The following is a 104,741-nucleotide window of genomic DNA, read 5'->3' on the forward strand; positions in this document are numbered from 1 at the left end:
GCCTCTTCAGTGAGCGGCGCATTCTACGCCGTTTCGCTTGTCTGTCAACCCTCAAGTTATCGCTAACTTATTGATTGGCCTGGGCTTTTGGAAAAGCTCAGCGACTTGCGAGGGGCGCATTATAGGCCCCTCAGCGATGCCGTCAAGAGGGTTTATCAACTTTCTCGGATTCAGTTGCCGAGGCTTCCCGACGCCGCCAGCGCCAGACGGCCTGAATGGGGCCGGAAACGCTGTAGGCAATGAAGATGAACCACAAGATTCGGGACGGATCGGTAGAGATAATGGCAAATACCAGGACTACCAGCAGGATGACGAAGAACGGCACTCGGCCGCGCATGTCGAGATCCTTGAAGCTGTAGTAACGTACATTACTCACCATCAGCAAACCGCCAAGCGCAGTCAGTACTCCCACCAGGAACGAGATATCGCCGCCATCAATACCGAAGTCGTTGAGCGCCCACACCATCCCGGCCACCAGACCCGCAGCCGACGGACTGGCCAGACCGGTGAAGTAGCGTTTGTCCTCCGAGCCGATATGGGTATTGAAACGCGCCAGGCGCAATGCCGCACCCGCCACATAGATGAATGCGAAAACCCAGCCGACCTTGCCCATATCGTCCAGCGCCCAGGTGAAAGCAACCAGCGCTGGCGCGACGCCGAAGGCGACCATGTCCGACAGGGAGTCATATTCAGCCCCGAACGCACTCTGGGTATTGGTCAGGCGGGCCACCCGGCCGTCCAGCCCGTCCAGCACCATGGCCACGAAGATGGCAATGGCGGCGTGGGAGAAATTGCCATTCATGGCACTGACGATGGCGTAAAAGCCGGAAAACAGGGCTGCTGTCGTAAACAGGTTGGGCAATAGGTAGATACCGCGATGGCGCACCTTCTTGCCGTCCGGTCCTGGCATTTCCTCGATATGCTCATCAATCGGCAACAGGGTATGCGGGCTGTCGCCATCGAAATGTGGATCGTGCTGCTGCTCGTCTTTCATATGCTTACCTTGACACTTTGCCGGACTGCACAGTGTGGCAACTTGATCGCCAAATAACCAGTCCCGGCCAGGCCCGCCCATAAAAAAACGCGGCCTTGGCCGCGTTTTTCAAAGAACTGAAATCAGTTCTTGCTCTTATCAACGATCTTGTTGGCAGAGATCCACGGCATCATGCCGCGCAGCTGCTCACCAACCTGCTCGATGGGATGCGCCGCGTTGTTGCGACGGGCAGCTGTCATCGACGGGTAGTTGTGCGCGCCTTCAGCGATGAACATCTTGGCGTATTCACCGGACTGGATGCGCTTCAGAGCGTTGCGCATGGCAGCGCGGGACTCATCGTTGATGACTTCAGGACCAGTCACGTACTCACCGTACTCCGCGTTGTTGGAGATGGAGTAGTTCATGTTGGCGATACCGCCTTCGTACATGAGGTCAACGATCAGCTTCAGTTCGTGCAGGCACTCGAAGTAAGCCATTTCCGGCGCGTAACCCGCTTCGGTCAGCACCTCGAAGCCAGCCTTGACCAGCTCAACCGCGCCACCGCACAGAACTGCCTGCTCACCGAACAGGTCGGTTTCGGTCTCGTCCTTGAAGGTGGTTTCGATGATGCCGGTACGACCACCGCCCACGCCGCTGGCGTAGGACAGCGCGACGTTCTTGGCGTTGCCGGAAGCGTCCTGGAAGATCGCGATCAGGTCAGGGATACCGCCACCCTTGACGAACTCGGAGCGTACGGTGTGACCCGGCGCCTTGGGAGCAACCATGATCACGTCCAGATCCTTGCGCGGCACGACCTGGTTGTAGTGAACGGCAAAACCGTGAGCGAAGGCCAGGGTGGCGCCCTGCTTCAGGTTCGGCTCGATCTCGTCACGGTACAGCTGGGACTGGAACTCGTCGGGAGTCAGGATCATGACCACGTCGGCAGCAGCGACGGCAGCCGGCACGTCGGTGACTTTCAGGCCATGGGCTTCAGCCTTGGCAATCGAGGACGAACCCGGGCGCAGGCCCACAGTTACGTCAACGCCGGAATCCTGGAGGTTGCAGGCGTGGGCATGGCCCTGCGAGCCGTAACCGATGATGGCAACCTTCTTGCCTTGGATGATGCTCAGGTCGCAATCTTTGTCATAAAAAACGTGCATGTAAATCCCCTTTCTATGCGGGTCCCGCCGGACCACTGCTCAATTGTTTAAATGCTCAGAACCTTTTCACCGCGCGCAATGCCGGACACTCCGGTGCGCACGACTTCCAGTACTGTCGCCGGGCCAACCGCTTCGATAAAACTATCCAGCTTATCAGACGTACCTGCCAGCTGAACGGTATACACACTACTGGTCACATCGACAATCTGGCCGCGGAAAATATCGGTGGTGCGCTTGATTTCGGCGCGCTGAGCACCGGTGGCCTTGATCTTGACCAGCATCAGCTCACGCTCGATATGCGCCCCTTCGGACAGATTGACCAGCTTCACCACCTCAATCAGCTTGTTGAGGTTCTTGGTGATCTGCTCGATGACATCTTCCTGACCGATGGTGGTCAGCGTCAGACGCGACAGCGTCGGGTCTTCCGTCGCCGCCACGGTAAGCGTCTCGATATTGTAGTTGCGCTGGGAAAACAGACCGACCACGCGAGACAGTGCACCGGGCTCGTTTTCCAGCAGTACGGAAATGATGTGTCTCATGTCAGGTACGCTCCGTCTTGCTCAACCACATGTCACGCATGGATCCGCCTGCAATCTGCATCGGATAGACGTGCTCGGCATTGTCCACGCGGATATCCATGAATACCAGCCGCTTGGTCTGGGCGAATGCTTCTTCCATCGCCGGCTTGAGATCATCCAGCTTATCAACCCGGATACCGACGTGGCCGTAGGACTCCGTCAGCTTGATGAAGTCAGGCAGCGACTCCATATAGGAATGCGAGTAGCGGCTGTTGTACTGCATGTCCTGCCACTGACGCACCATGCCCAACGCCTGGTTGTTCAGGGTGATGATCTTGACCGGCAGGTCGTACTGCAGGCAGGTCGACAGCTCCTGAATGTTCATCTGGATACTGCCTTCACCAGTGACGCAGGCAACCGTAGCGTCAGGGTGATGCAGCTGCACACCCATGGCCGCCGGCAAGCCGAAGCCCATGGTGCCCAGGCCACCGGAATTGATCCAGCGATTAGGCTTGTTGAACGGGTAATACTGGGCCGCGAACATCTGGTGCTGACCCACGTCAGAGGTCACGTAGGCATCGCCCTTGGTGACATCCCACATGGTCTCGATGACCGTCTGCGGCTTGATGATGGAACCATCACCCATGTCGTAGGGGAACAGCTTGCCGTCACCACGCCATTCATCGACCTGTTTCCACCAGGCGGCCAGCACATCGGCATTCGGGCGCAGCTTGTGCTCGCGGGAGATGGCCAGCATCTCGGTCAGCACGCTGTCGACCGGACCAACGATCGGAATGTCCGCCTTGATGGTCTTGGAAATGGACGCCGGGTCGATATCGACATGAATGATCTTGGCGTTCGGACAGAACTTGGTGGCGCCGTTGATGACCCGGTCATCAAAGCGGGCACCGATACACATCACCACGTCGGCATGGTGCATGGCAACGTTGGCCACGTAGCTGCCGTGCATGCCGAGCATGCCCAGGCACTGACGATCACTGCCTGGAAAGCCACCCAACCCCATCAGGGTATTGGTGACCGGCACGCCCAGTTCCTTGCCCAGGTCGGTCAATTGCTTGGCCGCACCACCCATGATCACGCCGCCACCGGCATAGATGATCGGGCGACGGGCCTCAACCATCAGTTCCAACGCCTTGCGGATCTGTCCGGAATGGCCGCGGACCGCCGGATTGTAGGAACGCAGCTTGACCTTCTTCGGGTAGCTGTATTCGAACTTCTCGGCCGGGTTGGTCATGTCCTTGGGAATATCGATGACCACCGGACCGGGACGGCCAGTCTGGGCCAGATAAAAGGCCTTCTTGACGATCTCCGGAATCTCGCGCGGGTCCTTGACGATGAAGCTGTGCTTCACGATCGGCCGGGAAATACCGACCATGTCGGTTTCCTGGAACGCGTCAGTGCCGACCATGTGGCTGGCCACCTGACCGGAAATGACCACCATCGGAATGGAGTCCATGTAGGCGGTGGCAATACCGGTGATGGTATTGGTTGCGCCGGGACCCGAGGTCACCAGCACCACGCCGGGCTTGCCGGTGGCGCGCGCGTAACCGTCAGCCATGTGCGCGGCGGCCTGCTCATGGCGCACCAGCACATGCGTTACATCATCCTGGCGGAAGATCGCGTCATATACATGCAACAGGGCACCGCCGGGGTACCCATAGATAAATTTCACACCCTCGTCACGCAAGGAGCGGACGACCATCTCAGCGCCGGATAAAAGTTCCACTTTTGAATCACCTCTAGCATGCCGTTCACCCCAGGCGAGCGGCAGGATACCTGTTTTACTGCTCGGCAGTGCATTGGCAACGGTGGTTGTCATGCAACAGCTTGACTGCGTGCAATGGAGACACATCCCTGCAGGTAGCCGGACGGTCTCACCCAGCGCGAGGTAGCGCGTGCGGGGCCAGGCCAGGAGCATGCGGGATTCCGCCTCCCGGATTGAGCAACAAAGCGTGCCGCCCCGAATGCCGAGTAGGCTCCGATAACAGCGCGCTTATGAGAACCCCGAATTGTTTACACTCAGCGGCGACAAGTCAAGCCAAGTTGTACAAAAGTCTGACTCGCCCGCATCTTCACAGATGGGCTGTATCGCCCGCCCGGTGATTGGCTATAGTAGCCAGGCCGCTGACCGGTGGATGCACATAACAAGGATGACAATGACATGCAGAGATTATTGACGGCCCTGACACTCGGATTGCTGGCCACCAGCGCCATGGCCCAGCAGATGTATCAATGGCAGGATGAACGCGGAGTGATGCAGTACGGCCAGTTGCCGCCGACCGGCAGTAATTACCAGCAGATCAGGATACAACCCTCGCCACCACCAGGCGGCCAGCTGCGCGCGCCCGCGCCATTGCCCCTGAAAGCCGATACCAGCGCCGCGGATGCTGCAGCCGAACAGCGCCGGCAAGAACGCGCCCGTGCTGAACAACGTACTGCCGCCTGCGAGAAGGTACGCAGCAATCTCGAGACCCTGCTCAACAATCCGCGCCTGCGCCGGACCAATGAGGCCGGCGAAGTAGAGCGAATCGGTGAAGATGAGCGCCAGCAGCTGATCAGCCAGGCGCAGGAAGACCTGCAGGAAAACTGCAGCCGTCAGCCCTGAGCGGCAAGCTCAACGGCCAACTGATCGATGCGCCCCAGGGTCGCCCGCAAACCGTGACCGCGACGGCCGAGCGGAGCGAAAGCTTCTTCACCCATCGGCAGGATGTTGCATCCCGCCGGCATGGGTCCGTTGTTCTCGATAATGCTCAGCATGCGGGGAATGAAGATCCACTGCAGCCACATCTCGAAATCCAGCGTATCGACACAGAAGGGCTGCTGACTGGATAGCGCAGCAGCCGAAGGTGCCTGCGCCGACCACCGGCTCAGTGCGCGCAGCTCCTGCTCGAGTTCCAGCAAGGCGTCCGCCAACGCATGCCACTGATGCATCACAGTGCCACCTTGGCCCGCTCACGCGCCTGGGCTGCTCCCGCACTGTTACCCTGACGCTCACGCGCATCGGCCACCAGCCCCCACAGACTGGCTTGCAACGCGGGGCGCCCCGAAGCATAAGACAAACCGCGCTGGGCCAATTGCTCGGCCTGCGCCGCATCACCCTGCTCCAGACGCACCTGGGCGAGGCGGAAAAGCACCTGGGGCTCGCGCGGAGCGATGCGCAGTGCCCGCTCCAGGCTGGCGGAGGCGCTGCTCAGGTCACCACCGCTTTCCTGTTGCCGGGCCGAGGTCAACAGCGCCAGCACCGGACCTGCCAGTTGCTCGTCCTCCTGCAGCCCCCCGCTCGATGCGGGCGTCTGCGTGGATGGCTGGCTGCTTATCGGCGCGCTGTCCAGCGGATAGGATTCGACCGCGCTGGAGCCACCCTCACCGTCTGGCACCAATACCACCACACCGCCATCCGTTTGCTGTGGCTGCGTTTGCTGCTGCGTTGGCGCCGGCATGCCGGCGCCGCTCTGCATATCCTCATTGGACACCGGCCGCCCCGAGTCCACCACCGGAATGGAGCCTCCCGAACCGGCACAGCCTGCCAATATCATGATGCAACCAGCCAGCAGTCCAATTCGCTTACTATCCATTGCCTTGCTCCTCATGTTCATTGCAGCCATCCACGGATGACATCCATCACTCGACCAGCCCCCTCTTTCACTGGCGCGGTGTCAATCAGCGGCCGGCAGCCAGGACCCGGCAGCGGCTCGGAGCCGGCGCGGAAGGGCATCTGCACCGTATCCGGGCAGCTTGGGTCACTGCCCTCGCCCGTCAAGCGGTTGACCCAGGCATAACCGATATCACCCGGTGGCACCTCGGACAGACTGTTCGGATGCGCCTCGGCCATGAAGGCGCTCCATATCTGCAGCGCCCCCGTGGCGCCGGTAAGACGCGTCTGGCCGTTATCATCACGGCCCAGCCAGGCCACTGCCAGCAGATCATCCGAGAAGCCGGCGAACCAGCTATCGCGCAGATCGTTGGTTGTACCCGTCTTGCCCGCCAACCGGATGTCGGACGGTATCTGATTATAGGCCGAGCGCCCGGTTCCTTCCGCCATGACCCGCGACATTCCTTCCTGCATGAGGAAAATAGTTGCCGAGTCGAAGCGCTGCTGCACCTTGAACGGGTAGCGGCTGAGCTGCTCACCCTCGGCGGTCAACACGTTGCGAATCGCCCGCAGCGGCGTATTGAAGCCACCGCTGGCCAGGGTCTGGTACATGTCAGTGACCTGCAGCGGCGTCATCGCCCCCGAGCCCAGCAGCATGGCCGGGTACGCTGGCCAGTTATGCTGCACGCCCATACGTTCAACGGTCTGCAGCACCTTGTCGACGCCAACGTCGACACCGAGACGCACCGTGGCCTGGTTGTAGGAACGCGACAGGGCCTCATGCAGGGGCACCAGTCCATGGCTTACACGGCTGTAGTTCTGCGGCGACCAGGTTTTGCCCTGCTCCGCTGGCAAGGTAATGGGCGAGTCGTCCACCGGGGTAATTAGCGAATAGCGCTGCGGCTGCTCCAGCGCGGTGAGGAATACCGCCGGCTTGATCAGCGAGCCAATTTGCCGTGACGCATCCAACGCCCGGTTGAAACCGGAGAAACGCGGATTGCGGCCACCGACCAGCGCCAATACCTCACCAGTCTGCGCGCCGGTGACCACCATGGCGGCCTCCATTTCCTTGCCGGCGCGATCACCCAGCCGCTTGAAGGCCGTTTCCACCGCCTGTTCCGCCTTGAGCTGCAGCAACGGATCGAAGCTGGTGAAGATGCGCAGCCCCTCGCTGGTCAGATCCTCATCCTGATAGTCTGCACGCAACTGGCGCTTGATCAGGTCCATGAAGGCCGGGTAGCTGGTATCCGCCATGGTTCCCCGTACCGTGACATCCAGTGGCTTGGCGATGTTCAGACCCGCCTGCTCCTCGGTGATCACGCCCTGCTCTTCCAGCATCTGGATGACCAGATCACGGCGCTTCTTGGCCCGCTCCGGCTGGCGCCGCGGGTTGAAGAGCGACGGCCCCTTGACCATGCCGACCAGCAGTGCCACCTGGTGCAATTCCAGTTCGTGCAACGGCTGGGCAAAGTAGTACTGACTCGCCAGGCCGAAGCCGTGCACCGCGCGCCGGCCATCCTGACCGAGGAACACCTCGTTCAGATAAGCTTCAAGAATCGCTTCTTTGGAGTAATGCAGCTCGAGCAGCACCGCCATGATCGCCTCGGTGCCCTTGCGGATCAGACTGCGGTCGCTGTTCAGGTAGAAGTTCTTTACCAACTGCTGGGTCAATGTGCTGCCGCCCTGCACCACACCACCGGCGCTGACGTTGACATAGGCTGCCCGGGCAATGCCCTTTGGCGAAACACCGAAATGCTGGAAGAACTCCCGATCCTCGACCGCCACCAGCGCCTCCACCAGATAGGGCGGCGCCTGGTCCAGGCGAATGAGAATACGGTCTTCGTTGTGCGCAGGGTAGATGCCGCCGATCATCAGCGGCTCGATCCGGGCCATCACCACCTCGCCATTGCCCGACAATCCCGTGACCTGCTGACCGCTGAAACGGACGCTGATGCGCTGCGCCGGCTCCGACCCTTCAAAGGACTGGAAACCGCGGGTATATACATCCACCCGGCTGCCGGCCACGGACATCTGCCCCGGTTGCTTGACGGCCGATACCGAGCGATAGCCCAACGCCGACAGCTCGGTCACGAAATCATCGCGACTGAGCTTCTGCCCGGCATACAGCTCCAGCGGCCGGGCAAAGACCTTGGCCGGGACCGCCCAGCGCTTGCCGGAGAATTTCTCCTGCACCACGGCGTCCAGATAAACGGCCAACCCGGCAAACAGTACCAGTCCGACTATCGCCAGCTTCCACAGCAGGCCCGACCAGCGTTTCCAGAAGCAAACCTTGCGCACAGCTCGTTTACTGCGTTTTCTACCCATAATTCCCTGATCACTCCACGTCTCGCTTAGCCGCGCCCGCTCCAGCGAACGGCGGCGATGGTTGGCCTCGCTGCGACCAACCCGCATAATGCCCGCATTGCCAAGCCACTACAGGACCCAATGTGAGCCAGACACTGCTGACCGCCCTGCAAAACCCGGCCTTGTACGACCATCCGGTTACCGGTTTCACGCTGATGGAAACCCACATTTCCTGGGTAATTCTCACCGGCGACTTCGTTTACAAGATCAAGAAACCGGTCAATTTCGGTTTCCTCGATTATTCCACCCTCGATAAGCGCGCGCATTTCTGCGCTGAAGAGCTGCGCTTGAACCGGCGCCTCGCCCCGGAACTCTACCTGGACGTCGTTGCCGTCCGGGGCAGCGAAGCTGCACCCCGCCTCGATGGTGACGGCCCGATCATCGAATACATGGTCAAGACCCGTCAGTTTCGCCAGCAGGACCTGCTCGGGAATATGCAGCGTGCCGGTGAGCTGGCTCCATCGCACATCGACTCCCTGGCGACGACGCTCGCCACCTTCCATGGGCAGATCGAGCACGCGCCCCTGGAGTCTGCCTGGGGTCAGCCGGATCAGGTGCATGCCCCGGTGGCCCAGAATTTCGAGCAGATCCGGCCATTATTGAGCGAACCGGCCGATCTGGCGCAACTCGAACAACTGGAACAATGGGCGCATACTACCTTCCAACGGCTGATTCCCCAACTGGCACAACGCAAGGCCGACGGCATGATTCGCGAGTGTCACGGCGACATCTACCTGGACAACGTCACTATATTCGCCGGACAAGTGACCCTCTTCGACTGCATAGAGTTCAATGACGCCTTCCGCTGGACCGATGTCATGGCCGACGTCGCCTTCATGGCCATGGATCTGGAAGACCGTGGCCTACCCGAGCTGTCCCAGCGCTTCGTCAACGGCTGGCTGGAACACACCGGTGATTATGCCGGCCTCCCCGTGCTCAGTTATTACAAGGCCTACCGCGCCATGGTACGGGCCAAGGTGGCATTGCTGGGCCTCAACCCCGACCTCAGCGACCAGCAGCGCGCCGACGTCATGGCGCGCTACCGGAGTTATACCGCCCTGGCCGAAAGCTACACCGAAATCCCACGCCGCTTCGGGTTGCTCACCCACGGTCTGTCCGGCTCCGGCAAAAGTACCTTGAGCCAGCAGTTGATCAGCCGTCTCGGTGTGATCCGCGTGCGCTCCGATGTCGAACGCAAGCGGCTGTTCGGCAGCGACCGCTCCGATACGGACCTGTACTCCACCGATTTGGGCCAGCAAACCTACACCCGTCTGGCCCAGCTGGCTGCGCAGATCCTGGCAGCAGGCTATTCGGTGGTGGTCGACGCCACGCATCTGCAGCGGGCACAGCGCCAGCAGGTGCGCCAGGCAATCGAGGAACAGGGCGCGCCCTGCCTGATCCTGCATTGCCAGGCATCGCTGGATACCATCGAGATCTGGCTGAACGAACGGCAGCGCAAGGGTGGCGATCCGTCCGATGCCGACATTCATGTCGTGCGCCAGCAGCTGCAACAACTGGAAGCACTGGAGGAAGACGAGCTGCAGATTACCCTGACCGTCAATACCGAACAGCGCGACAGCATCGATCAGCTCACAGAACAGCTCCGCGCTCGCATATGACCCTGACGCCGGCTGTACGGATCAGCTGGCGCCCACTACACTGATTTTCGGGAACCAATAAAAAGAAGCCCGAAGCCATGCCAGAAACCAGACCGATGCCGGCCACACCAGCCGGCACCCGTATTGTGCTCATCATGCCCTCCGCGTCCCGGCGTATCGGGAGGCGGTCATGACCGATAATGAACTTCTCAGCTTGCGCAACCTGGGCAAAACCTCCGTTCAATGGTTGCGCGCCACCGGTATCCACACTACCGAGGAGCTACGCCGGCGTGGCCCGGTCGCCGCCTATTGCGCGGTCCGCTCGCGCGGCTTCGGCGCCTCCAGGACATTGCTGTTCGCCATCGCCGGCGCCCTGCAGGATGTGCACTGGAACCAGCTCGACCCCACCTATAAACAACAGTTGTTGCAACAACTGGAAGAGCAGCAGAAGTGATAGCCACGCGAGGATCAGCCAACCGCCGAATTTGCCAACGGCTGCGCGTTTTCCATTGGCAGAAGCAAAAGGAATTGCAGTATGGTAACGACAATTCAGGACTCGCGAAAAAAGGAATTAGTCATGTACCTCATCGGCGACCAGCCCCCCTATGCAGAAAAGCTGATCAGCACGCTGCAACGCATCCCGGCACAGCTGCTCGACGGGCTTGCCCCCTGCGCTGCGCCGATTCGTCTGGGCGCGATCGATGACCTCTACAGCCATGTAGGCAGCAAGAACCTGTACCTGTTGAAAAGCGGCCTGCTGCACGCCCTGATCGATGGCAAGCCGTTGTTCTACATCCAGGAAGGCGATCTCATCGGATTGCGCCAGGGGCTCAATACCGCACCCTGCGTCTACATGAGCGAAGAGCCGCTGGAACTGGTGCCCTATGATCGCGAAGCGCTGTTTCGTCACATCCACGCCAGCAATACCCGCCAGGAACAGTTTACCCAGTACATTCTCGGCCAGGCCGCATTGATGTCCGACGCGCTCGCGCGTAGCAAGCCGCTGGAAGTACGACCGGTCACCGGCTTCCAGCACTTCGCTCCGGGCGATGAACTGATCCGCCAGGGCGATGAGGCCGGCCATGTGTTCATCATCACCGAAGGGCATGCCGAGGCGTTTGTCGAGGGGATCAAGGTAGGTGATGTGCAGCAGGACGAGATATTCGGCGCGATGGCGCTGTTCACCCGGGAGAAACGCTCAGCGACGGTTATCGCCAGTGCGCCGACCACGGTGATGATGATTCCCAAGGAGCAATTTCTGGCGTTGATGCAGAGCAATCCGCGCATCGCCCATAGCCTGATTGAAAGCATGGCGCGACGGATCGACCTGATGAACCGGGAACTGACCTACTACAAACAGCTGGCAGTGAATTAAATTTAGTCAATTTGCTTGACATGTAAATGATAACGATTATTATTAACTACAAGTCGCCGCAAGGTGGCTTGGATAACAGAACGTCGTGAGACGGACGGTTATCTCCTCATCAGGCTAATCACGGATTTAGGCCCGCTCTCTGAGCGGGCCCTTTTTTTGCCTGTCAGCCTGCCACTGCGCATCAGACCGCAACCGCCGGCCTGATGCGAGACGGCCGGTCAGGCCTCCGGCACCGCCGAAGCCGCTGCCGTATCACCCACCTGCCAACCACCGCCCAGCGCCTTGAACAGATTGACTTCGCTGATCAGCTGATTGCGTCGATCATTCACCAACTGCTGCTGAGCCATCAGCAATTGCCGCTGCGCATCGAGCAAAATAAGGTGACTGTCCACCCCGGTCCGGTAGCGCTGCTCGGCTATCTGGTAATAGCTTTCGCTGACTTCCAGCAGATTGCGCTGCGCCTGTACCTGGTCGGCATAGGTCTCGTGGGCCGCCAAACCATCCGCGACGTCGCGGAACGCGTCCTGGATCGTCTGTTCGTATTGGGCGACGCGAATATCCCGGGAGATTTCCGAGTAGTCCAGATTCGCCCGCAGCCGTCCGGCATTGAAGATCGGAACGCTGATGCTGGGCATGAAATTCCAGTAGCCCGTACCACCGTCAAATAGCTCCGACAGGTCATTGCTCGCGCTGCCCGCCGCGCCGGTCAACCGGATGCTCGGGAAGAAAGCCGCCCGCGCCGCGCCGATACTGGCATTGGCAGCGCGCAACTGGTGCTCGGCGGCAATCACGTCGGGGCGCATGAACAGCAGCTCGGACGGCAAGCCGACCGGCAGATCGGCCAGCAGCTCCATATCCAGCCCGCCCATCTCCACGTCTTCCAGCGGTATGCTTTGGCCCAGCAGCTGGGTCAGGGCATTGCGATCCTGCGCCACCAGTCGGCGATATTGCGCCAATGCCGAGCGCGCGGTTTCCACCGCTGTACGCGCCTGGGTCAACTCCAGCGTCGAGGCCACACCGACATCATAGCTGCGCTGCACCAGCGCCAGACTGTCTTCATAAGCCTTCAGCGTCTGCGCGGTAACAGCGAGCAGTTCGCGGTCTGCCTGCCAGGTCATATAGCTGTTGGCGACGCTGGCGATCAGGCTGATCCGCACACTGCGTTGGGTCGCTTCGCTAGCCAGGAACTCTTCCAACGCCTGTTCGCTCAGGCTGTCGAGGCGGCCAAACAGATCCAGCTCCCAGGCTACGCCCAAGGTCGCGGAATACTGGCCACCCGTGGTCGCCTCACCGGTCGGGCTCAGCCCTTCGGGAGTGCGCGTGCGGTTGCCGCTGCCATCGGCAGTGACATCCGGAAACAGCGCGGCGCGCTGGATACCATACAGCGCCTGGTAGGCTTCCACATTCAACGCGGCGATGCGCAGATCACGGTTGTTTTCCAGCGCAATACCGACCAGGCGCTGCAGCGCTGGGTCGCGGAAGAAGTCCCGCCAGCCCAGCTCCATCGCCTGGGTTTCCGAGTTCAGCGGGCCATAGGCTTCACCGGTCGGCCAGACATCGGCCACCGGCGATGCCGGGCGCTCATAATCGGGAATCATCGAGCAGCCGCTCAAGACTCCCAGCACAGCCAGACACATCAATGAACGTTTCACCGTGCTTCCTCCTTATTGTCGTAACTGATCTTGCGCGAGAACAGCGAAGATACCATTACGTAGAATAACGGTACCCAGAAGATCACCAGCACGGTGGCCGTGAGCATGCCGCCGATCACGCCGGTACCAATGGCATGCGAACTACCGGCGCCAGCGCCACTGGCGAGCGCCAGCGGGACCACGCCCAGGGTGAAGGCCAGCGAGGTCATGATGATCGGCCGCAGACGCATGCGACAGGCCTGGATTGCGGCATCGACCCGGGACATGCCCTGCTCATGCAGGTCCTTGGCGAATTCGACGATCAGAATCGCGTTCTTCGCCGTCAACCCGATGGTCGTCAGCAGACCAACCTGGAAGAACACGTCGTTGGACAGGCCGCGGCCCATGGTCGTCAACAGCGCACCGATCACACCCAGCGGTACCACCAGCATCACCGCAAACGGAATCGACCAGCTTTCATACAACGCCGCCAGACACAGGAACACGACCAGCAGCGACAACGCGTACAACGCTGGCGCCTGGTCGCCGGACAGGCGCTCCTCGTAGGACAGCCCGGTCCAGTCCACACCGATACCGGCTGGCAGTTGCTGGGCCAGGCGCTCGATTTCCGCCATTGCATGCCCGGTACTGTAGCCCGGCGCAGCCTCGCCCTGAATCTCCATGGCCAGTACACCGTTGTAACGGGCCAGTTTCGGCGGACCGTAAACCCACTCGCCGGAGGCGAAGGCACTGAACGGCACCATTTCGCCCTGGTTGTTACGTACGAACCATTTGTCCATATCCTCGGGGTTCATCCGCGCATCGGCTTCGGCTTGCAGGTAAACTCGCTTGACCCGGCCCCGATCGATGAAGTCGTTGACATAGCTCGACCCCCAGGCGATCGACTGGGTGCTGTTGACATCGCTGAGCGCGACGCCCAGCACCTGGGCTTTCTCATCATCAATGATCAGGCGGTATTGCGGCTCGTCATTCAGGCCATTGGGGCGCACGCCAGTCAGCACTTCGCTCTGTGCGGCCATGCCCAACAACTGATTGCGCGCTTGCATCAGCGCTTCGTGCCCCACGCCTGCATTGTCCTGCAGGAAGAAGTTGAACCCGGTGGCGTTACCCAGCGCCATGACTGCCGGCGGGGCAAAAGCCATGACCGCCGCGTCACGGAAGCCGGCAAAATGCTGCTCGGTCCGCTCGACCAGGTCGAAGACGCTCATACCTGCCTCGCTGCGCTCGCCCCACGGCTTGAGACCAACGAAGGCAATGGCCGCGTTCTGGCCACGGCCAGCAAAACTGAAACCGGTCACCGTGAATACCGACTGGACGATATCGCTTTCCTCGGTTAGCAGCTTCTCACGCATGCCGTCCACGGTCTGCTGGGTACGCTCCATGGTCGAGCCGGCCGGCCCCAGAACCTGAACGTACATCACCCCTTGATCCTCATCCGGCAAGAAGGAGCTCGGCAGTTTGCCAAACAGCATGACCATAGCGCCGACGATCACCACGTACAGCAGCAGGTACGGTGCCTTGCGCTTGAGGACAGCTGCCACCCCTTTTTCATAGCGGTTGACACCCCGCTCGAAGGTGCGGTTGAACCACCCGAAGAAACCGCGCTTCTCGTGCTTATGCCCTTTGGGAATCGGCTTGAGAATGGTGGCGCACAGGGCCGGAGTGAAAATCAGCGCCACCAGTACCGACAAGGTCATGGCCGAGGCGATGGTGATGGCGAACTGACGATAGATCACACCGGTGGAACCACCGAAGAAGGCCATCGGCACGAATACCGCGGACAGTACCAGGCCGATACCGATCAGCGCACCCTGGATCTGATCCATGGATTTACGCGTCGCCTCCACTGGCGGCAGGCCATCCTCGGCCATCACCCGCTCGACGTTCTCCACCACCACGATGGCATCATCCACCAACAAGCCAATAGCCAGCACCATGGCGAACATGGTCAGGATGTTGATACTGAAACCGAACGCCGAGAGCACGCCGAAGGTACCCAACAGTACCACCGGTACCGCCAGCGTCGGAATCAGCGTGGCACGGAAGTTCTGCAGGAACAGGTACATCACCAGGAAAACCAGCACGATGGCTTCCATCAGGGTATGCACCACCCCGGTGATGGATTCGGATACCACCGGAGCGGTCTCGAACGGATACACCACTTCCACACCCTGCGGGAAATAGGGCCGCAAGTCGGCGATGGTCTGCTTGACCGCCTCAGTGGTATCCAGCGCATTGGCGCCGGTAGCCAGCTGGATCGCCATGCCGGTGGCCGGCTGGCCGTTGTACAGCGCCCGGAAAGCGGAATTCTGCGCGCCGAGCTCGACCCGCGCCACGTCACCCAGACGCACCTGCGAGCCGTTGTTGTCCACCTTCATCAGGATGTTGCGGAACTGCTCAGGTGTCTCGAAACGGGTCTTGCCGATGATGGTCGCATTGAGCTGCTGACCAGGCACGGCAGGCGCACCGCCCAGCTGGCCACCGGATACCTGCACGTTCTGCGCCGAAATGGCGTTGCGCACGTCGATCGGCGTAAGCTGGAACTTGTTCAGTTTGGCCGGATCCAGCCAGATCCGCATGGAGTAGGCCGAACCGAATACCTGGAAATCACCCACCCCGCTGGTACGGGAGATCGGGTCCTGGATAGTGGAAATGATGAAGTCGGACAGGTCCTCATTGCTCATGCTGTCGTCAGCTGAGATCAGACCGACAACCATCAGGAAGTTGGAGGAAGCCTTGGTCACCCGGATACCCTGCTGCTGCACTTCCTGCGGCAGCATCGGCGTGGCCAGCTGCAGCTTGTTCTGCACCTGCACCTGAGCGATATCCGGATCAACGCCCTGGTCGAAGGTCACAGTGATCCGCATGCTGCCGTCGGAGCCACTTTCTGACCTCATGTAGCGCAGACCGTCGATGCCGTTCATCTGCTGCTCGATGACCTGCGCGACGGTGTCCTGCACGGTCTGGGCCGAGGCACCGGGGTAGTTGACCGCGATGTTGATCGCCGGCGGCGCGATGCTGGGGTACTGGTTGACCGGCAGGCCGAGAACGGCCAACCCGCCCATCAGCATCACCAGGATGGCCAGCACCCAGGCAAAGATCGGGCGATCGATGAAATAGTGTGGCATGGGGGCTTATCCTTCCTGTTCGGCAGTATTGGCCGCACCGGCATTATCGACATTGGCCGCCGGTACCGGCTCAACCTGCATGCCCGGTTGCACCATGTGCAGTCCTTCGGTGATCAGCCGATCACCCACATTCAATCCCTCGCTGACCAGCCAACGATTGCCGACGGTACGTTCGGTCTGGATGATGCGCTGCTCGACCTTGTTGTCATCCGTGACCAGCATCGCCACCGCTAGCCCGCGCGGATTGCGGGTCACACCCTGCTGCGGCGCCAGGATCGCGTCGCTGCGCGAGCCGGCAACCAGTTGCGCATGCACGAACATGCCGGGCAGCAGAATCCGGTCAGGGTTGGGGAATACGGCGCGCAGGGTCACCGAGCCGGTGCTCGAATCAACGGACACCTCGGAGAACTCCAGGCGGCCTTCATGTTCGTACTCGGAACCGTCTTCCAGCTGCAGGGTGACCTTGGCGGCGTTGTCGCCCGCGCGCTGCAACCGACCGGCATCCAGATCCCGGCGCAATGCCAGCAGATCACGCGACGGCTGGGTCACGTCGACATAGATCGGGTCCAGTTGCTGGATGGTGGCCATCGCCTGTGCCTGGCCACTGCTCACCAGAGCGCCTTCGGTCACCGCAGACCGGCCGATGCGCCCGGAAATCGGCGCCAGCACGCGGGTGTAGCGCAAATCGATCTTGGCCCGCTCCAGCGCCGCCTCCGCTTGCAGCCGAGCCGCCCGCGCCTCGTCGTAGGCCTGCTGGCTGACCGCGCGATCCTTGACCAGAATCTCATAGCGGTCGGCCAGGGTGCCGGCGGACAACCGCGTGGCCTCGGCACTTTTCAGAGCAGCCTCGTAGACCGACGCATCGATCTGGTACAACTGCGCGCCGGCCTTGACCTCGGAGCCTTCTTCGAACAGACGCTTCTGGATGATGCCATTGACCTGGGGCCGCACTTCCGCCACCCGGAAGGCCTTGGTACGCCCCGGCAGCTCAGTGGTCAGCAGAAAGTCCTGCGCACTGATGGTAACCACGCCCACCTGGGGGATCTTGGGCGCCTGTGCGGTGGGTTCAGCCGAATCACCGCAGGCACTGAGCAGCGCCGTTACCGTGAACAAGGGGATCAGGGCAGCGCGAACTGACTTGACAGGCATGGGCGGGGCACCTCTACGGAACAATGGGATCAATAGAAAAGACGATGACTGAACAAGAAACCGACTCATTTGAATAACGCACAATAATACTTACATCCACGAATGTTTGTAAGTTGTTTTCACATTGGCTAACATCTTCGCGCTTGCCGGCTTTGCGCATCAGCGGACCTCCCTTGTCAAGCATATTTCCAGTTATTCAGAGGGCTAAATGGCCAGACGCACCAAGCAGGAAGCCCAGGAAACACGTACGCAGATCATCGATGCGGCAGAGCTGTGCTTCTTCAAAAAAGGGGTTTCGCACACCTCACTGGCCGAGATAGCCAAGACTGCCGGAGTGACCCGCGGCGCCATCTACTGGCACTTCGAAAACAAAGGCGAAGTGCTGGATGCACTGTTGCTGCGCGCAAAAACGCCCATCCAGCACCTGGATGAAGCCAGCCGGGCCGATGATGAACCCGATCCGCTGGGGCGTCTGCAGACCATGGTAGCGGAAGTGTTCCGCCAGGCCGAACGCGATCCCTCCACGCGACGCATCAACGAGATCATATTTCACAAGTGTGAATATACCGATCAAATGTGCGATCTGCGTGAACATATGCGCCAGCTGCGGTTGCAGTCCGACCTGAAACTGGAAACTGCGCTGCGCAATGCGATTTCGAAAGGACAGTTGCCGCCGCAACTGGATGTACTTATCGCCGCCCGCTGCCTGCATGCCTTTGTCGCCGGCATGCTTGATCTCTGGCTATTGCGCCCAGAGGATTTTTCTTTGAGCGAGCGCGCCGACCAGCTTGCCAGCGCGGTCATCGACATGCTGAAAAACGGCACCGCTTTGTCGGCTGGATCAGCATAACCAGTCGACTGAATCCGCTTGCGCCCTGCCCCCTCTGCGCGCCAGCATCAGCGGCGCCCGGAAAATGCGCCTGGAGATAAAGATGTCGAATCAGCCAACCGCCGAACTGCCTATTGCACTATGCCAACTGGATGACCTCGCCGACCCCGGCAGCCAGGGTTTCGTGGTGCAGGGGCGGCGCATCTTTGCGGTGCGTCAGGGGCAGCGGGTATTCGCCTATCTCAACCGTTGCCCCCACCGGGGCATTCCCCTGGAATGGGTGCCGGACCAGTTCCTCGACAGCTCCGGACGCCTGATCCAGTGCGCCAGCCATGGCGCGCTATTCCTGCCCGAGACCGGGGAATGCGTCGCCGGCCCCTGCAGCGGCGACCGTCTATTGCCTCTGCCCTGCCGCATCGAAGAGGGTCAGGTCTGGCTGCTCCCCTCACCCTGAAGCAGCACCGGTAACTGCCCGGCCACCTCCAGCCCCAGCGGCGTCGGTATTATCGACCAGGCCAGCACCTGCACTCCGGCCGCCACAGCTTCACGCAACAATTGCCCGTACACCGGATCGATGTGATCGGCAGGTCGCACGCAGGCGATACCGCTGTGCATGACACAGAACAGCAGACAGGCTCGCTGCCCCGCCTGCGCCAACTGCGTCAGCTCCCGCAGATGCTTCTGGCCGCGCAGGCTGACCGCATCCGGGAACGCACCCACCCCACCACCCAACGCCAGGGTCACACTCTTGACCTCCAGCACACAACTGCCCGTGGCACCCTCGAGTAGAAAGTCGAAACGGCTGCCACCCGGCGTCAGGGTGACCTCATGGCGCGCCACCGGATAATCCGTCAACGGCGCAATCAACCCGGCCGCCAGCGCGGCGGCAATGACGCTGTTGGCGCGGGCGCTGTGAATACAGGCCAGCTCACCGGGAAGGGTTTCCACCAGTTCCCAGGTGCCGGGCAGCTTGCGCCCCGGCCGCTGCTCCAGGTTGACCCAGACTCGGCTACCCGGCCCACCGCAGTTCTTCATCGAACCGGTGTTCGGGCAATGCAGTGTCAGCTCACGCCCGTCAGCCAGGCGGATATCGGCAAGAAACCGCTTGTAGCGCTGCACCAGCGTGCCGGCGACCAGTGCCGGCTCGTAAGGAATCAGCATCCCGGCCAGCGGTCCAGACCGCGAGCGATACGCTCCACTGCCTGTTCGAGGCGCTCCAGGGAGTTGGCATAGGCAAACCGCACATGTTCAGTGGCGCGGTGGTGGCCGAAGTCCAGCCCCGGGGTGATCGCCACATGCTCGGTTTCGATCAGGTGCTGACACAACCGCTGGCTGTCGGTAGTGAACGCCGTGGCATCAGCATACAAATAGAACGCCCCATCAGGCGTGTGCGGAATGCCGAAGCCCAGCTCACGCAGCGCCGGCAACAGAAAGTCCCGGCGCCGGTGGAAAGCGTCGCGGCGCGCTTCGCAGATGGCCAGGCTCTCCTCGCTGAAAGCAGCCAGCGCCGCCCGCTGCGACAGATGTGGGGCGCAGATGTAGAGATTCTGCGCCAGTTTCTCCAGCTCAGGTACTGCGGCCTCGGGCGCAATCAACCAACCCAGACGCCAACCGGTCATGCCGAAATATTTGGAAAAACTATTCAACACCCAGGCATCCGGGGCCACCTCCAGCACCGAAGTGGCATCGCAGCCATAGGTCAAACCATGGTAGATCTCGTCGACAATCAGTTGTCCGCCCAGCCGTCGGGTAGTATCGGCCAGTGCCGTGAGCTGTGCGCGGCTCAGCACGCTACCGGAGGGGTTGGCCGGTGAGGCGCAGAGTACGGCGGCGCTAGCACTATCCCAGTGCTGCTCGACCAGCTCTGGCGTCAGCTGATAGCCGCTCTGCGCATCCGCCGGGATCAATGTCGCCTGGCCTTCGACCAGCCGCAGGAAATGCCGGTTGCACGGGTAGGCCGGGTCAGCCATCAGCACCTTGCTACCGGGGTTCACCAGCAGGGCGCTGATCAGCAGCAAGGCCCCCGAGCCACCGGGGGTGATCACCACGCGGCGCGGGTCCAGATCGATACCGTAGCGCTGTTGATAGAAACCCGCTACGGCCTCGCGCAATGCCGGCAGTCCCAGCGCTGGCGTGTACTCGGTAAAGCCTGCCGCCAGTGCGGCCTGGCCGGCACGTATGATGGGGTCGGGCGTACCGAAATCCGGCTCGCCGATTTCCATGTGAATGACGTCGCGCCCCTGCGCTTCCAGTGCCTTGGCCCGCTCCAGCACGGCCATGACATGGAAGGGTTCGATCTCCCCGATCCGCTGTGCCCAACGCTGCCCCACCATGATTTCCTCCGCTGCCACCGCAGACAAAAAACCGCCATGATACCTGTGGCGACGGATGCTCGGCCAACCAATTCCCAGCTATGCTGTCGAAGTAGAAATATCTTAAGTTGGCAAAAAGTAGCTTCGCAGATCGGGTTCTGGTAGTTTTGCCCGCTTGCAGGCCACAGGCTGCACCCCCGCCGGTGTCGACCTGGCACAGGATGATTGAGCTAAAAGTGAGGCTGTTCTCATGCCCAGCAATACCAAAGAAAAGAATGCATTGTTGATTCGCGGCTTCGTTCCCTATAAGGAAGAGAAAGGCGAGGAGTATATGAACGAGCGTCAGCTCGAGCATTTCGCCAACATCCTCAATGGCTGGAAACGCGAACTGATGGAAGAAGTGGATCGCACCGTATCCTATATGCAGGACGAGGCAGCCAACTTCCCCGACCCGGCCGACCGGGCCAGTCAGGAAGAGGAATTCAGCCTGGAACTGCGTACCCGCGATCGCGAACGCAAGCTGATCAAGAAGATCGATCAGACTCTGCAGCGCATCGAGGATGAAGACTACGGTTTCTGCGATTCCTGCGGTGTCGATATCGGCATCCGCCGCCTCGAAGCCCGTCCCACGGCCACCCTTTGCATCGATTGCAAAACGCTGGCCGAAATCAAGGAAAAGCAGATCGGCGGCTGACCTGTCAGCGACCCGGTGGCAGACAGCACCCTGTCTGCCACAGTCCGATTCACTCGCAAGGCCCTGTCGCCATGCTCTCCCCGTATGTCGGGCGTTTCGCCCCCACCCCCAGCGGTTACCTGCATTTCGGCTCGCTGTTGGCTGCGGTCGCCAGCTATCTGGACGCACGTCAGCATCAAGGTCAATGGCTGGTCCGGATCGAGGATCTGGACACCCCGCGCAATCTGCCCGGCGCCAGCGAACATATCCTGCGCACCCTGGACGCTTACGGCCTGCACTGGGATGGCGAGATTATCTATCAGAGCGAGCGACTGCCGCTGTATCAGCAGGTAATTGATCACTGGCTGGAAACCGGCCAGGCTTATCACTGCGACTGTTCACGCCGGACCCTTCTCCAGCATGGCGGTGCCTACCCGGGAACCTGTCGTGAGCGTCACCTGCCCGCTGCGCCTGATCATGCGGTACGGGTGCGAGTCGCCGATCAGCCGGTGGTATTCCGGGACCGCCTGCAGGGAGAGTTTCAGCAAACCGCCGATGGGTTGTCCGGTGATTTCATCATTCGCCGGCGCGATGGCATCATTGCCTACCAGTTGGCGGTGGTGGTTGATGATATCGCCCAGCAGGTGACTGATATCGTACGTGGCGCCGACCTGCTGGATTCCACGCCCCGCCAATTGTGGCTATACCAGTTGCTGCAGCAACCAGCGCCGCGCTATCTGCATGTGCCCCTGGTGATGCGCGAGGATGGCGAGAAACTCAGCAAACGACTGGGCTCGACTCCGCTGGAACCCAGGCTGGCGACCGCTACTCTGCACCGGGCGCTCACGGTACTGGCCCAGGAGCCGCCGCCCGAACTGGCCGACGCCCCGGTCGATGAACAACTCGCCTGGGCTGTGGCACACTGGCAACCGCAGAGACTACCGGCAAAACGGCAGATTCCGGAGCCGAGGACATAAACCATGTACATCTACCGCCTGGTATTGCTGCTGGTCATCGGCATCTACCTGTTCTCACCAGCCATCATGGACTGGTGGATCGAGCCCATGGGCGCCTGGTATCGCCCCTATGTTCTATGGCTCATTCTGATCATCGCCGGCATGCTGTTGCAGAGCCCTAGGGATACCGATGAGCTTTGAACTCAGCCTGCTGATCCTGCTCAGCGTCGCCTATCTGGTCATCCTGTTCAGCGTGGCCTGGGCCACCGAACGGGGATTGCTGCCAAGCGCCGTGGTCCGCCATCCGGCGATTTACACCCTGTCCATCGGTGTATACGCCAGCGCCTGGGCGTTCTACGGTACCGTTGGCCTGGCCTATCAGTACGGCTACGGCTTCCTCACCTATTATCTGGGTATCTGCGGCGCCTTCCTGCTGGCACCGGTGCTGCTCAACCCGATTCTGCGTATTACCCGCACCTACCAGCTGTCATCCCTCGCTGACCTGTTCGCCTTCCGCTTTCGCAGCACCTGGGCCGGCACCCTGACCACCATCTTCATGCTGTTGAGCATGCTGCCGCTACTGGCGCTGCAGATCCAGGCCGTCACCGACTCGGTGCAGATCCTAACCCACGATCCGCGCCAGCGGCCGGTGGCGCTGGGCTTCTGTCTGCTGATCGTGCTGTTCGCCATCCTGTTCGGCGCCCGGCATATCTCGGCCCGGGAGAAACACGAAGGGCTGGTGATCGCCATCGCCTTCGAGTCGCTGGTCAAGCTGCTGTGTCTGTCCGCGGTCGGCCTGTACGCACTGTTCGTGGTGTTCGAGGGTCCTTCCGGCCTGGAGCTGTGGCTGAGCCACAACCAGGAAGCGCTGAAAACCCTGCATAGCCCGCTGCAGGAAGGCCCCTGGCGCACCTTGCTGCTGGTGTTCTTCGCCGCGGCCATCGTCATGCCGCACATGTACCACATGGCCTTCACCGAGAACCTCAACCCCCGCGCCCTTAGCGCGGCCAGCTGGGGGTTGCCCCTGTTCCTGCTGCTGATGAGCCTGGCCATCCCGCCCATTCTCTGGGCCGGCCTCTACCTGCAGGTGCCCACCAGCGCCGAGTACTACACCCTCGGCCTGGGCGTCGCCGCTGGCGCCGACTGGCTGACCCTGGTCGCCTTCATCGGCGGGATCTCTGCCGCCAGCGGGCTGATCATCGTGGTTACCCTGGCGCTGTCCGGTATGGTGCTCAACCATCTGGTACTGCCGGTATACCAGCCAAGCGCCGATAACAACGTCAATATCTACCGCTGGTTGTTATGGACCCGGCGCAGCCTGATCGCCGCCATTATCATGGCCAGCTATGGCTTCTACCACCTGCTGGACTCGGACCAGCCGCTGACCAACCTGGGCATCACCTCCTTCGTCGCCACCGTGCAATTTCTGCCCGGTGCGCTTTCGGTGCTGTACTGGCCGCAGGCCAACCACCGCGGCTTCATCTGTGGTTTGATCGCCGGCATGAGCATCTGGGCCTGCACCATGCTGCTGGTCATGGTCACCGGTATCGACACGCTGCACATTCTGGGTCTGCAGGTGACCCTGGATTCGGAGTCCTGGCATATCGCCGCGATCGCCTCGCTGACCGCCAACATTGTGGTATTCACCCTGGTCTCGCTGTTCACCCGGCGCTCGCCCGATGAGGTCAGTGCCGCCGAAGCCTGCCTGGTCGATAACGTCAGACGCCCCCAGCGCATGGAACTGATTGCCAGGTCGCCCCAGGAATTCGCCCAGCAGATGGCCAAGCCGCTGGGTAACAAGGCCGCCCAGCAGGAAGTCGAGCAGGCTCTGCGCGATCTCAAACTGCCCTTCGATGAGCGCCGCCCCTACGCCCTGCGCCGCCTGCGTGACCGTCTGGAGGCCAACCTGTCAGGCCTGATGGGCCCGGCAGTGGCGCAGGAGATGATCGAGACCTTCCTGCCATTCAAGCTGGCGCGCAACGGCTACGTCACCGAAGACATCCACTTCATCGAAAACCGCCTGGAGGACTACCACTCGCGGCTGACCGGACTGGCCGCGGAACTGGATGCCCTGCGCCGCTACCATCGCCAGACCCTGCAGGATCTGCCCATGGGCGTATGCTCGCTGGCCGAGGACAATGAAGTATTGATGTGGAACCGGGCATTGCAGACACTCACCGGCATCAATGCCGAGAGCGTGATCGGCTCGCGCCTGGAGAACCTGCCGGCGCCCTGGAATGAACTGCTGGAGCGCTTTGTCAGCGATGAATCGGCGCACCTGCACAAGCAGAAGCTGGTCAACCGTGGTCAGACCCAGTGGCTTAACCTGCACAAGGCAGCGATTGACGAACCCGGTAATGCTCGCGGCGGCCTGGTCTTGCTGATCGAGGACCAGACCGAAACCCAGATGCTCGAGGAAGAGCTGATCCACTCCGAGCGCCTGGCCTCAATCGGCCGTCTGGCCGCTGGGGTGGCCCATGAAATCGGCAATCCAATCACCGGCATCGCCTGCCTGGCGCAAAACCTGCGCGAAGAGTCTGCCCAGGCCGAAACCCTGGAAGCAGCGGAGCAGATTATCGAGCAGACCCGCCGGGTATCGCGCATCGTGCAGTCCATGGTCAATTTCGCCCATGTCGGCAGCCGGCACAACAATGCCAACGATGAAGTCGATCTGGTCGCCTGCACCAACGAGGCCATTCACCTCCTGTCACTGAACCGCAAGGGCCCCGAGGTCAATTATGTTAACCTGTGCGATACCGCTCACCGGGTAGCCGGTGATAGCCAGCGTCTGGTACAGGTTCTGATCAACCTGCTAGGCAATGCCCGCGATGCCAGCCGCAGCGGTGACAGCGTCACCATCCACACCGCCGCGGATGAACACCAGATATTGCTGATGGTTGAGGACCAGGGCAGCGGCATCGAACATGAGCTCAAGGATCGGTTGTTCGAACCCTTTTTCACGACCAAGGAGCCAGGTGCAGGTACCGGACTCGGACTGGCGCTGGTGTACTCAATCATCGAAGAGCATTATGGTCAGATTACGGTAGACAGCCCCATCGATGATGTAACTCAGCGGGGAACCCGGTTCACCATTACGTTACCCCGCTATGGCGTCTTTTAGTTACGGCAGCGCCTGACTTCGTCGGACGCTGTCGCATAGAGGTAGATATGTCGCATATTCTGGTTGTTGAAGACGAACCCATCATTCGCACCGCACTGCGGCGGCTGCTGGAACGCCACCAATACCAGGTCAGTGAGGCTGGCGCTGTACATGAAGCCGTCGAGAACCACAATCTGGACGACTTCGCGCTGATCATCAGCGACCTGCGTCTGCCTGGCGAGCCCGGCACAGAACTGATTCGTCGCGCTCCCAATACCCCCGTATTGATCATGACCAGCTACGCCAGTCTGCGCTCGGCAGTGGACTCGATGAAACTCGGCGCCGTGGACTACATTGCCAAGCCCTTCGATCATGAAGAGATGTTGCAGGCCGTGGCCCGCATCATCGAAGCCAGCCAGCAATCGCGCGCCGCAGCGGGTGTCGCTGATCCGGCGCCAGCCGCCGATACCGCCAGCGACGATACCGATGATACCCAGTCCATGGGCATCATCGGCGCCAGCCCGGCGATGCTCACCCTGTTCAAGCGTATCCGCAAGGTCGCCCCGACCATGTCCACGGTGCTGATCCAGGGTGAATCCGGTACCGGCAAGGAACTGGTCGCCCGCGCCCTGCATGAAAACTCACCGCGCGCCCGCGCCCCGATGATCTCGGTCAACTGCGCGGCGATCCCTGAGACCCTGATCGAATCCGAACTGTTCGGCCATGAAAAAGGCGCCTTCACCGGCGCAGTGGCCGGGCGTACCGGGCTGGTCGAAGCGGCGGATGGCGGAACCCTGTTTCTCGACGAAATCGGCGAACTGCCGCTGGAAGCCCAGGCCCGCCTGTTGCGGGTACTGCAGGAGAGCGAAATTCGCCGGGTCGGTTCCGTACAGTCGCAGAAGGTCGATGTGCGCCTGGTCGCGGCCACCCACCGTGACCTCAAGACCCTGGCCCGCCAGGGCCTGTTCCGTGAAGATCTGTATTACCGCCTGAACGTCATCGAGCTGCGCCTGCCACCGCTGCGGGAGCGTGGTGACGATGTCATGCTGATCGCCGAGGCGTTACTCGCCCGGATCGGCCGCAACATGGGCACGCCCGCCCTGCATTTCAGCAAGGAGGCGACCAACTCCATCCGCCATTATCAGTGGCCCGGCAACGTGCGCGAACTGGAAAATGCCATCGAGCGGGCAGCCATTCTCTGCGACGAAGACGAGATTTCCACTGACTTGCTGGGCATCGAGCCAGACCTCGAACAGGAGCGCACGTCCCAGGCCACCAGCGCCCTGGAATCCATGCGCTCACCCAGCTCACAGAGCACCGAGCCGGCTGAAGACCTGTCGCTGGAGGATTATTTCCAGCATTTCGTGCTTGAGCATCAAGAGCACATGACCGAGACCGAACTGGCCAATAAGCTGGGCATCAGTCGCAAATGCCTGTGGGAACGGCGTCAGCGCCTGGGAATCCCACGCAAGAAAACCGCCAATTCCTGAATTTGCGACGGCCCTCCTCCATATGGAGGATTCCCCAACAGCTTGGCCAGTGCAAAGTGTTACCTGTTACCTTCGAGAAACTGTTACCCCTCACCCGCAAGGGGTAACACTTTAACGGGACATAAGGTAACGAATCCCTCCCCCACTCCCGCCTCACTTTTCACTGAAAACGCTAACAACCTGTTTTTAAAGACATTTAAAAACATGGCACGGCAAATGCTTTATTACAGACACAACAAGAATAAAAACCAGGCAAGACCCCATAACAAAAACAAGATTCAGCTCCACACCTAACAAAAACAAAACGTGCGAGTGTAGCAAACTGATTTTTTTGGAGAATAGGAAGCACCGCTGGCGAACGTAATGTTCGATTGGAAACCGAGAAGAATAAAAGTTGCCTGAGCAACCGACCGGTACCGATGCCAAGCTTGGCCAAAGCAGCTTCCCGAGCATCCAAAGCAATCCGCTTGCTTTAGGCAACCCGGGATGGGTTTAAACGGGGTGACACTGTCGCCCAGCCCAAAAAAACAAGAAACAGCTCAAATAACAACAACAAAAAACCATTAGGGGGAGTGAATACTCCCCTTGAGCTTTCCTGCAATACTCCCAGCAGTATCTTCCCGCATCGCTTCCCTACAATTTCCCCGCTATTCAAGCTAGAATGGGTGTCTGTTGATACAGGCAACACTGTATTCGAAACCGACCTTACGTCTATCCAGTGCCTTGCCCATGACATTCATGTTGACTTCGGGCTTTTTGAAGCCTCTGTAAAATGTAGCTGCCAGGGACATCCAGCGCCGCCGTTTTTCACAGGATTCGAGGTCTGGGTTGGAGACGCCGGTGGACTACCCACTCATATGATTCGCAAGCTACTGAAAAAGATACCCTCTCCCTTCGGGCGACCCGCCCATAGGCGTACCACGCCCGCTATTATTCCGCCCAGCCAGCACGCGTTGCAGCGCCGCCAGATCAGCCGCAACGCGGTGACGGTGGTCGAGCGCCTCCAGCAAGCCGGCTATCAGGCCTTTGCGGTGGGCGGCTGCGTTCGCGATCTGCTGCTGGAAATGGACCCCAAGGATTACGACGTCGCCACCAGCGCCACGCCAGAGCAGGTCCGTGCCACCTTCCGCAATTGCCGACTGATCGGCCGGCGATTCAAGCTCGCCCACGTCTACTTTGGTCGCGAGATCATCGAGGTGGCAACCTTCCGCGCCGGCCATGCCGATGACGACGAAGGCGACTTGGGACGCGAGCAGTCGCTGCAGAGCGAGTCGGGTCGGTTGTTGCGGGACAACGTCTACGGCACCCTGGAGCAGGATGCCCAGCGCCGTGATTTCACCATCAACGCCCTGTATTACGATGTCTGTACCGGCAATATCCATGATTACGCCAATGGGCTGCAGGACATTCGCAATGCCCGGGTACGCTTGATCGGCGATCCGGTGCAGCGTTATCAGGAAGACCCGGTGCGCATGCTGCGCGCGGTGCGCTTCGCCGCCAAGCTGGATTTCGAGATCGAGCCACACAGCGCCGCACCCATCGCCGAGCTGGCCGAGCTGCTGTACGACATTCCCGCGGCGCGGTTGTTCGACGAGGTGCTCAAGCTGCTGCTCAACGGCCAGGGCGAACGCACCTTCGATCTGCTGCTGGAGTACGACCTGTTCGCGCCGCTGTTCCCGGACACTGACGACGCCATCGAAGATAACCCCGGCTATACCCTCAAGCTGGTTCGCCAGGCCCTGCGCAACACCGATGACCGTATTCACCAGGGGCGCCCGGTCACGCCGGCGTTCCTGTTTGCCGCGCTGCTCTGGCCGGCATTACCCCAGCGTACCCGCGAGCTGGAGGAACAGGGTATTCCGTTGATTCCTGCCCAGCAGCAGGCGACCCACGAGCTGCTGGCCGAACAGTGCCGTCACACTGCCATTCCCAAGCGTTTCAGCATTCCGCTGCGGGAGATCTGGGATATGCAGCCACGGCTGGAGCGGCGCAACGGCCGCCGCGCCGACCAGATGCTGGAGCACCCGCGTTTTCGGGCCGCCTACGACTTCCTGCTGCTGCGTGAAGAGGCCGGCGAGGATACTGGCGGCCTGGGCCAGTGGTGGACCCGCTATCAGGATGTAGGTGCGGATGAACGGCGCCGCATGATCCAGCAATTGAGCAGCCGTGATCCGGCCGGCAAGCGTGGCCGCCCCCGGCGCAAGCGCAAGCCCCAGGGCGGGTCAGACAATTGATGCAACGCTGTTTCATCGCCCTGGGCAGCAACCAGGCTGATCCCGCCGCGCAGGTCACCCACGCCTTCACCGAGCTGGAGAGGTTGCCGCAGTCGCACTTGCAGGCGTGCTCCTCGTTATACCGCAGCGCCCCCCTGGGGCCACAGGATCAACCGGCCTTCGTTAATGCCGTGGCCATGCTCGACACCAGCCTGGAGCCGGAGATGCTGCTGGATGCCCTGCAGGATATCGAGCACCGTCGAGGCCGGGTACGCAAAGCCGAACGCTGGGGACCGCGCATTCTGGATCTTGATCTACTGCTATACGGCGACCGGATAATCGACACGCCGCGCCTGCAGGTGCCGCATTATCATATGCATGCCCGTTCCTTTGTGCTGTATCCGCTGGCAGAATTGGCAGCGGATCTGACCCTGCCCGATGGCACATCGCTACAACAGCTGCTGGCGGCCTGTCCACCGACGGACCTGGAACGCCTGCCGGGCAACGCTGCACAAGGTTGAGATATGTATTTTCTGGAGCATCATCGTTCAAGTCAGGAAGACTATACTGCTGAGGCTGTTATCAACCTGAGCAATCGGAGCGACAGACAGTCCGCCTGCCTGCCGATCACAGCCATGTTGCCTCTTGCGAGGCCGAACTACTGGAATCTGCCATGCCTGACATTACCCTGACCACGCTGAACAAGCTCAAGCAGAACGGCGAGAAATTTGCCTGCCTGACAGCGTATGACGCCACCTTCGCCCATCTGGAAAGTACCGCTGGGGTGGAAGTGCTGTTGATTGGTGACTCCCTGGGAATGGTTCTTCAGGGACACGACAGCACCCTGCCGGTGACTGTCGAGGAGATGGCCTACCACACCGCATCCGTCAAGCGCGGCAATCGTGGCGCCCTGATCATGGCTGACCTGCCGTTCATGTCCTACGCCACCCTGGAGCAGGCCATGGCCAACAGCGCGCGGTTGATGCAAGCCGGAGCGCACATTCTCAAGCTGGAAGGCGGCGGCTGGCTGGCGGATATCACCACCACCCTCACCCGTAATGGGATTCCGGTTTGCGTGCATATGGGCCTGACCCCACAGACCGTCAACGTACTGGGTGGCTATAAGGTACAGGGCCGCCAGCAGGACCAGGCCGAAGCCATGCTTCAGGATGCCATTGCCCTGGAGGCAGCCGGCGCCGCCATGCTGCTGCTCGAATGTGTACCCAGCGAGCTCGCCAATGCCATTACCCGTGCCGTGAGCATTCCGGTCATCGGCATTGGCGCCGGCAGCGGTACTGATGGTCAGGTGCTGGTGGTGCACGACATGCTCGGCCTGTCGATCAGCGGTCGCCTGCCGCGCTTCGTGAAGAACTTCATGGCTGGCCAGGCAGATATCGCCTCGGCCATCACCGCGTATGTCAGCGCGGTGAAAGCTGCCGAATTCCCCGCGGCCGAGCACGAGTTCTGACACCATGAACACACTGCATTCCATTGCCCAGCTGCGCGCCGCCCTGGCGCGCGCGCGTCAGGAGAACAAACGCATCGGTCTGGTACCGACCATGGGCAATCTGCATGACGGGCACATCGCCCTGGTGGCGAAAGCCCTGCAGCGTACCGACTATGTGGTGGTAAGCATCTTCGTCAACCCGCTGCAATTCGGCGCCAACGAGGATCTGGACAGCTATCCGCGTACCCTGGCGGAAGACCAGCGCAAACTGCTGGACGCCGGCGCCCATCTGATCTTCGCGCCGAATGTCAGCGAAATTTATCCCGAAGGGATGGATGGACACACCCTGATCAGCGTGCCCGTCGTCTCCGAAGGCTTGTGCGGCGCCAGCCGTCCTGGCCATTTCAACGGGGTATCGACGGTGGTGGGCAAATTGCTGAATATCGTCCAGCCGGACCTGGCCGTCTTCGGTGAGAAGGATTTCCAGCAGCTGGCGGTAATCCGCAAGATGGCCCACGACCTGTGCCTGCCGGTGCAGATCATGGGCGCGCCTATCGTACGTGCCGAGGATGGCCTGGCACTGTCGTCGCGCAATGGTTATCTGGGCGAGGAGCAGCGCCGCATCGCACCGCGCCTGTATCAGACCCTGCAGCAGATCCAGCAGCAGCTGGAAAGCGGGCGCCGCGATTTCCCGGCCATCATCGAAGAAGCGCGCCTCGCGCTGATCGAGGCCGGCTTCCAGCCTGATTACCTGGACCTGCGCGAGGCCGAAACCCTGCAACCGGTCACCTCAGCAAGCCAGGATATCGTCATCCTCGCTGCCGCCTTCCTTGGTGCCACTCGCCTGATCGACAACCTCCGCGTCAGCCTCGCCTGACGCTTCCCCCAGCCGGTCCCTAGCCGATTGGTGTCTGTCCGACATAGACCAAAGAAGGGTTGAATTGCCCTTCGTTCTGATCAACGCTTGACACAAACAGAACAAGTAGAAACCGCGTGCTCGCGCGCGGTATTTCTAAAGTCGACAATAACAACAGAGGACCACGCCATGTACAAGACTGAGCAACATCAGGTTTCTGAGGCCGCCCGGCGCAATACCCATCTTGATGCCGACGGCTACGAACGACTCTATCGCCAGTCCATCGAGCAGCCGGATACTTTCTGGGCCGAGCAGGCCAATCGCTTCGTCGAGTGGATGCAGCCCTGGAGCAAGGTGCAGGAAAGCAACATGGCGCGCGGCGAGGCGGCGTGGTTCATCGATGGCAAATTGAATGTCAGTGCCAACTGTATAGACCGGCATCTGGCCAAGCGTGGCGATCAGACCGCGATCATCTGGGAAGGCGATGATCCGGGCCAGGACCGGCGCATCAGCTACCGCGAACTGCACGAACAAGTCTGCCGCCTGGCCAACGTCCTGAAAGCGCGCGGCGTGAAGAAAGGCGACCGCGTCTGCCTGTACATGCCGATGATTCCCGAAGCCGCTTTCGCCATGCTGGCCTGCGCCCGCATCGGCGCGGTGCACTCGGTGGTATTCGGTGGCTTTTCGCCCGATGCCCTGCGCGACCGCATTCTCAATGCCGATTGCCGGGTGGTCATCACCGCCGATGAAGGCGTACGCGGCGGCAAGAACGTGGCGCTGAAAAAGAACGTCGAAAAGGCCCTGAACGACTGCCCCGACGTACATACCGTGGTTACCGTCAAGCGCACCGGCGCGGACATCGCCTGGCATGAACACCGTGACGTCTGGTATCACGAGGCTTGCGCCGCAGTCAGCGCCGACTGCGAGCCGGAACCCATGGACAGTGAGGACCCACTGTTCATCCTCTATACCTCCGGCTCCACCGGCAAACCCAAGGGCGTACTGCATACCACTGGCGGTTATCTGCTCAGCGCCGCGCTGACCCACCATTATGTATTCGATTATCACGACGGCGAGGTCTACTGGTGTACTGCCGACGTCGGTTGGGTAACCGGTCACTCCTATATCGTCTATGGCCCGCTGTGCAACGGCGCGACCACGCTGATGTTCGAAGGCGTACCGACCTATCCGGATGCCTCGCGCTGCTGGCAGGTTATCGACAAACACCAGGTGAACGTCTTCTATACCGCGCCCACTGCCATCCGCGCGCTGATGGCCCTGGGTAACGAGCCGGTAAAATCCTCGTCCCGGGCCAGCCTGCGGCTGCTTGGCAGCGTCGGCGAACCGATCAACCCAGAGGCCTGGGAGTGGTACTACCATGTCGTCGGCGATAGCCGCTGCCCGGTCGTCGATACCTGGTGGCAGACCGAGACCGGCTCGATCATGATCGCCCCCCTTCCCGGCGCCACCAACCTCAAGCCAGGTTCGGCCACCCGCCCGTTCTTCGGCGTCGAACCGGCGTTGTTCGACAATGACGGCAACGAAGTGCATGGTGTCGGCGATGGCAATCTGGTGATCAAGCGCTCCTGGCCCAGCCAGATTCGCACCGTCTACGGCGATCATCAGCGCCTGATTGATACCTACTTCAGTACCTACAAAGGTGTCTACTTTACCGGCGACGGTGCACGCCGCGATGAGGACGGGTATTACTGGATCACCGGCCGGGTGGATGATGTGTTGAACATCTCCGGCCACCGTATCGGCACCGCCGAGGTGGAAAGTGCGCTGGTGCTGCATGATGCTGTCGCCGAAGCGGCAGTGGTCGGCTGCCCCCATGACATCAAAGGCCAAGCCATCTATGCCTACGTCATGCCGATGCGTGGTGTAACGCCGTCTGACGAGCTGCTGGTCGAGCTCAAGGCCTATGTCAGCGAGCAGGTTGGCGCCTTCGCCAGACCGGACTTCATCCAGTGGACGCCGGGATTGCCGAAGACGCGCTCGGGCAAGATCATGCGCCGGATTCTGCGCAAGATCGCCTGTGACGAGCTGGATACCCTGGGCGACACCTCAACCCTTGCTGATCCAGCGGTGGTCGAGGAGCTGATAGAGCACCGTCTGAACCGAGCCTAGCGGCACAATGGCGGTTGTTGAATGTGGCGCGGACCTCTATTCTTCCCGCTGTTCCAGATAAAAGCTGAGGAAGTAAGCATGCAAGAGGTCGTGATTGTTGCAGCCACCCGAACCGCCATTGGCAGTTTCGGTGGCCAGTTTGCCAATGTGCCTGCTCATCAGCTCGGCGCGACGGTTATTCGCGCCCTGCTCGAGCAGACCGGTGTCGACCCGGCCAGCATCGATGAAGTGATTCTGGGCCAGGTACTGACCGCCGGCTGCGGCCAGAACCCCGCTCGCCAGGCCGCTGTGCACGCCGGACTACCGCACAGCGTGCCCGCGCTGAACATCAACAAGGTCTGCGGCTCCGGACTCAAGGCGGTCCATCTGGCAGCCCAGGCCATCCGCTGTGGCGATGCCGATATCATGATCGCCGGCGGTCAGGAGTCCATGAGCCGCTCGCCGCACCTCTTGCCGACGTCCCGCACCGGGCAGCGCATGGGCGACAGCAAGCTGATCGACAGCATGATTCATGATGGCCTGTGGGATGCCTTCAATGACTATCACATGGGCATTACGGCGGAGAATCTGGCCGAGCGCTACGATCTCAGCCGCCAGCAGCAGGATGCCTTCGCCCTCGCGTCACAACAGAAAGCCGTAGCAGCGCAGGCCGCCGGCCGCTTCGAGACGGAAATTACCCCCGTTGTCATTCCCCAGCGCAAGGGCGAACCACTAACCATCAGCCAGGACGAGCAGCCCCGGGCCTCCACCACCCTGGAGTCCCTGGGCAAGCTACGCCCGGCCTTCAAGAACGATGGCACCGTCACCGCTGGCAACGCCTCCAGCCTGAACGACGGCGCGGCAGCGGTCATGTTGATGAGCGCGGACAAGGCCCGCGAGCTGGGCTTGCCGGTACTGGCACGGATCACCGCCTATGCCAGCTCCGGCGTGGACCCGGCGGTCATGGGCATCGGTCCGGTCAGCGCGACCCAACGCTGCCTGAGCAAGGCCGGCTGGAAGGTCGAGGAACTGGACTTGATCGAAGCCAACGAAGCTTTCGCCGCCCAGGCGCTGGCCGTCGCCAGCGAGCTGCGCTGGGATCTGGACAAGGTCAACGTCAATGGTGGCGCCATCGCCTTGGGACACCCCATTGGCGGGTCGGGCTGTCGGGTCCTGGTGACCTTGCTGCATGAGATGCAGCGCCGCGATGCACGCAAGGGCCTGGCCACGCTGTGCATCGGTGGTGGTCAGGGTGTTGCCCTGGCACTCGCGCGCGACTGATGCGGGCAGCTCAGACCAGCTGGAAACGTTCGAGCACCTCGTAGCGCACACCCTGCTCTGCGCCACCGCTGAGAAACAGGCAAATGTGGTCTACCGTAAAAGTCGGTAGCGACAGCCTCGCATGCCGCTGCAGGAGCGCCTGCAGCGGTAGCCCTTGCCGGACCCGCGCCAGGGTGATGTGCGGCGTGTAGGGCCTGTCGTCCAGCCGCAGCCCGAGCGGCAGCAGTCGCGCTTCCACGCGCTGCTGCAATCGGTTCAACGGCGGAGACTCGGTCACCCCAGCCCAGAATATCCGTGGCCGCTCAGGACTGCCGAAGTAGCCCACCCCCTGTACTGCCAGCTCGAATGACGGGCCGGGCACGTCTGCCAGCACCTGTGCAATATTGCGGGCAGCCTCTTGCTCTACCTGGCCGATGAAGCTCAAAGTCAGATGCAGATGCTCCGGCTCATGCCAGCGCGCCGCGGGATGCGCCTCCCGCACCTCGGCCAGCGCCTGCCTGACCGCTTCCGGCAATTCGATGCCAACAAAGAGCCGCAACATGAACACCTCATGACAAACCGTCGATAGGCTTATAATAGCCCGATGCGACTCGATCGATTCCTAGCCCTGCATACCCAACACAGCCAGCAGACTGCCCGACTGCTGATTGCCGCTGGCCGGGTGTCAGTCAATGAACGGATCGTGCGGGATGGACAACAGCGCATCGACCGCTTTACCAGGGTGCAGCTGGATGACGCTGTGCTGCAACAGCACAACGCGCTGTATTTGATGCTCTACAAGCCAGGCGGCTATCTCAGCGCCACCTGCGACCCGGTTCATCCCACCGTGATGGAGCTGCTTGCGGAGCCGCTGCGCCAGCAGTTGCATCTGGCCGGGCGACTGGACCGCAGCACCACCGGCCTGCTGATTCTCACCAATGACGGCCTCTGGTCCCGCCGCCTGACCGAGCCCGGCCGGCGCATCCCCAAGGTGTATCTGGTGGGCACTGCCGAGCCGATCGCCGCGCATGCCGCTGAATGTTTTGCACAGGGCATTCATCTGGCCCGCGAGGGTATTGATACCTCCCCTGCGCAGTTGCAATTGCTCGCTCCCTGCCAGGCCCGACTGACCATCCATGAGGGCCGTCACCATCAGGTGAAGCGCATGTTTCACGCCGTGGGTAATCGGGTGACGTCATTGCATCGCGAAAGCATGGGCATCATCGAACTTGACCCGACGCTGCGTCCCGGCCAGTACCGATTACTGACCCCCGAGGAGATCGCCAGCGTACCCACCGCCGGCAGCCGCTTGGTTTAGCCGCGCCTGGATTGCTATTCTGTGGGGACACAGGCAATCCGCAGGTCAAGCTCATGCATACCATCATTGCGGGACGATATGAACTCCAGGACCGGGCAGATGCCGCTGTGGCGGCGCTACAGCAGGCCGGCTTCCAGCGGGACGCGTTGGCGGCCTTCTATCTCAACCCCAACGGCCAGCATGCCATCTACCCCATTGGCGGAGATGATGAAAGCTCACCCGGTGCCCGCCACTCCGGTACCGGGGCTGCGAAGGCTGGCGCCGTCGGCGCAGTGGTCGGCGCGGCTGCCGGTGCGGCAACGGCCCCCGTCATCGGTCCGGTCGGCATCGCTATCGGCGCCGGCATCGGCGCTTATACCGGCTCACTGATCGGGGCAGTCAGCAGCACCGACCAGGAGTCGGATGTGGATGAACAGACCGGCCAACCCGCCGAGGTACAGCCCAAGGTCACCGAACGGGAACCGGGCGTGCTGGTGGCGGTACGGGTCGATGACCACTCACGGCAACAGGCAATAGATACTTTCAGAGCCACCGGCGCAGAGGACATCGAACACGCCCAGGGCGAACTGCGCGATGGCCAATGGAAGGACTTCGACCCCCATGCTGTAGTGCAGTGTGTATGATTAGCCAACCAGCCAGGCCAATGCGTCGGCTTCCCGCTCGGGCCGGAAGGATCTGACTTCCAGCCCCGGGATGATGGCGCCTTCGATCTCTCCCATCTTCCTGATCCAGTCCTTGCTGCTGATGACCGCGCATCGATCGAACTGTCGTGTCAGCCGAAACAGCTCCGGCAGGTTCGACAGCTCCACACCAATCGCGCCTGCAGTAGGCATTTGCAGCTCACCGATACGCATCAGCAACTGGCCATGCTGAATGCCCTGCGCCTGGGTGAAGAGCGCGCGCAAGCCACTGCGCATGCCATCGCTGTCAACTCGCCCGGCGATATCCATCTCCAGCCGGTCATTGCCGATACGCATTACCTGAAACATGGGTATCTCCTCTGCCTGCCCGTGTGCCCATCAGTATAGACAACTCGTCGATCCCGGCTGCTGATGATCAAACATGGAATCTTTTGCCCGCGTCCGGCGTCCATTGCTAAGACAGAGATGCGGAGGTGAATGATGAGTGATGATCAACACGAACCCGACGAGCAGGCGCTGACCGACGCCGCCAGACGACAGGCGGAAGAGGACAACCGCGAGGCCCCCGATGACCGGCCCATGGGCCCAATTGGCAATACTCCTTCCCGCGCCGAGTCCGTGGAGCGGGCTGGCGAAGCCGGGTTGACCGAAGCGTCCATGCCAGGCCAGGGCCCGACCGCTGACGAGGCCACCCCGGAAACGCTCAATCCTGATGATGGCTCTCGCTCGGCCGAGGAAGCGGGGACGGCCGCCACACCTGCCGACACCGAACTCACCGATGTCGGCAAGGCTGGCGCAGGTGGCCGCTACGGCCTGGATGAAGCGGAACTGGGCCGGGCCAAGCCGCTGGACGGCAAGCCCTGGGATGGTGATCCCAACGAGCCTCTGGAGCCGGAAACCGCTACCGACCGCAACCTCACGGCCGATCCCGACAGCGAGCCCGATCGGACCTGAGCAACTGCGGCGCATAAAAAAACCCCGGCTCAAGGCCGGGGTTCTTCATTGCACCGCCGCAAGGACGGTACGACAGGACTCAGACGCCGCTGTTTTCAGCCGCTTCGACATCCTTCATGGACAGCTTGATCCGGCCGCGGTTGTCCACGTCCAGTACCAGTACCTTCACTTCCTGACCTTCCTGCAGTACGTCGGTAACCTTCTCGATACGCTGATTGGCGATCTGCGAGATGTGTACCAGGCCGTCCTTGCCGGGCAGGATGCTGACGAAGGCACCGAAATCAACGATACGCTCGACCTTGCCCGTGTAGACCTTGCCGATTTCCGCTTCAGCAGTAATACCGTCAACCCGTGCCTTGGCAGCATTGGCGGCATCTTTGCTGGCAGCGAAGATCTTCACGGTACCGTCATCGGTGATGTCGATGGAAGCGCCGGTTTCTTCGCAGATACCGCGGATGGTTGCGCCACCCTTGCCGATCACGTCACGGATCTTGTCGGAATCGATCTTCATGCTGATCATGGTCGGCGCGTTGGCGGACAGTTCCTTGCGCGAGGCCGGCAGCACCTGGTTCATCTGACCCAGGATATTCAGACGAGCATCGTGAGCCTGGTGCAGAGCCAGTTCCATGATCTCTTCGGTGATGCCCTTGATCTTGATGTCCATCTGCAGCGCAGTAACACCCTTCTCGGTACCGGCAACCTTGAAGTCCATGTCGCCCAGGTGATCTTCGTCACCCAGGATGTCGGTCAGGACGGCGAACTTGTCGCCTTCCTTGACCAGACCCATGGCGATACCGGCAACTGGCGCCTTCAGCGGCACACCGGCATCCATCAGCGCCAGGGACGCACCACAGACCGAAGCCATGGAGCTGGAACCGTTGGATTCAGTGATTTCCGAGACCACACGGATGCTGTAGGGGAACTGATCCATATCGGGCATGACCGCCTGGATACCACGGCGGGCCAGACGACCGTGGCCGATTTCACGGCGGCCGGTGCCACCCATGCGACCACACTCACCTACCGAATAGGGAGGGAAGTTGTAGTGGAACATGAAGGGGTCTTTCTTCTCGCCTTCCAGGGTGTCCAGCAGCTGCGCATCACGGGCGGTACCCAGCGTGGTCACGACCAGCGCCTGGGTTTCGCCACGGGTGAACAGCGAGGAGCCGTGGGTGCGATCCAGCACGCCGACTTCGATGTTCAGCGGGCGCACGGTCTTGGTGTCGCGACCGTCGATGCGCGGATTGCCGTTGACGATGCTCTCACGCACGGTGCGGTATTCGATCTCACCGAAAGCGTCCTTCACTTCAGCAGCGGCAGGCTTGCCCTCTTCGTCACCAGCCAGGGCAGCGATGGCCGCATCACGCAGCTCGCCCAGGCGGGTGTAGCGCGATTGCTTGTGGGTGATGGTGTAGGCTTCGCTGATACCAGCGCCGAACTGGGACTTGATGGCGTCCAGCAGCACGGTGTTTTCCGGAGCAGGCTGCCAGTCCCAGGCCGGCTTGCCAGCCTCAGCAGCCAATTCCTTGATGGCCTCGATGGCCGGCTGGAATTCCATGTGGGCAAACAGGACCGCGCCCAGCATCTGGTCTTCAGTCAGTTCCTGCGCTTCGGACTCAACCATCAGCACGGCGTCTTCGGTACCGGCAACCACCATGTCCAGGCGCGAGGTCTTCAGCTGCTCGTAGGTCGGGTTCAGCACGTAGCCTTGCACGTCATCGAAACCAACCCGGGCACCGGCGATCGGGCCGTCGAACGGAATACCGGAAATGGCCAGCGCCGCGGAGGTACCGATCATCGCCGCAACATCCGGATCGGTGGTCTTGTCGGTGGACACCACGGTGCAGACGACCTGAACTTCGTTCATGAAGCCTTCGGCAAACAGCGGGCGGATCGGGCGGTCGATCAGACGGGAGGTGAGGGTCTCCTTCTCGGTGGGACGGCCTTCACGCTTGAAGAAGCCACCGGGAATACGGCCCGCAGCATAGGTCTTCTCGATATAGTGCACAGATAGAGGGAAGAAGTCGCGGCCGGCGTCGGCGTTTTTTGCGCCCACCACGGTGACCAGAACGCTGACTGCATCATCAATGCTGACCAGAACCGCACCGGAAGCCTGGCGCGCGATGCGGCCGGTTTCCAGGGTAACGGTGTTGTTGCCCAATTTGAACTGTTTGATAACCGGTTTCACGGTGTCTTCTCTCTCTGTTTTTGCCTTGGGGGAAACTCTGGGCACAGCCGGGTTTCGGACCCGGCCATGTCCAAACGGGGCTGGTCTTAGCGACGCAGACCCAGACTGCTGATCAAGCTGCTGTAGCGGCCGAGATCCTTGGACTTCAGGTAATCCAGCAGCTTACGACGCTGGTTGACCATGCGGATCAGGCCACGACGGGAGTGGTGGTCCTTCTTGTTGTCCTTGAAGTGACCCTGCAGCTTGTTGATGTTAGCAGTCAACAGAGCTACTTGGACTTCAGGAGAACCGGTATCACCTTCACCGCGGGCATACTCGGATACGATTGCAGCTTTTTCTTCAACGCTCAGTGCCATGACAGCTTTTCCTCTGAGGTAACAGGCCGGAACCGGGGTTCCGTGTTTTGAATCGAGCAATGACCGTGCCTGTTGACAGCCACCCTCGTTGCGACCCTCATGGGTCAACTTCCAAGCGGGCGTGATACATCACGCCCGTAAAATCATTCAACCATTGAAACGCATCAGACGCTTGGGTGCTACCCGTGCATCATCAGTCATCTCACCGATACCGATGAACCGGCCTTCGTGGTCGCGCAGCCGGACCATACCGAACGCCGGACTGCCGGGAACCCGCACCGCCTGACCATGATTGAGGTAGAAGGCGGTCTGCTCGGTAAGACTCACCACCGGCCAGTCCTCCAGCCCGCTGTCGATCGGCAGCAACAACTGATCCAGCGCCCCGGCACCGCCCTCGGCATGCATCGCCTCGAGGGTCTCCAGCGTGACCGCCTGACTCAGGTCAAACGGGCCAGCACCGATGCGGCGCAGTTCAGACACATGCGCGCCGCAACCCAGTGCGGCGCCCAGATCCTCGACCAGGGTGCGAATATAGGTACCCTTGCTGCAGTGTACTTCCAGCCGCAGCCGATCACCCTCCAGCCCCAGCAATTCAAGTCGGCTTATGGTAACAGATCGCGCCTTGCGCTCCACCGTTTCCCCGGCCCGGGCCAGCTTGTACAGCGGCTGACCTTCATGCTTGAGTGCCGAATACATGGGCGGGATCTGCTCGATCTCCCCGGTGAAGCGTGGCAGCAGAGCTTCTACCTCAGCCAGGGTGACCTGACAGGGCTTCATCTCCAGCACATCACCCTCGGCATCGCCGGTGGTGGTGGTCATCCCCAGCCGCGCTTCGGTGACGTACACCTTGTCCGCGTCGAGCAGATACTGGGAGAACTTGGTCGCCTCACCCAGGCACAGGGGCAACACGCCGCTGGCCAGGGGGTCGAGACTGCCGGTATGGCCGCCCTTGCTGGCATTGAACAGCCAACGCACCTTCTGCAATGCGGCGTTGGAGGTCATGCCCAGCGGCTTGTCGAAAATCAGTACGCCGTCGATATCACGGCGCTTGCTACGTGGTGCCGACACGTCTACTCCTCACCATCCTCGGAACGCTGACGATCCTGCGCTACGGCGCGCTCGATGAGAGAAGACAAATGCACCCCGCGGCGCACACTCTCATCGTAATGGAAATGCAGCTGCGGAATGCTGCGCAACTTCATCACCCGCCCGAGATGCACTCGCAGGAAGCCCGCAGCATCCTTCAATGCCGCCAGATTGAGCGCGATATCTTCATCACTGGCGTCGCCCATCAGGGTGATGAAGATCTTGGCGTGAGCCAGATCGCGACTGACTTCGGCAGCAGTGACGGTGATCATGCCGACCCGCGGGTCACGCACCTCACGCTGGATCAACACAGCCAGCTCGCGCTGCATCTGATCGGCGACCCGCTGGGTACGACTATATTCTTTGGCCATATATACCTCTGGCTGCACGCTACCAGCTGTTGGCTGCAAGCGCATAGCTGTTCGCTTGCGGCGATATATTCATGCCTGGCTGGACAGACGACAAACGGCCCTTTCGGACCGCTTGTCACTACCGCCTGGCGCTTGTCGCTGGATTACAGCGTCCGTGCGACCTGCACCCGCTCGAACACTTCGATGCGGTCACCGACACGCACGTCGTTGTAGTTCTTCACGCCGATGCCGCACTCCATGCCGTTACGCACTTCGCCGACGTCATCCTTGAAGCGACGCAGGGATTCCAGCTCACCCTCGTAGATGACCACGTCTTCACGCAGCACGCGAATCGGCCGGTTGCGGTACACGGTACCCTCGATGACCATACAACCGGCCACCGCGCCGAACTTCGGCGAACGGAACACATCGCGCACTTCGGCAACGCCCAGGATCTGCTCGCGGACATCGCTGCCCAGCATACCCGACAGGGCCTTCTTGACGTCTTCGATGATCTCGTAGATCACGCTGTAGTAGCGCAGATCCAGGCCTTCGCCTTCGATCACCTTGCGCGCCGAGGCATCGGCACGGACGTTGAAGCCGAAGATCACCGCGTTCGAGGCCAGCGCCAGGTTGGCGTCGGTTTCGGTGATACCACCCACGCCACCGGAAACGATCTTGACCTGAACCTCGTCGTTACCCAGCTCGTTGAGCGAGCTCTGCAGGGCTTCGAGCGAGCCGCGCACGTCGGCCTTGATGACGATATTGAGTGTCTTCTTCTCGCCTTGGCCCATGTTCTCGAACATGTTTTCCAGCTTCGCGGATTGCTGGCGAGCCAGTTTGATCTCGCGGAACTTGCCCTGACGGAACAGCGCCACTTCGCGGGCCTTCTTCTCGTCGGCGACCACGGTCATCTCGTCGCCGGCTTCCGGCGTACCATCGAGACCCAGGATAGCGACCGGAATGGACGGGCCGGCTTCCTTCACCATGTTGCCGTTCTCGTCGAGCATGGCGCGAACCCGGCCATGGTTGAGACCGGCCAGCACCACGTCGCCCTGACGCAGGGTACCGTTCTGCACGAGCACGGTGGCGATCGGGCCGCGGCCCTTGTCGAGGCGCGATTCGATGACCACACCACGTGCCGGAGCCGTGGGCTGGGCGGTGAGTTCGAGTACTTCAGCCTGCAACAGGACTGCTTCGAGCAGCTCGTCGATGCCAGTACCGACCTTGGCCGATACGTGCACGAACTGGGTGTCACCACCCCACTCTTCCGGGATGACATCACGCGCGGCCAGATCATTCTTGATGCGGTCCGGATCAGCGTCTTCCTTGTCTATCTTGTTCACTGCCACAACCAGCGGAACACCGGCGGCCTTGGCATGCTGAACAGCTTCTTCGGTCTGCGGCATGACGCCGTCATCGGCCGCCACTACCAGGATGACGATATCCGTGGACTGGGCACCACGGGCACGCATCGCGGTAAACGCAGCGTGACCGGGGGTATCCAGGAAAGTCACCATGCCACGGTCAGTCTGCACGTGGTAGGCACCGATATGCTGGGTGATACCACCGGCTTCGCCGGAAGCCACCTTGGCACGACGGATATAGTCCAGCAGCGAGGTCTTGCCGTGGTCAACGTGACCCATGACGGTCACGACCGGCGCGCGGCTGACTTCTTCACCTTCGTGGTGCATGGCCATGACCAGACGATCTTCCAGGTCGCTTTCCTTGACCTGCTTGACCTTGTGGCCCATGTCTTCAGCCAGGATGGTGGCGGTGTCCTGATCCAGCACCTGGTTGATGGTCACCATGTTGCCGTTCTTGAACATGTACTTGATAACTTCGGCAGCCTTCACCGACATTTTCTGAGCCAGTTCGGCTACGGTGATGGTTTCACCAATTACCACTTCACGCACTATGGGTCCTGTCGGCTTCTCGAAGCCGTGCTGATTGCGTTTCTTCTGCGCCTTGAGCTTGCCGGCACCACCGCGACGACGCGACACTGCGTCCTCGTCATCGCCACCGCGTGGCGCACCACGTCCCTTGCCGGGACCGCCAGCGCGCTTGCGGCTGCGTTCGTCTTCCTCGGCGCGGGCCTTGCGACGCTGCTCGTCCTTCTTCTTCGCGGCCGCGGCCGGTGAAGGTGCAGCCTCGACATCGGCTTGAGCAACTGCGGCGGCCTGAGGGGCCTGGGGCGCCGCTACCGGCTCCGCTGCAGCCGGAGCTGTCGGAGTGTCCGGCTGGGCCTTGGCGGCCTCAGCTGCGGCAGCCTGACGGGCCGCTTCTTCAACCTGCCGTGCCTGTTCTTCCTCAGCCTTGCGCTGGGCTTCCGCTTCCGCGGCTGCCTGACGCGCCTCTTCGGCAGCACGCAGCTCTTCCAGCTCGCGCTGACGCTCGGCTTCCACATCCACTTCGTCGCGCTTGACGTAGGTCCGCTTCTTGCGCACTTCCACGTTGACAGTCTTGCTGCCCGCCACTTTCAGAGTGCTTACGGTTTTACGCTTGAGGGTAATCTTGCGCGGCTCCGAGCTGGAGTCGCCATGGGTGCTCTTCAGGAAAGTCAGCAGGCGCTGCTTCTCGTCGTCCGATACCTGCTGCTCCGCACTGGTGTGCGACAACCCGGCTTCCTGCATCTGTTGCAACAGGCGCTCTACCGGCGTCCCTGTTACCTGAGCCAATTCTTTGACCGTCACTTCCGCCATTCACTTTCTCCTCAGTCGGTACCCTGCATCGCTGCAGGGTGATACTGCCAGCCGACCGGTTTATTCAAACCAGGGCGCCCGAGCTGCCATGATCAAGGCGCCGGCACGGGCTTCGTCGATTCCATCAATGTTCAGCAGGTCGTCCACGGACTGTTCGGCCAGGTCTTCCATGCTGATGATACCTTGGGCCGCCAGCTGGAATGCCAGGGCGCGATCCATGCCCTCCATGTTCAGCAGATCATCCGCAGGCTGAGCTTCGTCCAGTTTTTCCTCGTTGGCGATCGCCTTCGTCAGCAGGCGATCCTTGGCCCGGGACCGCAGTTCATTGACGATATCCTCGTCAAAACCATCAATCTCCAGCATTTCTTCCATGGGCACGTAGGCAATCTCCTCCAGCGAGGTGAAACCTTCGTCGACCAGAATCTGAGCCAGCTCCTCATCCACATCCAGCTCTTCGAGGAAGTTGCGCAGCACGTCACCGGTTTCGGCTTCCTGCTTGGCGCGGATGTCGTCCTCGGTCATGACATTGAGCGTCCAGCCAGTCAGCTGACTGGCCAACCGAACATTCTGGCCGCTACGGCCGATTGCCTGAGCGAGGTTGTCCTCGGCCACGGCGATGTCGATGGCGTGGGTGTCCTCATCCAGAATGATCGAGGCCACTTCGGCTGGCGCCATGGCGTTGATCACGAACTGAGCCAGGTTGTCGTCCCACAGCACGATGTCGACGCGCTCACCGCCCAGTTCACCGGATACGGCCTGGACTCGCGAACCGCGCATGCCGATACAGGCGCCTTGCGGATCGATACGCTTGTCTTTCGAGCGCACCGCAATCTTGGCACGGGAGCCCGGATCACGGGCCGCACCCATCACCTCGATCAGTTCCTCGGCGATCTCTGGAACTTCGATGCGGAACAGCTCGATGATCATTTCCGGGCAGCTGCGCGACAGCACCAGCTGCGGGCCGCGATTTTCGGTGCGGATATCCTTGAGCAAGGCGCGGATGCGCGTTCCGGTACGGAACGTTTCACGCGGAATCATTTCCTCGCGCGGCAACACCGCCTCGGCATTGTTGCCCAGGTCAACGATGACGCTGTCACGGGTGACCTTTTTCACGGTGCCGCTGATGATTTCGCCCAGACGGTCGCGATACGCGTCCACCACCTGGGCACGTTCGGCTTCGCGAACCTTCTGGACAATAACCTGCTTGGCGATCTGCGCGGCGATACGACCGAACTCGACCGACTCGATCTTCTCCTCGACCACGTCACCCTCGTTCAGGGCCGGATCGCGGGCGTGGGCCTGATCCAGGGCCAGCTGCATGCCTGGCTCTTCGAAGTTGTCGTCGACCACCACAGTCCAGCGGCGGAAGGTGTCATAGTTGCCCGTCTGGCGATTAATCGCCACCCGCACATCCACCTCGTCTTCATAGCGCTTTTTCGTGGCCGTTGCCAAGGCCATCTCCAGCGCCTCGAAAATGACTCCGGGCGGCACGCCCTTCTCATTGGAAACGGATTCCACAACCAGCAGCACTTCTTTGCTCATCGTATGCCTCGCCTAACGCCGTCCATTGGGGCCACTGGAGCCCGAAAAATGCTCAAAACCGCGGGATGATGTTACTTTTATCGATGCTATCGATGGGCAGCAGGTACTCGTGGTCTTCCACCTGCAGCACAACCTCATCACCTTCCACACCGCGGATGACACCTTGAAAATTCCGCCGGCCTTCATAGGGCACGCGCAACCTGATCTTGGCCTGCTCGCCGACATAGGCGGCGAACTGCTCAAGCGTGAACAGGGGTCGGTCCATTCCCGGAGAAGACACTTCCAGCGTGTAATCACCACTGATAGGGTCTTCCACGTCCAGCACCGCACTGGCTTGCCGGCTGATCGTCGCACAGGCTTCCACGCTAACGCCATCGGGATGATCGATATAGACGCGCAGCAGGCTATGACGCCCCTGCGACAAAAACTCGATCCCCCAACAACGATAGCCCAGAGCTTCGACAATCGGGACCAACAGGCTCTCCAATTCGGTAACTTTGCCGGACAATTTCACCGCCTATCTTTGATGAATAAAAAATGGGCCTTAAGCCCATCCTTGGTTCCGGCCACTTCAGATGAAGTCCGGAGTTAACAAAAAGCCCCTGAAAAGGGGCCTTTGACTGGTTGCGGGGGCAGGATTTGAACCTACGACCTTCGGGTTATGAGCCCGACGAGCTACCAGACTGCTCCACCCCGCGTCGAATCTAGGGCATGAATTATACGCGCGGCCATCAAACAAGACAACCTGGCATATTGTGCCCGAAAAAAACAAGGGCCTGCGTGCTGCAGGCCCTGTTTGAATGGTGCGGAAGATGGGACTCGAACCCATACACCCTAAGGCACTACCCCCTCAAGATAGCGTGTCTACCAATTCCACCACTTCCGCAAAACTGTTGGCTTACTCTACGACAGGAACATCATCTGCCGCAGGAGCCTGAGGGACCTGCTCTTCAAGTACAGGAACATCTTCACTGATCGGTGCCATCGGCACGCTTTCCAGGACCGGAGCAGGCAGACCTGCATCACGAATCTCGGTCGCCTTGTGACTGGCATAGAAAGCCAGGCCCAAGGAGGTCAGAAAGAATACAGTGGCCAGCACAGCTGTCAAGCGGCTGAGGAAAGTTGCCGAACCCTGGCTGCCGAAAACCGTACCGGACGCACCGGAACCGAAGGACGCGCCCGTCTCCGCACCCTTGCCTTGCTGGATCAGAATCAATCCAACCAAGCCTATGGCGACCAGGAGATGTACTACCACAACTACGGTTTCAATCATTGAGCTTGTCCCGCGGCACGAGCGATCGCACCAAATTCATTCGCATTGAGAGAGGCTCCACCCACCAGCCCCCCATCGATATCCGGCATCTCGAACAGCGCATGCGCATTCTCCGCCTTGACGCTGCCGCCATAGACGATCTGCACACATTGAGCCTGTTCATCATCCAGTACGGCCAGTCGTGCGCGAATCATCGCATGCACGTCCTGGGCCTGCTCCGGCGTAGCTGTCAAACCGGTGCCAATGGCCCAAACCGGCTCGTAAGCCACTACACCCTGGGCCAGACCACCAACACCAAAGGTATCCAGCACGGCCTGCAACTGCCGACCAACCACATCCGCCGTTTCACCCGAGTCATACTGCTCGCGCGTCTCACCGACACAGAGAATGGGGCGAAGACCGCAAGCCAGCGCCGCGGCAAACTTGCGACAGACAACCTCGTCGGTCTCACCGAACAGGCTACGCCGCTCGGAATGCCCCACGAGTACAAATTCACAACCCACATCACGCAACTGAGCTGGAGAAATCTCGCCAGTCAACGCCCCGGACTCAGCCTGGAACGCACAACTCTGACCGGCCAACCGCAGCGGCGAACCCTCAAGGGCTTCGCGGCACTGCTGGACATATAACGCCGGCGGCGCAATCAACAGGTCGACTTCGTCCGGCCACTGCTGCTCATTCAATCCGATCAGCAACTCATCAACGGACTGCCGAGTACCGTACATTTTCCAATTTCCGGCGACCAGCGGACGACGCATGCCTAACCTCTCAGCTCAAGCGGGCGCCAATGTTAACCAAGTTGCCCAACCGACACAACCGCCTTTTCAGTCCGTACCGAACATTTTTTGCACCTGTGCCGCCAGCGCTTCAGCTTCCTTCACAACCTGTTCTGCATCCTGCCCTTCAACCATCACCCGGATCACCGGCTCGGTACCGGAAAGACGCAGCAGCACGCGGCCGGTATCACCCAGCCGCGCCTCGGCTTCAGCGACGGCAGATTGCAGCGCTGGCGCTTCCAGGGGCGAGCTGCCATTACTCTGGTAACGCACATTGATCAGTTTTTGTGGGCACTTGCTCATGCCCTCACAAGCTTGCGCCAGGGTCTTGCCCGACATGCGCAACGCGCGCAGCACCTGCAGCGCGGCAATGATGCCATCGCCGGTGGTGGTGTGCCGCAGGCAAACGAGATGCCCCGAGGACTCACCACCCAGGTACCAGCCGCGCTGCTGCAGCTCGGCCATGACGTAGCGATCACCAACCTTGGCACGGACGAAGGGAATATCACGCTCGCGCAATGCCAGCTCCAGCCCCAGGTTGGTCATCAAGGTACCGGCCACGCCCCCTTCCAGCAGGCCACGTTCGTACAGATCCAGCGTCATGATGTACAACAGCTCGTCACCGTCGACCGGGCTGCCCTGCGCGTCGACCATCATCACCCGGTCGCCGTCGCCATCAAAGGCGATGCCCAGATCAGCCTGACGCTCAACCACCGCCCGACTCAGCGCCGCCAGATCGGTAGAGCCGACGCCAGCGTTGATATTCAGCCCGTCCGGCGTCACGCCTACCAGGCTGACGTCCGCACCCAGCTCGGCGAATACGCTGGGCGCGACCTTGTAGGTTGCGCCGTTGGCGCAATCCAGCACGATCTTCAGCCCCTTGAAGCTGGTGCTCGTCGGCACGCTGCTTTTGCAGAATTCAATATAGCGACCCGAGGCATCTTCAACCCGCGCCACCTTGCCCAATTCGCCGGACTCAACCACCTGCATGGGGGTATCCACCAACCGCTCGATCTCATGCTCCAACGTGTCGGGCAGTTTGGTGCCCTGAGCAGAGAAGAACTTGATGCCATTATCGAAATAGGGATTGTGCGAGGCGCTGATGACGATACCGGCATCCGCCTGGAAGGTTCGCGTGAGATACGCAATGGCCGGAGTGGGCATGGGACCCAGCAGGCGCACCTTGGCGCCAGCGGCAGACAACCCGGCCTCCAGCGCTGACTCGAACATGTACCCGGAGATGCGGGTGTCCTTGCCGATCACCACGCTACACTGGCCGTTATGCTTGAAGGCCATGCCGGTTGCCCAGCCCAGCTTGAGCATGAATTCGGGGGTGATCGGGTGAGTGCCAACGTGACCGCGAATGCCGTCGGTGCCGAAGTAGCGCTTTTCCATGTAGGGGTATCCTGAAATTAGATCGCCGAAATTCCTGCGGCAACGACCGCGTCCACCATACGTACCACGTCGGCGGTTTCCGCCACATCATGTACACGGATGATACGCGCGCCCTTGGCCACCGCCAATGCTGCCAGCGCCAGGCTGCCAGACAAGCGCTGATCGACTGGCCGATTCAATGCCTGACCAATCATACTCTTGCGCGATACGCCGATCAGAATCGGCAGATCCAGCGGTCGCAGACGCTCCATGCGGGCAAACAGCTCAAGGTTGTGCTGCAGGGTCTTGCCAAAACCAAAACCGGGATCAAGCACCAGCTTGCTGCGCTCAATACCCGCTTCCAGGCACGCTTGGACCCGCGCTTCGAGAAAAGAGTTCACCTGCTCCAGCACTGATTCGTACGCCGGCGCCTGCTGCATACTCTGGGGCTCACCCTGCATATGCATCAGACAGACCGCCAATCCCGAGTCCACCGCTGCCTGCATGGCACCGGGACGCGTCAGCGCACGGATATCATTGATCAGCCCGGCACCCGCCGCCGCCGAACCACTGATAACTTCTGGAGTACTGGTGTCGACGGAGACCACCGTATCGAAGCGCGCCTTCACCGCTTCGACCATCGGCACCACCCGGTCGAGCTCTTCCTGAACTCCGACCAGCGCGGCACCGGGGCGAGTTGACTCGCCACCGATATCGATCAGGGTCGCCCCTGCGGCAAGCATTTGCTCAACTCGAGCCAATGCCGCATCGCGGTCGTTGTAGCGACCGCCATCGGAAAAGGAGTCCGGGGTGATATTGAGAATACCCATGACATGGGTACAGGAAAGGTCAAGCACCCGGTCGCCACATGGCAACCGGGTGTTATTACGTGCTTCCGTCATGCTGGTCTCAGTGTTCGCCTGCCGGTCCGCCGATGATGCCATCGTCACGGGGCGCATCCTGCGGGTCGGGCGAAGCATCCGGATCGGATGCTGCCGCGCCGGGGCCACGACGATCATCGTCGGTCCAACCCTTGGGCTCACGGGCAGGCTTGCCGAGCATGATGTCGTTGATCTGCTCGACATCGATGGTTTCGTACTTCATCAGCGCTTCGGCCATCAGGTCCAGCTTGTCACGATTCTCTTCCAGCAAGCGCTTGGCGGTGGCATAGCAGCCATCGATGATGCTGCGTACTTCTTCATCGATCAGCCGTGCGGTTTCACCGGAAACGTTGGTGTGCTGGCTACCGGCACTGCGGCCCAGGAACACTTCGCCCTCTTCCTCGGCATACATCAGCGGGCCGAGCTTCTCGGACAAGCCCCACTTGGTCACCATGTTCCGCGCCAACTGGGTGGCGCGCATGATGTCATTGGAAGCGCCAGTGGTCACACCATCGAAGCCCAGGGTCATTTCCTCGGCGATACGGCCGCCAAACAGCGAGCAGATCTGACTGGTCAGAGCGCGCTTGGAAAGACTGTAACGATCCTCCTCCGGCAGGAACATGGTCACGCCCAGAGCGCGGCCGCGGGGGATGATCGATACCTTGTAGACCGGATCGTGCTCGGGCACCAGACGACCAACGATGGCGTGGCCGGATTCGTGGTAGGCAGTGTTGAGTTTTTCCTTGTCGGACATGACCATGGATTTGCGCTCGGCGCCCATCATGATCTTGTCCTTGGCCATCTCGAATTCGTTCATCTCGACCAGGCGCTTGCCGGCGCGGGCGGCGAACAAGGACGCCTCATTCACCAGGTTGGCCAGGTCGGCGCCGGAGAAGCCGGGCGTACCACGGGCGATGGCAGAAGGCACCACATCATCACCCAGCGGAACCTTGCGCATGTGCACCTTGAGAATCTGCTCGCGACCACGGATATCCGGCAGGCCAACGACCACCTGACGGTCGAAGCGGCCCGGGCGCAGCAGCGCCGGGTCGAGCACGTCCGGACGGTTGGTCGCGGCAACCACGATAATACCGTCGTTGGCTTCGAAGCCGTCCATCTCCACCAGCAATTGGTTCAGGGTCTGCTCGCGCTCGTCATGACCGCCGCCCAGGCCTGCGCCACGATGACGACCCACCGCATCGATCTCGTCGATGAAGATGATGCAGGGCGCATGCTTCTTGGCCTGCTCGAACATGTCGCGCACCCGGCTGGCGCCGACACCGACGAACATTTCCACGAAGTCGGAGCCGGAGATAGTGAAGAACGGCACCTTGGCCTCGCCGGCAACCGCCTTGGCCAGCAATGTCTTACCGGTACCGGGCTGACCGACCATCAGTACGCCGCGCGGGATATGCCCACCCAGACGCTGGAACTTGCCCGGGTCGCGCAGGAATTCAACCAGTTCGCCGACTTCTTCCTTGGCCTCGTCGCAACCGGCGACATCAGCAAAGGTGGTCTTGACCTGATCTTCGGACAGCATGCGCGCCTTGCTCTTGCCGAAGCTCATCGGCCCGCCGCGGCCACCGCCACCGCCCTGCATCTGACGCATGAAGAACATGAAGATGGCAATGATGATCAGGATCGGGAAGCTGGCAATCAACAGCTGAGTCCAGATGCTCTGGCGCTCCGGCTGCTTGCCTTCAACCACCACATCATTTTCCAGCAGGTCGCCGATCAGGCCATTGTCCTGGATCGCCGGGCGTACGGTCTTGAATACTTCACCATCCCGGCGCTTACCGGTAATCACGAAGCCATCCACAGTGACGCGCTCAACCTGGCGATCATTCACCAGCTCGAGGAATTCGGTGTAATTCAGTGCTCGCGGTTCGGTAGGACTGCTGAAATTATTCATCACAGTCACCAGCACTGCAGCGATGATCAACCACAGAATGAGGTTTTTCGCCATATCGTTCAAATTGCTATCCTCTTGCCCGCCAACAGGTGGTCCGGGCCTGGCTGTATTCGTCTGTTTATCCGGCCTGCCTACCTTACACCAGAATCCGGCGCGGCGGCAGTTATGCCAGTGTAACGCCCTGTGTCGCCGGCTCCGCCGTCAGCCCTTGAAGCCCCGCGCCAGCAGGTAGGTCTCCCGCGACCTGTCCCTCGACGCTCCCGGCTTGCGCGTCACCATCTTGTCGAAACGGCTACGCATGTCCTTGAAGTATTCGTCGAATCCTTCGCCATGAAACACCTTGATCAGAAAATCGCCGCCCGGACGCAGTACCCGCGTGGCCATGTCCAGCGCCAGCTCGCACAAATACATGGCGCGCGGCTGATCAACAGCGGGCGTACCACTCATATTGGGGGCCATATCGGAAATAACAAGATCAACCTGTCCATCGCCGATGGCCGCCAGGATCGCTTCGAATACCGCGTCCTCGGTAAAGTCGCCCTGGATGAAGTTCACATCCGGAATGCTGTCCATCGGCAGGATGTCGGAGGCAATGATCCGGCCTTTCTCGCCGATCACCCGGCTGACCACCTGCGACCACCCGCCCGGGGCGGAGCCGAGATCCAGTACGGTCATGCCGGGTCGCAGCAGACGATCCTTTTCCTGGATTTCCAGTAGTTTGTAACTGGCACGGGAACGGTAGCCGTCCTTCTGCGCCAGTTTGACATAGGGGTCATCAAAATGTTCTTTCAGCCAACCTTTGCTGGTCTTTGATCTTGCCACGGAATACCTCATGCAGCGGATCGCGCCGCCGGTTATACTAGTTTCCTTTCTCGACATTCATCGAATACAGGAACTCACACGGATCATTATGGCGCTCAGCTCTGAACAGAAGAAAGCCTACAAACGCATTGGCCACCATCTCAAGCCGGTGGTAATAGTCAGCGAGCAGGGTGCCAGCGAAGGTGTGCTGGCGGAACTCGATCGCGCCCTGAACGATCACGAGCTGATCAAGATTCGCATCACCGTCGGTGATCGCGACACCAAGCAGGCACTGATCGACGAGCTGTGTCAGGCCAGTGGCGCAGAATTGGTTCAGGTCATCGGCAAAATGGTCATCCTGTTGCGTCGCAACAAGAAAGCCAACCCCAATCTGTCGAACCTGGCCCGCTTCAAGGACTTCTGACGTCCTGCCAGCCCTGACCGGGATTTCTGTGGAGGCGCCCAAAGCCGCTCCCACAGACTTCCCACCAACAAACCTGATCAGCGCCCGGTAATTTCATCCGGCCGCGGCTGCAGTATCAGCACCAAGCCGGCGAATGCCACCACCAGATAGCTGAACATCTGCCAGTACTCGCCGCGCGGCAAGCTACCAACCAGGAAGAACACCGCCGCAGCCAGCAGCACCACCAACAGCAATTGCCCGCGCAGATCCCGCCAGACGGTCCATCCCAACACCAAACCAGCCACCAGACACTGCAATAGTGCGCATACTGCGGCAAAACCGACCAGCAGCGGTCGCATGAAGCCGCCGATCTCATCGATCAGCAACGGCGCCAGACCGAACCGCTCCAGCGCCGGCAGCATGACGAAGTGCAGCATCCACACGCCGCCGACCCACAACGTCTGGGCCAGCTGCCAGGCTACCCTGCCGCTACGCATTGCCGGCAGAGCAGCAGACTGGCTCACAGGTGTTGAACCTCGACGATTTCATACTCGACGACGCCACCGGGGGTTTTGACTGCCACGATCTCGCCTTCCTCCTTACCGACCAGCGCCCGGGCAATGGGCGAGGTGACGGAGATCTTGCCTTCCTTGATCTCCGCCTCGTCCTCACCGACGATCTGGTAACGCACTTCCTCGTCGGTATCCACATTGGCAATAGTCACCGTGGTGCCGAAGATCACCTTGCCCGTACGGGCAATGGCGGTGACATCGATCACCTGGGCATTGGATAGACGGCCTTCGATATCACGGATACGCGCCTCGACCATACCTTGCTGCTCGCGCGCGGCATGGTACTCGGCATTCTCCTTGAGATCGCCCAGTTCACGCGCCTCGGCAATGGCCTCGGTGATCTGCGGACGCAGAACGGTTTTCAGGTGCTTGAGCTCTTCTTCCAGGGCCAGTGCGCCCTGCTTGGTCATCGGATATTTCATGTCAGATTCCCTCGTGCAGTTCCTGAAGGCGGCGCACTGCGCGCTCAGGGCCGAATTTCAATGCCATGCATACCGCCTGACCGCCGGCCAGAGTGGTGGTGGAGTACACCTTGTGCTGCAAGGCATTGCGACGAATGGAATAGGAGTCGGCGATAGACTGCCGGCCTTCGGTGGTATTGATTACCAGCCGGATCTGGTCGTTCTTGATCATATCGACGATATGCGGGCGACCTTCGGTGACCTTGTTCACACGGCGCACCGGCAAACCAGCCGCCTCGATGACCTTGGCGGTACCGGCGGTGGCCACCACTTCGAAACCGAGTTCAGTCAGATCACGGGCCACGTCGGCGACGAAGGGCTTGTCGTCCTCACGCACGCTGATGAACACGGTACCCGAGGTCGGCAGCACCTCGCTGGCGCCCAGCTGCGACTTGGCAAAAGCCTCGGCGAAACTGTCCCCAATGCCCATCACCTCGCCGGTGGATTTCATTTCCGGCCCAAGGATGGGATCCACACCCGGGAACTTGGCGAACGGGAAGACCGCTTCCTTTACCGAGAAGAACGGCGGAATCACCTCTTCGGTGAAGCCCAGCTCCTTCAACGTCTTGCCAGCCATCACCCGCGCAGCGATCTGCGCCAGGGAGCGGCCAATGCACTTGGAGACGAAGGGCACGGTACGCGAAGCCCGCGGATTCACTTCGATCACGTAGATGGTGTCGCCCTGCAGCGCCAGCTGCACGTTCATCAGACCGACCACACCCAGCTCCAGCGCCATGCGCTTGACCTGGTCGCGCATCTGGTCCTGGACCTCGGCAGACAGCGAGTACGGCGGCAGCGAGCAGGCCGAGTCACCGGAGTGCACGCCCGCCTGCTCGATGTGCTGCATGATCGCACCGATGACCACATCGGTGCCGTCGGACACCGCATCCACGTCAATCTCGATCGCACAGTTGAGGAAGTGATCCAGCAGCACCGGGCTGTCATTGGATACCTTCACTGCGTCACGCAGGTAGCGCTTGAGCTCGTCTTCCTGGTAGACGATCTCCATGGCGCGACCGCCCAGCACGTAGGATGGGCGCACGACCAGCGGGTAGCCGATCTTGTTCGCGGCCGTGATGGCCTCGTCTTCGCTGCGCACAGTGGCGTTCGGCGGCTGACGCAGGTTCAGGCGCTCGACCATCTGCTGGAAGCGCTCGCGGTCCTCGGCACGGTCAATGGCCTCGGGGCTGGTACCGATGATCGGCACGCCAGCCTCTTCCAGGGCACGAGCCAGCTTCAGCGGAGTCTGCCCACCGTACTGCACGATCACACCCTTGGGCTGTTCGACACGGACGATTTCCAGCACATCTTCCAGAGTTACCGGCTCGAAATACAGACGATCGGACGTGTCGTAATCGGTGGATACGGTTTCCGGGTTGCAGTTGACCATGATGGTCTCGTACCCGTCTTCACGCATGGCCAGCGCCGCGTGCACGCAGCAGTAGTCGAACTCGATACCCTGACCGATGCGGTTCGGGCCGCCACCCAGCACCATGATCTTGTCACGGGTCGACGGGTTGGCCTCGCACTCTTCCTCATAGGTGGAGTACATGTAAGCGGTATCGGTGGCGAACTCGGCGGCGCAGGTATCCACCCGCTTGTACACCGGGAACACGCCGAGCTTCTGGCGCTGCGAACGCAGGTTCTTCTCGCTCACGCCCAGCAGCTGTGCCAGGCGGGTATCGGAGAAGCCCTTGCGCTTGAGGCGGAACATCAGGTTCTTGTCGAGATCGGCCAGGCCCAGCTTGCTGACACGTTCCTCGTCCTTGATCAGATCCTCGATCTGTACCAGGAACCAGGGATCGATCTTGGTCAGATCGAAGATGCGCTCGACACTCATACCGGCGCGGAAGGCATCACCGATGTACCAGATACGCTCGGCGCCCGGCACCGTCAGCTCGCGGGTCAGGTCGGTGGCCGCATCCGCGGCACTCAGATCCAGCTGCGGGTCGAAGCCGCAGGAGCCCACTTCCAGGCCACGCAGCGCTTTTTGCAGCGATTCCTGGAAAGTCCGGCCAATGGCCATGACCTCACCCACGGATTTCATCTGGGTGGTCAGGCGCGCATCGGCATTGGGGAACTTCTCGAAGGCGAAACGCGGAATCTTGGTAACAACGTAGTCGATCGACGGCTCGAAGGACGCCGGGGTACGGCCGCCGGTAATGTCGTTCTGCAGCTCGTCGAGGGTATAACCCACCGCCAGCTTGGCCGCGATCTTGGCAATCGGAAAACCGGTGGCCTTGGAGGCCAGCGCGGAAGAACGCGACACCCGCGGGTTCATTTCGATGACGACCATGCGGCCATCCTTCGGGTCGATACCGAACTGCACGTTGGAGCCGCCGGTTTCCACACCGATTTCACGCAGCACCGCCAGCGAGGCGTTGCGCATGATCTGGTATTCCTTGTCGGTCAGGGTCTGGGCCGGGGCCACGGTGATGGAGTCACCGGTATGCACACCCATGGGATCGAAGTTCTCGATCGAGCAGACAATGATGCAGTTGTCCTTCTTGTCGCGGACCACCTCCATCTCGTATTCCTTCCAACCGATCAGCGATTCGTCGATCAGCAGTTCCTTGGTCGGAGAAAGATCCAGACCGCGGTTGCAGATTTCCTCGAACTCTTCGCGGTTATAGGCGATCCCGCCACCGGTACCACCCATGGTGAAGGATGGGCGAATGATGCAAGGAAAGCCGACCTTGTCGAGGACGCCGTAGGCTTCATCCATGTTGTGAGCGATGCCGGAACGCGGGCATTCCAGGCCGATATCACGCATGGCCTTGTCGAACCGCGAACGGTCTTCGGCCTTGTCGATGGTATCGGCATTGGCACCGATCATCTCCACGCCGAACTTCTCCAGCACGCCGTGCTTTTCCAGATCCAGCGCGCAGTTCAGCGCAGTCTGGCCGCCCATGGTCGGCAGCAGCGCGTCCGGGCGCTCCTTCTCGATGATGCGCGCTACCGTCTGCCACTTGATCGGCTCGATATAGGTGGCATCAGCCATGGCCGGATCGGTCATGATGGTGGCCGGGTTGGAGTTCACCAGGATCACCCGGAACCCCTCTTCACGCAGCGCCTTGCAGGCCTGGGCACCGGAGTAGTCGAACTCGCAGGCCTGGCCGATCACGATGGGACCGGCGCCGAGGATCAGAATACTTTTGATATCAGTACGTTTTGGCATAGTGTGCTTTTAATCCTTGGGATAGACCGACGACTCAGGCGCTCTTGTTCATGGCTGCGATAAACCGCTCGAACAGCGGTGCCACGTCGCCCGGACCGGGGCTCGCCTCAGGGTGTCCCTGGAAGCTGAAGGCCGCCTTGTCGGTGCGCTCGATGCCCTGCAGAGTGCCGTCGAACAGGGATTTATAGGTAGCGCGGACGTTGGCCGGCAAACTGGCCTCGTCCACCGCGAAGCCGTGGTTCTGGCTGGTGATCATCACCACACCGCTATCCAGATCCTGTACCGGGTGGTTGGCACCATGGTGGCCGCTGGGCATTTTCACCGTGCGCGCACCGGAAGCCAGGGCGAGCAGTTGGTGACCCAGACAGATGCCGAGGATCGGGGTATCGGTTTCCAGCAACTCCTGGATGGCCTTGATTGCGTAATCGCAAGGCTCCGGGTCGCCCGGACCGTTGGCCAGCAGCACACCATCGGGATTCAGCGCCAACACTTCCGCCGCCGTGGTCTGGGCGGGTACGACAGTCAACCGGCAACCGCGGCCGACCAGCATGCGCAAGATGTTGTACTTGACGCCGAAATCATAGACCACCACATGGTAGGGCAGATCGGCCGCGTCAATCTCAGGGTGGCTATCAGTGGCCAGATTCCAGGGAGCGGAACGCCATTCGTAGGCTTCTTTGACACTGACTTCCTTCGCCAGGTCCATGCCCTTCAGACCAGGGAAGTCGCGCGCCAGCTCCAGCGCTTTTTCTTCAGTCGCGTCCTCACCCGCCATGATGCAGCCATTCTGCGCACCTTTCTCGCGCAGAATGCGCGTCAGGCGACGGGTATCGATGCCGGCAATGGCCACAGTGCCATTTTCCTTGAGGTAATCCGGCAGCGATTGCTTGTTGCGCCAGTTACTGGCGACCAACGGCAGGTCTCGGATCACCAGGCCCGCCGCCCAGACTTTCCAGGACTCGGCATCTTGCGGCGTGGTACCGGTATTGCCGATGTGAGGATAGGTCAACGTGACGATCTGCCGTGCATAGGAAGGATCGGTAAGGATCTCCTGATAACCGGTCATGGCTGTGTTGAACACGACCTCGCCGACACTGTGGCCGTCGGCGCCGATGGCCTCACCGCGGAAAATGCTGCCGTCGGCAAGGGCGAGAATGGCGGGCTTGGACAAGAAAACCTCCGAAAGACTGACACGTTTTTGCCAAACGCGGGCTGCACAAAAGCGGGAATGATGTGTTTACCACTTCATTCCACTGCAAAGGCATTGGTCAGATACGCGCTGATATAGACTGATTAGCGCGATAGTTTACCGGTTTGATCAGTAAATATCCACACCGACCATCTCGCCCACGACCATTGAACGGGACGATTTCGGGCTCTGTTTCATAATCGCGATGAACATGCTAAAACTGCAGGGGATGAAATCCTTGGCCGCAGAGCCTGGGAAGTTCTGCCGGTACGCGCCTGTCGCGACCGGATCAGGATCAAAAAACAAAAAACAGGGACTCCAGACAATGAAGATGCATCTGAAATACCTCTTGGTTCTGCTGCTGCTCGGCTTCGCCGGCCAGACCCCAGCCGACACCGACGCGCAATTGGCGCAGAACATCCATGAACTGCGCAGCGAAGGCTACCGGGCCGCCACCTACCTGTTGATCGATAACAACCTGTTCGAACGTGTACGGGAGCCCGGCAACCGGGAGACCTACAACGACGCCCTGGGCAACATGGAAAAACTGCTGCGCCTGATGGACAACCCTCAGGATCTGCGCACCCCGTTCAACGAATTTGTCGGCCTGATTCGCGAACTGGAGAACCAGAGCCTGGAAGAGGCCCATTACCACCTGGCCACGGTCAACCGCATCATGATGGCCCATGGCAAGCTGGACAAAGCCGCCGGGGCACAGTATTCCGGCCTCGCTGGCACCATCAGCGAACATCTTCACGCGCTGCATCAGCAGAGCCTGGAGACGAGCCAGATCCTGCTGCTCTACCAGAACAGCATGTTCAGCTCGATCGGCATCTACTTCATCGAACCCGGCGAAACCGTGTTTCAGAATATCGATGCCAGCATTGTCCAGCGCTCAGCCACCCTGAAAACCCTTTTGCCCGAGCTGTCCGGCACACTGAACGACCTGGACAAGCAGTACAGCTTCATCCAGCCGCGCCTGCTCAACCACCGGGCCGACTGGGTACCGACCATTGCGGCCTTCTACCTGCAGCGCAATACCGAGACCCTGAACGACCTGGCACGCGAACAGGTGCGCCAGAACAAAGCCAGCTGAGCCGGCGGGCATAAAAAACCCGGCCTCGAAGGGCCGGGTTTTTGTTGTCACGCATAATTCAGTCACGCAGCGCCAGCACATCCTGCATGTCGTACAGACCACTGGTGCGCCCACCCAGCCAAATCGCTGAACGCACCGCGCCCTTGGCGAAGGTCATGCGGCTCGACGCCTTATGGGTAATCTCGACCCGCTCGCCTTCGGTGGCAAACAGTACGGTGTGGTCACCAACCACATCACCGGCGCGCACGGTGGCAAAACCGATGGTGTTGCGGTCGCGTGCGCCGGTCTGGCCTTCACGGCCATACACCGCCACGTCCTGGAGGTTGCGACCCAGCGCATCGGCAACCACTTCCCCCATGCGCAGCGCAGTGCCGGACGGCGCATCGACCTTGTGCCGGTGGTGCGCCTCGATGATTTCAATGTCCGCCTCGTCACCCATGACCCGGGCCGCCATATCCAGCAGCTTGAGGGTCAGGTTGACACCCACGCTGAAGTTCGGCGCGAACACCACCGGTACCTGCTGAGCCGCATCGGCAATCTGCTGCTTTTCCGCGTCGGAGAAGCCGGTGGTGCCGATTACCAGCGCCTTGCCCGCCGCACGACAGATATCGAGATTGACCAGGGTGCTGGTCGGATGAGTGAAATCGATCAGCACATCGAAGTCGCCAAGCACCTGATTCAGATCACCAACGATACTCACGCCGAGCTTGCCGACGCCGGCCAGCTCACCGGCATCGGCACCGATCAGACTGCTCTGCGGCCGCTCGATCGCCGCCGTCAGGCTGGCTCCTTCTGCTTGCTGGATGGCCTCGATCAGGGTCTTGCCCATCCGTCCGGCTGCGCCGATTACCGCTATTCTTCTCATGCTTGCCCCGGTCAGAACTTCATGTCTTCAAAAAAATTCTTCACACCTTCGAACCAGCTCTTGGCCCGCGGCGACTGATTGCTGCCCTCGGCCTGCAGCGTATCACGCAGCTCGTCGAGCAGCTCGCGCTGACGCTTGGTCAGGTTCACTGGTGTCTCGACCACCACCCGGCACAGCAGGTCACCGGCAGAGCCACCGCGCACCGGCACCACGCCCTTGCCACGCAACCGGAACAGCTTGCCAGTCTGGGTACCGTCGGGAATCTTCAGCTTGACTCGGCCGTCCAGAGTCGGCACTTCCAGCTCACCACCCAGGGCAGCATCGGCAAAGCTGATCGGCACTTCGCAGTACAGATTCTTGCCGTCACGCTGGAAGATCTTGTGCTCGCGTACCGAGACCACCACGTACAGGTCGCCCGAAGGACCGCCGTTGACACCCGCCTCGCCTTCACCGCCCAGCCGGATGCGATCACCGGTATCGACACCAGCCGGCACCTTGACCGACAGAGTCTTGTGCTCTTCGACCCGGCCCTGGCCGTGACAATCCCTGCAGGGATCGCTGATCATCTGACCGGTGCCATGACAACGGGGGCAGGTCTGCTGCACAGAGAAGAAACCCTGCTGCATGCGCACCTGGCCGTGGCCACCGCAGGTGGTACAGGTCACCGGACTGGTGCCCTTCTTGGCACCGCTGCCATCGCAGGTATTGCAGCCCACCAGGGTCGGAACCCGGATGGTTACAGACGTGCCGCGCACGGCCTCTTCCAGATCGAGTTCCAGGGTGTAGCGCAGATCACTGCCCCGCTGCACGCTGGAGCGACCACGCCCGCCGCCACCACCACCGAAGATATCGCCGAATACATCGCCGAAGATGTCGGAGAAGTTGCCGCCGCCAAAGCCGCCGGCACCGGCCCCCATATTCGGGTCGACGCCCGCGTGGCCATACTGATCATAAGCCGCCCGCTTGTTGGCATCGGTAAGAACTTCGTAGGCCTCGTTGGCCTCCTTGAATTTCTCTTCCGCTTCCTTGTCATCCGGATTGCGGTCCGGGTGATATTTCATTGCCAACCGGCGATAGGCCTTTTTCAGCTCGGCTTCACTGGCGCCGCGCTCCACGCCCAGCACCTCATAATAGTCACGCTTGGCCATATATCCTGTTTCCTTTAGAAAGCCTTACGGCACAAACAGCAACGCGGGAATAGCTCCCGCGTTGCCCTGCCGCGATGTGTACCGGGCCTCAGGCAAAGCCCGACACCCGGTCACGCAAGGACTACTTGTTGTTGTCCTTGACCTCTTCGAACTCGGCATCCACCACGTCATCGGCATTGGCATCACCGGCGTCCGCCTGGCCTTCCGCCTGAGCCGACTGCGCCTGCTCGGCGTACATCTTCTGTACCATCGGGCCGGACGCTTCGGACAATGCGTTGATCTTGGCTTCGATCTCGGCCTTGTCGTCGCCCTTGATCGCCTCTTCCAGATCGGCCAGCGCCTTCTCGATAGCGGCCTTCTCTTCCTCGGTGGCCTTGTCGCCCGCCTCGGTCAGGGTCTTGCGAGTGGCATGCACCAGCTGGTCACCCTGGTTGCGCACGGTCACCAGCTCTTCGAACTTGCGATCTTCTTCGGCGTTGGCCTCGGCATCACGCACCATCTGCTCGATTTCTTCATCGCTCAGACCGGAGTTGGCCTTGATCACGATCGACTGCTGCTTGCCGGTGGCCTTGTCCTTGGCGGACACATTGAGGATACCGTTGGCATCGATGTCGAAGCTGACCTCGATCTGCGGTACGCCACGCTGCGCCGGCGGGATGTCGGCCAGGTCGAAGCGACCCAGCGATTTGTTCTGCTGCGCCTGCTTACGCTCACCCTGCAGTACGTGAATGGTCACTGCAGTCTGGTTGTCGTCCGCGGTCGAGAACACCTGCGACTTCTTGGTCGGAATGGTGGTGTTCTTCTCGATCAGCGTGGTCATCACGCCGCCCATGGTTTCGATACCCAGCGACAGCGGGGATACGTCCAGCAGCAATACGTCTTTCACGTCACCGGCCAGTACCGCACCCTGGATAGCTGCGCCCACGGCAACCGCCTCATCGGGGTTGACGTCCTTGCGCGGCTCCTTGCCAAAGAACTCGGCAACGGTCTTCTGCACCAGCGGCATACGGGTCTGACCGCCCACCAGGATCACTTCGTTGATGTCGGAAACATCCAGACCAGCGTCCTTCATGGCCACACGGCACGGCTCGATGCTGCGCTTGATCAGCTCTTCAACCAGCGACTCCAGCTTGGCACGGGTCACTTTCACCTGCAGGTGCTTGGGACCGGAGGCATCGGCGGTGATGTACGGCAGGTTGACATCGGTCTGCTGGCTCGAGGACAGCTCGATCTTGGCTTTCTCAGCGGCTTCTTTCAGGCGCTGCAGGGCCAGCGGGTCGTTGTGTAGATCAACGCCGTTTTCCCGCTTGAACTCATCCGCCAGATAGTCGATCAGACGCATGTCGAAGTCTTCACCACCAAGGAAAGTGTCGCCGTTGGTGGCCAGCACTTCGAACTGGTGCTCACCGTCAACTTCGGCAATCTCGATCACCGATACGTCGAAGGTACCGCCACCCAGGTCATATACCACCACGGTGGAATCGCCACGGGCCTTGTCCATCCCGTAGGCCAGCGCAGCCGCTGTCGGCTCGTTGATGATGCGCTTGACGTCCAGGCCAGCGATGCGACCGGCATCCTTGGTGGCCTGACGCTGGCTGTCATTGAAGTAAGCCGGTACGGTGATCACCGCCTCGGTGACGGCCTCGCCCAGATAGTCCTCGGCGGTCTTCTTCATCTTCTTCAGCACTTCCGCAGAAATCTGCGGCGGCGCCATCTTCTCACCCTTGGCCTCGACCCAGGCGTCACCGTTGTCGGCCTTGATGATCTTGTAGGGCACCAGCTTGATGTCCTTCTGCACGACGTCTTCGTCGAAGCGACGACCGATCAGACGCTTGACGGCGTTCAGGGTGTTCTGCGGGTTGGTGACCGATTGGCGCTTGGCGGACTGGCCGACCAGCGTTTCTCCGTCGTTGGTATAGGCGACGATCGACGGCGTGGTACGACCACCCTCGGCGTTCTCGATCACCTTGGCCACACCATTTTCCATGACAGCGACGCAGGAGTTGGTAGTCCCCAGGTCGATACCGATGATTTTACCCATGTGCTGTGTCTCCGAATATGCTGGCCGCTGTTGGTGCAGCGGCGCTGTTTGATCTGTGTATGGACCCTAGATGGGGTCACGGAAAATCTTTTTCAAGCCTGCTCGTTGATCGAACCTGCTGCCCCACCGGCACCCGCCTTGCTCACCACCACCATTGCCGGGCGCAGCAGGCGGCCGCTGAGGGTATAACCCTTCTGGAATACCTTGATCACGGTATTGGGCTCGACATTGTCGCGCTCTTCCATGGTCATCGCCTGGTGCAGTTCGGGGTTGAAGGGTTCACCGTGGGGGTCGACCGCGACGATCTGATGTCGGGCCAGGGTATCGCTGAACAGCTTCAGGGTGAGTTCCATGCCATCACGCATCGGCTTGATGGCGGCATCTTCGTCACTGGACAGCTCCAGGCCGCGCTCCAGGCTATCAACCACCGCCAGCAGATCATTGGCAAAACGTTCCAGAGCGAACTTGTGCGCCTTTTCCACTTCCTGTTCAGCGCGACGACGGGCGTTCTGCACATCGGCAGCGGCACGCAGAGCCTGATCCTGGGCCGTGGCCAGCTGCTCTTCCAGGCTGGCGATCCGGGCTACCAGGTCCTCCTCCACAGCAACGGTCTCCTGCCCCTGATCGGCTACAGACTCCTCGTCCTGCAGCTCCTGTCTCGGTTCGTCCACCATGTATATCTCCTGTCTGACAAAATAAGGCGACACGGCCCAGCGGCCGGATTGAACTTCACTGCACCCTATATGGGGATCGCCTTCCCAGGTTCAAGGGCAGTTTTTCACAGCGGGTGAACAAGGGGTTGAGGAACCCCACAGCACTACTGTATAAATAACCAGAACAACAATCTTCGGAGAGCGACTCCATGTTGGTGCATCTGGCGGTGAACAACTACGCAATTGTCGATCATCTCGAGCTGGAACTCGATCGGGGCATGACCGTGATCACCGGTGAAACCGGCGCCGGCAAATCCATCATGCTCGACGCACTGGCGCTGACCCTGGGCGACCGCGCCGACAGTGGCGCCGTACGCCCGGGTGCCGACAAGGCAGACATTCTTGCCACCTTCGATATCAGCGAGATCCCCGAAGCGGTCCAATGGCTCAACCAGCGCGACCTGAGCAGCGACGAATCACAGGTCATCCTGCGCCGGGTGGTCACCGCCGAAGGCCGCTCACGCGCCTACATCAACGGCAGCCCCTGTCCGCAGCAGGATCTCCGCGCCCTGGGCGAAATGCTCATCGATATTCACAGCCAGCATGAACACCAGTCGTTATTGAAAGCTGATACCCACCGCCGACTGCTGGATGACTATGCCGGCGCCAGCGACCTGGCCCGCCAGGTCCAGCTCGCTGCGCAGCGTTGCCGGCAGACCGAACAGGCGTTGCAGCAGGCCAGTGATACCAATGATGAACAGAACGCGCGCATTCAGTTGCTCAGCTATCAATTGGAAGAACTCGACAATCTGAGCCTGCAAGATGGCGAACTGGAACAACTGGAAGCGGAACAACGTCAGCTGGCGAACGCCGAGCTGATCATGCAGTCCTGCCAGCAGATCATCAATATCTGCAGCGAAAGCGACAGCGGCAGTGTGCTGCAGGCACTAACCTCAAGCCTCAACCGGCTGAGCGGTCTGAAGGAGCATGGCCGCAGCCTTGATGAGGCGCACAACCTGCTGTCCGGTGCGCAGATTCAGGTGGAAGAAGCGGTTGGCGAGCTGACCCGCTATCTGGACCACTTCGAGGCCGACCCGCAGCGCCAGCAGCAGGTCGAAGAGCGGCTCGGCGTGATTCATGACCTGGCCCGCAAACATCGGGTCAACGCCGATGAATTGCCCGCCTTGCAGCAACGCCTGATCGACGAGCTGGAAGGCATCCAGCAGCAGGACGCCGACCGGGAACGACTATCTGAGGAACTGGTAGCCTACCGCGAGCATTTCCAGAGCCTGGCCAGCCGCCTCTCGGATACCCGCCGCAAGGCCGCCACCCGCCTGGCCAAAGCCGTTACCGGCGAGATCCAGCAACTGGGTATGCCCGGCGGCCAGGTCAAGGTGGAGCTGCATCCGCTCAAAGCTGAACAGACGCCGCTGCAGGGCCTGGAGAATGTCGAATTTCTGGTCAGTGCCAATCCCGGCCAGCCGGCCAAGCCCCTGGCCAAGGTGGCCTCGGGCGGCGAACTGTCACGTATCAGCCTGGGCATCCAGGTCATTACCGCCCAGACCTCGCGAGTCTCGACGCTGGTATTCGATGAAGTAGACGTGGGTATTGGCGGGCCAACCGCCGAAATCGTCGGCAAGTTGCTGCGCCAACTGGGCGAACGCGGCCAGGTACTGACGGTGACCCATCTGCCGCAGGTGGCCGCGCAGGGGCATCAACATCTGTTCGTACGCAAGGAGCAGAAGCGCGACTCGACCCGCACCTGTATCGACCGCCTGGATCAGGAAGGCCGCGTGCAGGAAGTGGCGCGCATGCTGGGTGGAGTGGATCTTACCGAGGAGTCCCTGGCCCATGCCCGCAAACAATTGGCGGGCAATCAGCCATGACTGGCTGACGGCTTGCCCGTCAGCCAGCGCAGGTCAGGCGAGTGCCTGACCTGCCGATGCATCAACCTTTCTTCTTCACATACAGCACGAGATTGTGATCCACCATCTCGTAGCCGTGTTCCTTGACGATTTCCTTCTGACGACGCTCGATCTCTTCATCGAAGAACTCGATCACTTCGCCGGTATCCACGCACACCATGTGGTCGTGATGCTCGCCATCTGCCAGCTCGAATACCGCATGGCCGCCATCGAAATTGTGGCGCACCACCAGACCGGCCGTCTCGAACTGGGTGAGTACCCGATAAACGGTAGCCAGACCAACGTCTTCACCCGCTTCCATCAGAGCCTTGTAGACGTCCTCGGCACTCATGTGGCGGTCTTCTGTGTTGTCCAGCATCTGCAGGATCTTGACGCGCGGTAAGGTGACCTTGAGGCCCGCTTTGCGCAGTTCGTGATTTTCAACCATGGTCAGTTTCTCTCTCAACGCTTCGCAGCGCTGGATCAGTCGGGTATGATTCAGGGCCATTCAGCCAACTTTCGATAGTGGATGTTACCACGCGATGCCAAATAGTCTGAACCGTCTCATTTGTATCCTGCTGTTTTGCGCCGCGGGCGCTGGTCTTTCCGGTTGCGGTTTTCCGGGTGTATATAAGATTGATGTCCAACAGGGCAACGTCGTCACCCAGGAAATGGTAGACCAACTGCGTCCCGGCATGACCCAACGGCAAGTACGTTTCATCATGGGCACGCCCCTGCTGCAGGATACCTTCGAGCCCAACCGCTGGGATTACCTGTATAGCCTGCAGGCCGGGCACAGCCCCCGCGAGCAGGAACGCATCAGCCTGATGTTCGAGGACGACCTGCTGGTTGGCCTCGCCGGCGATTTCGTTCCAGGCACCAGCCGGGATGAAGAAATCATGAGCGGCGATAGCGCCACAGAGCCTGCGGCCACCCCCTATCCGATCGATCTCGGCGCACCGCTGGGCACTGGCGAATAAATCGACGGGCGGCGCTGGCGCCGCCCAGATTCAATCCGCTCTGGCTGCCTCCTTGTTTCTGGCCGCCCGCTGCTTGCGCACCTCCTTGGGATCGGCAATCAGCGGGCGGTACAGTTCCACGCGCTCCCCTTCCCTCAGCTCCCGCTCTGCCGGCTGGGCCACCAGCTTGCCGAAAACGCCCATATCGCACGCCTCCAGATCCACTCCCGGGAAATGTTCGGTAATTCCCGACAGCCGCGCCGCCTGCAGAACCGTGGTTCCTGCCGGCACGGTCAGGCGAATGATGCGCTGCTGATCGGGCAGCGCATAGGCCACTTCCACAGTGATGGCCGGCTCACTCACCCGTATAACTCCTGGGCCCGCTTGGAAAACGCCTCAACCATGGTATTGGCCGCGTGATTGAACAGGGGGCCCAGGGTGGCGCGCACCAGGGCTCCAGAATAGTTGAATTGCATGTCCAGAGTAATCTTGCAGGCTTGCTCGTTCAGCGCCTGGAAAGTCCAGACGCCATTGAGTTCAGTGAAAGGACCGTCTTCCAGGCGCATCTCGATGCGCTCACCGGGTACCAACTGATTGTGGGTGGTAAAGGACTGGTGCAGTCCAGCCTTGCCCACCGTCAGCCGGGCCTGCATGGACTCGTCGGTTTCACTGATGACCTCCGCCTTGGTGCACCAGGGCAGAAATTCGGGGTAGTGCTCGACCCGATTCACCAGGTCGAACAGGCGCTCCGCCGGGAAAGGCAGCAGAGCCGAACGCTTGATGTGCGTCGTCATAGGTTATTCACTTGAACAGTTCGGTTATGAATCATCAAGAATATAGCGTACCAGTGAACGGCCCACCGGGAACAGGCGCGATTTACCCGCTCCGGCCACACCCACGGCGCATCGATTCGGCGCTTCGGCCACGATAGAGACTGCCAGCCCACCATCAGAGATAGCAGAAGGCAGCGGCAACCCCTATAATACGCCGCCTATGAGCAAGCAAAAGAAACCCCAGGCCAACGGCGGCACCATCGCGCTGAACAAACGGGCCAAGCATGAATATTTTGTCGAGCAACGCTTTGAAGCGGGCATCTCCCTTGCTGGCTGGGAAGTGAAAAGCCTGCGCGCCGGAAAGGCACAGCTGGTTGATAGCTACGTGTTGCTGAAGGACGGCGAAGCTTACCTGTTCGGCGCACATATCACCCCGCTGCAAACCGCCAGCACCCATGTCATTGCCGACCCGATCCGCACCCGCAAACTGCTGTTGCACACCAAGGAGCTCGACAAGATCATCTCCGGTGTCGAGCAGAAGGGTTACAGCTGCGTAGCCATGGCGTTGTATTGGAAGAAGCACCTGGTCAAGTGCGAGATTGCCTTGGTCAAGGGCAAGAAGGAATACGACAAGCGCGAGACGGAAAAGAATCGCGACTGGGACCGTGAGAAACAGCGACTGGTCCGCGAAAGCAACCGCTGACCAATCTGTTGCCAAAGATGTCGCTGCTGTACGCTGGAGAACCTTTGGCGTAGAATAGCCTCTGATGTAATAGCACCAGGGTTTTGGGGCCGATCAGGATTCGACGACGGTTACAAAGCTTGAGGGGCATGCCGAGTTGGTAACAGAACTCGTAAATACACTGTTGCAAACCTATATAATTGCCAATGACGACAATTATGGTGCACAACTAGCTGCGTAAGCAGCCAAGTAGCACTTCTGGTAGCTTCGGCTCCAGCAATCATCAGAGGATGTCTGTAAACTCGAAATGATTGTCATATAGAACAGAATCGCCGCCAAGTTCGCTGTAGACGTAACGGCTAAAACTCATACAGCTCGCTCCAAACACCCTGCCACTCGGGCGGTGAGGAGTTAACTCAATAGAGATGGCTAAGCATGTAGAACCGATAGTGGCGGACTGGCGGACGGGGGTTCAAATCCCCCCGGCTCCACCAAACAAGCATCTAAAGACGTCTTCGGACGTCTTTTTTGTGCCTGAAATGCAGCAAATACAAGGCTTTCAGGTCTATTAGCGTCCACAGAGGTTCACCACCAGCCACGCTTTGAAGCCCGGGAGCTTATTGCCATAGGCAAAGACCCCAAAGAGCATCGCGAGGCCGAGCTTCAGCTATGTGCTGTTCCACCTATGCCGTTTGCTTATGTATTGGTATTCAAAAAGGCCGTTTGGCTCGACCAGGCCAGACCGTCCCGCTGCTACGCTGCTATGTTACGCGCCGCGGTGACTCGCATGAGCCCTGAGTCCTGGCATTCGCTCGCGGCTGAATATCACTCGCTACAAATCTCAACGATTCTGCGCGCCACCGTACCCCACTATGTCGATATAGTGGCAGGGTTCGTCTAGTCGGCTTAGGGCTTCAAACTGTTCTTAAGGCCAGGCAGACACCGCTAGGAGTGGGTGAATATCAGCGCGATTACAGCCCACATCGACGTATAACAACAACCTAGAAGGCGTATTGTCCATGAGATCTATCACTGCGAGAGAGGGGGGAGCCCAAAGCCACTTGACCGGCTATGGCTCCAAGGCATACCGCAATTATGTGCTCTTCGCGCTGACATTTATCTACATCCTGAATTTCGTCGACCGCGCCTTGCTAGCGGTCGTCGGCCCCGATCTGGTACCGGATCTCGGGATTACAGACACCCAGTTCGGGCTTCTCACTGGCTTCGGTTTCGCCTTGCTCTACACAGCCGTGGGCGTCCCGCTGGCGCGCTTTGCCGATGTCGCCAATCGCGTTTGGATCATGACCGTCTGCGTGGCCTTGTGGTCGCTGATGACAGCGCTTTGCGGCCTGGCGACGGAAGTCACCATCGGCTCGGTCACCATAGGCGCGTTCTGGATCCTGCTGATGTGCCGTGTCGGTGTGGGTATTGGCGAGGCCGGCTGCACGCCGCCAGCCAACTCCCTGATCGCGGACTATTTCATTCCGCGTGAACGCTCCCAGGCCCTGGGCTTCTACGCCATGGGCGTTACGCTCGGCACCATGTTCGCCAACATCATCGGCGGCTGGGTTACCGACGCGTTCGACTGGCGCACCGCCTTCTTCGTCGTCGGTTTGCCGGGCTTGCTGGTCGCCCTTGTTTTCAAATTCACAGTCAAAGAGCCGCCGCGTGGCTACACCGATCCGCCGGAAGCCGCGAAAAAGGAGCGAGCCAGCCTGGGCGAGGCTATCCACGAGCTGATGGGCAAGCCTGCTTTCTGGCTGATGACCGCCGGCTCCACCATTGCCGCGTTCTGCGGTTACGGTATCTCCTCGTTCCAGTCGCTCTTTCTGGTCCGCACCTACGAAATTACTGCCGGTCAGGCAGCGATATGGATCAACACGCCGGTCGCCCTGTCCGCCGCCGTTGGCACCTTCGCCACCGGTTGGCTGGCAACCAGGATGTACAAGAAGCATCCGGGCGCCATCGCCTGGGTACCGGCGATAGGCCTGGCACTGTCGATCCCCTTTTATATCTTCGCCTTCACCACCGATAATCTGCTCTACGCTGCAATCGGCCTGGTCATCGGCGGCTTTGTGAAGTACGGCTATCTGGCCGCTCAGTACACGATCGGCCAGGGCGTGGTGAGCATGCGTGTGCGCGCAATGGCTACGGCCGTGATGCTGCTTCTCGTCAACCTGCTTGGCTACGGTTTCGGCCCGTTGTTCATTGGCGCAATCTCCGACATCTTCTTCAATTCCGGCGTCGCCGAGCTTGGGGTTGCGGCTGGTGAACTGGCGCGAAATCAGTGTCACCCTGCCGCAATAGGTCAACTGAACCAGAACCTGCAGGACGTTTGTGGGCAGGTCTACGCACAAAGCCTGCAAACCTCCATGATCATAATGGCTTGCCTGTACGCTGCCAGCGCCCTGTGCTTCCTGTTGACCTGGACCCGATTGGGCAAGGATATGGTGGACAGAGAAGTGGCAAAGCCGGCCACGCCGTAATATCACCACTCAGAGGGCGCATTGCGCCCTCTTTACCCAGTCCAGCGCCCCTCTCCAGAACTGCGCCAGCATGTCATTCATACATGCTTTATAGACTCGCCGAAAACGTATCGCACTGCCCCATATCCCCACTCTCGAACCCGCGTCGGAACCACTCCACCCGCTGGGCCGAAGTACCGTGGGTAAAGCTGTCGGGCACCACTTCCCCGCCGCTGCGCCGTTGCAGGCGGTCGTCACCGATGGCAGCGGCGGCCTGCAACGCCTCTTCCAGATCCCCCGGCTCGAGCAGTTGGCTGTAATTGTGCGCGGCATGGCCCCAGACGCCGGCCAGGCAATCGGCCTGCAGTTCCTGACGCACCGACAGGGCATTGACCACCGCAGCGGACTTGCCCTGCCCGGTGGCGCGAACCTTCTGGCTGATACCCAGCAGGGTCTGAATGTGATGCCCCACTTCATGGGCGACCACGTAGGCCTGGGCGAAGTCGCCTGGCGCGCCGAGTTGGCGATCCAGGTCGCGGAAAAAGCTCAGGTCAAGATAGACCTTGCGATCCGCCGGGCAATAGAAGGGGCCGACGGCGGAGCTGGCCGTGCCGCAGGCCGAGGCGACCCGCTGGCTGAACAGCACCAGCGTGGGCTCTTCGTAGCGGCTGCCCGCTTCGCTGAAGATACCCTGCCAGGTCTGCTCCGTATCAGCCAACACCACGGAAACGAATTCGGCCAATTGCTGCTCTTCGGCGGAGAAAGTCGCGGTCTGCTGAGGTGCCGGGCCGCTCAATTGCAACAAATCAATGCCGAGCATACGGGCACCGACAAAGGCCACGCCCCCCAGCAGCAGCACGATGCGACCCGGCCAGCTACGCAACAGCCACGGCAGCAGACGCAGCAGCAATAACAATCCGACCCCGCCACCACTCCCCTGCAGCGGCTGCCCGCGCCGGTCTTCGATGTTGCGGCTCTGCCGCCTTCCCCGCCAGTCCATACTCTCTCCCGAGCCGATCACCCTGCATGAAGCCTAGTGTAGCGCTCGCAAACCATGACGGTCGGATTTAACCGGCTGCTGCTCCCAGCTTGCGAAACTCCCTTCCCCACCTACTATTAACGGATCAACTTCTCCGCCCCACGACACAGGAGCTGTCATGATTCCTTTTCGGCATTCAATGATCTTTCTCGCCACCCTCGGCTTGCTGGCTGCCTGCGATAATTCGGCAGATACCGATAACCAGACCGCCAGCCCTGCGCCAGCCGCTACCGAGCAGGCCACCGCACCCGCCGGCCCGGAGGAAAGCACCGCCGAAGCCAATAGCGATGCGGAGGAAGCGGCTGCCGAACAGGCGGCGGATGGACAGCCGACCGCAGACCCGGGAACCGATGAGTTACCCTTCAGCGTGACCGAAGTAACTCAGTTCGATGCTCCCTGGGCCATGACCTTCCTGCCGGACGGCCGGCTGTTGGTCACCGAGATGGCGGGTACGCTGCGCCTGCATGATCTGGGAACAGATAGTTCTGAAACCATCAGCGGCGTACCGGAGGTGGTCCATGCCGGCCAGGGTGGGCTGGGCGATGTGTTGCTGCATCCGCAGTTCGCAGACAACCAGCAGATCTACATCAGTTATGCCGAGGCTGGCGATGGTGGCTCCGGCGCTGCGGTGGCGCGGGCCCGTCTGGTGCTGGATGAAGATGGTGGGGGCGCGCTCGAGGACCTGCAGGTGATCTGGCGGCAGACGCCGAAGGTATCCGGCAACGGCCATTTCGGCCATCGTCTCGCATTCGATAGCGACGGTATGCTGTGGATCAGCTCCAGTGAGCGGCAGAAGTTTGACCCTGCCCAGGATATGAACAGCAATCTGGGCAAGATGGTGCGGTTGAACGACGATGGCAGCGTGCCCGAGGACAACCCCTTCGCTGATCAGGGTGAGGTAGCGGCGCAGGTCTGGTCGCTCGGCCATCGCAACATTCTGGGAATGGCATTCGCTGCCGACGGCAAGCTCTGGGCGCATGAGATGGGCCCCAAGGACGGCGACGAACTCAATCTGATCGAGAAAGGGGCCAACTACGGTTATCCGCTGGTTTCCAATGGCGAACACTATGACGGCAAGCCGATCCCTAACCATGATACCCGTCCGGAATTCAATGCGCCCGCCATCACCTGGACGCCAGTGATCTCACCGGCGGGCTTCATCATCTACAACGGCGAGCTGTTCTCCGATTGGCAGGGCGATGGTTTCATCGGCGGCATGTCGTCGCTGTCACTGGTGCGGGTCGAGTTCGACGGCGAAGAGGCGCGTGAAGCGGAACGCTTCGATATGCAGAAGCGCATCCGCGAGGTGGAGCAAGGTCCGGACGGCGCGATCTGGCTGCTGGAGGATGGCATGCGTGGGGGCGAAGGCGCATTACTGAAACTGACGCCCCAGCAGTGATGCGGTCGGAGCCAGCATCTCGTTGCTGGCTCCTCTCCCAAGCTGCTGCAGCTGCCTCTTCAGCCCGACACAAGCGACTGAATGGCGTCAGCCACCGGGGTATCGCCCCCGGTCAGCTCGACAATCATCCGGTTGACTGCCGGTTGCTCGATCAACGCCAACAGCGTGGCCGCCACATCCTCCCGCGGTACATCTCCATAGGGGATGGCCAATCCCGCCCGTACCTTGCCAGTACCCGGCGAATCCAGCAGCGTGCCGGGCCGCAGGATGACCCAGTCCAGATCGGACTCAGCCAGATGCACATCGGCACGCTTTTTTACCGCCATATAGTTTTCGAAGGTATCGGACACAACCTTGTTGCGTCCCGCCTCAGGGAATGCCGATACCAGCAGGAAGCGCTGCACCCCCGCCTGTTGCGCTGCAGCCACCGCTAGCTCCAGCCCCTGGCCATCGATAGCGTTGGTCATCTGCGGCCCTCCCTTGCCGCCGGCGCCAGCAGTAAACACCACCGCATCGCTGTCGCCCATCAATGCCGCGAGCCCATCAGCGTCCAGTTCGAGCAGATTACCCAGCACCGGAACCGCACCCAGCGCCTGCAATTCATCAGCCTGCTGGGCATTGCGATGCAGGGTTCGGGCCTCATGGCCTCGCTGCGCCAGTTGCCGGGCGAGATAACGCCCTACCTTGCCCGCCCCACCGATGATGAAAATCTTTTGCATGACTACCTCACAGACAAAACCAGTGGTTCATGCTGGCATACCCGGTTCAGTTGCGCCAATGCTCAGCGGCGAAGCCTGCCCAGCGATGTGTTACTGGAGGAGCCCGAGAAAACCGGAAATCGTCAGCAATGAGACCACCGTGGAGATCAGAATGACGCTGGAGGTCACCGCGCCATCGCGCCGGTAAAGCTGCGCTGCCATGAAGGGGCCAGTACCGGTAGGTAGCGCAGCCAGCAATACCGCGCTGTGCACCAGCACCGCGGATAGCCCAAAGACCTGGGCAGCGAGCCACCAGGTCACCAGCGGCTGCAGCACCAGCTTGAGCCCGACCAGCAACGCCACGGTACCGGCAACGCGTTGCGGGCGAGGCCGATCCTCTGCCAGAAACAGTCCCAGCGCCACCAGCGCACAGGGCGATGCCGCAGCGCCCAATAACTGTAGAAAATCGTTCATGGGGGCCGGAAGACGCAGGCCGAGCAGCAATACCAGCAGCCCAAGGGCCGGCGCGACCAGCAAAGGGTTGCGCAGCAGTTGCAATCCCACCGTGCCCAGCATCGGCCCGGACGCCGAGCTGGCGCTGCGCTGCAGCGCCAGCTCGAGCATGATCAGTGCCACGGCAAATAAAATACAGACGGTGATGACGGTGGCGATCATCGCCGGTATCAGCGAGTCCCGACCCAGAATCGCCAGTAGCAGTGGAATACCCAGAAAGCCGGTATTGGCATAGGCGGCGTTCAGTCCATCAATAGCCGAATCGATCAGCGGTCTGCGCCGAATCAGCTGCACCACAACCGCGCCGATGAAGACCACCGCCACCCCCAGGCCGAATGCGCCGATAAAGCCGGGCTGCCAGAGCACCTGCCATTCGGCGTTGGCAACCACCTCGAACAAGAGCGCCGGCAGGGCCAGATAGATGACGAAACGGGTCAGCTCGCTCGCCGCATGGGGACCGAGCACCCCGGCTCGGCGCACCAGCCAGCCGGTCAGGATCAGAGCGAAGACCGGCAAGGTGACGGATAGGACGGAGAGCATCGCGTAGATCCATTTTGCGCAAAAGACGCCAGTTTAGGGACAGACCCTTCGCATTCCAACAAGGGCTTCACCTAGCGCATCTGCACCGCACAGGTATTACACTGTCCCGTAAGGCCACCGCTGGAAACTGCCATGCAAGTTGAACTGATCGAAATACGTGACCATCTGAGTCGCTTCGCCCCCTTCGATGAATTGCCCGAAGAGACACTGGACGAGACTGCCAGCCAGGTGCAGGTGCAGTATTACAAGGCCGGCACGCTGATTCTCGAGGCCGGTCAGGACATCACCGATCTGCATTACATCCGCAGCGGTGCGGTGGAGATACTGCGGCGCAACGGTGAGTTGTTCAACCGGCTGGGCGAAGGGGACATTTTCGGCCAGGCCAGCCTGCGCCGCGACAGCCGAGTGCGGTTCCCGGCGCGGGCGCTTGAAGATACCTTGATCTACTTCATCCCCGGGGTGCTCTTCAGCCAGTTGAACGAAAGCTTCGACAATTTCGCCGACTTCGTCGATACCGAAGGGTCCGGTCGTTTACGGTCCGCGATCGAGCTTCAGGGCCGGGCCAACGAGTTGATGAAGGTCCGGGTCAACAAGCTGATCAGCCGACCACCGGTGATGCTGGATGCACAAGCGAGCGTGCACCAGGCAGCGACGGTGATGACCGACCAGAGCGTATCGGCCTTGCTGATTACCGAACCGATGGCGGATGATCCCCAACAGCGGCGCGTGGTCGGCATCATCACTGATCGCGACTTCCGCACTCGCGTGGTATCCGAGGCGTTGCCGCCGGAGACGCCACTGCAGCACATCATGTCGGCCGACCCGATTACCCTGCAATCCAACGACTCGGTATTCGAGGCGATCCTGTGCATGCTGCGGCACAATATCCATCACCTGCCGATCCTCAACCGGCGCCGCCCGGTGGGCCTGATCAACCTGGCCGATGTGATCCGCTATCAGTCCCAGAGCAGTCTGTATCTGGTCAATGACATCTTCAACCGCCAGTCCATCGCCGAGCTACAGGGGCTAGTACCCGATGTGCGCGCCACCTTCGTGCGCATGGTCGAAGATGATGCCAGTGCGCATATGATCGGCAGCGCCATGTCCAGCATCGGTCGCAGCTTCATCCAGCGGCTGGTGGATCTGGCCGAGGCGCAGTTGGGCCCGCCGCCAGTCCCGTACTGCTTCATGGTGATGGGCTCGATGGCGAGAGATGAACAACTGATAGTGACCGACCAGGACAATGCCCTGGTGCTCGATGACCGCTTCGACCCAGCCGAACACGATGACTATTTCCTGCGGCTGGCAACCTTTGTCAGCGACGGCCTGGCCGCCTGCGGCTACACCTACTGCAAGGGTGACATCATGGCTACCAACCAGCGCTGGCGGCAGCCACTGGCGGTATGGAAGAACTATTTCAATGACTGGATCGAGCGCCCCAATCCCCAGACCCTGCTCAACAGCAATATCTTCTTCGATCTGGAAGCGGTCAGTGGTCAGACGGACTTTGTCGAACAGCTGCATGAGCTGATCGCTACCCGGGCCAGCGGCAATCAGCGCTTTCTCGCGCTGCTGGCGCGCAACTCGTTGAACCGCACACCACCACTGGGCATCTTCCGCACCTTCGTCATGGAGCAGGATGGCCGGCAGAAGAACATCATCAACATCAAGGGCCGCGGTACCGCCCCGTTGACTGATCTGATCCGGGTGCACGCGCTCGCCTGCGGCTCCACCGCCCAAAGCTCGGTCGACCGGCTGGACGATATTGCCAAGACCCGCCTGATGCCCCCCGAATCAGTGGACCGGCTGCGCTATGCCCTGGAATTCCTGTCGCTTGCGCGCATCCGTCACCAGGCGCTGGATATTCGCGAGAAGCGCGAGCCGGACAACTACATCGAACCGGAGAACGTCTCGGCAGCAGAACGGCACGGACTGAAGGATGCTTTCCAGATCCTCAGCAATGCGCAGAAATTCCTGCGCTATCGCTATCCCCATACCACAGGTGATGGCAGACCATGAAGCCAACCGTAGCCAACCACGCGAGTGACTGGCCAGCCTATCTGGCCAATATGGCCGCCAGTGCCCGGCAGCCCTCCCTGCAGCGTTTCTATAAAGCCGAATGGCCCGCGGCGGATACGCCCCTGAGCGAGGTTGAGTTCATCGCGCTGGATATCGAGACCACTGGTCTCAATCCCAAGCGCCACTCGATTCTGAGCATCGGCGCCGTCCCTTTCACTCTGGGCCGTATCCGCAGCAACCAGGCCTGGCAGCAACTGGTGCGGCCCCATAGCGACTTGATTCCGGAGTCGGTGGTGTTCCATCGCATTACTCACTCGGACATCCGGCAGGCGCCGCGCTTTGCGCAGATCATGGACAGTCTGGTAGATCAGCTGGCAGGCAGGGTGGCGGTAGTCCACTACCGCAATATCGAACGCAACTTCATCGATCAGGCGGTACGCCAGGCATTCGGCGAAAGCCTGTTGTTTCCCATGGTCGATACCATGCAGATCGAGGCCGACCTGCATCCGCAGCGCCAGCCCGGCTGGCTGCTACGGCTGTTGGGCAGAAAGCCGCTCTCCATTCGTTTGGCCGACAGCCGTACCCGCTACAACCTGCCGCTGTATCAGGCGCACCATGCGCTGACTGACGCCCTGGGCACCGCCGAGTTGCTGCAGGCGCAGGTGGCGACACACCTCTCGCCACGGCAACGCCTGGGTGACCTATGGTGCTGAGCCGCTAGCGCGGCTCGCTCATCAACCCCTTCACCATCGCCACACATCCGGCCAGCAATACCACAGTGAACGGCAGGCCGGTGGATACGGCCATGGCCTGCAGCGCTACCAACCCCCCGCCGATCAGCAGCGCAATGGCCAGCACGCCTTCGACCACCGCCCAGAATATCCGCTGGGATACCGGCGCATTGATCTTGCCACCAGCGGTGATGGCATCAATCACCAGCGAACCCGAGTCCGAGGAGGTGATGAAGAACATGATGACCAGAACGATGCCGAAGAACGAGGTAATGGCCGACAACGGCAACTCGCCCAACATGGTGAACAACTGTAGCTCCAAGACCGCATCCTGAGCCCCGGTGAAGTTATCAGTCAGCACCTGATCGATGGCCACCCCACCGAAGGATGTCATCCACAATACCGAGAACAGCGATGGCACCAACAGCACCGCAATGAGGAACTCCCGCACGCTGCGCCCACGACTGACCCGTGCAATGAACATACCGACGAAGGGCGACCAGCTGATCCACCATGCCCAGTAGAACCCGGTCCAGCCCTGACTGAAGTTGGCGTCATCCCGGCCAATGGGATTGGACAGGGCCGGCAGATAGCTGACATAGGCGCCCAGGTTCTCGAAGAAACCTTTGAAGATATCCAGCGTGGGCCCAAAGGCAATGACAAAGAACAACAACAGCACCGCCAGCAGCAGGTTGATCTTGGATAGCTGCTGAACGCCCTTGTCGACCCCGGCCATCACCGACCACAGCGCGACAATGGTGATGGAGATGATCAGCAACACCATGGTCAGGTTGCCGTTCGGAATGCCAAATAGATGCTCCATTCCCGCGCTGGCCTGCTGTGCGCCCAGGCCCAGCGAGGTGACCAAGCCGAACATGGTGGCAAATACCGCAAGCACATCGATCACATGCCCTGGCCAGCCCCAGATGCGCTCACCCAGCAACGGGTAGAAGATCGAACGCACGCTCAGCGGCAGGCCTTTGTTGAATGAGAAGATCGCCAGCGACAGTGCAACGATGGCGTAGATGGCCCAGGGATGCAGTCCCCAGTGGAAGATAGTCGCGGCCATACCCAGGCGTACCGCTTCCTCGGCATTGCCTGCAGCACCGCCCAATGGCGCCCAGTCAGTGCGCACACCATCGTCGCCAACCACGACACCATCGAGTGCCGCGGTAAAGTGCGACATGGGCTCGGCTACGCCATAGAACATCAACCCGATACCCATCCCGGCGGCGAACAGCATCGAAAACCAGCCCAGGTAGCTGTAGTCCGGCGTTGCGTCCCGCCCACCGATACGTACCTTGCCCAACGGCGAAACGATCAATGCCACACACAAAAGGACAAAAATATTCGCGGCACTGATGAAGAACCACGTCATATTGCTGGTCAACCAGCCGCGCAGGCCGGTGAAGACCTCCGCCGCCTGCTCTTGTAATGCCAGGGTCAACAGCACGAACAACAGAATGGTCCCTGCCGATATCAGAAAGACCTTACTGTGTATATCGAGGTCGATGGTCAACTTGCCGGCAAAGTTATCCTGGCCAACCACATAGTCCGTATCGATCAGATTGGCGTCGCCGGAAGGCGCCGGAATACCGTCTTCACTGGGGTTGATATCATTGGGGTCGGTTTCATTCGTGGGCTGGGTTCCCATGGAATTACTCCTTGCATGTCGTATTCAGCAGCACACTGAAGAGCGGCAAAAAAGATCTTGCCGGAAGATGCCCGCAGGCATAGATACGCTGACTCAGGCTTAACCTTAGTCGCTTAGATGAAAGTCTGCTGCCAATGATAACCCAACGGCGGCCGCCAAAGAACCGCTTCGCCTATACCTCTCCTTCCGGCAAGCACAACGCACCCACCGCCTGTAGGAAGGCAGCACCGGTAAACAGCATCATGATCTGTTCTTCGACCAACCGGCGCAGCTGATCGCGGCGCTGTGGCTGAGCGATGTAATCCAGCGATTGAAAGAACAGGTTGAGACTGACCATCTCGGCTATCTGCCGCACCTGCATCGGTGCGACCTGCTCGGAGACCAGTTTCAATTCGATGATATCCTGCGCCAGATCATCAGCGAACAGGCGCATCATGTTGCGTACTTCCCTGCGCAACAATTCCGACGGTCCATGCATTTCGCGCATGGCCACCATCACCACTTCAGCATTCGCCAACACATAGTCGAGGAACAGGCGGACGGTTTCTGCGCAGACCAGCCGCCCCCGCCGCAACTCCAATTGCACCTGATCAATCGCCGGGTTCTGCTGCCGTATCTGCCGTTCGGCACGGGCGGTGGCGTCGTGACGCAATATGCGTATGGGCCCACGCACCTGCTCGACGATACTACGCAACAGCGTCAGACCCAGATCGTCCATTTCACGGAAGTGGCGATAGAAGGTGTTTGGGTTCAGACCCGCTTCCCGAGCCAGTTCCCGCAAACCCAGACTATTGAGTGTGCGCCCATCCGCCGCCAGACGCAGGGCAGCATCCAATAAGGCTTGTTTGCCTGGCGAATAGGCGGGAGTTGCCGAGTGTTTTGTCATATCTTCCATGATTACGCTGTATTACCGCGCATTGCGTGTTCAGTGCGCTTGGGGGGCGGACTCGATGATTGCCAGTACATCCGTTGCGGACAGGCGATAGGTTTTCATCAGGGTCTTGAGTTCATCGCTGAACGCCTGTTCTTCACAAATGTGTTCTGCTTCTTTCTTGGCTTCAAGTTGCGCCAGACTTTCCGCCAGTTTGCGTTCGATTTCCCGAAACGTCGCGTTCTTGCTCATAGTTAACCTATCAGGAAGTTAAGTTCAGCCCTGTCGCTTGCCGAGCGGCAGCAAATGGACGATGCCGCTGTCAGCGGCTAGCCTTGAGTCATGCAGGTCAATGCTTGCGGGAAAAACCTACCGATCATGGAGGCAGATGCCCTGACCAGAAGTTATCCCTTTGACTCCGTGCCCAACGACAGATGGAATTGGCGAAGCGGCTGTCGTTTGATCGACATTGTCTGAGAAAACCTGCCATGGAGGCGGCAGACAACACGACCGAATGAGTCCCGGGCGAGACACCCGGAGCGGAGCCAATGGATTCTATCACGCTGAACCTGGTCTGAGACCACCCCTTGGATATGCGGTGCCAAGATCGAGCAGAACATTACCCAATGGCCGGACGCGGAGTTGTACATGACCCATTGCCCACCATCGCTCGCCTTACCGGCACGCATCCATACCGGCACCGGCGAGCTGCGCCGCGTCGGTGTGGAACTGGAAATGAGCGGACTGGATATCGACCGGCTGGCCACCATCTGCAGCCGCTATCTGCAACTGCCCAGCCAGGCCACCAGCCGCTATGAGCGCACCCTGCGAGGCGACCCGGCCGGCGACTGGCGAGTCGAACTGGATTTCACCCTGCTGCGGGAGATGGGCCGCGAACAACGTGCGGAAAACGACCTGGGGGATGAACTGCGTACCTCGGTGGAAGAGCTGCTCAAATGGGTCACCAACGATGTCGTGCCGTTGGAACTGATCAGCCCACCCTTGCCCATGAACCGTCTGGGTGAGATCGAAGGGCTGATCGATCTGCTGCGGATTGCCGGCGCACAGGGTACCTCCAGCAGCGTCATGAGCGCCTTCGGCATGCAATTCAACCTCGACCTGCCGGATCTGCAAACCGATACCATCACTGCCTATCTCAAAGCCTTCACCTGCCTGTATGACTGGCTGGCGCAACGCGCGCGAATGAACCTGACCCGCCGCCTGACGGCATTCGCCGGCCCGTTTCCACCGGCCTATGTCAAGCAACTGATCGACCCGCATTACTGGCCAGAGCAGACCCAGCTGATAGCTGATTACCTGCTGGCCAACCCGACCCGTAACCGCGCTCTGGATATGCTTCCGCTGTTCAAGTACCTGAGTGCCGAGCAGGTTCAGGCGGCTACAGCCGATCCCTTGATCAAGGCTCGCCCTGCCCTGCATTACCGTCTGCCGGATAGCCTGATCGATCAACCCGGCTGGGGTCTCGGCGGCGCGTGGAATGACTGGTTGCAGGTGGAGGCACTGGCCGCAGACCGATCCCGTCTCGATGCCTGCTGCAGCGCCTATGGGCAGCACCTGGAACAGGGACTGGGCCGGTTACTGGATAGTTGGAAAGCACAGCTGGAGCGCCAATGGCTGAGCGGGATCTGAACAGGGCGCCGACCATTGCGGTAACCGGGCCATCGCGCGGTGCTTTCGGCCCGCGCTTTCTGGTAGCGTGCGCCATCCGCTGGTACGGCGGCAAACCGCTCCAGCTGCGCCCCGGCGACCCCTGGCGACAGCACCGCTATGATGGCGTGGTCATTACCGGCGGCCACGATATCGATCCGGTGCTCTACACCGCCGAACCGGAAGTGGTACCCAAGTACGACCCCGAACGGGACGCGCTGGAAGCGGCAATCATTGATGATGCCCTCGCCCACCGGCTGCCATTGCTGGGCATTTGCCGGGGCGCCCAGTTGCTCAATGCACGCCGCGGTGGCAACCTCTATCAGGAGCTGCGCTCCCGGCGCCATAAGACTTCCCACCGGCGCACCGTGCTGCCGCTCAAGACCTTGGATATCGTTCCCCATAGCCGCCTCGCTGACCTGCTCGGCACCGAACGGGCGCAGATCAACAGCCTGCACAATCAGGCCATCAACCAGCTCGGCCAACAGCTGCAGGTCAGCGGCCGCGATCTAGATGGCATCATCCAGGCCATCGAAGACCCGGATCACCCCTTCCTGCTCGGCGTACAATGGCACCCCGAATTTCTGCTGCCGATACGCCGCCAGCGACGGCTGTTTCAGGCGCTGATCGAGGCGGCAAGCAAGCGCGTATGATGCTACCGGTATCGCCAAACGGCAGGTCGCGCCATATCATGGTGGCCACTATGAAAAGGAGGCCGAACCGGCATGTTGTTCAAGGAAAAACTGTTGTTGTCCAACTGCGATTCGGTCCGCGCTCTGGATGGCAACGAGCTGCGCAAACGCTTCCTTACCGGCCTGGCCTTTGCCGACGGCGTGGTGTTATCGCCCAATGCGCTGATCGATAATCTTGATGTCGCTCAGGTCATCGGCCAGACCAACGTCATCAAGTATCTGAACGAGGAAGGCAGCGGCAAGTTGGTGATCCGCGGATTCGGCATGACCCAGCATGCTGGTCTGTCGGAGTATTACCATGCCCTGCCCGGTAGCTTCATTCTATCCAGCTTGCCGGGCGCACCGCGCAAGGATGCGCTGGACAGATACCAGCAGCGCCTGATGCAGGACCGGGTAGACACACTTCAGAAAGCCCTGAATGAAGTCCGTCCGGCAACGGAGAGCCTGACGCTGGCACGGGAAAGCTTGCGCAACGAAGTTTTCACCCGCCTGCAAGAGCCCGCCTGTGCTGAGCATTATTTCGAGAATGACGGCGATTACCAGTTATTCCTGTTGGGCGCATCCGACGTCATTTCCCGCTCAGAATGGTATGGCCACTCGCAAGCGTTTTTCCGTTCGCGGGGCTTGGCCGATTTCCCACGCTTTCGCGCGGAAATTATCGATCCCGCCTACAATTCGTTGTTCGCCGTTGCCAATGAAGGCTTTCTACAGGACGACATCCGCTATCTGACCGGCATTCCCGAGGTTATCCTGGATACCAGCATCGGCATCAAATCGCTGCGCCGGGAGATCGAGTTGATTCAATATCCATTGAAGGTGTTCGAGTTTATTTCCAGCTTCGGCGCAGGGGAAATCGTACGCTATCTGACCGACGAGGCTATCGGTTATATCGAAGACAAGATGGTCGACAGCGGCAAGAGCTATATGACCCGCAGGAACTGGTTCGGCATGTACCCCCGCATGCGCCGGTTCATGGGGCTGGAGATTAAATGAAGACGCTATATGAGAACCCGTGGTTTCGCGTAGTTCAGGATGGCCGCTTCCATTATGTGGTGGAAGATAACGCCAGCAATGGTGCTGCCGTGTTGGCACAGATTGCCGACGGCGACTTTCTGTTGCTACGGGTCAAGCGCCAGGCCCATACCGGGCTGCAACTGGAGATACCCCGCGGCTACGGCGAGCCTGGCGAGAGCAGTCTGGCGTGTGCGCGGCGCGAGTTGGCCGAGGAGACCGGTTATCTGATCGCGGAAGAGCAACTGAGCCTGCTGGGCCGGCTCAAGCCCAACTCCGCCATCCTGGCCTCCGCCGTGGATCTGTATTTCGCCCGCATCAACAGCAACAGCCAACCCGGCCAGCGCGACGACGAGGCCCGAGACATCCAGCGCATCGGTCTACCACGCCTGCGCCAGATGCTCCAGGCCGGCGAGATAGAGGATGCATTCACTCTTGCGGCGCTAGCATTTTATTTCAATCGGGAGAGCTGACCTCGACAGCCAGATCCAGCCCACTCAACCGTCGTACCGGCTGCGCCACCGCCGCTTCGAATACTCCGGTGCGGGTTTCCAACAGGGTGAAGTCGCGGCTGGCGCGGGTGATGGCGGTGTAGACCAGCTCCTTGGTCAGCAGCGGGCTGCGGGTTTCCGGCAGGACCAGCATGGCGTGGGCGAACTCCGAGCCTTGCGATTTGTGCACGGTCATGGCGAATACAGTTTCTACCTCGCTCAGCCGGCTGGGGAGTACAAAGCGCAGCCGCCCGCTGCCGTCGTTGCGCGGAAAGGCCACGCGCAGCACCATCCGCTCCGGCTCCCCGGCGTGCAGCGGCCGTTCCCTGATCGTCAAGGCGATGCCGATATCGCCGTTCATCAGCCCCAGCCCGTAATCGTTGCGCGTGACCAGCACCGGACGCCCTTCGTACCAGCCCTGCGCCGCTGGCAACAAGCCCCGCCGCTGCAGCAGGCCGGCCAGGTGACGGTTCAATGATTCCACGCCCCAGGGCCCCTTGCGCACGGCGCACAGCACCTGGAAACGGTCGAAGGCCTCCAGCACCGACCTGGCCCAGTCTTCCCATGCCGGATCATCGGCGGGCAGATCCGACGCGGGGCGTTGTTGCGCCAGCAAGGTCAGATAATCACCATAACCCGGCAAGGGATCTGCCGCGGCCGCATTGCCCAGTATCATGGTCGCCAGCCGCGGATCTTCCAAGCCGGAGGCCAGGTGGCTGTGCAGGTCACGGTATTGCCGCTGCCCCAGCACCTGCCGTGCGGCCTGGGCATCGGCCCGGTTGACCGTGCGCGCCAGTTCGCCAATGCCACTGTCAGCGCCGAAACGGTGGGAATGGCGCAGCATCACCGTCTGCTGGGCCAGTGGATGCCGATCCACATCGCCCGGCTGCAGTCCGGCTGCCGCGATCGATTGCCCGCCAACCTGCTCCAGCCACTGCCGGGTATCCTCGCTGTAGCGCCCAGCCTCGGCATCCCGGCACAGATCGCCGAGCACCGCGCCCGCTTCCACCGAGGCCAGTTGATCCTTGTCCCCCAGCAGCACCAACCGTGCATGGGGCGGCAACGCCGCCAGCAGGCTGGCCATCATTTCCAGGTCGATCATCGAGGCTTCATCCACCACCAGCACGTCCAGCGCCAACGGATTGCCCACATGGTGGCGGAAGTGCCGGGTGTCCGGCCGGCTGCCCAGCAGCCGATGCAAGGTGGCGACCTGGGTGGGGATATGTTCCCGCACCGAGGCGCTTACCTGCAGGCTGCCGACCTGCCGGCCGATGGACTCGGTCAGCCGTGCGGCGGCCTTGCCGGTAGGTGCTGCCAGGCGGATACGCAGCGGGTGACCGGCCGTGACCGCCGGCTCCTGCAGCAGCGCCAGCAGCCGCACCACGGTGGTGGTCTTGCCGGTACCGGGCCCGCCGGTAATGATGCTGAACGCCCCCCGCGCCGCCAGGGCACAGGCCAGCTTCTGCCAGTCAGGGTGTTGGCGGCCGTCGGCAAATAACCGCTCCAATCCCTGTTCCAATCCGGCAGGCAAGGCTGGCCGGGCCTGTAGCCGACGACCGAGCGCCGCGACCACCTGCCGTTCGTAACGCCAGTAGCGCCGCAGATACAGCCGTTGGCCATGCAGCACCAGGGGGCGTTCGCAATATTCACCGCCAGGCTGGTTGTCCACCATCGGGCTGGCGGCCAGGGCGTCGCACCAGGCTTGTGTGGTAACACCGCCGAGCAGTTGCGACGGCAACAGGATATCCCGTCCGGCCTCCTGCCCTTCCGGGGGCAACGACAGGCTCAGGTCCGGCGCCTGCAGGGTGGCACCCAGATCCAGACAGACATGCCCATGCCCGAGCTGGTGACTGGCGAGCGCCGCGGCCAGCAGTACCAGGGGCTCGCTGTCGGGCGCCAGATCCAGCAGGAAGACCGCAAGCGCCCGGTCCAGTGCCCGCAACCAGCCCACCTCGACCCACTGCTCCAGTTGGTGCAGCACGTCGGTATTCAGTGCTGGCGGCGCTTCGCTGGGCGCCAGCAGATCCAGTTGCTCAATGCTCACGGGGCATCTCCTCGGCATCGTCGCCCGTTGCTGCACCCGCGAACAGGGCATCCAGCGATTCGATCAGGGCCCGCGGCGGCTTGTCATGCCAGACGCCGGCGTTGTCCGCTTCGCTGCCCCGGATGAACCAGTACAAGGCGCCGCCCACATGCCGACCATAATCGTAGCCGGGTAGACGGGCTCGCAGCTGGCGGTGCAGCGCCAGCACGTAAAATACATACTGCAAGTCGTAGCGATGCTCCAGCACCGCCGCCTGCATGGCCTGGGGGGTATAGGCGCTGGCATCGGCGCCCAGCCAGTTGGATTTGTAGTCGACTACGTAATAGCGGCCGTCATGCTCCAGCACCAGATCCATATACCCCTTGAACAGCCCGTTCAGGCGCTCGGCCGGCAGCTCGGGGCGCGGCACACCGGGAGCGATGGCCGCCTGCACCAGTTGATCCAGCGCGCTGACATCGACCCGACTGGCGGCAAACAGGAACTCCATTTCCGGCTGGTATTGCTCCCGCCCCAGTTGCGCCAGGCTGAACGGCCCGGCATCCAGCGGTACCGGACGATTCAACAACCCGCTGAGCCATTCGCTCAGGGGTACAATCCATTCGGTCAGCCCACGCCGTACGCAACGGGGTCTGAGCCATTGCGCACAAGCCTCGGGTGACGCCAGGCCAGCGAAGCCTTCATTGCCCGCCAGCTCCAGCAAGCCATGCAGGAAGGTGCCGGGATTGGGCCCACGGGGGAACCGGTGAATGGTCGGCGTCTCGCCCGGGCGTAGCGGCTGAAATACCGTGCGGCGGTCATCATCAGCGGCCTTTTGCGCCGCCGGATTGTCCGGCGAGGCATCGTCGCTGCGGGTGCGCGGAACGGCGACCTCGCCGGGACGCAGCGCACTGTAGGAGGCGATCCACCAATGCTCCGCAGCACGGCGCTGCGGCTGGCGCGCGCTCAGGACATCCTGCTCAGCCTGGGGCGGGGCATAGTGCGCCTCATCAACTTCAGGAGCTTGCACCAAAGCAATCGCCGCGGCATTCCAGCGTGCCAGCCAAGCCGCCAGGTCGGCGGAAGAGGACAGCGGCTCGCCGCCGCCGAGCAGTTTCCCGATCGCCGAGCGGTGCAGCACCGAGGAGGCATTATTGCCGTATTTGAGATCAGCCATGCCCAGCCAGCAGGCATGCCGTGCGCGGGTCAGGGCGACGTATAGCAGGCGCACGTCCTCCGCCAGCCGCTCGGCATCAGCTCGCAGCACATCGTCCTCGGTCGGTTGCAGTACGATCCGGGTGCCGTTGTCGCCATGGGTGACCAATGGCTTGTCGCCCTGGGTCAGGCGGGTATTGCAGATGAACGGCAGGAACACCAGCGGGTATTCCAACCCCTTGGATTTATGGATGGTAACCACCTTGACCAGCGCGGCATCGCTTTCCAGCCGCAAGACCTGTTCATCCTGGGTATTGTCGCCGGAGCTGAGCACCAAGTCCTCGAAATGGCGAATCAGTGCCTGCTCGCCATCCAGCTCGCGGGCGCTCTGCTGCAGCAGCTCGGCCAGATGCAGCAGATTGGTCAGCCGCCGCTCGCCATCGCTGCCGGCCAATAGCTGGGCCGGCAGGTCGAAGTCGTGCAGCAATCGGTGCAGCATCGGCAGCACGCCTTGGCGCAGCCAGATGCGCCGGTAATCACGGAACTGGAACACGCGGTGCTCCCAGATGCGCTCATCCTGGTTCAATGCATCCAGCAGTTGCCACTCCAGGTCCAGCGTCGGGCTGGCCAGCGCCGCGCGCAGCAACCGATCGTTGTCCGGCTCGGCACAGGCGCGCAGCCAGCGCAGCACATCGGCGGCCTCGGCACTGGCGAACACCGAGTCCTTGTCCGACAGATAGACACTGCGTACGCCCCGTGCGGCCAGCTCATCGCGGATGGCCTGGGCCTCGCGAAAATCCCGTACCAGCACCGCCATGTCTGCCGGACACACCGGCAGCATGCCCTTATCCGGATGCAGGAACCCCGCCTCACCGCGCTGGCCGAGATTGAGCAGTCGCACCATCTCGCTGGCGCAGCGCGCGGCCATTTCGCTCCGGTAATTGCCGCTGGCCAGCGGCTTGTCGGTCGGCAATTGCCAGGCAGTCAAGGCAGCCGGCGATTCTCCGGCGACAGTCCATTGCTCGGCCCGCCCGCGCGCACCCACCGCAATGAAGGGCAGCGGATTGTCCCCGTCACGGGCGAACAGGAAGGCGCCCTGTCCGCCCGGACGCTCTTCAGCCAGCTGGAATACATGGTTGACCGCCGCCACCATCTGCTCGCTGGAGCGAAAGTTGGTGTCCAGGTTGTCGTGCCGCCCGGCGGTGGCTTGGCGGGCCTGCAGGTAGGTGAAGATATCCGCACCGCGGAAGGCATAGATCGCCTGCTTGGGGTCGCCGATGAGAAACAGGCCATGCTCCGGATCGTTGGCCTCGACCCGGTAGATACGATCATAGATGCGGTATTGCAGCGGGTCGGTGTCCTGGAATTCATCAATCATGGCTACCGGAAACTGGCGCCGGATAACCTCGGCCAGGCGCTCACCGTTCACGCCCTGCAGGGCCATGTCGAGTCGCTCGAGCATGTCATCGAAACCCATTTCCGCACGCCGGCGCTTTTCCTGCTCGAAGCGCTGGCGGATCCAGCAGGCGGCATGGCGCAGCGCCTGCTGACCCGGATCGGGCAATGACCGCAACTGCTCGCGCAACTGGCTCAGCGCGTCCAGTGCGGGGTGGGCCGGCACCACGCTGGATTTCCACCCTTCGGCCAGGCCATCGGGACTCAGGCGGTTCCAGGCAGCATCCGGCAGCTTCAACTCTATCAGCAGCTCATCCGCCGCCCAGCTGCGCAGCGCCTCGAACCAGTTGCGGTAGTAGCGGCTGTGAATCTTCTGCTTGTTGACCTGACCTGCCTCGAAAGCCCGGTCCAGCAGTTGCTCCAGCTCAGTGGCCCAGCTCAGCCAGGGCTGTTTCAGCTCGGCCAACCGCTGGGTAGCCTGCTCCAGCACCGGCTCGATCAGCTCCTGCAGTCCCTGCCCGGTCTCGTTCGACGGCTCGCGGAAGAGCACCCGCACGCGCGCCAGCAGGTTATCCGGCTGCTGCCACTGCTCCACCACCCAGCGCAGCGCCGGTCCCTGCAGGCTGTAGCACTGCTCGCGCCAGTAATCGCGAGCGACATCGGCCAGCAGCTCACTGTGATCGGTTTCCAGCTGCTGGGCGAACAGGCTGCCGCTGTCGAAGGCGTGCTCGCGCAACATGCGCTGGCACCAGCTGTGAATGGTCGAGACCGCCGCCTGGTCCATCCATTGGGCGGCGATATCCAGGCGTCTGGCGCACGCGGCATGCTGCTGCTCAGGGTAATCGGCCAGCAGCGCCTGCAGGATCGGATCAGGGGCATCCAGTTCACCCCGGAACGCCTGGGCGGCTTCCACCAGCCGCGCGCGAATACGATCACGCAGCTCCCGGGTGGCGGCGTCGGTAAAGGTGACCACGAGAATTTCTGGCGGCAACAGCTCGCGGTGGAAGCGGGTTTCATCATCGCCGTGGCCCAATACCAGGCGCAGATACAGTGCGGAAATGGTGAAGGTCTTGCCGGTTCCGGCGCTGGCCTCGATCAGGCGACTGCCGCGTAGCGGAAACCGCAGCGCCAGGGGCAGGTTCTGCTGACTCATGCATCCTCCCCGGTATCGACCAAGGTCAGTAGTTGACTGCGGTACGCGTCGACCAGCGGTGCATACAACTGCTGACTCAGTTCGGCAAACTCACCCGAAGCAATCAGGCTGGCAAAATCCGGGTATTGCCGACGCAATGCCGCGCTTTTTTCCACCTCACCGGTCAACTTGAAGCCACCTTCATACACGGTCTGCGCCGCCATATCAGCCTTGTCCTCCTTGCCTGCCAGCATAGACTCCAGCCAGGCGAAAGCGGTTTCCGGGGCGCAGGGTAGCGGCCGGTTCAGCCCTTCCAACCAGGCGGCCAACCAGACTTCCATCAGGTTCTGCGCCTCGGGCGCGGGCAGCGGTGCGAAATGCAAGGTGGCATCTCCGGCCACCACCCAGGTGTGCAATGCATGACCGCTGGCGGCGGCCAGCACGTGGGTAACCCAGTCGGCCAGCAGCGGGCGCCAGCGCAGAGCATCCTTCTTGCCACGCCGCTTGCCCGGCACCAGGTTGATCCGTGCCAGGGCATCACTGCCGGATGCCTGGCGCACCCCACTCAGCCAGCTCACCAGTTGCACCTGGTGGTGTCCAGCCTCCAGCGCCAGCGGATGCTCCATGACCTGCGGCCAGTCTGCCACCAGGGCCTGAAAGCGGCGCAGCTGATCACCCAGCGGCAGGATGAGCTGGCTGCGGCTCAACTCGCCAAAACCGGCCAGAGGGAAATGGCCCTGCCCCTGCAACCGGGAAGCCAGCTGGCTCAGCGCCTCGTCGATATCCTGCTCCGCCGGCAATGGCAGGCAGGCTTCCAGCAGCGTCTGGCTGAGCTGGTGGTTCTGCAGCGCATCCAGGGCGAAGGGCTCATGGTCATCCAGACTGTCGTTACGCTCATCGAGATAGACCTTGAGCCGGCCGGTGAAGAAATGCGCCGCCGGATTACGCAGGAAGCGTTGCAGTTGCTCCACTTCGATCGGCGCATCGGGCAACATGTCAGGCAACCGCGCTGCGCTGGCCCCGCCCGCGGTTGCCCCATGCATGGGCAACCACTCGCGGGCATAGCTGAACAGCACGCCGCCCTCCTTGAAATACGCCTTGCTGAAGGGCTGCAACGGATGCTCCTGGGTCAGCATGGGCAGCAGTTCGCCGTGCTCGGCGCGCCAGCCGCTGGTCAGGTGGTCACGCAATTGCCCGACCAGCACCGAGGCCGGTCGGTCGCTGTTATCCCGGATGCTGCGCCCCACCCAGCTGATATACAGCCGCTCGCGGGCCGATAGCAGCGCCTCCAGCAGCAAATAGCGGTCATCTTCCCGGCGCGAGCGATCACCGGGACGGTAGTCGCGGGCCATGAGATCGAAGTCCAGCGGCGGCTGCGCCCGCGGGTAGTCGCCATCGTTCATGCCCAGCAGGCAGATCCGCCGGAACGGAATGGCCCGCATGGGCATCAGTGTGCAGACGTTCACCGCACCGGCCAGAAAGCGCTGGCCCAACTGGCTCTGCTCGACGCCGGACAGCCAGGCTTCGCGTACCACATTGAGCGGCAGCGCATCATTCAGCTCCACGCCAGCACAGAGCTCCAGCCACTGGTCCATGGCCTCATCCAACTGGCCCAGCAGACGCTCGTCGCGCTCACCGGCGGGCAGCAGGAAGTCATCCAGCAACCGGCGCAGCCGCTCGCCCCAGGCCGGCGCCGGAGCGGGTTCGTCCAGCAGATCACAGGCCTCGTCCAATGCTTCCAGCAAGGCCACCAGCGGACCGATCAGCGCTGCATCCAGCCCGCCGATTTCATCATAGGGCTCGATACCGGAGCAGGGATCGCCCGCGCCCACCGCATATCCGAGCAGCATGCGCCGCAAGCCAAAGCGCCAGGTGTTGGCTTCCAGCCCGTCGGGTAGCCCGAGCGTGGCCCGTCGTTCGGCGTTCATGCCCCAACGGATACCGGCACCTTCGATCCAGCGGCGCAGCGTTGGTAACTCGCTCTCCTGAATACCGAAGCGGGCGCGCAGTGCCGGCACATCCAGCAGACTGAGCACCTCGCTCACCGGCAGCCGGCTGTCTGGCAGACGCAGCAGCGATTCCAGGGCGATCAGCAGCGGCTCGATACCACGCTGGCCCTGGTCGGCCAGGGTGAAAGGAATGTAGCGCAGGTCCTCCGGCGTGTACTGACCGAACACCGCCTGCACCGAAGGCGCATAGGTGTTCACATCCGGCACCATGACGATGATATCCCGCGGCTTCAGGCTGGGATCGGCGTTGAACCAGGCGAGCAACTGGTCGTGAAGGATTTCCACTTCGCGCTGGGCACTGTGGGCCAGGTGAAAGCGTATCGACTCATCCCCTGCGCCAACCGCCGGCCACTGCTCGCGGGTCTCCGCCAGGGGGCGCAGATCCAGGATGTCCGATTGCAACTGCCCGAGCAGGTGCGCTGTATCCGGTTCGTCAAACAGGTCGATGCGCCCGCCATTGATCGCCTGGAACTGGGCTTCGTAGCTGGCGCGGTCATCGTGGCTGTCGAGCAGGTTGATATAGTCGCGGCCCTGCTTGCCCCAGGCTGCCAGCAACGGATGGGCATGCTGATGCAGGCTGTGCTCGTCGAGTTCCAGCGGCGAGCCGGGGCGGCGTTGTTGCCGCTGGTACTGATGACGCAGCAGATCCTGATCGCCGACGATATTGCCCCAGTGGTGCTGGCAGGGATTGAGCACGCAGAGCAGCACCTGGCTGAACCGGCCGATGGCAGCCAGCGCCTCCAGAGTCTGCGCCGGCAATGATGAAATCCCGAACACGATGACCCGCCGCGGCAAACCGGCGGGACGAGCGTCCAGTTCGGCCAGCCGGCTGACGAAGCGCGGGTGAATCCCGGCGCGACTGTCCGCCAGTCGCGCCTGTCCCACGTCCTGTAACAAGGCTCGCCAGAGCGCGGGTTGCCAGCAATCGGCCGGCTCCAGCGGCTGGATACCATCACGCGCATGGCGGATCTGATCACGCCCTTCGGCCCAATCACCCAGCCAATCGGCGCGGTATACCTGATATTGGTCGAACAGATCGGCCAGGCGCTCGGCCAGTTGATAACGCTTGCGGCAATCCTGGTCATCCGCGAGAAATCGCTGCAGCGGCTCGAAGACCGGCTCATGCATGACCGCCGGCAGCAGTCGCATCAACCGCCAGGTCAGCGGCGCCTTGTCCAGTGGTGAGCTGACCGGCACGGTATCCGCACCGAGCACGCCGCGATAGGCGTCCCAGAGAAACCGCGCCGGCAGTTTCACATCGAAGGCGGCGGCGATCCCGCAACCACTGGTTTCGTCGGCGGTCACATCGGCGGCCAGCGCCTGCTTGAGCCACTGGGCAATACCGTTGCTCTGCACCAGGATCACATCGTTTTCCAGTGGTTTGAGCGGGTATCGGGCGACCCAGTTGACCACCAGTTGGCGCAGGCTCTCCAAGCGGTTGCCATGGATGATCATGAAACCCGGTGCGAGTGATTCTGCGTCCGACATGCCAACTCCTGTGCAGCTATGAGGTGGCCGGCAGAGTCTGCCGGCCCGACCTGCAGATACTACCAGCCCGCTGCCACTTTACGTGTCGCGGGAATGCCCTGGCGGCGCAACCGTGAACAAGCGCTCAGATCACGCTGCCCAGAACGCGCCGTTCCCAAGGGGTGATTTCATCCATGAAGCTTTCCAGTTCCATGTGTTTACAGGCCAGGTAACCTTCGATGAATTCCTCGGTAAACACCTCGCGCGCCATCCGGCTGCGCTCCAGCCGGCGCATGGCGCGATGCAGGGTGCAGCTCAGGCGCAGCTCGTCCGGCACCTCGAACTCGCCCTGGGCCGGCAGATCCGGTTCGAGCTGATGCTCGATACCGTAGAGCCCTGCCGCCAACGTGGCCGCCAGCGCCAGATAGGGATTGGCATCGGCGCCGGGTATGCGGTTTTCCACCCGCCGCGCATCCGGCTCACTGGCCGGTACGCGCAGACCGGTGCGACGATTGTCGTTCGACCAGCACAGGTTATTGGGCGACGCATAGACGTGGCAATAGCGCTGATAGGAATTGATATTGGGCGCCATCAGCAGGATCAGGTCACCCAGGTGCGCCTGCAGGCCGCCGAGAAAATGCCGGAACTGCGCTGTGGCTTGTTGGCTGCCAGGATCAGTAAAGACGTTCTGCCCCTGCTGGTCGACCACGCTCTGATGAATATGCATCGACGAGCCAGGCATCTTCGACAACGGCTTGGCCATGCAGACCGCGATCAGGCCATGCTTGAGGGCGACTTCATGCAGCAGATGCTTGAACAGAAAAGTCTGGTCGGCAATCAGCAATGGGTCATCATGGGTGAAGTTGACTTCATACTGACTCAGCCCCATTTCGTGCATCACCGCCTCGCAGGGAATACCTACCGCGGTCATGCTGGCCTTGAGCTCGGCAAAGAACGGCTGCAGCCCGGTCACCGAGCCCACGGCGAAGGCCTGGCTGCCCGCTTCACGCCGCCCATCCAACCCCACCGGCGGGCGAAACGGCTGCTGCACATCGGCGTTGTGCTCGAACAGATAGAACTCCATCTCGGTGGCGACCTTGGGTGACCAGCCACGGGCCTGATAGCGGTCCACTACCCGCTGCAGCATGCTCCGTGAGGACAGTCGCGACGGCGTCCCATCCATTTCCACGGCTTCACACAGGGCCAGTGCCCGCGGTGCCAGGGTCCAGGGAGTGATGTGCAGCTGTCCCGGTATCGGGCGCAGAATGAAGTCGCTGTCATCGTAGCCGTAATACCGCGGATCGGGATATTCGCCGGTCAGGCACTGCACCAGCACACCATGGGCCATCTGCACCCGGCGCCCCTGCATGAAGTTACGGGCATGGATCACTTTGCCGCGCGGTATGCCGTTCATGTCCGGGATCACGCATTCGACTTCCCCGATGCCATCCAGGCGCTCGACGAGTGAAGGATCTGCGGAAAGTGATGTCATGAAAAATACCCTGTTGCGACAGCGGCCTGCCCGGAAAGGGGACGATATTACCGCATCGGCCGGGCGCTGAATAATTTCCCGTCCGCTGGTATTGGCGCATAGCTCATATTGAGCTATCGTGCGCAACCAATGAATGAATGTTCATTTTTAAAACAACAACAAGGAATCAACATGCATCAACCCAACCCTTGCAGATGGCTGACTGCTCTGCTGTTGCCATTGCTGCTGACAGCCTGTCTGGGTGGTGGCGGATCAGATAACGACGCCTCACCCACCCATCCAGCAGAGCCCCCGCCGCCAACGTCCACGGCGACGTATCTGGAAGCGGTAGGTATCGGTGTAAGCGACCTGGATGCCGCGGTCGATTTCTATCGCAACGGCCTGGGCATGCGCGAAGTCCAGAGACTGACGCGCGATGACCGTATCGAGGTAGTAATGGAGTCGGCCGATCGCCGCGGCTCCCATATTCTGTTGATGGAGTTCACAGACGGGGTCGGCCGGAACTACCAACAAAACCCCGGCAAGCTGGTGTTCTACGTGCATGATGCCACTGCCTTTGCCAGCCGCTTCGAGAGTGCCGGTGGCCGTATAACCGCTCCGCCTGCGGCACTGCCGGAATATGACGGCACCCTGGTCGGCTTCGGCCGCGACCCGGATAACAATCTGATTGAAATAGTGGGTGTGCCCAGCGTCACGGACTCCTTCCTGGCGGCTGTCGGTATTGGTGTCAGTCATCTGCAGCATGCCCACGCGCTCTATACCGATGCCATCGGCTTGCAGGAACAGGCGTTTCTGCAGGTACCCGGCCTTTATGATGAATACACCCTGCTCTCGCCGGTACCAGGCGGCTCGGCATTGGTGTTGATGCACTGGACCAACGGTAGCGACCCGAATTATCAGGACAATCCGGTGAAACTGCAGCTCGCGACCGCCGACCCGAGGCTGCTGGCTGATCGGCTGGCAGAAGCTGATGCCGATATCCAGCATGAGCCGGCGGCCTCCACCGAGCCGGATCTGAACCAGGCCCTGGTCGGCTACGCCACCGATCATGACGGTACCCTGATAGAACTCCGCCAATCGCTCCGCTCCTACCTGGGCGCAGCGGCCATCGGTGTCGAGGATCTGCAGGCAGCGGAGGACTTCTTCAGCAACGGATTGGGAATGCGCGTGGTGGCTCGGCGCACCCGGGAGAATCGGGAAGAAACCGTAATGGAGTCTGCCGATGCGACCGGCTCGAACCTGGTGCTGATGGCTTTCACTGACGGCGTGCCACGCAACCTCCGGCAGAATCCTGGCAAGCTGGTGTTCTACACCAGGGATATGGAGAGTTATGTGGCATCATTCCAGGCAGCGGGTGGACGTATCACCCTGCCACCTACCCGCGACCCGGCCCTGGGCGTGACCGTCGGCTTCGGTCGCGATCTGCACAATAACCTGATCGAACTGGTTGCCGACCCCGCAGCGGAGCATTCCTACTTCGGCGCCTTCGGCATCGGTGTCAGCGACCTGGAAGCGGCTCGGGCCTTCTATGTAGATGAGCTGGGCTTTCGCCAACTGCTGTATCTACCCATCCCTGGCATGTATAACGAGTACATATTGCAGGGGTACGGCGGCTCGGCGCTGGTGCTGATGAACTGGACCAACGGCGGCGCGCATAACTACCGGGACAATCCGGTGAAAATGGAGATCCGCAGCATCGCCCCGGTGGCTTTTGCCGAGGCCGTGGAGCGCGCTGGCGGGGAGCTGTTGCAGGCGCCCGACGTGACGGACGACCCGGGACTTGAGGGCGAGATCGTTGGCATCGCCAAGGATCTGGATGGCAGCCTGATGGAGATCCAGCAGGCGCGCTGGGGAATGGAATGACATAAAAAAACCCCGGTCAGACCGGGGTTTTTATTGGCGGTGAACTCAGAAGCTCAGCGCGCGATCGCCCTGCTCGTCCTTGATACGGGTCGGCAGACCCATCTCGTTGAGCAGGTTGATGAAGGGCTTGCAGTCCAGCTCTTCGACGTTGACCATCTTCTGCACATCCCACTTACCCTGGGCGATCAGGATGGCAGCAGCCACTGGCGGCACACCGGCAGTGTAGGAAATACCCTGGCTGCCCACTTCCTGGTACGCCTCGGCATGGTCGGCGACGTTGTAGATGAACACTTCCTTGTCAGCGCCGTCCTTCTTGCCTTTGACCAGATCGCCAATGCAGGTCTTGCCCTGGTAGTTCGGCGCCAGGGAAGACGGATCAGGCAATACCGCCTTGACCACCTTCAGCGGCACCACTTCCAGACCTTCAGCGGTGGTAACGGGCTGCTCGGACAGCAGACCGAGGTTCTTCAGTACGGTGAAAACATTGATGTAATGCTCGCCAAACCCCATCCAAAAGCGGATGTTGGGCACGTCGAGGTTCTTCGACAGCGAGTGCAGCTCGTCATGACCGGTCATGTAGCTGGTCTGCTCGCCGACCACCGGCAGGTCATCCGTACGCTTGACCTCGAACATCTGGTTGCTGGTCCACTGGCTGTTCTGCCATGACCAGACCTGCCCGGTAAATTCACGGAAGTTGATCTCGGGATCGAAGTTGGTCGCGAAATAATGTCCGTGGCTGCCGGCGTTGATGTCAATGATGTCGATATCGCTGACGCTGTCGAAATACTCGTTCACCGCAATAGCCGCGTAGGCGTTGACCACACCTGGATCAAAGCCGACGCCGAGAATGGCGGTCACGTTATTCGCTTCGCACAGCTCGCGACGTTTCCATTCATAGTTGGCATACCACGGCGGCGTCTCGCAGATTTTTTCCGGATCTTCATGGATCGCGGTGTCCAGATAGGCGGCACCCGTCTCGATGCAGGCCTGCAGCACCGACATGTTGATGAAGGCCGATCCAACATTGATGACCAGTTGCGACTGTGTCTTGGCAATCAGTGCCTTGGTTGCCTCGATATCGAGCGCATCCAGGGCATGGGCTTGCAATTCACCGGCAGTTTTGAGGCTGCCCTTTTCTCGCACACTGTCGACGATCTGCTGACACTTCTCGACAGTACGCGAGGCGATGTGGATGTCTCCCAGCACGTCATTATGCTGCGCACATTTATGCGCGACGACCTGGGCCACCCCTCCGGCACCAATAATCAGAACGTTTCTCTTCATTTCTCTTCCTCTGAACGCCTCCTTGGGCTAATTCATGACCTCAGGAGAGGGCACTCGCAAAATCTTCGAATCCAAACTCACGTACCAGTTCAACCTCACCGTTCAGTTGGCGAACGGCGATGGATGGCATTTTCACGCCATTGAACCAATTCTTCTTTACCATTGTGTAACCGGCCGCATCGATGAAGGACAGCCGATCACCGATCTGCAGCGGCTTGTCGAACCGGAACTCACCGAAGATATCGCCGGCCAGACAGGACTTGCCGCAGACCATGTACTCATGGGGGCCGTCACAGGGCTCCATGCGCGCCGACTGACGGTAGATCAGCAGGTCCAGCATGTGCGCTTCGATCGAGCTGTCGACCACCGCCAGTTGCTTGCCGTTATACAGGGTGTCCAGCACCGAAACTTCCAGCGAGGTGCTCATGGTAATGGCAGCCTCGCCCGGCTCCAGATAGACCTGAACCCCATATTGCTCGGCGAACTGTTTCAGACGGGCGCAGAACTTGTCCAATGGATAGCCTTCGCCAGTGAAGTGGATACCACCACCCAGGCTGACCCACTGGACTCGCTTCAACAGATCACCGAAGCGCTCCTCGATCTGCCGCAACATGCTGTCGAACAGGTCAAAGTCACTGTTTTCGCAATTGTTGTGGATCATGAAACCGGAGATCTGGTCGATCACCTGCTCCACCTTCTGCGCATCCCACTCGCCCAGTCGGCTGAAAGGCCGCGCCGGGTCGGCAATCAACCAGTCGGAACTGCTGACCTGCGGATTGAGCCGCAAACCACGGGTGTGGCTGGCCGAAGCATCGGCGAAACGCTGCAACTGGCTGATGGAATTGAAGATGATCTTGTCTGAATGGGCCAGGACCTCGGCAATCTCATCATCGGCGTAGGCCACGCTGTAGGCATGGGTCTCACCGGCGAACTTGAGCTTGCCCAGCTTGACTTCATACAGCGAAGAGGAGGTCGTGCCGTCCATGTACTCCTGCATCAGGTCGAAAACCGACCAGGTAGCGAAGCACTTGAGCGCCAACAATGCCTTGGCTCCAGAGTGTTCGCGCACATAGGCGATCTTTTCCATGTTGCGCTGCAGCTTGATCTTGTCGATCAGGTAATACGGCGTCTTGATCACGGTGTCATGGCCCTCGAATCCGCCCGGTCGAACCAGGCAATTACGCAAACGGGCGATTATAGTGCAAAGGGGGCAGTGCTTCGAGAAAATTTGGCTGGGGATCGATCAGGGTCGCTACTGCTTGTTGCGAAAGCAGCCCGGGCCAGAGCGGCCCGGGCTGGTGGGATCAGAAATTGTAGCGTAGGCCGATGGAGCCGAAGTCGACATCATATTCATCGGCAACATCACGATACTGCTCGTATTCCGCAACCAGTTCGATTTGGGGAGTGAAGGCGTAGGATGCGCCTACACCGAAGGAAGTAACCCACTCGGTAGTCGAATCGCTTTCCGTCAGGGAACCAACGCCTGCCATTGAAACCTTTTGCTTAGCTTCCGTTTTCAGCTGGTGGTAGCCCACCTTGCCGAACAGCTTGAAGCGGTCCAGAGGCAACGTGCCAACCACGTTGGCACCAAAGCCATCGGTGTCGCCATCGATCTTGGCGCTCAATGTATCGAACCCGTCGCTGAGCTCCGCTTTATAGCTGGCTGTACCGAGATCAATATATTGAAATTCCAGACCGACATAGCGGTTCAATTGAATACCCGCGCCTATCTTGAAGGCCGAGTCTTTCCCGTCATAATCCGAACCGAAGATCAGACCAGCGTCGTTAGCGATAGCACCGAGCTCACTATCCAGGCCGCGAACAAAATCGGGTGTGTCTGCATCCGCTTGGCCAATATTGCCAAACAGATAGCCATTAGATTGAATCTCTGCAGCCTGAAGGCCAGACACCATGACACCGGATACCAATACGGCAAGCAATGATTTACGCAACATGAACTAACTCCCTACTGTTCTTATATAGCCGCCTGCATGGCAGCCGTTCCCTTTGTCTACGTTTCCGTAGCTTCGGGATAATAAATCACCGCTTCGCTTAATGTCACGCTGATATCAGATCATCGCCGCAGGATCATCCAGCTCCCCGCTTTGCCAGCGGATCGTTTCCGGCGCCTGCCCTTCAGCCTGGAAGACATGGGCCACCCGCGGCACAGCGAAGCAGTGGTCGCCCCGGGCCGGTTGCCAGCTATTGAACTGGGTGTGGGTTATGCCGACTTCCCAATGCTCCGCCGTCGCCCAACCGCGGGCAGACAATTCCAGCCGCACCTCGGCGCCGACCAGGCTGATCGACTCGATGCACAGCGGAAGATGGGCATGGGCTGCTGGCGCACTCTGGAGGGTTAATTCGTGCGGGCGCATGTACAGCTGCGCCGTCTGCCCCACCCGCTCCGCCGCGCCGACAGGCAGCCGAACCCAGGCGTCATCCTGATTAAGCAGCGTACCGTTCTGCTGGCCGGCGAACACATTCACATGACCGAGAAAATCGAATACGAACTGGCTGCTCGGCTCGGCATACAACTGCTGCGGCCGATCCACCTGCTCGATGCGTCCGGCGCTCATCACCGCGACCTGATCGGATAGCTCCAGCGCTTCCTCCTGGTCATGGGTAACGAAGACACTGGTGAAATGAAACTCCGAATGCAGGGCGCGCAACCAGCGGCGCAGATCCTTGCGAACCTTGGCATCCAACGCACCGAAGGGCTCATCCAACAGCAGGATCTGCGGCTTCATCGACAGCGCGCGGGCCAGCGCGATCCGCTGTTTCTGCCCACCGGACAGCTGGGCCGGGAACCGGTCCGCCAGTTGCCCTAGTTGAACCATTTCCAGCAGCATATCGACGCGTTTGCGAATCTCCGCCGCCGGCGGTCTTTCCTTCGCAGGCATCACTTCAAGACCGAAAGCTACGTTCTGGGCCACCGTCATGTGCCGAAACAAGGCATAGTGCTGGAACACGAAGCCAACCTTGCGTTCGCGCACATGCAAGCCGGTAACGTCTTCGCCATGGAACAGGATCCGTCCGCCGTCGGCTGTTTCCAGACCGGCAATGATCCGCAGCAGCGTCGTCTTGCCCGAGCCGGACGGTCCGAGCAGCCCGACCAGCTGGCCATCCGGGATATCCAGCGACACATCCTTCAGCGCCTGAAAGGAGCCAAAATGCTTGGTAATACCTTCGATGGAAATACTCATCAGCGATTATCCGATTGATCATCGAGAGGGGCGCGCTGCCGGGCCTGACGCCACTCCACAAAACTTTTCACGACTATGGTGATCAGCGCGATACCTGCCAGCAGCGACGCACTGGCAAAAGCACCGACCACGTTGTAATCCTGGTATAGCAGCTCGACATGCAGCGACAGGGTGTTGGTCTCGCCGCGAATGTTGCCCGACACGACCGAGACCGCACCAAATTCACCCACCGCCCGGGCATTGGTCAACACCACCCCGTAGAGCAGTGCCCATTGGATATTCGGCAACGTGATTCGGCGAAACAGCTGCCAGCCGGTGGCACCCAACACCACGCCGGCCTCTTCTTCCTCGCGACCCTGCTGCTGCATGAGCGGGATCAGCTCCCTGGCCACGAAGGGACAGGTCACGAAGACCGTTACCATCACAATGCCTGGCCAGGAAAACATCAACTGCACATCCTGATCCATCAGCCAACTACCCAGCCAACCGTTGCTGCCATACAGCAGCAGGTACAGCAGACCGGCTACCACTGGCGACACTGCGAAGGGTATATCGATCAAGGTGATCAATACCTTGCGGCCGGGGAAGTCGAAGCGTGTCACCAGCCAGGCCAGCATGACGCCAAAGACCAGGTTGATCGGGACTGTCAGCGCAGCCACCAGCAACGTCAGCCCGATCGCGTGCATCGTATAGGTGTCAGTCAGGTTGGCCCAGTAGTTTGCCCCACCGGCGGCGAAGGCCTGCTTGAAGATGATCACCAACGGGATCACCAGCATCAGCATGGTTACCGCGAAAGCCAGGGCGATCAACGACCACTTCACCCAGGGCTGATCACCGGCGCGCATTGTCTTGCGTTCGTGCATGGCGCTCACCGTCCGTGCAGCCGGCGCAGATAGCGCGCCTGCCAAAGGTTGATGCCCAGCAACAGGATCAGCGAGGCTATGAGCACCACCGAGGCAATGGCGCTGGCGGCCGCGTGATCGAACTCCTGCAGCCGTACGAAGATCATCAAGCTGATGATCTCGCTGACATAGGGCATGTTACCGGCAATGAAGATCACCGCGCCGAACTCTCCAAGGCTCCGGGTAAACGAAAGCGCCACGCCGGTCATCAGCGCCGGCCACATGGCGGGAAACAGAATCCGGCGAAACACCGTCCAGTCCGTTGCCCCCAGACTGACCGCAGCCTCCTCATCTTCCGGAGCCAGATCTTCCAGCACCGGCTGCACCGTGCGCACCACGAACGGCAGGCTGGTGAAAGACATCGCCACGATGATACCCAACGGGGTAAAGGCGACCTTGATATCGAACAGGGAGAAAATCTGGCCGTACCAACCATCTGCGGCGAAAAGCGCAGTCAGGGTAATCCCCGCCACCGCCGTCGGTAACGCGAACGGCAGATCGATGAGCGCATCCATGATGCGTTTGCCGGGGAAGTCGTAGCGCACCAACACCCAGGCCAGCAGCAAGCCGACCAGACCATTGATTATCGATGCCAAGGCAGCGGCCCAGAGAGTGACCTTATAGGAGGCGATTACCCGCTCATCAGTCACCACCGCCCAGTACCGCTCCCAGCCCATATCTGCGGTCTGCATGATCAGGCCAGTGAGTGGCAGCAGCAGGACGATACTGATGAAGAACAGCGAAACGCCAAGGCTCAAAGCAAAACCCGGCAAGACACGCTTGCCGGGTTGGCTGGAACGACCCGGCAACAGGCCGGAGAGAGATCGATTCATGTGAAGATTGTTTTACCGACGCTGGAGTTGATCCAGTTTACCACCACTGGCGAAATGTTCCTTCATCACATTTCCCCAGCTGCCGCCAATCTCTTCGACGGGCAACAGTTCAACTTCCGGGAATTGGTCAGCGAACTCGGCTTTCACCTTCTCGTTGTGCACCCGGTTGTAGAAGCCGGCGATCAGGCGCTGCGCATCTTCAGAATACAGCCCTTCCAGATAGGCTTTTGCCAGCTCTTCGGTACCGTTGTGCTTGACGCTCTTGTCGATCCAGGTCACGGGGAACTCGGCCAGGAAACTGATTTTCGGCACCACGACTTCGTATCCGTCGTTCTGTGCAGCAATATTGTTGACTTCGGACTCGAAGGTCAGCAGAACGTCGCCGATACCACGCTCCACGAAGGTGGTAGTCGCGCCACGTCCGCCGGTGTCGAATACTGCCACGTTACCCAGGAACGTACGCAGGAAGTTGTCGATAGCAGCTTGATCGTCGCCATAGGTTTTTTGTGCATAACCCAGCGCCGCCAGATAGGTGTAACGCCCATTACCCGACGTTTTCGGGTTGGGCAGCACCGAACTGACATCGTCTCTGGTCAGATCATCCCAGTTCTGAATGTTCTTCGGGTTTCCCTTGCGCACCAGGAACGCCATGGTCGAGTAATACGGCGAGCTGGCATTGGGCAGACGATCCCGCCAATCCTCCGGAATCAGATTACCGCGCTCATGCAGGATATCGACATCGGTTACCTGGTTGTAGGTCACCACATCTGCCCGCAGGCCCTGGATGATCGCTTGAGCCTGGCGTGAAGAGCCCGCATGCGACTGTCTGACCTCCACAGTCTTGCCGGTCTCCTTCTCCCATTGCTCGGCGAACAGCTCGTTGTAAGCAGAGAACAGCTCTCGAGCAATATCGTAGGAGGAGTTGAGCAGAGTCTGATCCGCCGCCTGGACGTGCCCCATGGACAAACCGGCACTCATCACCAAGGCGCCACCCCAACGGCTGGCTCGTTTGAACAGGGAACGGTGAGTGGCCATACATCCTCCAGGCAATTACTGCTGTCATTAATCAGGCCAAAGAGAATAACCAAGCTAGTTCTATATAACAATATTTCAATTAGACCGTTTTACTTAGCACATAAAACAATAAGGCATAAGAGCATTATGTGAGCTTGTCGGCCAGCCCATCGCGGCCAAGGCCGCTCCCATCACCAGGCGCGAACTCGTAGCACAAGGCACAAGGTGCGCAGACAGGTGGCGATTCAGGCATAAAAAAACCCCGCCAGTTGGCGGGGTTTCTTATTTGAAGCTTGACGATGACCTACTCTCACATGGGGAGTCCCCA

At 60.8% G+C, this 104,741-nt stretch carries 88 protein-coding genes, 2 tRNA genes, 1 other RNA gene and 1 pseudogene; 35 read left to right on the plus strand and 57 right to left on the minus strand.

The features are described 5' to 3' along the window. Positions 1-142 precede the first annotated feature (142 nt). The 4 genes from pssA to DHB74_RS16135 form a co-directional block, all read right to left on the minus strand. Entirely contained in the window at positions 143-994 is an 852-nt protein-coding gene (pssA, locus tag DHB74_RS16120; protein WP_036993067.1) for a CDP-diacylglycerol--serine O-phosphatidyltransferase, read from the minus strand. A gap of 122 nt (positions 995-1,116) precedes the next feature. Next, positions 1,117-2,133, minus strand: a complete 1,017-nt coding sequence (gene ilvC / locus DHB74_RS16125; RefSeq protein ID WP_036993068.1) for a ketol-acid reductoisomerase — start codon at positions 2,131-2,133, stop codon at positions 1,117-1,119. Positions 2,134-2,180: 47 nt separating this feature from the next. Beyond that, positions 2,181-2,672 carry an acetolactate synthase small subunit gene (gene ilvN / locus DHB74_RS16130; protein WP_036993070.1) on the minus strand — a complete coding sequence of 164 codons (492 nt, stop codon included), beginning with the start codon at positions 2,670-2,672 and terminating at the stop codon, positions 2,181-2,183. Between the two features lies 1 nt (position 2,673). Then, positions 2,674-4,398, minus strand: coding sequence for an acetolactate synthase 3 large subunit (locus tag DHB74_RS16135; protein WP_074779289.1), 1,725 nt, complete (start codon positions 4,396-4,398; stop codon positions 2,674-2,676). 435 nt (positions 4,399-4,833) lie between these two features. On the opposite strand from DHB74_RS16135, the gene DHB74_RS16140 reads away from it, so the two are divergent. Further along, the gene (locus DHB74_RS16140; protein WP_036993251.1) at positions 4,834-5,277 is read left to right on the plus strand and encodes a DUF4124 domain-containing protein; all 444 of its coding nucleotides are present in this window, start codon (positions 4,834-4,836) and stop codon (positions 5,275-5,277) included. Here the strand turns inward: DHB74_RS16140 and DHB74_RS16145 are convergent. Genes DHB74_RS16145 through mrcB form a run of 3 tightly spaced genes read right to left on the minus strand, consistent with a single transcriptional unit; the run spans position 5,268 to position 8,589 of the window. Beyond that, positions 5,268-5,603 (minus strand): YqcC family protein, encoded by a 336-nt coding sequence (locus tag DHB74_RS16145; RefSeq protein WP_036993073.1) that lies wholly within the window; start codon positions 5,601-5,603, stop codon positions 5,268-5,270. The two genes, DHB74_RS16140 and DHB74_RS16145, sit on opposite strands and share 10 nt — an antisense overlap. Next, on the minus strand, positions 5,603-6,247 hold the full coding sequence (locus DHB74_RS16150) for a tetratricopeptide repeat protein (RefSeq protein ID WP_499162023.1): 645 nt from the start codon (positions 6,245-6,247) through the stop codon (positions 5,603-5,605). The genes DHB74_RS16145 and DHB74_RS16150 overlap by 1 nt, the downstream gene beginning before the upstream one ends. A 17-nt stretch (positions 6,248-6,264) precedes the next feature. Further along, the gene (mrcB, locus tag DHB74_RS16155) at positions 6,265-8,589 is read right to left on the minus strand and encodes a penicillin-binding protein 1B (RefSeq protein WP_499162025.1); all 2,325 of its coding nucleotides are present in this window, start codon (positions 8,587-8,589) and stop codon (positions 6,265-6,267) included. Between the two features lie 122 nt (positions 8,590-8,711). Between mrcB and DHB74_RS16160 the strand changes: the two genes are divergently transcribed. The 3 genes from DHB74_RS16160 to DHB74_RS16170 all read left to right on the plus strand — a co-directional run bounded on the left by DHB74_RS16160 (position 8,712) and on the right by DHB74_RS16170 (position 11,601). Further along, positions 8,712-10,247 (plus strand): bifunctional aminoglycoside phosphotransferase/ATP-binding protein, encoded by a 1,536-nt coding sequence (locus tag DHB74_RS16160; RefSeq protein ID WP_499162027.1) that lies wholly within the window; start codon positions 8,712-8,714, stop codon positions 10,245-10,247. A gap of 169 nt (positions 10,248-10,416) precedes the next feature. Beyond that, entirely contained in the window at positions 10,417-10,680 is a 264-nt protein-coding gene (locus DHB74_RS16165) for a TfoX/Sxy family protein (protein ID WP_036993081.1), read from the plus strand. Positions 10,681-10,803: 123 nt separating this feature from the next. Continuing rightward, a complete protein-coding gene (locus tag DHB74_RS16170; RefSeq protein ID WP_036993083.1) occupies positions 10,804-11,601 on the plus strand; it encodes a cyclic nucleotide-binding domain-containing protein in 798 nt (265 codons plus the stop codon). 218 nt (positions 11,602-11,819) lie between these two features. Here DHB74_RS16170 and DHB74_RS16175 read toward each other — a convergent pair whose 3' ends face one another. From DHB74_RS16175 to DHB74_RS16185, 3 genes are read right to left on the minus strand one after another with little or no spacing between them, the layout of a single operon-like run. Continuing rightward, positions 11,820-13,253: an efflux transporter outer membrane subunit gene (locus DHB74_RS16175; protein WP_036993086.1), complete on the minus strand. Its 1,434-nt coding sequence runs from the start codon at positions 13,251-13,253 to the stop codon at positions 11,820-11,822. Beyond that, complete coding sequence (locus tag DHB74_RS16180) at positions 13,250-16,381, minus strand: efflux RND transporter permease subunit (protein WP_499162029.1); 3,132 nt, start codon at positions 16,379-16,381, stop codon at positions 13,250-13,252. Before DHB74_RS16180 ends, DHB74_RS16175 begins: the two co-directional genes overlap by 4 nt. 6 nt (positions 16,382-16,387) lie before the next feature. Then, entirely contained in the window at positions 16,388-17,530 is a 1,143-nt protein-coding gene (locus DHB74_RS16185) for an efflux RND transporter periplasmic adaptor subunit (RefSeq protein WP_280165139.1), read from the minus strand. Positions 17,531-17,738: 208 nt separating this feature from the next. Here DHB74_RS16185 and DHB74_RS16190 point away from each other — a divergent pair, with 208 nt between their 5' ends. Continuing rightward, positions 17,739-18,380 (plus strand): TetR family transcriptional regulator, encoded by a 642-nt coding sequence (locus tag DHB74_RS16190; protein ID WP_074779298.1) that lies wholly within the window; start codon positions 17,739-17,741, stop codon positions 18,378-18,380. 82 nt (positions 18,381-18,462) lie between these two features. Then, the gene (locus DHB74_RS16195) at positions 18,463-18,813 is read left to right on the plus strand and encodes a Rieske (2Fe-2S) protein (protein ID WP_499162032.1); all 351 of its coding nucleotides are present in this window, start codon (positions 18,463-18,465) and stop codon (positions 18,811-18,813) included. On the opposite strand, the gene sfsA is transcribed toward DHB74_RS16195, so the two are convergent. After that, positions 18,786-19,514 (minus strand): DNA/RNA nuclease SfsA, encoded by a 729-nt coding sequence (gene sfsA, locus DHB74_RS16200; protein ID WP_499162081.1) that lies wholly within the window; start codon positions 19,512-19,514, stop codon positions 18,786-18,788. The genes DHB74_RS16195 and sfsA overlap by 28 nt on opposite strands. Next, a complete protein-coding gene (locus tag DHB74_RS16205) occupies positions 19,514-20,692 on the minus strand; it encodes a pyridoxal phosphate-dependent aminotransferase (RefSeq protein ID WP_036993096.1) in 1,179 nt (392 codons plus the stop codon). The genes sfsA and DHB74_RS16205 overlap by 1 nt, the downstream gene beginning before the upstream one ends. Positions 20,693-20,921: 229 nt before the next feature. Between DHB74_RS16205 and dksA the strand changes: the two genes are divergently transcribed. From dksA to DHB74_RS16260, 11 genes are all read left to right on the plus strand, one after another. After that, positions 20,922-21,365: an RNA polymerase-binding protein DksA gene (dksA, locus tag DHB74_RS16210; RefSeq protein WP_499162034.1), complete on the plus strand. Its 444-nt coding sequence runs from the start codon at positions 20,922-20,924 to the stop codon at positions 21,363-21,365. A gap of 71 nt (positions 21,366-21,436) precedes the next feature. After that, the gene (gene gluQRS / locus DHB74_RS16215) at positions 21,437-22,321 is read left to right on the plus strand and encodes a tRNA glutamyl-Q(34) synthetase GluQRS (protein ID WP_499162036.1); all 885 of its coding nucleotides are present in this window, start codon (positions 21,437-21,439) and stop codon (positions 22,319-22,321) included. Positions 22,322-22,324: 3 nt separating this feature from the next. Beyond that, complete coding sequence (locus DHB74_RS16220) at positions 22,325-22,501, plus strand: hypothetical protein (RefSeq protein ID WP_036993100.1); 177 nt, start codon at positions 22,325-22,327, stop codon at positions 22,499-22,501. Next, complete coding sequence (locus tag DHB74_RS16225; RefSeq protein WP_036993102.1) at positions 22,491-25,421, plus strand: sensor histidine kinase; 2,931 nt, start codon at positions 22,491-22,493, stop codon at positions 25,419-25,421. Before DHB74_RS16220 ends, DHB74_RS16225 begins: the two co-directional genes overlap by 11 nt. A gap of 47 nt (positions 25,422-25,468) precedes the next feature. Further along, positions 25,469-26,890: a sigma-54-dependent transcriptional regulator gene (locus tag DHB74_RS16230; protein WP_499162039.1), complete on the plus strand. Its 1,422-nt coding sequence runs from the start codon at positions 25,469-25,471 to the stop codon at positions 26,888-26,890. Between the two features lie 857 nt (positions 26,891-27,747). Next, positions 27,748-29,124, plus strand: coding sequence for a polynucleotide adenylyltransferase PcnB (locus DHB74_RS16235; protein ID WP_036993104.1), 1,377 nt, complete (start codon positions 27,748-27,750; stop codon positions 29,122-29,124). Then, entirely contained in the window at positions 29,124-29,624 is a 501-nt protein-coding gene (gene folK / locus DHB74_RS16240; protein ID WP_036993106.1) for a 2-amino-4-hydroxy-6-hydroxymethyldihydropteridine diphosphokinase, read from the plus strand. Before DHB74_RS16235 ends, folK begins: the two co-directional genes overlap by 1 nt. Positions 29,625-29,776: 152 nt before the next feature. Next, the gene (gene panB / locus DHB74_RS16245) at positions 29,777-30,571 is read left to right on the plus strand and encodes a 3-methyl-2-oxobutanoate hydroxymethyltransferase (protein ID WP_280165133.1); all 795 of its coding nucleotides are present in this window, start codon (positions 29,777-29,779) and stop codon (positions 30,569-30,571) included. A gap of 4 nt (positions 30,572-30,575) precedes the next feature. Continuing rightward, positions 30,576-31,427 carry a pantoate--beta-alanine ligase gene (gene panC, locus DHB74_RS16250; protein ID WP_074779304.1) on the plus strand — a complete coding sequence of 284 codons (852 nt, stop codon included), beginning with the start codon at positions 30,576-30,578 and terminating at the stop codon, positions 31,425-31,427. A gap of 168 nt (positions 31,428-31,595) precedes the next feature. After that, positions 31,596-33,536, plus strand: coding sequence for an acetate--CoA ligase (gene acs / locus DHB74_RS16255; protein ID WP_036993110.1), 1,941 nt, complete (start codon positions 31,596-31,598; stop codon positions 33,534-33,536). Between the two features lie 78 nt (positions 33,537-33,614). Next, positions 33,615-34,796: an acetyl-CoA C-acetyltransferase gene (locus DHB74_RS16260; RefSeq protein WP_280165130.1), complete on the plus strand. Its 1,182-nt coding sequence runs from the start codon at positions 33,615-33,617 to the stop codon at positions 34,794-34,796. 10 nt (positions 34,797-34,806) lie between these two features. Here DHB74_RS16260 and thpR read toward each other — a convergent pair whose 3' ends face one another. Continuing rightward, positions 34,807-35,337: an RNA 2',3'-cyclic phosphodiesterase gene (gene thpR / locus DHB74_RS16265; RefSeq protein ID WP_280165129.1), complete on the minus strand. Its 531-nt coding sequence runs from the start codon at positions 35,335-35,337 to the stop codon at positions 34,807-34,809. 42 nt (positions 35,338-35,379) lie between these two features. Here thpR and DHB74_RS16270 point away from each other — a divergent pair, with 42 nt between their 5' ends. Both DHB74_RS16270 and DHB74_RS16275 read left to right on the plus strand, forming a co-directional pair. Beyond that, on the plus strand, positions 35,380-36,093 hold the full coding sequence (locus DHB74_RS16270; RefSeq protein ID WP_499162043.1) for a pseudouridine synthase: 714 nt from the start codon (positions 35,380-35,382) through the stop codon (positions 36,091-36,093). A 53-nt stretch (positions 36,094-36,146) separates the two neighbouring features. Further along, positions 36,147-36,716, plus strand: a complete 570-nt coding sequence (locus DHB74_RS16275; protein ID WP_136870105.1) for a hypothetical protein — start codon at positions 36,147-36,149, stop codon at positions 36,714-36,716. Here DHB74_RS16275 and DHB74_RS16280 read toward each other — a convergent pair whose 3' ends face one another. Beyond that, positions 36,717-37,082: a SpoIIAA family protein gene (locus tag DHB74_RS16280; protein ID WP_036993117.1), complete on the minus strand. Its 366-nt coding sequence runs from the start codon at positions 37,080-37,082 to the stop codon at positions 36,717-36,719. 132 nt (positions 37,083-37,214) lie between these two features. Here DHB74_RS16280 and DHB74_RS16285 point away from each other — a divergent pair, with 132 nt between their 5' ends. Next, entirely contained in the window at positions 37,215-37,688 is a 474-nt protein-coding gene (locus tag DHB74_RS16285) for a hypothetical protein (RefSeq protein ID WP_499162046.1), read from the plus strand. 79 nt (positions 37,689-37,767) lie between these two features. On the opposite strand, the gene pnp is transcribed toward DHB74_RS16285, so the two are convergent. The 15 genes from pnp to rlmE form a co-directional block, all read right to left on the minus strand. Then, positions 37,768-39,876, minus strand: a complete 2,109-nt coding sequence (gene pnp, locus DHB74_RS16290) for a polyribonucleotide nucleotidyltransferase (RefSeq protein ID WP_036993119.1) — start codon at positions 39,874-39,876, stop codon at positions 37,768-37,770. An 86-nt stretch (positions 39,877-39,962) separates the two neighbouring features. Continuing rightward, positions 39,963-40,232: a 30S ribosomal protein S15 gene (rpsO, locus tag DHB74_RS16295; RefSeq protein ID WP_036993120.1), complete on the minus strand. Its 270-nt coding sequence runs from the start codon at positions 40,230-40,232 to the stop codon at positions 39,963-39,965. Positions 40,233-40,379: 147 nt separating this feature from the next. Beyond that, on the minus strand, positions 40,380-41,300 hold the full coding sequence (truB, locus tag DHB74_RS16300; protein ID WP_036993121.1) for a tRNA pseudouridine(55) synthase TruB: 921 nt from the start codon (positions 41,298-41,300) through the stop codon (positions 40,380-40,382). A gap of 2 nt (positions 41,301-41,302) precedes the next feature. Further along, a complete protein-coding gene (gene rbfA / locus DHB74_RS16305; RefSeq protein ID WP_036993123.1) occupies positions 41,303-41,689 on the minus strand; it encodes a 30S ribosome-binding factor RbfA in 387 nt (128 codons plus the stop codon). Between the two features lie 143 nt (positions 41,690-41,832). Next, the gene (gene infB / locus DHB74_RS16310) at positions 41,833-44,370 is read right to left on the minus strand and encodes a translation initiation factor IF-2 (RefSeq protein ID WP_499162049.1); all 2,538 of its coding nucleotides are present in this window, start codon (positions 44,368-44,370) and stop codon (positions 41,833-41,835) included. Positions 44,371-44,430: 60 nt separating this feature from the next. Beyond that, a complete protein-coding gene (gene nusA / locus DHB74_RS16315) occupies positions 44,431-45,912 on the minus strand; it encodes a transcription termination factor NusA (protein WP_036993126.1) in 1,482 nt (493 codons plus the stop codon). A gap of 52 nt (positions 45,913-45,964) precedes the next feature. Continuing rightward, entirely contained in the window at positions 45,965-46,420 is a 456-nt protein-coding gene (gene rimP / locus DHB74_RS16320) for a ribosome maturation factor RimP (protein WP_036993255.1), read from the minus strand. Between the two features lie 113 nt (positions 46,421-46,533). Next, positions 46,534-46,610 (minus strand) — tRNA-Met (locus tag DHB74_RS16325). Between the two features lie 103 nt (positions 46,611-46,713). After that, positions 46,714-46,798 (minus strand) — tRNA-Leu (locus DHB74_RS16330). Positions 46,799-46,810: 12 nt separating this feature from the next. Continuing rightward, positions 46,811-47,185, minus strand: a complete 375-nt coding sequence (gene secG, locus DHB74_RS16335) for a preprotein translocase subunit SecG (protein ID WP_499162051.1) — start codon at positions 47,183-47,185, stop codon at positions 46,811-46,813. Then, positions 47,182-47,943, minus strand: coding sequence for a triose-phosphate isomerase (gene tpiA / locus DHB74_RS16340; RefSeq protein WP_136870107.1), 762 nt, complete (start codon positions 47,941-47,943; stop codon positions 47,182-47,184). The genes secG and tpiA overlap by 4 nt, the downstream gene beginning before the upstream one ends. A 66-nt stretch (positions 47,944-48,009) precedes the next feature. After that, complete coding sequence (gene glmM / locus DHB74_RS16345; protein WP_280165125.1) at positions 48,010-49,356, minus strand: phosphoglucosamine mutase; 1,347 nt, start codon at positions 49,354-49,356, stop codon at positions 48,010-48,012. A 17-nt stretch (positions 49,357-49,373) separates the two neighbouring features. Beyond that, entirely contained in the window at positions 49,374-50,237 is an 864-nt protein-coding gene (folP, locus tag DHB74_RS16350) for a dihydropteroate synthase (protein ID WP_036993256.1), read from the minus strand. A gap of 7 nt (positions 50,238-50,244) precedes the next feature. Beyond that, positions 50,245-52,182 carry an ATP-dependent zinc metalloprotease FtsH gene (gene ftsH, locus DHB74_RS16355; protein ID WP_074779735.1) on the minus strand — a complete coding sequence of 646 codons (1,938 nt, stop codon included), beginning with the start codon at positions 52,180-52,182 and terminating at the stop codon, positions 50,245-50,247. 147 nt (positions 52,183-52,329) lie between these two features. Next, complete coding sequence (gene rlmE / locus DHB74_RS16360) at positions 52,330-52,950, minus strand: 23S rRNA (uridine(2552)-2'-O)-methyltransferase RlmE (RefSeq protein WP_036993258.1); 621 nt, start codon at positions 52,948-52,950, stop codon at positions 52,330-52,332. A gap of 88 nt (positions 52,951-53,038) precedes the next feature. Between rlmE and yhbY the strand changes: the two genes are divergently transcribed. Then, entirely contained in the window at positions 53,039-53,353 is a 315-nt protein-coding gene (yhbY, locus tag DHB74_RS16365; protein WP_036993259.1) for a ribosome assembly RNA-binding protein YhbY, read from the plus strand. A gap of 77 nt (positions 53,354-53,430) precedes the next feature. On the opposite strand, the gene DHB74_RS16370 is transcribed toward yhbY, so the two are convergent. From DHB74_RS16370 to carA, 4 genes are read right to left on the minus strand one after another with little or no spacing between them, the layout of a single operon-like run. Next, complete coding sequence (locus tag DHB74_RS16370; RefSeq protein ID WP_074779737.1) at positions 53,431-53,829, minus strand: DUF4149 domain-containing protein; 399 nt, start codon at positions 53,827-53,829, stop codon at positions 53,431-53,433. Between the two features lie 23 nt (positions 53,830-53,852). Beyond that, complete coding sequence (greA, locus tag DHB74_RS16375; RefSeq protein WP_036993135.1) at positions 53,853-54,326, minus strand: transcription elongation factor GreA; 474 nt, start codon at positions 54,324-54,326, stop codon at positions 53,853-53,855. Between the two features lies 1 nt (position 54,327). Next, complete coding sequence (gene carB, locus DHB74_RS16380) at positions 54,328-57,543, minus strand: carbamoyl-phosphate synthase large subunit (protein WP_036993136.1); 3,216 nt, start codon at positions 57,541-57,543, stop codon at positions 54,328-54,330. Positions 57,544-57,577: 34 nt separating this feature from the next. Beyond that, positions 57,578-58,714, minus strand: coding sequence for a glutamine-hydrolyzing carbamoyl-phosphate synthase small subunit (gene carA / locus DHB74_RS16385; protein ID WP_036993137.1), 1,137 nt, complete (start codon positions 58,712-58,714; stop codon positions 57,578-57,580). A gap of 343 nt (positions 58,715-59,057) precedes the next feature. Here carA and DHB74_RS16390 point away from each other — a divergent pair, with 343 nt between their 5' ends. Beyond that, positions 59,058-59,828 carry a hypothetical protein gene (locus DHB74_RS16390; RefSeq protein ID WP_074779322.1) on the plus strand — a complete coding sequence of 257 codons (771 nt, stop codon included), beginning with the start codon at positions 59,058-59,060 and terminating at the stop codon, positions 59,826-59,828. Positions 59,829-59,886: 58 nt separating this feature from the next. Here the strand turns inward: DHB74_RS16390 and dapB are convergent, their stop codons facing one another. From dapB to grpE, 4 genes are all read right to left on the minus strand, one after another. Continuing rightward, positions 59,887-60,693, minus strand: a complete 807-nt coding sequence (gene dapB, locus DHB74_RS16395; protein ID WP_036993141.1) for a 4-hydroxy-tetrahydrodipicolinate reductase — start codon at positions 60,691-60,693, stop codon at positions 59,887-59,889. 11 nt (positions 60,694-60,704) lie between these two features. Continuing rightward, positions 60,705-61,841, minus strand: a complete 1,137-nt coding sequence (gene dnaJ / locus DHB74_RS16400; protein ID WP_036993143.1) for a molecular chaperone DnaJ — start codon at positions 61,839-61,841, stop codon at positions 60,705-60,707. A gap of 121 nt (positions 61,842-61,962) precedes the next feature. After that, the gene (gene dnaK / locus DHB74_RS16405) at positions 61,963-63,921 is read right to left on the minus strand and encodes a molecular chaperone DnaK (RefSeq protein WP_268873970.1); all 1,959 of its coding nucleotides are present in this window, start codon (positions 63,919-63,921) and stop codon (positions 61,963-61,965) included. Between the two features lie 53 nt (positions 63,922-63,974). Continuing rightward, on the minus strand, positions 63,975-64,556 hold the full coding sequence (grpE, locus tag DHB74_RS16410) for a nucleotide exchange factor GrpE (protein ID WP_036993146.1): 582 nt from the start codon (positions 64,554-64,556) through the stop codon (positions 63,975-63,977). Between the two features lie 188 nt (positions 64,557-64,744). Between grpE and recN the strand changes: the two genes are divergently transcribed. Continuing rightward, the gene (gene recN / locus DHB74_RS16415; protein ID WP_136870110.1) at positions 64,745-66,421 is read left to right on the plus strand and encodes a DNA repair protein RecN; all 1,677 of its coding nucleotides are present in this window, start codon (positions 64,745-64,747) and stop codon (positions 66,419-66,421) included. Positions 66,422-66,482: 61 nt separating this feature from the next. Here recN and fur read toward each other — a convergent pair whose 3' ends face one another. Further along, complete coding sequence (gene fur, locus DHB74_RS16420; protein ID WP_036993260.1) at positions 66,483-66,887, minus strand: ferric iron uptake transcriptional regulator; 405 nt, start codon at positions 66,885-66,887, stop codon at positions 66,483-66,485. A 94-nt stretch (positions 66,888-66,981) separates the two neighbouring features. Between fur and DHB74_RS16425 the strand changes: the two are divergent. Next, positions 66,982-67,377 (plus strand): annotated as a pseudogene (locus DHB74_RS16425) (outer membrane protein assembly factor BamE); the annotation flags it as partial. Positions 67,378-67,449: 72 nt separating this feature from the next. Here the strand turns inward: DHB74_RS16425 and DHB74_RS16430 are convergent. Together DHB74_RS16430 and DHB74_RS16435 are read right to left on the minus strand one after the other, a co-directional pair. Next, complete coding sequence (locus tag DHB74_RS16430) at positions 67,450-67,761, minus strand: RnfH family protein (RefSeq protein ID WP_074779332.1); 312 nt, start codon at positions 67,759-67,761, stop codon at positions 67,450-67,452. Next, the gene (locus tag DHB74_RS16435; RefSeq protein ID WP_036993149.1) at positions 67,758-68,192 is read right to left on the minus strand and encodes a type II toxin-antitoxin system RatA family toxin; all 435 of its coding nucleotides are present in this window, start codon (positions 68,190-68,192) and stop codon (positions 67,758-67,760) included. Before DHB74_RS16435 ends, DHB74_RS16430 begins: the two co-directional genes overlap by 4 nt. Positions 68,193-68,391: 199 nt before the next feature. On the opposite strand from DHB74_RS16435, the gene smpB reads away from it, so the two are divergent. The 3 genes from smpB (at position 68,392) to DHB74_RS16450 (ending at position 71,339) form a co-directional block, all read left to right on the plus strand. Beyond that, positions 68,392-68,874 (plus strand): SsrA-binding protein SmpB, encoded by a 483-nt coding sequence (gene smpB / locus DHB74_RS16440; RefSeq protein WP_036993150.1) that lies wholly within the window; start codon positions 68,392-68,394, stop codon positions 68,872-68,874. Between the two features lie 85 nt (positions 68,875-68,959). Next, positions 68,960-69,347: a transfer-messenger RNA gene (ssrA, locus tag DHB74_RS16445) on the plus strand. Between the two features lie 567 nt (positions 69,348-69,914). Beyond that, on the plus strand, positions 69,915-71,339 hold the full coding sequence (locus DHB74_RS16450; protein ID WP_211242679.1) for a spinster family MFS transporter: 1,425 nt from the start codon (positions 69,915-69,917) through the stop codon (positions 71,337-71,339). Positions 71,340-71,427: 88 nt separating this feature from the next. Here DHB74_RS16450 and ypfJ read toward each other — a convergent pair whose 3' ends face one another. Further along, on the minus strand, positions 71,428-72,318 hold the full coding sequence (ypfJ, locus tag DHB74_RS16455) for a KPN_02809 family neutral zinc metallopeptidase (RefSeq protein WP_280165120.1): 891 nt from the start codon (positions 72,316-72,318) through the stop codon (positions 71,428-71,430). 157 nt (positions 72,319-72,475) lie between these two features. Here ypfJ and DHB74_RS16460 point away from each other — a divergent pair, with 157 nt between their 5' ends. Further along, positions 72,476-73,756, plus strand: a complete 1,281-nt coding sequence (locus DHB74_RS16460; RefSeq protein WP_499162059.1) for a PQQ-dependent sugar dehydrogenase — start codon at positions 72,476-72,478, stop codon at positions 73,754-73,756. A gap of 59 nt (positions 73,757-73,815) precedes the next feature. Here DHB74_RS16460 and DHB74_RS16465 read toward each other — a convergent pair whose 3' ends face one another. After that, positions 73,816-74,475: an NAD(P)H-binding protein gene (locus tag DHB74_RS16465; protein ID WP_499162061.1), complete on the minus strand. Its 660-nt coding sequence runs from the start codon at positions 74,473-74,475 to the stop codon at positions 73,816-73,818. A 90-nt stretch (positions 74,476-74,565) separates the two neighbouring features. Then, a complete protein-coding gene (locus DHB74_RS16470; RefSeq protein ID WP_499162063.1) occupies positions 74,566-75,507 on the minus strand; it encodes an AEC family transporter in 942 nt (313 codons plus the stop codon). A 132-nt stretch (positions 75,508-75,639) separates the two neighbouring features. Here DHB74_RS16470 and DHB74_RS16475 point away from each other — a divergent pair, with 132 nt between their 5' ends. Together DHB74_RS16475 and DHB74_RS16480 are read left to right on the plus strand one after the other, a co-directional pair. Next, positions 75,640-77,526 carry a DUF294 nucleotidyltransferase-like domain-containing protein gene (locus DHB74_RS16475; protein WP_036993225.1) on the plus strand — a complete coding sequence of 629 codons (1,887 nt, stop codon included), beginning with the start codon at positions 75,640-75,642 and terminating at the stop codon, positions 77,524-77,526. Next, complete coding sequence (locus DHB74_RS16480; protein WP_499162065.1) at positions 77,523-78,239, plus strand: 3'-5' exonuclease; 717 nt, start codon at positions 77,523-77,525, stop codon at positions 78,237-78,239. The genes DHB74_RS16475 and DHB74_RS16480 overlap by 4 nt, the downstream gene beginning before the upstream one ends. Positions 78,240-78,243: 4 nt before the next feature. Here the strand turns inward: DHB74_RS16480 and DHB74_RS16485 are convergent, their stop codons facing one another. From DHB74_RS16485 to DHB74_RS16495, 3 genes are all read right to left on the minus strand, one after another. Then, the gene (locus tag DHB74_RS16485) at positions 78,244-79,911 is read right to left on the minus strand and encodes a BCCT family transporter (RefSeq protein ID WP_074777260.1); all 1,668 of its coding nucleotides are present in this window, start codon (positions 79,909-79,911) and stop codon (positions 78,244-78,246) included. 172 nt (positions 79,912-80,083) lie between these two features. After that, positions 80,084-80,797 (minus strand): TetR family transcriptional regulator, encoded by a 714-nt coding sequence (locus DHB74_RS16490; protein WP_235818211.1) that lies wholly within the window; start codon positions 80,795-80,797, stop codon positions 80,084-80,086. Between the two features lie 39 nt (positions 80,798-80,836). Further along, positions 80,837-81,034 (minus strand): hypothetical protein, encoded by a 198-nt coding sequence (locus tag DHB74_RS16495; RefSeq protein WP_074777255.1) that lies wholly within the window; start codon positions 81,032-81,034, stop codon positions 80,837-80,839. 396 nt (positions 81,035-81,430) lie between these two features. Here DHB74_RS16495 and DHB74_RS16500 point away from each other — a divergent pair, with 396 nt between their 5' ends. The 4 genes from DHB74_RS16500 (at position 81,431) to DHB74_RS16515 (ending at position 84,626) form a co-directional block, all read left to right on the plus strand. Beyond that, positions 81,431-82,432: an amidoligase family protein gene (locus DHB74_RS16500; RefSeq protein WP_036993230.1), complete on the plus strand. Its 1,002-nt coding sequence runs from the start codon at positions 81,431-81,433 to the stop codon at positions 82,430-82,432. Continuing rightward, the gene (locus DHB74_RS16505) at positions 82,414-83,103 is read left to right on the plus strand and encodes a gamma-glutamyl-gamma-aminobutyrate hydrolase family protein (protein ID WP_074777252.1); all 690 of its coding nucleotides are present in this window, start codon (positions 82,414-82,416) and stop codon (positions 83,101-83,103) included. Before DHB74_RS16500 ends, DHB74_RS16505 begins: the two co-directional genes overlap by 19 nt. Positions 83,104-83,175: 72 nt before the next feature. Next, positions 83,176-84,135, plus strand: a complete 960-nt coding sequence (locus tag DHB74_RS16510) for a hypothetical protein (protein WP_074777250.1) — start codon at positions 83,176-83,178, stop codon at positions 84,133-84,135. Beyond that, positions 84,132-84,626: an NUDIX hydrolase gene (locus DHB74_RS16515; RefSeq protein ID WP_074777248.1), complete on the plus strand. Its 495-nt coding sequence runs from the start codon at positions 84,132-84,134 to the stop codon at positions 84,624-84,626. The genes DHB74_RS16510 and DHB74_RS16515 overlap by 4 nt, the downstream gene beginning before the upstream one ends. Here DHB74_RS16515 and recD read toward each other — a convergent pair. The 4 genes from recD to DHB74_RS16535 all read right to left on the minus strand — a co-directional run bounded on the left by recD (position 84,610) and on the right by DHB74_RS16535 (position 95,314). Then, entirely contained in the window at positions 84,610-86,706 is a 2,097-nt protein-coding gene (gene recD / locus DHB74_RS16520; RefSeq protein WP_499162069.1) for an exodeoxyribonuclease V subunit alpha, read from the minus strand. The two genes, DHB74_RS16515 and recD, sit on opposite strands and share 17 nt — an antisense overlap. Further along, the gene (gene recB / locus DHB74_RS16525) at positions 86,678-90,367 is read right to left on the minus strand and encodes an exodeoxyribonuclease V subunit beta (protein ID WP_499162071.1); all 3,690 of its coding nucleotides are present in this window, start codon (positions 90,365-90,367) and stop codon (positions 86,678-86,680) included. The genes recD and recB overlap by 29 nt, the downstream gene beginning before the upstream one ends. After that, a complete protein-coding gene (gene recC, locus DHB74_RS16530; protein ID WP_499162073.1) occupies positions 90,364-93,843 on the minus strand; it encodes an exodeoxyribonuclease V subunit gamma in 3,480 nt (1,159 codons plus the stop codon). Before recC ends, recB begins: the two co-directional genes overlap by 4 nt. A gap of 124 nt (positions 93,844-93,967) precedes the next feature. Continuing rightward, positions 93,968-95,314, minus strand: a complete 1,347-nt coding sequence (locus tag DHB74_RS16535) for a glutamine synthetase family protein (RefSeq protein WP_036993238.1) — start codon at positions 95,312-95,314, stop codon at positions 93,968-93,970. Positions 95,315-95,485: 171 nt separating this feature from the next. Here DHB74_RS16535 and DHB74_RS16540 point away from each other — a divergent pair, with 171 nt between their 5' ends. Next, positions 95,486-97,177 (plus strand): VOC family protein, encoded by a 1,692-nt coding sequence (locus DHB74_RS16540; RefSeq protein WP_036993240.1) that lies wholly within the window; start codon positions 95,486-95,488, stop codon positions 97,175-97,177. Between the two features lie 45 nt (positions 97,178-97,222). Here the strand turns inward: DHB74_RS16540 and DHB74_RS16545 are convergent, their stop codons facing one another. From DHB74_RS16545 to cysP, 7 genes are all read right to left on the minus strand, one after another. Continuing rightward, positions 97,223-98,461 carry a saccharopine dehydrogenase family protein gene (locus tag DHB74_RS16545; protein WP_036993242.1) on the minus strand — a complete coding sequence of 413 codons (1,239 nt, stop codon included), beginning with the start codon at positions 98,459-98,461 and terminating at the stop codon, positions 97,223-97,225. 40 nt (positions 98,462-98,501) lie between these two features. After that, positions 98,502-99,599, minus strand: a complete 1,098-nt coding sequence (gene nspC, locus DHB74_RS16550) for a carboxynorspermidine decarboxylase (RefSeq protein ID WP_036993243.1) — start codon at positions 99,597-99,599, stop codon at positions 98,502-98,504. 166 nt (positions 99,600-99,765) lie between these two features. Further along, positions 99,766-100,416, minus strand: coding sequence for a porin family protein (locus tag DHB74_RS16555; RefSeq protein ID WP_036993245.1), 651 nt, complete (start codon positions 100,414-100,416; stop codon positions 99,766-99,768). Between the two features lie 114 nt (positions 100,417-100,530). Next, complete coding sequence (locus DHB74_RS16560; RefSeq protein WP_036993246.1) at positions 100,531-101,664, minus strand: sulfate/molybdate ABC transporter ATP-binding protein; 1,134 nt, start codon at positions 101,662-101,664, stop codon at positions 100,531-100,533. Further along, positions 101,664-102,527, minus strand: a complete 864-nt coding sequence (gene cysW / locus DHB74_RS16565) for a sulfate ABC transporter permease subunit CysW (protein WP_499162077.1) — start codon at positions 102,525-102,527, stop codon at positions 101,664-101,666. Before cysW ends, DHB74_RS16560 begins: the two co-directional genes overlap by 1 nt. A 5-nt stretch (positions 102,528-102,532) precedes the next feature. After that, a complete protein-coding gene (cysT, locus tag DHB74_RS16570; RefSeq protein ID WP_036993248.1) occupies positions 102,533-103,399 on the minus strand; it encodes a sulfate/thiosulfate ABC transporter permease CysT in 867 nt (288 codons plus the stop codon). Positions 103,400-103,411: 12 nt separating this feature from the next. Then, on the minus strand, positions 103,412-104,434 hold the full coding sequence (cysP, locus tag DHB74_RS16575; protein WP_499162079.1) for a thiosulfate ABC transporter substrate-binding protein CysP: 1,023 nt from the start codon (positions 104,432-104,434) through the stop codon (positions 103,412-103,414). Positions 104,435-104,741 lie beyond the last annotated feature (307 nt).

The organism is Pseudomonas sp. G11-1, from assembly GCF_024031555.1.
GTDB classification, from domain to species: domain Bacteria; phylum Pseudomonadota; class Gammaproteobacteria; order Pseudomonadales; family Pseudomonadaceae; genus Halopseudomonas; species Halopseudomonas bauzanensis.

Bases quoted from the DNA above. Each gene is read 5' to 3' on its own strand.
- pssA (WP_036993067.1), bottom strand. From the start codon at position 994: ATGAAAGACGAGCAGCAGCACGATCCACATTTCGATGGCGACAGCCCG.
- ilvC (WP_036993068.1), bottom strand. From the start codon at position 2,133: ATGCACGTTTTTTATGACAAAGATTGCGACCTGAGCATCATCCAAGGC.
- ilvN (WP_036993070.1), bottom strand. From the start codon at position 2,672: ATGAGACACATCATTTCCGTACTGCTGGAAAACGAGCCCGGTGCACTG.
- DHB74_RS16140 (WP_036993251.1), top strand. From the start codon at position 4,834: ATGCAGAGATTATTGACGGCCCTGACACTCGGATTGCTGGCCACCAGC.
- DHB74_RS16145 (WP_036993073.1), bottom strand. From the start codon at position 5,603: ATGCATCAGTGGCATGCGTTGGCGGACGCCTTGCTGGAACTCGAGCAG.
- DHB74_RS16150 (WP_499162023.1), bottom strand. From the start codon at position 6,247: ATGGATAGTAAGCGAATTGGACTGCTGGCTGGTTGCATCATGATATTG.
- mrcB (WP_499162025.1), bottom strand. From the start codon at position 8,589: ATGGGTAGAAAACGCAGTAAACGAGCTGTGCGCAAGGTTTGCTTCTGG.
- DHB74_RS16165 (WP_036993081.1), top strand. From the start codon at position 10,417: ATGACCGATAATGAACTTCTCAGCTTGCGCAACCTGGGCAAAACCTCC.
- DHB74_RS16170 (WP_036993083.1), top strand. From the start codon at position 10,804: ATGTACCTCATCGGCGACCAGCCCCCCTATGCAGAAAAGCTGATCAGC.
- DHB74_RS16180 (WP_499162029.1), bottom strand. From the start codon at position 16,381: ATGCCACACTATTTCATCGATCGCCCGATCTTTGCCTGGGTGCTGGCC.
- DHB74_RS16185 (WP_280165139.1), bottom strand. From the start codon at position 17,530: ATGCCTGTCAAGTCAGTTCGCGCTGCCCTGATCCCCTTGTTCACGGTA.
- DHB74_RS16190 (WP_074779298.1), top strand. From the start codon at position 17,739: ATGGCCAGACGCACCAAGCAGGAAGCCCAGGAAACACGTACGCAGATC.
- DHB74_RS16195 (WP_499162032.1), top strand. From the start codon at position 18,463: ATGTCGAATCAGCCAACCGCCGAACTGCCTATTGCACTATGCCAACTG.
- DHB74_RS16205 (WP_036993096.1), bottom strand. From the start codon at position 20,692: ATGGTGGGGCAGCGTTGGGCACAGCGGATCGGGGAGATCGAACCCTTC.
- dksA (WP_499162034.1), top strand. From the start codon at position 20,922: ATGCCCAGCAATACCAAAGAAAAGAATGCATTGTTGATTCGCGGCTTC.
- gluQRS (WP_499162036.1), top strand. From the start codon at position 21,437: ATGCTCTCCCCGTATGTCGGGCGTTTCGCCCCCACCCCCAGCGGTTAC.
- DHB74_RS16220 (WP_036993100.1), top strand. From the start codon at position 22,325: ATGTACATCTACCGCCTGGTATTGCTGCTGGTCATCGGCATCTACCTG.
- DHB74_RS16225 (WP_036993102.1), top strand. From the start codon at position 22,491: ATGAGCTTTGAACTCAGCCTGCTGATCCTGCTCAGCGTCGCCTATCTG.
- DHB74_RS16230 (WP_499162039.1), top strand. From the start codon at position 25,469: ATGTCGCATATTCTGGTTGTTGAAGACGAACCCATCATTCGCACCGCA.
- DHB74_RS16235 (WP_036993104.1), top strand. From the start codon at position 27,748: ATGATTCGCAAGCTACTGAAAAAGATACCCTCTCCCTTCGGGCGACCC.
- folK (WP_036993106.1), top strand. From the start codon at position 29,124: ATGCAACGCTGTTTCATCGCCCTGGGCAGCAACCAGGCTGATCCCGCC.
- panB (WP_280165133.1), top strand. From the start codon at position 29,777: ATGCCTGACATTACCCTGACCACGCTGAACAAGCTCAAGCAGAACGGC.
- panC (WP_074779304.1), top strand. From the start codon at position 30,576: ATGAACACACTGCATTCCATTGCCCAGCTGCGCGCCGCCCTGGCGCGC.
- acs (WP_036993110.1), top strand. From the start codon at position 31,596: ATGTACAAGACTGAGCAACATCAGGTTTCTGAGGCCGCCCGGCGCAAT.
- DHB74_RS16260 (WP_280165130.1), top strand. From the start codon at position 33,615: ATGCAAGAGGTCGTGATTGTTGCAGCCACCCGAACCGCCATTGGCAGT.
- thpR (WP_280165129.1), bottom strand. From the start codon at position 35,337: ATGTTGCGGCTCTTTGTTGGCATCGAATTGCCGGAAGCGGTCAGGCAG.
- DHB74_RS16270 (WP_499162043.1), top strand. From the start codon at position 35,380: ATGCGACTCGATCGATTCCTAGCCCTGCATACCCAACACAGCCAGCAG.
- DHB74_RS16275 (WP_136870105.1), top strand. From the start codon at position 36,147: ATGCATACCATCATTGCGGGACGATATGAACTCCAGGACCGGGCAGAT.
- DHB74_RS16280 (WP_036993117.1), bottom strand. From the start codon at position 37,082: ATGTTTCAGGTAATGCGTATCGGCAATGACCGGCTGGAGATGGATATC.
- DHB74_RS16285 (WP_499162046.1), top strand. From the start codon at position 37,215: ATGAGTGATGATCAACACGAACCCGACGAGCAGGCGCTGACCGACGCC.
- rpsO (WP_036993120.1), bottom strand. From the start codon at position 40,232: ATGGCACTGAGCGTTGAAGAAAAAGCTGCAATCGTATCCGAGTATGCC.
- rbfA (WP_036993123.1), bottom strand. From the start codon at position 41,689: ATGGCCAAAGAATATAGTCGTACCCAGCGGGTCGCCGATCAGATGCAG.
- infB (WP_499162049.1), bottom strand. From the start codon at position 44,370: ATGGCGGAAGTGACGGTCAAAGAATTGGCTCAGGTAACAGGGACGCCG.
- nusA (WP_036993126.1), bottom strand. From the start codon at position 45,912: ATGAGCAAAGAAGTGCTGCTGGTTGTGGAATCCGTTTCCAATGAGAAG.
- secG (WP_499162051.1), bottom strand. From the start codon at position 47,185: ATGATTGAAACCGTAGTTGTGGTAGTACATCTCCTGGTCGCCATAGGC.
- tpiA (WP_136870107.1), bottom strand. From the start codon at position 47,943: ATGCGTCGTCCGCTGGTCGCCGGAAATTGGAAAATGTACGGTACTCGG.
- glmM (WP_280165125.1), bottom strand. From the start codon at position 49,356: ATGGAAAAGCGCTACTTCGGCACCGACGGCATTCGCGGTCACGTTGGC.
- folP (WP_036993256.1), bottom strand. From the start codon at position 50,237: ATGACGGAAGCACGTAATAACACCCGGTTGCCATGTGGCGACCGGGTG.
- ftsH (WP_074779735.1), bottom strand. From the start codon at position 52,182: ATGGCGAAAAACCTCATTCTGTGGTTGATCATCGCTGCAGTGCTGGTG.
- yhbY (WP_036993259.1), top strand. From the start codon at position 53,039: ATGGCGCTCAGCTCTGAACAGAAGAAAGCCTACAAACGCATTGGCCAC.
- DHB74_RS16370 (WP_074779737.1), bottom strand. From the start codon at position 53,829: ATGCGTAGCGGCAGGGTAGCCTGGCAGCTGGCCCAGACGTTGTGGGTC.
- greA (WP_036993135.1), bottom strand. From the start codon at position 54,326: ATGAAATATCCGATGACCAAGCAGGGCGCACTGGCCCTGGAAGAAGAG.
- carB (WP_036993136.1), bottom strand. From the start codon at position 57,543: ATGCCAAAACGTACTGATATCAAAAGTATTCTGATCCTCGGCGCCGGT.
- DHB74_RS16390 (WP_074779322.1), top strand. From the start codon at position 59,058: ATGAAGATGCATCTGAAATACCTCTTGGTTCTGCTGCTGCTCGGCTTC.
- dapB (WP_036993141.1), bottom strand. From the start codon at position 60,693: ATGAGAAGAATAGCGGTAATCGGCGCAGCCGGACGGATGGGCAAGACC.
- dnaJ (WP_036993143.1), bottom strand. From the start codon at position 61,841: ATGGCCAAGCGTGACTATTATGAGGTGCTGGGCGTGGAGCGCGGCGCC.
- grpE (WP_036993146.1), bottom strand. From the start codon at position 64,556: ATGGTGGACGAACCGAGACAGGAGCTGCAGGACGAGGAGTCTGTAGCC.
- recN (WP_136870110.1), top strand. From the start codon at position 64,745: ATGTTGGTGCATCTGGCGGTGAACAACTACGCAATTGTCGATCATCTC.
- fur (WP_036993260.1), bottom strand. From the start codon at position 66,887: ATGGTTGAAAATCACGAACTGCGCAAAGCGGGCCTCAAGGTCACCTTA.
- DHB74_RS16435 (WP_036993149.1), bottom strand. From the start codon at position 68,192: ATGACGACGCACATCAAGCGTTCGGCTCTGCTGCCTTTCCCGGCGGAG.
- smpB (WP_036993150.1), top strand. From the start codon at position 68,392: ATGAGCAAGCAAAAGAAACCCCAGGCCAACGGCGGCACCATCGCGCTG.
- ypfJ (WP_280165120.1), bottom strand. From the start codon at position 72,318: ATGGACTGGCGGGGAAGGCGGCAGAGCCGCAACATCGAAGACCGGCGC.
- DHB74_RS16460 (WP_499162059.1), top strand. From the start codon at position 72,476: ATGATTCCTTTTCGGCATTCAATGATCTTTCTCGCCACCCTCGGCTTG.
- DHB74_RS16465 (WP_499162061.1), bottom strand. From the start codon at position 74,475: ATGCAAAAGATTTTCATCATCGGTGGGGCGGGCAAGGTAGGGCGTTAT.
- DHB74_RS16470 (WP_499162063.1), bottom strand. From the start codon at position 75,507: ATGCTCTCCGTCCTATCCGTCACCTTGCCGGTCTTCGCTCTGATCCTG.
- DHB74_RS16475 (WP_036993225.1), top strand. From the start codon at position 75,640: ATGCAAGTTGAACTGATCGAAATACGTGACCATCTGAGTCGCTTCGCC.
- DHB74_RS16480 (WP_499162065.1), top strand. From the start codon at position 77,523: ATGAAGCCAACCGTAGCCAACCACGCGAGTGACTGGCCAGCCTATCTG.
- DHB74_RS16485 (WP_074777260.1), bottom strand. From the start codon at position 79,911: ATGGGAACCCAGCCCACGAATGAAACCGACCCCAATGATATCAACCCC.
- DHB74_RS16490 (WP_235818211.1), bottom strand. From the start codon at position 80,797: ATGACAAAACACTCGGCAACTCCCGCCTATTCGCCAGGCAAACAAGCC.
- DHB74_RS16495 (WP_074777255.1), bottom strand. From the start codon at position 81,034: ATGAGCAAGAACGCGACGTTTCGGGAAATCGAACGCAAACTGGCGGAA.
- DHB74_RS16500 (WP_036993230.1), top strand. From the start codon at position 81,431: ATGACCCATTGCCCACCATCGCTCGCCTTACCGGCACGCATCCATACC.
- DHB74_RS16505 (WP_074777252.1), top strand. From the start codon at position 82,414: ATGGCTGAGCGGGATCTGAACAGGGCGCCGACCATTGCGGTAACCGGG.
- DHB74_RS16510 (WP_074777250.1), top strand. From the start codon at position 83,176: ATGTTGTTCAAGGAAAAACTGTTGTTGTCCAACTGCGATTCGGTCCGC.
- DHB74_RS16515 (WP_074777248.1), top strand. From the start codon at position 84,132: ATGAAGACGCTATATGAGAACCCGTGGTTTCGCGTAGTTCAGGATGGC.
- recD (WP_499162069.1), bottom strand. From the start codon at position 86,706: ATGCCGAGGAGATGCCCCGTGAGCATTGAGCAACTGGATCTGCTGGCG.
- recB (WP_499162071.1), bottom strand. From the start codon at position 90,367: ATGAGTCAGCAGAACCTGCCCCTGGCGCTGCGGTTTCCGCTACGCGGC.
- recC (WP_499162073.1), bottom strand. From the start codon at position 93,843: ATGTCGGACGCAGAATCACTCGCACCGGGTTTCATGATCATCCATGGC.
- DHB74_RS16535 (WP_036993238.1), bottom strand. From the start codon at position 95,314: ATGACATCACTTTCCGCAGATCCTTCACTCGTCGAGCGCCTGGATGGC.
- DHB74_RS16540 (WP_036993240.1), top strand. From the start codon at position 95,486: ATGCATCAACCCAACCCTTGCAGATGGCTGACTGCTCTGCTGTTGCCA.
- DHB74_RS16545 (WP_036993242.1), bottom strand. From the start codon at position 98,461: ATGAAGAGAAACGTTCTGATTATTGGTGCCGGAGGGGTGGCCCAGGTC.
- DHB74_RS16555 (WP_036993245.1), bottom strand. From the start codon at position 100,416: ATGTTGCGTAAATCATTGCTTGCCGTATTGGTATCCGGTGTCATGGTG.
- DHB74_RS16560 (WP_036993246.1), bottom strand. From the start codon at position 101,664: ATGAGTATTTCCATCGAAGGTATTACCAAGCATTTTGGCTCCTTTCAG.
- cysW (WP_499162077.1), bottom strand. From the start codon at position 102,527: ATGCACGAACGCAAGACAATGCGCGCCGGTGATCAGCCCTGGGTGAAG.
- cysT (WP_036993248.1), bottom strand. From the start codon at position 103,399: ATGAATCGATCTCTCTCCGGCCTGTTGCCGGGTCGTTCCAGCCAACCC.
- cysP (WP_499162079.1), bottom strand. From the start codon at position 104,434: ATGGCCACTCACCGTTCCCTGTTCAAACGAGCCAGCCGTTGGGGTGGC.